This is a genomic window from Bradyrhizobium sp. CCBAU 45384, assembly GCF_028128665.1.
In the GTDB taxonomy this organism is placed as follows: Bacteria; Pseudomonadota; Alphaproteobacteria; order Rhizobiales; family Xanthobacteraceae; genus Bradyrhizobium; species Bradyrhizobium manausense.
The window spans coordinates 77501-162979 of the sequence record NZ_LBIZ01000102.1 but is presented as its reverse complement, the minus strand read 5'-3'; the positions used below and the strand labels follow the sequence as shown (position 1 = coordinate 162979).

The 85479-nt window shown below is 64.1% G+C and carries 80 protein-coding genes, 2 tRNA genes, 1 rRNA gene, 1 pseudogene and 1 riboswitch; of the genes and pseudogenes, 43 read left to right on the top strand and 41 right to left on the bottom strand.

Annotated elements, in window-relative coordinates:
* Positions 1-15: 15 nt before the first annotated feature.
* The 9 genes from XH80_RS14000 to XH80_RS13960 form a co-directional block, all read right to left on the bottom strand.
* The gene (locus XH80_RS14000; RefSeq protein WP_271599061.1) at positions 16-1164 is read right to left on the bottom strand and encodes an ABC transporter substrate-binding protein; all 1149 of its coding nucleotides are present in this window, start codon (positions 1162-1164) and stop codon (positions 16-18) included.
* 88 nt (positions 1165-1252) lie between these two features.
* The gene (locus XH80_RS13995; protein WP_271599060.1) at positions 1253-1672 is read right to left on the bottom strand and encodes an acyl-CoA thioesterase; all 420 of its coding nucleotides are present in this window, start codon (positions 1670-1672) and stop codon (positions 1253-1255) included.
* Positions 1673-1684: 12 nt separating this feature from the next.
* The gene (locus XH80_RS13990; protein WP_057746374.1) at positions 1685-2446 is read right to left on the bottom strand and encodes an SDR family NAD(P)-dependent oxidoreductase; all 762 of its coding nucleotides are present in this window, start codon (positions 2444-2446) and stop codon (positions 1685-1687) included.
* Between the two features lie 24 nt (positions 2447-2470).
* Positions 2471-4354, bottom strand: a complete 1884-nt coding sequence (locus XH80_RS13985) for a feruloyl-CoA synthase (protein ID WP_271599059.1) — start codon at positions 4352-4354, stop codon at positions 2471-2473.
* The gene (locus tag XH80_RS13980) at positions 4351-5160 is read right to left on the bottom strand and encodes a crotonase/enoyl-CoA hydratase family protein (protein WP_220006062.1); all 810 of its coding nucleotides are present in this window, start codon (positions 5158-5160) and stop codon (positions 4351-4353) included. Before XH80_RS13980 ends, XH80_RS13985 begins: the two co-directional genes overlap by 4 nt.
* Before the next feature lie 237 nt (positions 5161-5397).
* Positions 5398-5859: a DUF3237 domain-containing protein gene (locus XH80_RS13975; protein WP_271599058.1), complete on the bottom strand. Its 462-nt coding sequence runs from the start codon at positions 5857-5859 to the stop codon at positions 5398-5400.
* Positions 5860-5871: 12 nt separating this feature from the next.
* On the bottom strand, positions 5872-7191 hold the full coding sequence (locus XH80_RS13970; RefSeq protein ID WP_271599057.1) for a TRAP transporter large permease: 1320 nt from the start codon (positions 7189-7191) through the stop codon (positions 5872-5874).
* Between the two features lie 2 nt (positions 7192-7193).
* The gene (locus tag XH80_RS13965) at positions 7194-7703 is read right to left on the bottom strand and encodes a TRAP transporter small permease (protein ID WP_271599056.1); all 510 of its coding nucleotides are present in this window, start codon (positions 7701-7703) and stop codon (positions 7194-7196) included.
* Between the two features lie 207 nt (positions 7704-7910).
* Positions 7911-8927 carry a TRAP transporter substrate-binding protein gene (locus tag XH80_RS13960; protein ID WP_271599055.1) on the bottom strand — a complete coding sequence of 339 codons (1017 nt, stop codon included), beginning with the start codon at positions 8925-8927 and terminating at the stop codon, positions 7911-7913.
* Positions 8928-9180: 253 nt separating this feature from the next.
* On the opposite strand from XH80_RS13960, the gene pobA reads away from it, so the two are divergent.
* Positions 9181-10350 carry a 4-hydroxybenzoate 3-monooxygenase gene (pobA, locus tag XH80_RS13955; RefSeq protein ID WP_271599054.1) on the top strand — a complete coding sequence of 390 codons (1170 nt, stop codon included), beginning with the start codon at positions 9181-9183 and terminating at the stop codon, positions 10348-10350.
* Positions 10351-10573: 223 nt separating this feature from the next.
* Positions 10574-10993, top strand: a complete 420-nt coding sequence (locus tag XH80_RS13950) for a PaaI family thioesterase (RefSeq protein WP_271599053.1) — start codon at positions 10574-10576, stop codon at positions 10991-10993.
* A gap of 84 nt (positions 10994-11077) precedes the next feature.
* On the opposite strand, the gene XH80_RS13945 is transcribed toward XH80_RS13950, so the two are convergent.
* The gene (locus XH80_RS13945; protein WP_271599069.1) at positions 11078-11962 is read right to left on the bottom strand and encodes a LysR family transcriptional regulator; all 885 of its coding nucleotides are present in this window, start codon (positions 11960-11962) and stop codon (positions 11078-11080) included.
* Positions 11963-12085: 123 nt separating this feature from the next.
* Between XH80_RS13945 and XH80_RS13940 the strand changes: the two genes are divergently transcribed.
* A complete protein-coding gene (locus tag XH80_RS13940) occupies positions 12086-12715 on the top strand; it encodes a pyridoxamine 5'-phosphate oxidase family protein (protein ID WP_271599052.1) in 630 nt (209 codons plus the stop codon).
* On the opposite strand, the gene XH80_RS13935 is transcribed toward XH80_RS13940, so the two are convergent.
* Together XH80_RS13935 and XH80_RS13930 are read right to left on the bottom strand one after the other, a co-directional pair.
* The gene (locus XH80_RS13935) at positions 12712-13797 is read right to left on the bottom strand and encodes an AbrB family transcriptional regulator (RefSeq protein ID WP_271599051.1); all 1086 of its coding nucleotides are present in this window, start codon (positions 13795-13797) and stop codon (positions 12712-12714) included. The genes XH80_RS13940 and XH80_RS13935 overlap by 4 nt on opposite strands.
* Before the next feature lie 100 nt (positions 13798-13897).
* A complete protein-coding gene (locus tag XH80_RS13930; protein ID WP_057746872.1) occupies positions 13898-14191 on the bottom strand; it encodes a PsiF family protein in 294 nt (97 codons plus the stop codon).
* A gap of 185 nt (positions 14192-14376) precedes the next feature.
* Between XH80_RS13930 and XH80_RS13925 the strand changes: the two genes are divergently transcribed.
* Entirely contained in the window at positions 14377-14877 is a 501-nt protein-coding gene (locus XH80_RS13925; protein WP_057746418.1) for a hypothetical protein, read from the top strand.
* Between the two features lie 47 nt (positions 14878-14924).
* On the opposite strand, the gene XH80_RS13920 is transcribed toward XH80_RS13925, so the two are convergent.
* Positions 14925-15473: a TetR/AcrR family transcriptional regulator gene (locus tag XH80_RS13920; protein ID WP_271599050.1), complete on the bottom strand. Its 549-nt coding sequence runs from the start codon at positions 15471-15473 to the stop codon at positions 14925-14927.
* 107 nt (positions 15474-15580) lie between these two features.
* Here XH80_RS13920 and XH80_RS13915 point away from each other — a divergent pair, with 107 nt between their 5' ends.
* The 5 genes from XH80_RS13915 (at position 15581) to XH80_RS13895 (ending at position 18379) form a co-directional block, all read left to right on the top strand.
* Positions 15581-16009 carry an acyl-CoA thioesterase gene (locus XH80_RS13915; protein ID WP_220006074.1) on the top strand — a complete coding sequence of 143 codons (429 nt, stop codon included), beginning with the start codon at positions 15581-15583 and terminating at the stop codon, positions 16007-16009.
* A 3-nt stretch (positions 16010-16012) separates the two neighbouring features.
* Positions 16013-16489: a PaaI family thioesterase gene (locus XH80_RS13910; RefSeq protein ID WP_271599049.1), complete on the top strand. Its 477-nt coding sequence runs from the start codon at positions 16013-16015 to the stop codon at positions 16487-16489.
* 40 nt (positions 16490-16529) lie between these two features.
* The gene (locus XH80_RS13905; RefSeq protein ID WP_271599048.1) at positions 16530-16913 is read left to right on the top strand and encodes a CidA/LrgA family protein; all 384 of its coding nucleotides are present in this window, start codon (positions 16530-16532) and stop codon (positions 16911-16913) included.
* On the top strand, positions 16910-17632 hold the full coding sequence (locus tag XH80_RS13900; protein WP_271599047.1) for an LrgB family protein: 723 nt from the start codon (positions 16910-16912) through the stop codon (positions 17630-17632). The genes XH80_RS13905 and XH80_RS13900 overlap by 4 nt, the downstream gene beginning before the upstream one ends.
* Positions 17633-17719: 87 nt before the next feature.
* Positions 17720-18379 carry a DsbA family protein gene (locus XH80_RS13895; RefSeq protein ID WP_271599046.1) on the top strand — a complete coding sequence of 220 codons (660 nt, stop codon included), beginning with the start codon at positions 17720-17722 and terminating at the stop codon, positions 18377-18379.
* A gap of 82 nt (positions 18380-18461) precedes the next feature.
* Here XH80_RS13895 and XH80_RS13890 read toward each other — a convergent pair whose 3' ends face one another.
* The 3 genes from XH80_RS13890 to XH80_RS13880 form a co-directional block, all read right to left on the bottom strand.
* A complete protein-coding gene (locus XH80_RS13890) occupies positions 18462-18668 on the bottom strand; it encodes a hypothetical protein (protein WP_271599045.1) in 207 nt (68 codons plus the stop codon).
* A gap of 86 nt (positions 18669-18754) precedes the next feature.
* A complete protein-coding gene (locus XH80_RS13885) occupies positions 18755-19825 on the bottom strand; it encodes a phospholipase (protein ID WP_271599044.1) in 1071 nt (356 codons plus the stop codon).
* A 20-nt stretch (positions 19826-19845) separates the two neighbouring features.
* Positions 19846-20835: a S1C family serine protease gene (locus XH80_RS13880; protein WP_271599043.1), complete on the bottom strand. Its 990-nt coding sequence runs from the start codon at positions 20833-20835 to the stop codon at positions 19846-19848.
* 284 nt (positions 20836-21119) lie between these two features.
* Between XH80_RS13880 and XH80_RS13875 the strand changes: the two genes are divergently transcribed.
* The 6 genes from XH80_RS13875 (at position 21120) to XH80_RS13850 (ending at position 28422) form a co-directional block, all read left to right on the top strand.
* Entirely contained in the window at positions 21120-22538 is a 1419-nt protein-coding gene (locus XH80_RS13875; protein WP_271599042.1) for a M20 family metallopeptidase, read from the top strand.
* Between the two features lie 261 nt (positions 22539-22799).
* The gene (locus XH80_RS13870; protein ID WP_271599041.1) at positions 22800-24590 is read left to right on the top strand and encodes a peptide ABC transporter substrate-binding protein; all 1791 of its coding nucleotides are present in this window, start codon (positions 22800-22802) and stop codon (positions 24588-24590) included.
* Between the two features lie 29 nt (positions 24591-24619).
* Positions 24620-25579 (top strand): ABC transporter permease, encoded by a 960-nt coding sequence (locus tag XH80_RS13865; RefSeq protein ID WP_271599040.1) that lies wholly within the window; start codon positions 24620-24622, stop codon positions 25577-25579.
* On the top strand, positions 25545-26462 hold the full coding sequence (locus XH80_RS13860; protein WP_271599039.1) for an ABC transporter permease: 918 nt from the start codon (positions 25545-25547) through the stop codon (positions 26460-26462). Before XH80_RS13865 ends, XH80_RS13860 begins: the two co-directional genes overlap by 35 nt.
* On the top strand, positions 26462-27457 hold the full coding sequence (locus tag XH80_RS13855; RefSeq protein WP_271599038.1) for an ABC transporter ATP-binding protein: 996 nt from the start codon (positions 26462-26464) through the stop codon (positions 27455-27457). Before XH80_RS13860 ends, XH80_RS13855 begins: the two co-directional genes overlap by 1 nt.
* On the top strand, positions 27454-28422 hold the full coding sequence (locus XH80_RS13850) for an ABC transporter ATP-binding protein (RefSeq protein WP_220006086.1): 969 nt from the start codon (positions 27454-27456) through the stop codon (positions 28420-28422). The genes XH80_RS13855 and XH80_RS13850 overlap by 4 nt, the downstream gene beginning before the upstream one ends.
* 69 nt (positions 28423-28491) lie before the next feature.
* On the opposite strand, the gene XH80_RS13845 is transcribed toward XH80_RS13850, so the two are convergent.
* Together XH80_RS13845 and XH80_RS13840 are read right to left on the bottom strand one after the other, a co-directional pair.
* Positions 28492-28713 carry a dodecin gene (locus XH80_RS13845; RefSeq protein WP_057746461.1) on the bottom strand — a complete coding sequence of 74 codons (222 nt, stop codon included), beginning with the start codon at positions 28711-28713 and terminating at the stop codon, positions 28492-28494.
* A gap of 124 nt (positions 28714-28837) precedes the next feature.
* Positions 28838-30118 carry a glycosyltransferase family 87 protein gene (locus XH80_RS13840; RefSeq protein ID WP_271599037.1) on the bottom strand — a complete coding sequence of 427 codons (1281 nt, stop codon included), beginning with the start codon at positions 30116-30118 and terminating at the stop codon, positions 28838-28840.
* Positions 30119-30419: 301 nt separating this feature from the next.
* Here XH80_RS13840 and XH80_RS13835 point away from each other — a divergent pair, with 301 nt between their 5' ends.
* Positions 30420-31421, top strand: coding sequence for a glycoside hydrolase family 16 protein (locus XH80_RS13835; RefSeq protein ID WP_271599036.1), 1002 nt, complete (start codon positions 30420-30422; stop codon positions 31419-31421).
* Positions 31422-31423: 2 nt separating this feature from the next.
* A complete protein-coding gene (locus XH80_RS13830; RefSeq protein ID WP_271599035.1) occupies positions 31424-32869 on the top strand; it encodes a GH1 family beta-glucosidase in 1446 nt (481 codons plus the stop codon).
* A 9-nt stretch (positions 32870-32878) separates the two neighbouring features.
* On the opposite strand, the gene XH80_RS13825 is transcribed toward XH80_RS13830, so the two are convergent.
* The 7 genes and pseudogenes from XH80_RS13825 to XH80_RS13795 form a co-directional block, all read right to left on the bottom strand.
* Positions 32879-33436: an HNH endonuclease gene (locus XH80_RS13825; protein WP_271599034.1), complete on the bottom strand. Its 558-nt coding sequence runs from the start codon at positions 33434-33436 to the stop codon at positions 32879-32881.
* Between the two features lie 231 nt (positions 33437-33667).
* Complete coding sequence (locus tag XH80_RS13820; RefSeq protein WP_271599033.1) at positions 33668-34645, bottom strand: peptidyl-alpha-hydroxyglycine alpha-amidating lyase family protein; 978 nt, start codon at positions 34643-34645, stop codon at positions 33668-33670.
* Between the two features lie 13 nt (positions 34646-34658).
* Positions 34659-36452, bottom strand: coding sequence for a flavin-containing monooxygenase (locus tag XH80_RS13815; RefSeq protein WP_271599032.1), 1794 nt, complete (start codon positions 36450-36452; stop codon positions 34659-34661).
* A gap of 55 nt (positions 36453-36507) precedes the next feature.
* Positions 36508-37593: a DUF2855 family protein gene (locus XH80_RS13810; protein WP_271599031.1), complete on the bottom strand. Its 1086-nt coding sequence runs from the start codon at positions 37591-37593 to the stop codon at positions 36508-36510.
* A 34-nt stretch (positions 37594-37627) separates the two neighbouring features.
* Positions 37628-39205, bottom strand: a pseudogene (locus XH80_RS13805) (acyl-CoA synthetase); the annotation flags it as partial.
* 15 nt (positions 39206-39220) lie between these two features.
* Positions 39221-40405, bottom strand: coding sequence for an ABC transporter substrate-binding protein (locus XH80_RS13800; protein ID WP_271599029.1), 1185 nt, complete (start codon positions 40403-40405; stop codon positions 39221-39223).
* Between the two features lie 39 nt (positions 40406-40444).
* The gene (locus tag XH80_RS13795) at positions 40445-41419 is read right to left on the bottom strand and encodes an NAD(P)H-dependent flavin oxidoreductase (RefSeq protein WP_271599028.1); all 975 of its coding nucleotides are present in this window, start codon (positions 41417-41419) and stop codon (positions 40445-40447) included.
* 182 nt (positions 41420-41601) lie between these two features.
* On the opposite strand from XH80_RS13795, the gene XH80_RS13790 reads away from it, so the two are divergent.
* A complete protein-coding gene (locus tag XH80_RS13790) occupies positions 41602-42489 on the top strand; it encodes a LysR family transcriptional regulator (RefSeq protein WP_271599027.1) in 888 nt (295 codons plus the stop codon).
* On the opposite strand, the gene XH80_RS13785 is transcribed toward XH80_RS13790, so the two are convergent.
* The gene (locus XH80_RS13785; RefSeq protein WP_271599026.1) at positions 42486-43139 is read right to left on the bottom strand and encodes a DNA-3-methyladenine glycosylase family protein; all 654 of its coding nucleotides are present in this window, start codon (positions 43137-43139) and stop codon (positions 42486-42488) included. The genes XH80_RS13790 and XH80_RS13785 overlap by 4 nt on opposite strands.
* A 189-nt stretch (positions 43140-43328) precedes the next feature.
* On the opposite strand from XH80_RS13785, the gene gluQRS reads away from it, so the two are divergent.
* The gene (gene gluQRS, locus XH80_RS13780) at positions 43329-44201 is read left to right on the top strand and encodes a tRNA glutamyl-Q(34) synthetase GluQRS (RefSeq protein ID WP_271599025.1); all 873 of its coding nucleotides are present in this window, start codon (positions 43329-43331) and stop codon (positions 44199-44201) included.
* Positions 44202-44307: 106 nt separating this feature from the next.
* Entirely contained in the window at positions 44308-45582 is a 1275-nt protein-coding gene (locus XH80_RS13775) for an ATP-binding protein (protein WP_271599024.1), read from the top strand.
* Here the strand turns inward: XH80_RS13775 and XH80_RS13770 are convergent.
* Positions 45509-46402, bottom strand: a complete 894-nt coding sequence (locus XH80_RS13770) for a YihY/virulence factor BrkB family protein (RefSeq protein WP_271599023.1) — start codon at positions 46400-46402, stop codon at positions 45509-45511. The genes XH80_RS13775 and XH80_RS13770 overlap by 74 nt on opposite strands.
* Before the next feature lie 305 nt (positions 46403-46707).
* Here XH80_RS13770 and XH80_RS13765 point away from each other — a divergent pair, with 305 nt between their 5' ends.
* The 6 genes from XH80_RS13765 (at position 46708) to XH80_RS13740 (ending at position 50877) form a co-directional block, all read left to right on the top strand.
* Positions 46708-46902, top strand: a complete 195-nt coding sequence (locus XH80_RS13765; RefSeq protein WP_057746671.1) for a twin transmembrane helix small protein — start codon at positions 46708-46710, stop codon at positions 46900-46902.
* Positions 46903-46998: 96 nt separating this feature from the next.
* Positions 46999-47571, top strand: a complete 573-nt coding sequence (locus tag XH80_RS13760) for a cob(I)yrinic acid a,c-diamide adenosyltransferase (protein WP_271599022.1) — start codon at positions 46999-47001, stop codon at positions 47569-47571.
* A 124-nt stretch (positions 47572-47695) separates the two neighbouring features.
* Positions 47696-48445, top strand: coding sequence for an electron transfer flavoprotein subunit beta/FixA family protein (locus XH80_RS13755; protein ID WP_271599021.1), 750 nt, complete (start codon positions 47696-47698; stop codon positions 48443-48445).
* On the top strand, positions 48445-49395 hold the full coding sequence (locus XH80_RS13750) for an electron transfer flavoprotein subunit alpha/FixB family protein (protein ID WP_271599020.1): 951 nt from the start codon (positions 48445-48447) through the stop codon (positions 49393-49395). Before XH80_RS13755 ends, XH80_RS13750 begins: the two co-directional genes overlap by 1 nt.
* Before the next feature lie 208 nt (positions 49396-49603).
* A complete protein-coding gene (locus tag XH80_RS13745; RefSeq protein WP_271599019.1) occupies positions 49604-50485 on the top strand; it encodes a 3-hydroxybutyryl-CoA dehydrogenase in 882 nt (293 codons plus the stop codon).
* 197 nt (positions 50486-50682) lie between these two features.
* Positions 50683-50877, top strand: coding sequence for a putative motility protein (locus tag XH80_RS13740; protein ID WP_057746679.1), 195 nt, complete (start codon positions 50683-50685; stop codon positions 50875-50877).
* A 6-nt stretch (positions 50878-50883) separates the two neighbouring features.
* Here the strand turns inward: XH80_RS13740 and tlpA are convergent, their stop codons facing one another.
* The gene (gene tlpA / locus XH80_RS13735; protein WP_271599068.1) at positions 50884-51549 is read right to left on the bottom strand and encodes a thiol:disulfide interchange protein TlpA; all 666 of its coding nucleotides are present in this window, start codon (positions 51547-51549) and stop codon (positions 50884-50886) included.
* Positions 51550-51650: 101 nt separating this feature from the next.
* On the opposite strand from tlpA, the gene argH reads away from it, so the two are divergent.
* The 3 genes from argH (at position 51651) to lysA (ending at position 54724) form a co-directional block, all read left to right on the top strand.
* The gene (argH, locus tag XH80_RS13730) at positions 51651-53048 is read left to right on the top strand and encodes an argininosuccinate lyase (protein WP_271599018.1); all 1398 of its coding nucleotides are present in this window, start codon (positions 51651-51653) and stop codon (positions 53046-53048) included.
* Positions 53049-53141: 93 nt separating this feature from the next.
* Entirely contained in the window at positions 53142-53435 is a 294-nt protein-coding gene (lptM, locus tag XH80_RS13725; protein WP_057746903.1) for an LPS translocon maturation chaperone LptM, read from the top strand.
* 23 nt (positions 53436-53458) lie between these two features.
* The gene (gene lysA, locus XH80_RS13720; protein WP_271599017.1) at positions 53459-54724 is read left to right on the top strand and encodes a diaminopimelate decarboxylase; all 1266 of its coding nucleotides are present in this window, start codon (positions 53459-53461) and stop codon (positions 54722-54724) included.
* A gap of 112 nt (positions 54725-54836) precedes the next feature.
* On the opposite strand, the gene XH80_RS13715 is transcribed toward lysA, so the two are convergent.
* Together XH80_RS13715 and XH80_RS13710 are read right to left on the bottom strand one after the other, a co-directional pair.
* Entirely contained in the window at positions 54837-55745 is a 909-nt protein-coding gene (locus XH80_RS13715; RefSeq protein ID WP_271599016.1) for an NAD(P)-dependent oxidoreductase, read from the bottom strand.
* 124 nt (positions 55746-55869) lie between these two features.
* A complete protein-coding gene (locus XH80_RS13710) occupies positions 55870-56253 on the bottom strand; it encodes a carboxymuconolactone decarboxylase family protein (RefSeq protein WP_271599015.1) in 384 nt (127 codons plus the stop codon).
* A 180-nt stretch (positions 56254-56433) separates the two neighbouring features.
* Between XH80_RS13710 and XH80_RS13705 the strand changes: the two genes are divergently transcribed.
* Entirely contained in the window at positions 56434-59049 is a 2616-nt protein-coding gene (locus tag XH80_RS13705) for a TIGR02302 family protein (protein ID WP_271599014.1), read from the top strand.
* Positions 59050-59305: 256 nt separating this feature from the next.
* On the opposite strand, the gene XH80_RS13700 is transcribed toward XH80_RS13705, so the two are convergent.
* Entirely contained in the window at positions 59306-59680 is a 375-nt protein-coding gene (locus XH80_RS13700) for a response regulator (RefSeq protein ID WP_027530607.1), read from the bottom strand.
* Between the two features lie 61 nt (positions 59681-59741).
* Complete coding sequence (locus XH80_RS13695) at positions 59742-60620, bottom strand: MJ0042-type zinc finger domain-containing protein (protein WP_271599013.1); 879 nt, start codon at positions 60618-60620, stop codon at positions 59742-59744.
* 214 nt (positions 60621-60834) lie between these two features.
* On the opposite strand from XH80_RS13695, the gene ftsE reads away from it, so the two are divergent.
* From ftsE to XH80_RS13675, 4 genes are all read left to right on the top strand, one after another.
* Positions 60835-61494: a cell division ATP-binding protein FtsE gene (gene ftsE / locus XH80_RS13690; protein ID WP_057746699.1), complete on the top strand. Its 660-nt coding sequence runs from the start codon at positions 60835-60837 to the stop codon at positions 61492-61494.
* Positions 61487-62455, top strand: coding sequence for a cell division protein FtsX (locus XH80_RS13685; protein ID WP_271599012.1), 969 nt, complete (start codon positions 61487-61489; stop codon positions 62453-62455). Before ftsE ends, XH80_RS13685 begins: the two co-directional genes overlap by 8 nt.
* Positions 62456-62527: 72 nt before the next feature.
* Entirely contained in the window at positions 62528-63232 is a 705-nt protein-coding gene (locus XH80_RS13680; RefSeq protein ID WP_271599011.1) for a YdcF family protein, read from the top strand.
* A gap of 11 nt (positions 63233-63243) precedes the next feature.
* Positions 63244-64017 (top strand): lysophospholipid acyltransferase family protein, encoded by a 774-nt coding sequence (locus XH80_RS13675; RefSeq protein ID WP_057746905.1) that lies wholly within the window; start codon positions 63244-63246, stop codon positions 64015-64017.
* 278 nt (positions 64018-64295) lie between these two features.
* Here XH80_RS13675 and XH80_RS13670 read toward each other — a convergent pair whose 3' ends face one another.
* Together XH80_RS13670 and XH80_RS13665 are read right to left on the bottom strand one after the other, a co-directional pair.
* On the bottom strand, positions 64296-64949 hold the full coding sequence (locus XH80_RS13670; protein WP_271599010.1) for a hypothetical protein: 654 nt from the start codon (positions 64947-64949) through the stop codon (positions 64296-64298).
* A gap of 252 nt (positions 64950-65201) precedes the next feature.
* Complete coding sequence (locus XH80_RS13665; RefSeq protein WP_271599067.1) at positions 65202-65831, bottom strand: gamma-glutamylcyclotransferase; 630 nt, start codon at positions 65829-65831, stop codon at positions 65202-65204.
* Between the two features lie 110 nt (positions 65832-65941).
* Between XH80_RS13665 and XH80_RS13660 the strand changes: the two genes are divergently transcribed.
* Both XH80_RS13660 and XH80_RS13655 read left to right on the top strand, forming a co-directional pair.
* Positions 65942-67126: a DUF2125 domain-containing protein gene (locus tag XH80_RS13660; protein ID WP_271599009.1), complete on the top strand. Its 1185-nt coding sequence runs from the start codon at positions 65942-65944 to the stop codon at positions 67124-67126.
* A gap of 267 nt (positions 67127-67393) precedes the next feature.
* Positions 67394-68938 carry a hypothetical protein gene (locus XH80_RS13655; protein WP_271599008.1) on the top strand — a complete coding sequence of 515 codons (1545 nt, stop codon included), beginning with the start codon at positions 67394-67396 and terminating at the stop codon, positions 68936-68938.
* A 138-nt stretch (positions 68939-69076) separates the two neighbouring features.
* Here the strand turns inward: XH80_RS13655 and XH80_RS13650 are convergent, their stop codons facing one another.
* Genes XH80_RS13650 through XH80_RS13640 form a run of 3 tightly spaced genes read right to left on the bottom strand, consistent with a single transcriptional unit; the run spans position 69077 to position 71984 of the window.
* On the bottom strand, positions 69077-70015 hold the full coding sequence (locus XH80_RS13650; RefSeq protein ID WP_271599007.1) for a prephenate/arogenate dehydrogenase family protein: 939 nt from the start codon (positions 70013-70015) through the stop codon (positions 69077-69079).
* Positions 70012-71106 carry a histidinol-phosphate transaminase gene (hisC, locus tag XH80_RS13645; RefSeq protein ID WP_271599006.1) on the bottom strand — a complete coding sequence of 365 codons (1095 nt, stop codon included), beginning with the start codon at positions 71104-71106 and terminating at the stop codon, positions 70012-70014. Before hisC ends, XH80_RS13650 begins: the two co-directional genes overlap by 4 nt.
* 35 nt (positions 71107-71141) lie before the next feature.
* Positions 71142-71984: a chorismate mutase gene (locus XH80_RS13640; protein ID WP_057746724.1), complete on the bottom strand. Its 843-nt coding sequence runs from the start codon at positions 71982-71984 to the stop codon at positions 71142-71144.
* A gap of 160 nt (positions 71985-72144) precedes the next feature.
* A riboswitch (SAM riboswitch) is annotated at positions 72145-72224 on the top strand.
* 92 nt (positions 72225-72316) lie between these two features.
* Between XH80_RS13640 and metX the strand changes: the two genes are divergently transcribed.
* Together metX and metW are read left to right on the top strand one after the other, a co-directional pair.
* On the top strand, positions 72317-73564 hold the full coding sequence (gene metX / locus XH80_RS13635) for a homoserine O-acetyltransferase MetX (RefSeq protein WP_271599005.1): 1248 nt from the start codon (positions 72317-72319) through the stop codon (positions 73562-73564).
* Positions 73565-73566: 2 nt separating this feature from the next.
* Complete coding sequence (gene metW / locus XH80_RS13630) at positions 73567-74229, top strand: methionine biosynthesis protein MetW (protein WP_057746731.1); 663 nt, start codon at positions 73567-73569, stop codon at positions 74227-74229.
* Positions 74230-74333: 104 nt separating this feature from the next.
* On the opposite strand, the gene XH80_RS13625 is transcribed toward metW, so the two are convergent.
* Positions 74334-75197: an alpha/beta fold hydrolase gene (locus XH80_RS13625; protein ID WP_271599004.1), complete on the bottom strand. Its 864-nt coding sequence runs from the start codon at positions 75195-75197 to the stop codon at positions 74334-74336.
* A gap of 219 nt (positions 75198-75416) precedes the next feature.
* On the opposite strand from XH80_RS13625, the gene XH80_RS13620 reads away from it, so the two are divergent.
* A complete protein-coding gene (locus tag XH80_RS13620) occupies positions 75417-76064 on the top strand; it encodes an NlpC/P60 family protein (protein WP_271599003.1) in 648 nt (215 codons plus the stop codon).
* A 120-nt stretch (positions 76065-76184) separates the two neighbouring features.
* On the opposite strand, the gene XH80_RS13615 is transcribed toward XH80_RS13620, so the two are convergent.
* Positions 76185-76973, bottom strand: a complete 789-nt coding sequence (locus XH80_RS13615; protein WP_271599002.1) for an MOSC domain-containing protein — start codon at positions 76971-76973, stop codon at positions 76185-76187.
* Positions 76974-77215: 242 nt separating this feature from the next.
* On the opposite strand from XH80_RS13615, the gene clpB reads away from it, so the two are divergent.
* A complete protein-coding gene (gene clpB, locus XH80_RS13610) occupies positions 77216-79855 on the top strand; it encodes an ATP-dependent chaperone ClpB (RefSeq protein ID WP_271599001.1) in 2640 nt (879 codons plus the stop codon).
* Between the two features lie 77 nt (positions 79856-79932).
* Here clpB and XH80_RS13605 read toward each other — a convergent pair whose 3' ends face one another.
* Together XH80_RS13605 and XH80_RS13600 are read right to left on the bottom strand one after the other, a co-directional pair.
* On the bottom strand, positions 79933-80199 hold the full coding sequence (locus tag XH80_RS13605; RefSeq protein WP_057746745.1) for a hypothetical protein: 267 nt from the start codon (positions 80197-80199) through the stop codon (positions 79933-79935).
* Positions 80200-80365: 166 nt separating this feature from the next.
* Positions 80366-82429 carry a M23 family metallopeptidase gene (locus tag XH80_RS13600; RefSeq protein WP_271599000.1) on the bottom strand — a complete coding sequence of 688 codons (2064 nt, stop codon included), beginning with the start codon at positions 82427-82429 and terminating at the stop codon, positions 80366-80368.
* A 1027-nt stretch (positions 82430-83456) separates the two neighbouring features.
* On the opposite strand from XH80_RS13600, the gene XH80_RS13595 reads away from it, so the two are divergent.
* The 3 genes from XH80_RS13595 to XH80_RS13585 all read left to right on the top strand — a co-directional run bounded on the left by XH80_RS13595 (position 83457) and on the right by XH80_RS13585 (position 85316).
* Positions 83457-84943 (top strand): 16S ribosomal RNA (locus XH80_RS13595).
* Between the two features lie 187 nt (positions 84944-85130).
* Positions 85131-85207, top strand: a tRNA-Ile gene (locus XH80_RS13590).
* A gap of 33 nt (positions 85208-85240) precedes the next feature.
* A tRNA-Ala gene (locus tag XH80_RS13585) sits at positions 85241-85316 on the top strand.
* Positions 85317-85479: the final 163 nt, after the last annotated feature.

Sequence of the window (85479 nt, the reverse complement as noted above, 5' to 3'; positions counted from 1 at the left end):
GGAGACCGACGCCGCCTACCTCACCAGCGTGTACTTGCCGTTCTTCACGGTGAGCAGGATGCGCGAGCGCTCGTCGAGGCCGTAGCGGTCCTTTTCGGTGAAGTTGTAGACGCCCTGGCTGGCGGCCAGCTCCTTCTCGGACAGCAACGCCTGACGGATCGCTTCGCGGAACTCAGGTGTGCCGGGTTTTGCGGTCTTCAGCGCCGTCGGGATGATACGCTTGAGGATCTCGAAGGCATCGTAGGAATGGCCGGCGAACTGGCTACGGCTGTTCGGGCCGTACTTGGCTTCATAGGCTGAGTTGAGCGCAAGGCCGGGCTTCTTGGTGGCAGCTTCCTCCGGCTGGTCCTCGGGGTCCATGACAGGACCGGATGCCATCAGCACGCCTTCGGCCGCTTGGCCGGCGATGCGGATGAAGTCCATGCTGGCAGCGCCGTGGGTCTGGTAGATCAGGCCCTGATAGCCGCGCTCACGCAGCTCGGTCTGCGGCAGCGCGGCCGCGGTGCCGGAGGCGCCGACCAGGATCGCATCGGGATTGGCGGCCACGAGCTTCAGCACCTGGCCGGTCACCGAGGTATCCGGACGGGCGAAGCGCTCCTCGTCGACAATGGTCATGCCCATCGGCACGGCCTGCGCCTTCAGGTCGTTGAACCAGAGGTCGCCATAGGAGTCGGAATAGCCGATATAGCCGAGGGTCTTGATGCCCTTGGACTTCATGTGATCGTACAGCACCTTGCCGACGATTGGGATCGGCTGCGGCATCGCCACCGACCACTTCATGCGTTCCGGCGTGATCGGGAAGGGAGCCAGACCAAAGTGTGGAATGCCGGCTTCGTTGGCGACGTTGGAGACTGCGATGGTCGGCGGCGTCAGCGCCGAGCCCATGATGATGTCGGCTTTGGATTCGGTGACGAAACGGCGGGCGTTGGTGGTCGCGGTGGTGGGATCGCCGCCGTCGTCGAGCACGATCACCTTCAACGGAACGCCGCCGATTTCCTTCGGCACGAATTCCAGCGCGTTGCGCTCGGGAATTCCGAGCGCGGCGCCCGGGCCGGTGGTGGTGGTGGTGATGCCGATGGTGATTTCGTTGGTCTGGGCGTGCGCGGGCAAGGCCGGCAACGCCAGCGTCGCCGCCGCGATGGCAGTCAGGTAAAAGCGTTTCATCAATTCCTCCCTTGACGTTTTCTTTGAAAGCAGAAATCGGGGATGAATTCAGCCCCGTCTTTTGGCGATGCGGCGATTTGGTTCCGGATTAGCTCCCTGTGAATTTGGCGACCATTTCCGGGGGGAAGGGTGCCGATTTCAGTCTGTCGGGGTTGTCGGGGTCGCGGCCGACCAGAACGCGCGTCTCGAAGCCTTCGATGGCGAGCGCCTCGCCCTTGTAGACGTTGTGCTTCACCTCGAAGCTCGAGCGTTTGATGCTCTCGATCTTCGTTTCGATGGTGATCCAGTCGCCATAGGTCGAGGGAATGTAGAACTTGGACCGCGTATCGACCATGGGGATGCCCACCAGGCCGTATTTGCGAACCAGGTCCTGCTTGGAGAAGCCGGCGATCTCGAACAGGGTCGACGTCGAATCGTCGAACATCGCGAAATAGCGCGGATAGTAGACGATGTTGGCGGGGTCGCAGTCGCCCCACTGGATCTGGACGTCGCGCCGGTTCACGAACATGCGTTGAGTGCCTTATTTCGGCGCCATGCGCAGCGAGCCGTCGAGGCGCACCACTTCGCCGTTGAGATAGGAGTTCTCGACCATGTGCAGCGCGAGCGCGGCGAATTCGTCGGCATTGCCAAGACGGCGCGGGAAGGGGATGGCGGCGGCGAGCGAGTCCTGCGCTTCCTGCGGCAGATTGGCCAGCAGGGGCGTCAGGAACAGCCCGGGCGCGATGGTCAGCACGCGGACGCCGAACTGGGCGAGCTCGCGCGCGATCGGCAAGGTCATGCCGACGATGCCGCCCTTCGAGGCCGAGTAGGCCGACTGGCCGATCTGGCCGTCATAGGCGGCGACCGAGGCCGTGTTGATGATGACGCCGCGCTCGCCGCTCGCCTGCGGCTCGAGCTTGGACATCTCCGTCGCCGCGAGGCGCAACATGTTGAAGGTGCCGATCAGGTTGATCTTGATCACCTTGTCGAAATCGGCAAGCGCCATCGGGCCGTCGCGGCCGACGACGCGTTTTGCAACGCCGATGCCGGCGCAGTTGACCAGTACGCGGGCCGGACCATGGGCCTTGGCCGCCTGTGCGATCGCAGCTTCAGCGGAGGCCGCGTCTGAGACGTCGCAGGTGACGGCGACGCCCTTGATCTCGGCGGCAACGGTCTCTGCAAGCTTGGTATTGAGATCGCACACCGCGACCTTGGCGCCCTGCGCCGCCAGTTTTCGTGCTGTGGCAGCACCCAGACCCGATGCGCCGCCGGTGACGATGGCTGCCTGATCCTTCAACAACATGGCGTTCTCCTTCGATGAGTTTCTTTAGCCGACCGATATCACGCGGTCAGACGGATTGGCAGCGTAGAGCTCTTCAATCAACGCGCCGCGATGCTCCAGCACCGCGCGCTGGTTGATCGAGCCCTTGTCGGTGACCTCGCCCTTGTCGATCGAGAGCGGGGTGTCCATCAGGATCGCACGGGTAATCCGGGTCGAGGAGCCGGTCGCCGAACCGAGAAACTGGGTCAAGCGCTCGCGGAACGCCTCGCGGACCAGCCGGTCGCGCGTCGCGACCACGAGGTCGTCTGGCGGCAGTGTCGGGTTGATCAGGCGGCAGCCGTCGAGATCGAGCACGATGAGAGCGGAGATCTCGTCACGGTTGATGCCGGCGATGACGACGTCGCGCACCAGCGGCGCGCAGGCCGCGATGAGGCGCGCGCGCAAGGGACCGACGCTGACCCAGGTGCCGCTGGCGAGCTTGAAATCCTCGCTGACGCGGCCGTCGAAATCGAAGCCGGCGTTGAGATCATCAGGATCGGCGGGCTTGAGCGCATCGCCCATCTTGTAAAATCCTTCCTCATCGAAGGATTTTGCGGTGATGTCAGGCTGGCGCCAGTAGCCGGGCATCACGTTCGGCCCCTTGGCGCGGACCTCGAGCTTGCCGTTGTTTGGCACCAGCTTGGCCTCGTTGCCGGAAACGGGAAGGCCGACATGGCCGGAGCGGCTGGTACGCGGATTGACCGACATGAAGAACGGTGCGGTCTCGGTGGCGCCGAGGCCGGTCAGCATCGGCACGCGATATCCCTTCTCCTTCAGCGCGAGCTCGTCAAGACTGTTCCAGACGAACGGCGACAGCGCAGCGCCGGAGAAGAACATCGCATGCAGGCGATCGAAGAACTTTGCGCGCAGGCCCTGGTCGTCGCGCAAATAGGGCAGCAGCGATTCATAGCCCTTGGGCACGTTGAAATAGACCGTCGGCGAAATCTCCTGGAGATTGCGCACGGTCTCCTCGATGCCGCCGGGCACCGGCTTGCCGGCGTCCAGATACATCGAGCCGCCATTGTACAGCGTCAGCCCGATATTGTGGTTGCCGCCAAAGGTGTGGTTCCATGGCAACCAGTCGATGATGACAGGCGGCTCGTCCTTGAGGAAGGCGAGCGTCTCGCGCAGCATCACCTGGTTGGCGCAGATCATGCGCTGGGTGTTGATGACGGCCTTGGGATTGCCTGTTGAGCCCGAGGTCAGCAGGAATTTTGCGATTGTGTCGGGGCCGATCTTCGCATGGAGCTGGTCAAGATCGCTACGGATCGGGGTTGCGATGAGGTCGGCGAGCAGGGTGACGTCGCGGCCCGGCACATGGCCATAGGACGCAGCGATCTCGGTACCGAGGGAGACATTGGCGGCGAGCGCGTCCGCGAACTTGTCGGCATCCTCTGCGAAAACGAGGCCGGGCGTCAGCAGCTTCATCAAATATGCGAGCTTGCCGTAATCCTTCGACACCAGTGAATAGGCCGGTGACACCGGGCAGAAGGGAATGCCGGCATAGAAGGCGCCGAAGGCGAGCAATGCGTGGTCGATCGAATTGCCGGAGAGGATGACGACCGGCCGCTCCGCCGACAGGCCGCGCTGGATCAGGCCTGAGGCGATATGCCGGCTCGCGGTGAGCAGCTCGGCATAAGTGATCTTGCGCCAGCCCCGGCCACCCTCGCGCTCGGCCATGAAGACGCGGTTCGGCGTCGCCGTCGCCCAGTGATGCAGACGATCGGTGATGCGGACGGGATAGTCGCCGAGGGGCTGCTTCGGCCGCAGATAGATCGTGCCATCGGCGCGACGCTCGACATCGACCACGGGATCTCCGAACGAGATCGGCCGCAGCGGAGAATTGCTCACGCCGCGCTCTGTGCTGGAAGAGGACGGCTGTGCGCTCATGACTTCGGCTTTACCTTGGCGGTCTTGTGCTCGAGGAACTCGCGGATCCTGCGTTTTGCTTCCTTGTCGCTCTGCGCAACGGTGGCCATCAGCGATTCCATCAAAAGGCCCGTTTGCGGATTGGCCTCCGCGATCATCGGGAGCGCCTGAAGCACGGCGAAATTCGTCAACGGCGCGTTGGACGCAATCTTGGTCGCAAGCTCCAGCGCCTTGGGCAAGCCGTTCCCTGCCTCGGTGACATATTGCGCAAAGCCGTAGGACGCGCCCTCGGTCGCGCTATAGACGCGGCCGGTCAGCATCATGTCCATCATCCTGGCAACGCCGATCAGCCGCGGCAGCCGCACCGAGCCGCCGCCGCCGACGAAGATGCCGCGCTGCCCCTCCGGCAGCGCAAAATAGGTCGAGGGTTCGGCGACGCGGATATGCGCCGCGCAGGCAAGCTCCAGCCCGCCGCCGATCACGGCGCCCTTCAGCGCGGCGATGACGGGGACGCGGCTATACTGGATACGGTCGAACACCCGATGCCACATTTGGGAATGGAGTAGGCCGCCGGTGGCGTCGTGGTCCTGGAGCTCGGACAGGTCGAGACCGCTGGAGAAATGGTCGCCGATGCCGTGAATGACCACCGCACCGACATCCTCGGGCAGGGACGTAAAGCATTGGCCGATTTCGAGAATGATGCCGTCATTGAGCGCATTGCGCTTGGCCGGCCGGTTCAGCCCCACGGTCAGAACCCGGTCCACCCTCTCGATCTGAAGCAGCCCGGAGGTGCCCGCGCCAGCGGTCTCGGCGTTTCCCTGTGTCATTTGCGTCCTTATCAGAATAGTTATGTTGTATAACGAATTTGGGAGGAGTCAAGGAGGGGCGCCGTCAGGTAGGCAAAAGCCGTCCTCCAATTTGGTGTCGTCCCGGCGGAGGCCGGGACCCATAACCCCAGGGAGGAATTTGGCGAAGATTGGTCGTTCGGTACTCCGACCGCCTGCAGCGGATAGATCACGCGGTATGGGTCCCGGCTTTCGCCGGGACGACAGTTGAGTGTGCGCTCACACCACCTGATGCACGTCGATCACCACCCGGTCTGCGTGCCGCGCGGCTGAGCCGACAAAGATGTGCTCCATCAGCCAGCGGTATTTCTCGTGCCCCGTCTCGAATTTCGGCACGGTCCGAAAATAGATCAGCTTCGGATCAACGGGTTCGCCACGCTTGAGCTTTTGCAGGAGTTCGATCGGGCCAAAGCGGATGCCCTTGTTCTCGACATAGATGGTGGCGCCGTCGTCGGTCTCGAAGGCGTATTTGGCCTCCAAGTCGATCAGCTCGTTGGGGCGGATGGTCTGGAAGTCGGCGCCGAACGGAAGCACCCTGCCTGATAACGCCCCCGTCACCTCACCGCCGATGATCGGGATGATGCGGCGGACGCCGATGCCGGTCTCGCCGGCGGTGACGACCTCGCCGATACGAGCGGTGATGGTGAAGACGTATTTGGTTTCGAGCGTCGGTGTGGTCATTGCTTCGCCTCGCTAGTGCGCCATCATCCGCATCGGCAGCCATGTCGCCAGCAGCGGGAACGCGATCAGGATCACCAGGCGCACGAGGTCGGTCGCCACGAACGGAATCACACCCTTGAAGATCGTGGAGAAGGAGACGTCCTTCACCACGCTCTTGATGACAAACACGTTCATGCCGACAGGCGGATGGATCAGTCCGAGCTCGACCGTCATGACGATGATGACGCCGAACCAGATCGGGTCGAAGCCGAGATGTGTGATCACGGGGAAGATGATCGGCACGGTCAGGATGATCATCGCCATGGCGTCCATCAGGCAGCCGAGCACGAGATACATCACCATGATCAGCGCCAGCACGCCGTAAGGGCCGAGACCGAGGCCGGTGAGAAATTCCGTCACCTTCTGCGGCGTCTGCGTCACCGTGAGGAAATAACCGAAGATCAAAGCGCCGATCAGCACGGTGAACACCGCGGCCGCGGTGCGCGTCGCCTGCAGCAGCGAGGCCAGCACCTTCTCGCGGTCGAGCCGTCCCGTGACCATGCCGATGATGAAGGCGCCGGTGGCGCCGACGCCGCCAGCTTCCGTCGGCGTAAAGCGCGGCAGGAAGGGCAGTCCGTAGAGACCGCCGATCACGAACACGAACAGCAGCACTGGCGCCCAGATGTCCTTCAGTCCGGCGAAACGCTCGCGCCAGGGCAGCACCTTGCCCTTGGGCAGGAAGTCGGGGCGCAGATAGCCGATCAGGAAGATCGTGATCATGTACATGGTCATCGCCAGCAGGCCCGGAATGATGCCGGCGACGAAGAGTTTGCCGATGTCCTGCTCGGTGATGATGCCGTAGACCGCGAGCACGGTGGAGGGCGGCAGCATCGCGCCAAGCGTGCCGCCGGCCGCGATCACCCCTGTCGCAAAGGACTGCGGATAGCCGAAGCGGCGCATCTCGGGATAGGCAACGGCGGAGAAGGTGGCTGCCGTCGCCACCGATGAACCGCAGATCGCGGCAAAGCCGCCGCAGGCGCCCACGGTCGCGATGCCGAGCCCGCCGCGCAAATGTCCGACAAAACCGTTGGCGGCGCGGAACAGCTCCCGGCTCATGCCGGAATTGCTGACGAACGAGCCCATCAGCAGGAACATCGGGATGACGCCGAAGGTGTAGTCGGTGACCGTGCGCATCGAGGTCTGGCCGACCAGTTTCAGCGCCGGCGTCGCGCCGACCAGATAGGAGAAGCCGGAGACGCCGACGAGGCCCATGGCCATGCCGACGGGCACGCGCAGCAGCATCAAGGCAAACAGGGAGATGAAGCCGATTACGGCGACGGCATCTGTGCTCATGATTATTCCGTCGCCTTCAGCTTGGGGTCGTGCATCTCTTCAGGATGGAAGATCAATCGGTAGGTGCGGATCGCGATCAGCAGCACGGCCGAGACGTCGCCGATCCAGGCGATCGCGAAGAACGGCCAGGTCGGCATGTGCATGTCGAAGGTCTGGACGTTGTCGTTGTAGGTGCCGCGCACCTTGTCGAACAGCGTCCAGGTCTGCACCGTGACGACGAACAGCAGCACCAGCGTCGCGAACACGTCGATCCAGCGCTGGTAGCGTGGCCCGACATTGCCCCAGACCAGATCGACCGTGATGTGCGTGCCGCGGTAGGAGGTTGCCGCGATGCCCCAGAAGATCAGGATGCCGAGCAGCATGCGACCGATGTCGAAACTGTCAGGGATCGAATAGTTCAGCGTGTTGCGCAGCAGCACCGACAAAAAAATGTCGAACGCGACGATACCGACGAACGCGGCGGCGATCCATTCGATCGTGTCGATGATGCGGTCCATCCAGGCGCGCTTCATGGGGAGAGAGTCCTTTCGACCAGTTCGAGCTGTCCCCGCGATGGAGCTGCGCTCCCTCCCCCGCTTGCGGGGGAGGGGTGGGGAGAGAGTGTCTCCACAATCGAGAACCTCCAAGAGGAGAGAGCCCTCACCCGGCGCTCGGGACGATGCTTCGCATCGCCCGGAACGCGCCGACCTCTCCCGCAAGCAAGCGGGAGAGGTGTAGTCTCACTCCGCCAATGCGTTGTACTTCTTCAACGACGCCTTCAATTCCGCCAGCGCAGCGTTCGGATCGATGCCGGCCTTCTTGACGCCATCGCCCCAGGTCTTGACCAGCGGTTCGGCGGCCTTCTTCCAGGCGGCGGTCTGGTCCGGGGATAGCTTGTAGACCTCGTGACCTTCTTCCGCCTTCACCTTGTCGACGCCGGCATCTTCGAACTTGCCCCAGTGCTCGCCAACCACGCCGGCCATCTCGGTCGAGCAGTTCTTGTCGACCGCGGCCTTCTGCTTGTCGGACATCGCATTGTACTTGTCCTTGTTGATCACGAACACGAAGGTCGTGGTGTAGAGCGGCGCTTCCATGTGGAACTTGGTGACCTTGTCGATGCCGAACAGCACCAGCGAGCCCCAGGGAAAGGTGACGCCGTCGGCGACGCCGCGCTCGATAATGTCGCGCACTTCAGGGGCGGAGGACTGCACATTGGTGCCACCGAGCGCGGTGACGAAGTTCGCCATGGTGGCGTGCGCGGGGCGGATCTTCATGCCTTTCACGTCCTCCGGCATGGCGATCTTCTTGCTGCGCGAGTGGAAGGACGAAGGCGAGTGGACGAAGGCGAGGCAGTATTTGACGTCCTTCATCTCCTTCTCGGCATATTTGCGGTACCAGGCGTCCAGCCCCATCGAGCCGCCCTTGGCGTCAGAGATCAGGAACGGCAATTCGCCGGCGCCGATGACCGGGAAGCGGCCGGGCTGGTAGCCGGGATTGACATAGGTGACGTCAGCGATGCCGTCGCGTGCCATGTCGTAATGGTCGAACGCCTTGCCGAGCTGCTGGGCCGGAAACACCTTGCCGGTGATGGTGCCGCCGGAATCCTTGTTCACTGCGGCCACCCAGTCTTCAAGAGACTTTTGCAGCGGATGCGACGCCGGCACCCAGTGCGACACCTTCAGGTCAACGGTTTTGTCCTGCGCGAATGCAGGCGTCACGCTTGCTGCCAGCAGCAAAGCCAGACAGGCCTTCCTCATCTCGTGTCTCTCCCCTTTTGTGACGGCAGGCTTCGACGGCCCGGTCTTGTTAATTAACATGTTATCTAATCGGCCGGCGCGTTCAAGCCGGAACTGCTGCGTCATCTACGTCAGCGGTGTTGCACGGATTTGTCGCTTGTCCGAGCGACCAACCTCCCTTTTTGCTAAACCGTTATATGATATAATTATCCTGCGTGGATCAACGCGACAAGCGAGCCGCGACGAAAGCCTACAGGATCGGGAGGAGCAAGTATTGCGGACAAAAGTCGCAATCATCGGTGCCGGGCCGGCGGGATTGTTGCTTGGGCAATTGCTGCACATTTACGGCACCGACAACGTCATCCTGGAACGGCAGAGCCCCGACTACGTGCTCGGACGCATCCGCGCCGGCCTGCTGGAGGAGGGCACCGTCGCGCTGCTCGATCAGGTCGGTGCCGGCAAGCGGGCGCATGCCGAAGGCCTGGTGCACGAGGGTATCGAACTGGCATTTTCCGGGAGCCGCCACCGCATCGACATGAAGGCCGCCACCGGCAAGACGGTGATGATCTATGGCCAGACCGAGGTCACGTTCGACCTGATGAATGCGCGCAAAGCCGCCGGTCTCACCACCGTCTATGAGGCCAAGGACGTGCAGCCGCATGATTTCGACGGCAGTCACCCGCGTGTAACCTGGGTCAAGGATGGCGTCACCCACACGCTCGATTGCGATTTCATCGCCGGGTGCGACGGCTTCCACGGCGTCAGCCGCGCGAGCGTGCCTGATACGGCGATCGAGGAGTTCGAGCGGGTTTATCCGTTCGGCTGGCTCGGCATCTTGTCCGAGACGCCGCCGGTCAGCCACGAGCTGATCTATTCCAACCATGCGCGTGGCTTTGCGCTTTGCACCATGCGCTCGATGAAGCGCAGCCGGCATTACGTGCAATGCTCGCTCGATGACCATGTCGATCAGTGGCCGGACGATCGCTTCTGGGACGAGCTGAAGCGCCGGCTCGACCAGGAGGCGGCCGACAGTCTCATCACCGGCCCCTCGATCGAGAAGAGCATTGCGCCCTTGCGCAGCTTCGTCGCCGAGCCGATGCGTTTCGGCAAGATGTTCCTGTGCGGCGACGCTGCCCACATCGTGCCGCCGACCGGCGCCAAGGGGCTGAACCTCGCCGCCAGCGATGCGCATTATCTGTCAGGCGCACTTCGCGAGCTCTACGACGAGAAATCGAGTGCCGGCATCGATACCTATTCCGCCAAGGCGCTGGCGCGCGTCTGGAAGGCCGTGCGCTTCTCCTGGTGGATGACCTCGATGCTGCACAAATTCCCCGACACCGGCAGCATCGGCGCGCGCATCCAGCTCGCCGAGCTCGACTACGTCACGCAGTCGCCGGCCGCGATGACGTCACTGTCGGAGAATTATGTGGGGCTGCCGTTCTAGGACGGTGCCGTAGGGTGGGCAAAGGCGCAAAGCGCCGTGCCCACCACACCTCTTCACGATTGAGAAAGTTGGTGGGCACGCTTCGCTTTGCCCACCCTACGGCACTGTCAATGCGGCACCACACGTTTCAAACATCTGCGCAAATCCCGTTTAAAACTTTGTAATTGATGCGTTCGTCTCGTCCATCGCGTTCAATGCTGTCAATCGACAACGCGAGACGCGCATGACCTCCATCGACATCCCCGAAGGCTTCGAGCCGCTCGCCCGCAAGAGTCCGATGACCGAACCGTGGGAGCCGCTGTACGCGAAGAAGACCGACCGTGCCGTCATCATCGGCCTGCGGCTGGCAAGGCCGCACACCAACGGGCGTGGCTTGATCCACGGCGGCCTTATCACCGCGCTCGCCGACAACGCGATGGGCTACAGCTGCGCCCAGCTGACGAACTGGACCACCTCATTCGTGACGGTCTCGCTGTCGATCGATTTCGTCGGCTCGGCCGAGATCGGCCAATGGTGCTCGATCGAGAGCGACGTGATCAAGACCGGCAAGACGATCTGCTTCGCGCAGAGCCTGGTCAAGGCCGACGGCGCCGTGATCGCGCGGGCCAGCGGCACGTTTCGCGTCGTGCCGAAGCCGGGGTAGCTGTCATTCCGGGGCGGTGCGAAGCACCGAACCCGGAATCTCGAGATTCCGGGTTCTCGCTTCGCGAGCCCCGGAATGACGACTTCACCCAAACTTCCAATCCGTCGTCTCCACCACGAGATCGATGAACGCCCGCACCTTGGCCGAGAGCAGCCGCGAGGTCGGGTAGACGATGTGGATCGGCAACGCCGGCTGCTCGTATTTCGCCAGCAGGACCTTCAGGCGTCCGCGCTTCAGGCCCTCGGCGGCCTGATAGGCCAGCACGCGCGTGATGCCGCCGCCGGCTTCGGCATATTGCAGGGCGGCGTCGGCACTGTTGCTGATGAAGCGCGGAGATGGCGTCACCTCGATGCCCCGGCCGTCCTGCATGAACTGCCAGCTCGCGGACGGACCAAATTGGATCGTCTGGTGCTCAGACAGCGCCTGTGGCGTCCTCGGCTCGCCGTGGCGCTTGAGATAGCCTGGCGTTGCCACCGTGATCCGCCGCATCTCGCCGACCTGACGCGCGACCAGCGAGGAATCGGCGAGATGACCGATCCGCACCGCGGCATCGACGGCGTCCTCGACAAGGTTGACGAGATTGTCCGACAGCCTGAGCTCGGCCGCCACCTCGGGATAGCGCTTGAGATAGTCGGTCATGACAGACCCGACATGAAGCCGGCCGAAACCCACCGGGGCCGAGACCACCAGCCGCCCGCTCGGCCGGTTGCGCTCTTCCCGCGCCGCGCCGTCGGCCTCCTCGACGTCGGCGAGGATCCGCCGGGCGCGCTCCAGATAGCGCCTGCCGACATCCGTGAGCCGCACCTGTCGCGTGGTCCGCTGCAACAGCCGCGCGCCAAGATGCTCCTCCAGCGCTGCGATCAGCCGCGTCACCGCCGAAGGCGATAGCCTTAGCTTGCGCGCCGCCGGCGCAAAGCCGCGCAGATCGGCGACCGTGATGAAAACGCGCATGGCATCGAGGCGGTCCATGGACATTATTGCATATATCGCAATGATGAAGTGTCAAGCCGCCTGATTGTTTTAGACGGCAGAAGGTCCATCTTGGGTCGTGAAAGACGCAGACATGCGCCGGAATTTTCAGGAGATATTCCGATGACCGCAGTTCATACCTATGCCAGCGATGTCGCCTTCACCCCCGCCGTGAAGGCGATCCAGGCACGCAAGGGCTCGCGCGAAGCCTATGGCCGCGTCGAGCAGCGCGGCTGGCGCACCGAGGTCGACGAGAACCTCGAGGCCTTCCTCGCTGAGGCCAACAGCTTCTACTTTGCCACGGCATCGGCGGACGGCCAGCCCTATATCCAGCATCGCGGCGGTCCGAAGGGATTTCTGAAGGTGCTGGACAAGCAGACTCTTGCTTTCGCCGACTATGCCGGCAATCAGCAATATCTGACTCAAGGAAATCTCTCCGAGAACCCCAAGGCCTACATTTTCGTGATGGACTATGCCCATCGCCGTCGCGTGAAGATCTGGGGCGAGGCGCGCGTTGTCGAGGATGACGATGCGCTGACGGATGCGCTGATGCCGAAGGGCTATCGCGCCCGGCCCGAGCAGGTGATTCTCTTCAAGATTGCGGCCTGGGACACCAACTGCCCCCAGCACATTCCGCAAAAGTTCGACGCCCCGGATGTGGCAGCGGCGCTAGCCGCGAGGGATCAGCGGATTGCGGAGCTCGAGGCGGAAATTGCCGCGCTGGAGGGACCAGCGGCTGCGGAGGGCGGCTAGTCGTCCACGTCGTCCTGCGTGCGGCCGAACAGGTGCACGATGCCAGGCGTCGCAATTGTCACGAACACGAAGCGCGACAGGTGATGGGCGCCGACGAAGATCGGATCGATGTGCAACGTCAGCGCCAGTGCCAGCATCGCGTCCATCGCGCCGGGCGCGTAGGCGACGACGACGTCCGAGAATTTCACCTGCGTGGTGAGCGCGACGATGCCGACGAAGATGGCGGAGACGGCGATGGCTACGGCAAATGAGCCGAGCGCGGCGTTGATGTGGCCGGCCAGCGTCTTGATGCGCATCCGGGCAAAGCGGCTGCCGATCAGCGCGCCGATACCGACCAGCGACACGCCGCGCACCCAGTTCGGCAGGCCGCCGTCGACCCAACCCGCGCCGTGCAGCACGCTGGAGGCGATCATGGCGCCGAACATCCAGCTCGCCGGAAATTTCATCAGCCGCAGCACGAGTGACGCCGCCAGCGAAGCGGCAACCAGTTCCAGAAGATCGAGCGGCGAGGCGATCGCGGTCGTCAGAGATGGCGAGACGGAGGGGGCGACGCCCGCAATAGCCAGCACCATCGGCAGCGCCGCCGTCAGGATGATCACGCGCATGGTCTGCACCACCGCGATACCCGGCAAATCGGCCCCGCGCTCAACCGCCAGGATGGTGATCTGCGAGAGCGCACCGGGGCTGCCGGCCAGGAAGGCCGAGGTGCGGTCCCAGCCATGGACGCGCTGAAGGTAATAGCTGGAGCCGAAGGTCGAACAGAAGGTGGCGAGCGCCAGAAGCCCGATGGTCAGCGGATAGGCGCTGACCTGCTGGATCAGATGGCGCGATACGACCGAGCCCAGCGAAATTCCGAGCAGTACCAGCACGGTCTGGGTCAGGAGCGGGGGGACCGAGAGCTGACGTCCGGCAATCGCGGCGATTCCGACCGCGATCATCGATCCCGAGATCAACCCGCCCGGCAAGCCCAGGGCAAGGAACATCAATCCACCGGCCGCGCCGATGATTAGTGTCTCCGCGGTGCCTAAAACCTTGGCGCGGCTCGGCCATTCGAACGGAAGGGAGGCGGTGATTTGCTTCACGCCGCCTTATCGCAAATCGGCGAGAGGGGCACAATTGCAGGCTCGTCATGCCGCAATGCGTGCGCCTCTCGCCAAAGGCGAGGCGAGGATTGTGACGGAATTACTTCTTGTCAGCGGCCGGCGCTGGCGTGGCAGCGCCACCGGCCTTCGCAGTCTTGATGCATTCGGAGCGGAATTTCTTGCGCTCCTTGCCATGCAGGCCCTTGGCATCCGCCTGCTTCGAGCATTCCAGCGACTCGGCCGAGTGCTCCTTTGGCGCCTTCTTGTCAGTGGTGGTAGCAGCATCGGTCTTCATATCGGACTTGGCAGCCGGCGCCGCGGTCTGGGCGAAGGCGGTGCCGGTGGCGAACAGGGAGGCGATCGCGACGACGGCAAGGCGGGAGGCGAGGGTCATGATGTGGCTCTTCTTGCGAGAGTTGCGGAGGCCGCGAACGTCGACCCGCGTTGCTGAACGCCACATGAATAACACGACCGGAGCGGCCACTATATTTTGGCCTCAACCACCATCGCTTTCTTGTCCGAAGTCGCCGACACGCTAGGATAGCAATCCTCGTTTTGCTTCCCTGAGGGAGACCAAGGATGACCATTCAAGCGAAATTGTTGTGTGCCATTGCGGTAACGGGCGTTGCCGCGCTGGTGGCGAGTGCGCCGGCCCGGGCATTGACCGCGCAGGAGTGCAGCGCGAAGTATCAAGCCGCCAAAAAGGACGGCTCGCTCGGCACCATGAAGTGGAATGATTTCCGCAAGGCCCAGTGCGGCGCCGATGCGACGCCTGCGGCTGCGCCGACCGCAGCTGCCCCCGCCGCACCTCCGTCCGCCCCGGCGGCGACAACGACGGCGAAGAAGGAAGCTGCGCCCGCGGCTGCTCCGGCGCCGACCCTGCCGGCCGGTCCCGCGATCTTCCCGAACGCCGTCGATCCGAAATACGCCAAGGAGACCGCCGGCAAGGCCCGCCTTCACACCTGTGTCGACCAGTACAATGCCAACAAGACCACCAACGGCAATGGCGGCATGAAGTGGATCGCAAAGGGCGGCGGCTATTACAGCGAATGCAACAAGAAGCTGAAAGGCGCCGCCTGAGGCTTCGAGATCACGTCGAGGCCGGAGCCAGACTCCGGCCTCTTGTTTCAGTCCAGCAGTTTTTCGGCCGACTTCGCCACGAGCTGCGATCGCTTGCGTGGGCCGCGCTCGACGAACAACAGGCTCTGGCCGAAGATGAAGCAGTAGAACAGGAAGGCCTGTGCTTCAGCTTCTTCGGCTTCAAGGCCGGTCGCGCGATAGAGTTCGGCGACGTGGTTCAGCCGCGCCGCATCGACACTTGCGACCGCCGCCGCGGCGCTCTCGTCTGAACGCGCCCACTGCCTGATCGCGAGCTCGATCGCCATGCCTTCCGGATTGAGCCGCTCGGAGTAGAGCTGGATCACCGCCTTCAGCCGCTCGCGGGGTGCTTCGCCGTCAAGGCTGGTCTGCTGCGCGATCGAGGCCGAGCGGCCCTCGCGCCAGTGCACCAGCATGGCCTCCAGCAGCGCGGCGCGGTCGGCGAAGCGGCGGTAGAAGCCGCCTTTGGTGACGCCGAGATTCTTGGCGAGCACCTCGACCCTGACACCCTCGACGCCTGCACGGGCAAGCTCCTTGAATCCTGCCTCGACCCAGACGTCGCCCTTGCCGTCGTTCATAAATGAAGCCCTCACCGGTTCTTGATACGGTGCCGTATTGCTAACGCGTTCGGCGCTTGATACGCTAGCGTATCAAAATCAAGACACGGCAAGGGCGGGGAATGACGATGGAGCAGGAGGCAACCTACCGCGGCACGGTCTATCCCTGGCACTGCGATCATGTCGGCCACATGAACATCATGTGGTATGTCGGCAAGTTCGACGAGGCCAATTGGAATCTGTTCGCCCGGCTCGGGCTGACGCCGAGCTATCTGCGCATCTCCGGCCGCGGCATGGCAGCGGTGCAGCAGAACATCACCTACAAGCGCGAGTTGCTCGCCGGCGACATCGTCGAGATCCGCAGCCATCTACTCGAAGTTCGCGACAAGTCGATCCGCTTTCGGCACGACTTGACCAATGCCGAGACCGGCGAACTCGCCGCAACTTGCGAGATCATCGGTGTGCACATGGACCGCAGCCAGCGCAAATCGGTGCCATTCGAGGCTGTGATCCGCGAGCTCGCTCTGAGACATCTTGTCGAACCGGTCGAGGCCTGAGCCATGGCTGCGTTCGAGCCGAAAAACCCCGGCTATCGCGCGGCGGCCATCGCGATGTTCGAGCGGCAGCCGGCGATGCACACGCTCGGCATCGTGATCGTCCGCCTCGCGCCAGGCGAGGTCGAGCTCGCCATGCTGCATTCGGCCACCTTCACGCAGCAGAACGGCTTTGTCCATGCCGGCATCATCACCGCCGGGCTCGACAATGCCTGCGGCGTCGCCGCCTTCACGCTGATGCCATCAGAGGCCGATATCCTCACGGTCGAGTTCAAGACCACGCTGCTCGCGCCGGCCCGCGGCGAACGCTTTGTCTTCAAGGCCGAGGTCGTCAAGCCCGGCCGTCCACTTACCTTCTGCGAAGCCAAGGCTTTTGCCGAACACGAGGGCAAGACCACACTGATCGCGACCATGACCGGCACGCTGATGGCAATGCTGCCCCGCGCAACCGCTTCGCACGAGCCGCGCCCATCCCACGCCTAGCGGCAATTGACAAGCCCTGCAGCGCATCCCTTGATGCGTCATGCTCGCGAGTCTCAGCCTCATCCTGCTCTGCCAATTGATCGGCGAAGCCGTGGTCCGCGGCCTCGGCCTGCCGCTGCCTGGGCCTGTGCTCGGCCTGCTCCTGCTTCTGATCCTGCTGCTCGCCCGCGACCGGTTTGCACTGCTCGCGCGTGGGCCATTGCGGAACGACGACGTGGAGACCGCGAGCAAGGGGCTGCTGGCGCACCTGTCGCTGCTGTTCGTGCCCGCCGCCGTCGGCGTCGTGCAAAAGCTCGATCTGCTCGCCTCTCATGGCGTTGCCATCATTCTGATCCTTGCAGCCTCGGTGGTCGTGACTTTGCTGGTGACCGTCCTGACCTTCCGCCTGGTCAGCCGTCTGTTGCGACAGCAGGACGTCCCATGAAGGACAATCCGTTCTCGCTCTGGGTCTATCTGTCGCAATCACCGCTGCTCTGGCTGACGGTGACGCTGCTGGTCTATGCCACCACGGATGCCGTGTCGCTGGCGACGCGGCGCCATCCATTCGCCAATCCCGTGCTGCATGCAATGTGGATCATCGGAGCGTTCCTGCTCGTAACGGGCACCTCCTACACCACCTATTTCGCCGGCGCGCAGTTCGTGCACTTCCTGCTCGGGCCCGCCACCGTCGCGCTCGCCGTGCCCCTCTACGAGAACCGCAGGCGCGTGGTCTCATCCATCGTGCCGATGCTGGTGGCGCTGGTGGCGGGCTCGGTCACGGCCGTGGTGTCTGTCGTGCTGCTGGCGGAGCTCGCTGGCCTGCCGCGCGATGTGGTGCTGTCGCTGGCGCCGAAATCGGTCACGGCGGGCGTTGCCATGGGCATCGCGGAATCCCTGCATGCGGACCCATCACTGACGGCGGTTGCGGTGATCCTCACGGGGATCATGGGTGCCATTATCGTCACGCCGCTGATGAATCGTACCGGTGTGACCGATTTTCGCGCCCGCGGCTTTGCCGCCGGACTTGCCGCGCACGGCATCGGGACGGCCCGCGCGTTCCAGGTCGACGAGATCGCCGGAGTGTTCTCCGGTATCGCCATGAGCCTGAACGCTCTGGTGACCTCGTTCCTGGTCCCTTTGGTGGTGACTCTGCTGCTGCGATGACATCGCCTCCGCGACACTCTATATAGTCTGTAACAACTCCCGGTCCTGACGCGTATTTGCTGCAATGGGACCGAAACGGGACAAGATATGGCTGGATATCGGAATAGGGGACTTATGCCGACGCGCCGAACGGCGCTGACGCTGATGGGCGCGGGCGCCCTTGCGGCTGGCGGGATGACCTTGGCACGCGCGGCCACCGGTGATGAGGAGGTGCTGACCGAAGCCAAGGTGCTGCGCGATCCCGATGTTCCCGTTGCCGGCAATCCCGATGGCAACATCAGCATCATCGAATGGTCCGACTACAATTGCCCCTATTGCCGCAAGCTCGAGCCGGAGCTGCGCCAGGTCGTCCAGGACGACGGCAAGGTCAGGCTGGTTTTGAAGGACTGGCCGATCCTCGGGTCGGTCTCGGTGACGGCCGCCCGTATCGCACTCGCCGCGAAATACCAGGACAAGTATCACAAGGCCCATGACGCCATGATGGGCGTCAGCTCGCGCCTGACCGAATCGCGCATCAACGAGCTGCTCGCCTCGGTCGGCGTCGACATGGATCGTCTCAAGGGGGACCTCACCGCGCACGCCAAGGACATCGACGCGATCCTCAAGCGCAACAACGAGCAGGCCGAAGCTTTCGGCTTCAACGGCACGCCGTCCTTCATCGTCGGCAAGTATCGCGTCCCCGGCGTGCTCAGCATGAACGAATTCGAGCAGGTCATCGCCGACGCCCGCAAAGCCAAGATGAACTGAATATCGCCGTGCTGGTCGCAGCCAAGACAAAGGCGCCGCCGCGGATCCGCGACGGCGCCTTGTTCATATCAGGTTGATAGAATTACTTCGACGAGATCTTGACCCAGTCCTTGTGCGCGCGATCGCGCAGCAGGTCCCAATCGGCCTTCGCAACGTCCCAGTTCACGATGGTGCGATTGGTGATCGCGACCTCGCCATTGGCGACTGACGACGTATGCATGGAATCATAGACATAGACGCTGCAAGCAAGCAGCAGCGCGCCCAGGATCATTCCGAAAAAAGTCTGCATGGAGAACCCTCCGGTGTGTCGGGCGGATAACGTCGGCCCGGAGTGAATGGTTCCGCGAGAGTAGGGCGCGGGTAAGGACGCCTCGTTCACGCCCCGTTCAGCCATTGCAGCAGCTCCGTGTTGATCTCCCGCGGATAGGTGTGACTGAGATCATCGATCTCACGGTAGGTGACCTTGGCGCCCACGGCCGCGAGGGCCGCTTGCGTTTGCCGCGCGGTCTGCACCGGAAACATCCAGTCGAGCTTTCCGTGAGTGATAAAGACAGGCAGGCCCTGAAGCCGCGTAGCGTCGGCCATCTCCGCCATCAGCGGATGGAAAGTCGCCGACACCGGCGCGAGATGGGTGAAGGGCGAGGCGCCATCAAGCCCGCTGACATAGCAGAAGGTGCCGCCGTCGCTCATGCCTGACAGCAACATGCGTGAGGCGTCGATGGTCCAGCGGCCGCGTACGGTCTCGAGAATGCGCATCAGGTTGGGCGTGTCGGTGTCATCGCCCATCAGCGCCCAGGTCTGCCCCGTCGCCGTCGGCGCCACCAGGATGGCGCCCAAGCTGCGCGCATCGCGCAGCCAGCTCCACAGGAAGCCGCGACCATTGCCGCTGCCGCCATGCAGCGCCATCACCAGGGGCCAGGCGCGATCCGGCGTGTAATATTCGGGCACATAGACCGAGAAGCCGCCACGGCTGCCGGGCTCGTTGTGATCATGCAAGATGCCGGTGCGCTCGCTCGCGCCGACCTCCAGCCGCGATAGCAGTTCCTCATTCTCGCGCTTGGCGGTGTTGAGGAAGAAATTGCTCACTGGCGGGAATTGCACCGACAGCGGATAAAGCGCCTCTTGCGCGCGCGGCAGATGGCGGAGCGCGCGGAAGACGGAGACGAGATCGCCATTGCCGCGCTCGACGTCACGGATGCCGGCAAAGGCTGATAGTGTCTCGTTGCAGGCCAGATCGAGCCGCTCGCGAAGCCCTGCAAACTGCTCCGGCCATTCTCCGATCGCAGCGTGCGCGCCCTGCAGCGCATCGTCGGGCGCGCCGATGGCGTTCATGACCGAGCCGAAGGCCGGCGGATGCAAATGCCGGGCGAAGTAGCCGAGCGCTTCCAGCGCGTTGAGCAGCGGCGGCAGCACGGCCACGATGTCGTCGACGACGGCCTCGGTCATTGCTGCTTCCCTTGGCTGGATTAGTGCAGCTTCGGCGCCTTCAGAAGCTTGAAGCGATCAGTCGACGTCACCGTGACGTCGAAGGTGACGCCCTCATGATGCGCGCTGCCTTGATGATGCACGGTGAGAGGCACGTCGACGCCGGCAGGGCCGAGCGCCCACATCTTCTTGTAGAAGCTCGTCTGGCTCGTGACCTTCTCGCCATCCACGGCCAGGATCACGTCGCCGGTCTTGAGCTCGGCGCGAGCAGCCGGACCATTGGCGGAGATCCCGATCACCACGACGCGGTTGTCGATCTCGGTCGAATAGAGCCCGAGCCATGGCCGCGCTGGCTTGTTGACGCGGCCAAACTTGCGCAGGTCGTCGAGGATCGGTTTCAACAGGTCGATCGGCACGACCATGTTGACGTGCTCGGCCTTGCCCTCGCGCTCACGATCGAGCTGGAGCGAGCCGATGCCGATCAATTCGCCGCGTTCGTTGATCAATCCCGTGCCGCCCCAATTCGGATGGGCGGGATAGGTGAACAAGGCCTCGTCGAGCAGATACTCCCAATATCCGGCGAATTCCTGCTTGGCGACGATCTGGCTCGCGACCGAGCGCGTCCGCCCTCCGGCGCCGCCGACCACGACGCGGTCGCCGAGCCTGGCGTCCGCCGAGGAGCCGAGCGGCAGCGGCTCGATGTCGAGCCGTCCGAGCGCCTGCACCAGGCCGAAGCCGGTGACGGCGTCGAAGCCGAGCACATGTCCCTCCACCACGTGTCCGTCGCCGCGATGAAGCCAGACGGATTCCGCCTCGGTGATGAGATAGCCGATCGTGAGCACCAGCCCGTCGTCGATCACGACGCCATTGCCAGCGCGCTCGGTGCCGAGCGTTTCCGCGCTGAAGGCGTCTGGCGGGATGATGGCGTGGAGGCCGACGACGGAAGCGAGCGCACGGTCAAGATCGAAGCCGTAGTCGCTCGCACGCGGCTGATTGGCCGGCGGCACTCTCCATTCGGTCAGAACGGTCATGGAGTTCTCCTGGCTGAGAGCATTGCTCCGCCGAGGCTGCGGAACAACGCGCGAAGCAAGCATAATTTAGGCCGGAGGAGGCCATCTTGAAAGACTTGACCGCAACTATTCCGGATGTCGTGACGCGATTTCGGAGGATGACAGAAATTGTTCGCCCAAATTCGCTCGGTGGTTGCCTCTTCCGGCACCGGTCGCATGGCTGCCGTCCCGCGAGACGCTAGGCGGGGTGCAATGAAGCTGCTAACCATTGCCGCTTCGTTGGCCAAGAGATCACGGACAGAACCATGGACAATCGCAGCGACATCTGGCGTGGCATCGACACGATCAAGGGGCGCTTCATCGACCTCAGCGACAAGGTCTGGGGCATGCCCGAGGTCTGCTACACCGAAGCGCGCTCCTGCGCCGAGCATCTCGCTGAGCTGCGCCACCAGGGTTTCCGCATCACCGAGAAGGTGGCGGGCATTCCGACGGCGGTGATGGGGGAATGGGGCGAGGGCGGCCCGGTCATCGCCTTCATGGGTGAATACGATGCGCTGCCGGGCCTCAGCCAGGAGGCGGGCGTTGCCGAACACCGTCCGGTCGAAACCGGCGGTCACGGCCATGGTTGCGGTCACAATCTGCTCGGCTCCGCCGCGCTGCTCGCCGCGACCGCGGTCAAGGACTGGCTCGCCGAGAATAAGGTGCCAGGCCGCGTGCGCTATTACGGTTGCCCGGCGGAAGAAGGCGGCGCGGCCAAAGCGTTCATGGTGCGCTCGGGCGCGTTCGAGGACGCCGATATCGCCATAACGTGGCATCCGCATAGTTTCTGGGAAGTCGCGGTGACGCCGTCGCTCGCCAACACCCGCGCCGACTTCATCTTCACCGGCCGCACCTCGCATGCGGCGGCTTCGCCCCATCTCGGCCGTTCCGCGCTCGACGCGGTCGAGCTGATGAATGTCGGCGTGAACTACATGCGCGAGCACATGCCGAGCGATGCGCGCGTGCATTACGCGCTGCTGGACACCGGCGGCATTGCGCCCAACGTGGTGCAGGCTCACGCCCGCGTGCGCTATTCCATTCGCGCCCGGGACCTTCCCGGTATGAACGAGCTGGTCGGGCGCGTCAGCAAGATCGCAGAGGGCGCGGCCTTGATGACCGAGACCAAGGTCGAGATGAAGATCATCTCTGCGGTCTCCAACATCCTGCCGAACACGCCGCTGGAACAGGCGCTGCATCGGGTCATGGAGGAGCTCGGACCGCCGCATTTCGACGACACCGACAAGGGCTTTGCCAGCCAGATCCGCGCGACGCTGACCGACAAGGACATCGCGTCGGTCTATTACGCGATCGGCATGGAGCCGACCGATCGGCCGCTGGCCGACTTCCTGGTGCCGCTGGATGCCAAGCGCAACCCGCTGGTCGGCTCGACCGACGTGGGCGACGTCAGTTGGGTGGTGCCGACCGTGCAGGTTCACGCACCAACGGTTGCAATCGGCACGCCGTTCCACACCTGGCAGGTGGTGGCGCAGGGCAAGAGCCCCCACGCGCACAAGGCCATGGTCCAGGCGGCCAAGGCCATGGCCGGCCTCGGCATCAAGGCGTTGACCGAACCGGAACTGATCAAGGCTGCGAAGGTCGATCTGACGAAGCGGACGGCCAAGACGCCTTATGTCTGCCCGCTGCCGGACCATGTCGCGCCGCCGCTCAATATGTCCGTCGCGTAGAATTCAATCTCGATACTTCGTCTGATCTCGCGAACAAATTTTTCGCAGTGCAACGAGGTTTCCAGCGGATTTTGACGCTGGAATGCCGAACCGTTGGGCTGCGGAATGAAGTTTTGCCCAACCGACAGCCAGAACATCGTTTGCACACACACGGCTGCAGTTGACGTGCGGCCTATTCGGTGTGCCATCTACCGCCAGCCAAAACCAGGCGGCCGTTCCGCGGCCGCCCGCAAGCATATGGGAACCAGACGGGGGATAACCATGCTGGACAAAGAACTGCGTTCGATGATCGGTGACGTGAAGGACGGGCGGATGGATCGCCGCGCCTTCATTCAGCGCCTGGCCGCCGTCGGTCTCACTGCCCCCATGGCGAACCAGATCCTCGCCATCGGCGGCGTTGCCATGGCCCAGAGCCCGTCGCCCTATCCGCCGACCAAGCGCGGCGGCGGTGGCCCGCTCAAGCTGCTGTGGTGGCAGGGACCGACCCTGCTCAATCCGCACTTCGCCACCGGCACCAAGGATCAGGACGGCTCGCGTCTGTTCTATGAGCCGCTCGCCAGCTGGGACGTCGACGGCCACCTCAATCCGATCCTCGCCGCCGAGATCCCGTCGATCAAGAATGGCGGCCTTACCGCTGACGGCAAGTCGGTGACCTGGAAGATCAAGCCCGGTGTCAAATGGCACGACGGCAAACCCCTGACGGCCGACGATCTCGTCTTTACCTGGGCCTATGCCAGCGATCCCGCCACGGCGGCCGTCTCCATCAGTACCTATGCCGACATGACGGTCGAAAAGGTCGATGACCTCACCATCCGGCTTGTGTTCAACAAGCCGACGCCGTTCTGGGCCAATGCGTTCGTCGGCGCCTATGGATGCATCATCCCGAAACATCTATTTGCGGACTACAAGGGTTCGAAGTCCCGCGAAGCGCCGACCAACCTGGCCCCGGTCGGCACCGGCCCCTACAAATTCGTCGAGTTCAAGCCGGGCGACCTGATCCGCGGTGAGCTCAATCCCGAGTATCACATGCCCAACCGTCCGCATTTCGACACCATCGAGATGAAGGGGGGCGGCGATGCCGTCTCCGCGGCGCGAGCGGTGATCCAGACCGGCGAATTCGATTTCGCCTGGAACATGCAGGTTGAGGACGAAGTGCTGCTGCGTCTCGAGAAGGGTGGCAAGGGCAAGACCACCTATGCCGTGGGCGGCGACATCGAGTTCATTGCAATCAACTTCACCGATCCGAACACCGAGGTCGATGGGGAACGGTCCTCGATAAAGACCAAGCATCCGATCCTGTCGGACCTCGCGGTGCGTCAGGCGCTCGCTTTGCTCGTCGACCGCGAATCCGTGAAAAAGGCGATCTACGGCCGCGCCGGTCGCACCACCTCGAACTACCTCAATGGTCCCGAGGACTTCGTGTCCAAGAACACCAAATGGGAGTTCAGCGTCGAGAAGGCGATCGCGCTGCTCGAGAAGGCCGGATGGAAGGCCGGTGCCGACGGCATCCGCGAGAAGGACGGCAAGAAGCTGAAGTTCGTCTACCAGACCTCGATCAACGGTCCGCGTCAGAAGACACAGGCGATCGTCAAGCAGGCCTGCCAGAAGGCGGGCATCGACGTCGAGCTGAAATCGGTCGTCGCCTCGGTGTTCTTCTCCTCCGACGTCGCCAATCCCGACACCTATTCGAAGTTCTACACCGACATCGAGGAGTTCCAGATCCCGATGACGCAGCCCGATCCTGCCCTGCACATGAAGCGCTACATCTCGAGTCAGGTCGCCAGCAAAGACAACAAATGGCAGGGGCAGAACTTCCCGCGCTGGGTCAACAAGGACTACGACGCCGCGATCGAGGCGGCGGAGACCGAGATCGACCCGGTCAAGCGCGCAGCGCTCTACATCAAGTGCAACGACATGCTGTGGCAGGACATCGTGTTCATCCCGGTGATGCACCGCCTGACAGTGGATGCTTGCGCCACCGCGCTGCAGCCGGTCGTCTCGGGCTGGGCCAACCGGACCGATAACATCCAGGACTGGTATCGGGGGGCATGATCGCGCGGACATAGACGGGATTCTTCCCCATGAGCCAGTATGTCCTGCGTCGCCTTCTGATCGCCATTCCGAGCCTGCTCGGCATTTCGGCGGTGCTGTTCTTCGTGCTGGCGCTCGCGCCCGGCGATCCCTTTTCGGAGTTGGCGACCAATCCGAACGTGCCACCCGAAGTGCAGGCTGCACTTCGGGCCAGGTTCGGCCTCGACGATCCGATCTATCTGCGCTACCTGCACTGGCTTTTTGCCATGGCGCACGGCGATTGGGGCTTCTCCTTCGTCAGCAGGATGGACGTCGATAGGCTCATCCTCCAGCGCCTGCCGGCCACGCTCTACGTGATCGGCTCGGCGCAGGTCCTGGCACTCCTGATCGCCATCCCCGTCGGGGTCTACGCCGCCACCAAGCCCTATTCGCTGTTCGACCAGATCGCGAACACGCTCGCCTTCATCGGCTTCTCGCTGCCGACCTTCTTCACCGGTCTCCTGTTCATCCTGATCTTCTCGGTCACGCTGGACTGGCTGCCCTTTGTCTACACCACCGACATCAAGGCCACCGGCATCCACTATGTGCTGGAGATGATCCGTCAGGCGATCATGCCCGTGGCGGTGCTCGGCCTGTTCCAGGCGGCGTCGATGACGCGCTTCGTCCGTTCGGCGATGCTCGATGTCATCAGGCTCGACTATGTCACCACCGCGCGCGCCAAGGGGCTCGGCCAAGCCAAGGTCATCGTCAAGCACGTGATGCGCAACGCCATGATCCCGGTGGTCACGCTGATCGCGTTGCAGATGCCTGCAGTGTTCGGCGGCGCCCTCGTCACCGAGCAGATCTTCCGTATTCCCGGCATCGGATCGCTGCTGATCTCCTCCATCCTTTCCAACGACACGCCGGTGGTGATGGCCGTCACCTTCGTTTTCGCGTGGCTCGTGGTACTGTTCAATCTCATCGCGGACGTCCTGTATGGCTGGCTTGACCCTCGCATCTCCCTCCGCTGAGCGGGGCGTCTATTCGCCCTGGCGCGAGACGTGGCGGCGCTATAGCCGCCACAAGCTCGCCGTGGTCAGCGCCTTCCTGCTTCTCGTTCTGATCCTGGCGGTCGTCGTCGGTCCCTTCATCTGGCGCGTCAAGATCAACGACATCGACATCGTCGCCGGCCTGCAGGGGCCATCGCTCACCCATCCTTTCGGCACCGACGATCTCGGCCAGGATATCCTGGCGCGCATGATCTATGGCGGGCGCATCTCGCTTGCCGTCGGGCTCGCCGCGATGCTGGTCTCGGTCTTCATCGGGACCCTGATCGGCGCGCTCGCCGGCATGTCGCGCGGCGCGCTTGGTCACGGTCTGATGTGGCTTACCGACCTCTTTTTGTCGCTGCCGGCACTGCCGCTGCTCTTGATGCTCATCTATCTGTTCCGCGACGCGTTGAAAGCGATGTTCGGTCCCGAGGGCGGCATCTTCATCCTGATCGTGCTCGTGATCGGCGGCCTGCGCTGGATGCCGGTGGCGCGCCTCGTCCGTGCCCAATTCCTGTCGATCCGCGAGAAGGAGTTCGTCGAGGCCGCGCGTGCGCTCGGTGCCAGCCCGGTGCGGCAGGTGGTGAAGCACATCCTTCCCAACGCGCTCGGCCCGGTGATCATCGCCGGCACCATCGATGTTGCCGCCGCCATCATTGCGGAATCGACGCTGTCCTTTCTCGGTCTCGGCTTCCCGCCTGATACGCCGACCTGGGGCCGGCTGCTGTTCGACGCCAAGGACTTCCTCGATATCGGCCCGCACTGGGCCCTGTTCCCGGGCGGTGCGATCTTTATCGCGGTCGTCGCCATCAACTTCATCGGCGACGGTCTGCGCGACGCGCTCGATGCGCGACGGGTGATCTGATGGCGCCGCTGCTCGAGATCAAAGGCCTCAAGACCGACTTCTCCACCGACGATGGCATCCTCCAGGCCGTCGACGGCGTCGACATTACCATCAACAAGGGCGAGACGCTCTGCGTCGTCGGCGAATCCGGCTGCGGCAAGACCGTGACCGCAATGTCGATCCTGAAGCTGATCGCGATGCCGCCGGGCCGCATCGCGGCAGGGGAGATCATCTTCGAAGGCCGCGATCTGGTGCCGTTGACGAGCAGCCAGCTCGACGAAATCCGCGCCAAGGAGATCGGCTTCATCTTCCAGGAGCCGATGACCTCGCTCAATCCGGTGCTCACCGTCGGCGAGCAGATCGCCGAGAGCCTGCGCCGGCACGAGAACGTCACCAGGAAGCAGGCGCTCGAGCGCACCATCGAGATGCTGAAGCTGGTGCAGATCCCGAACGCCGAAGGCCGTGTGCACAACTATCCGCACCAGTTCTCCGGCGGCATGCGCCAGCGCGTGATGATCGCGATGGCGCTGGCCTGCAAGCCCAAGCTGATCATCGCCGACGAGCCGACCACTGCGCTCGACGTCACCATCCAGGCGCAGATCCTCGACCTGCTCCAGGACATGAAGGAGCGCTTTGGCATGGCGGTGATGCTGATCACCCATGCCATGGGCGTCGTCGCCGAAACGGCGCAGCGCGTTGTCGTGATGTATGCCGGCAAGGTGGTGGAGGAGGCCGGCGTCGACGCTCTTTTCGCCGATCCGCGCCATCCCTACACGCAAGGCCTGATCCGCTCGATCCCGCGCATCGATCTCGACAGCGAGCACAAGACCCGGCTTGAGGCGATCGGCGGCTCGGTGCCGATCCTGATCAATCCGCCGGTCGGCTGCCGCTTCGCGCCGCGCTGCAAGTTCGCCATGAACGTCTGCACCGCGAAGGAGCCGTTGCTGCGCGAGATCGCGCCCGGCCACCGCATGGCCTGTCATCTTGGCGACCCGCAATTGGGAGGCGCGGCATGAGCGAGCCCTTGCTCCGCGTCAGCGGCCTAAAGAAATATTTCCCGGTGCTCGGCGGCCTGCTGTCGCGCCAAGTCGGCACGGTCTATGCGGTCGACGGCGTGTCGTTCTCCGTCAATCGCGGCGAGACGCTTGGTCTGGTCGGCGAGTCCGGTTGCGGCAAGTCGACCACGGGACGTTGCGTGTTGCGCCTGATCGAGCCGACCGATGGCGAAGTGACCTTCGACGGTCAGAACGTGCGCAACCTCGGCGGCAACGATCTGCGGGCGATGCGGCGGAACATGCAGCTCGTGTTCCAGGATCCGTTCGCCTCGCTCAATCCGCGCATGACGGTCGGCTCGATCCTCGGCGAAGCCTTCACCATCCACAATCTCGCAGCCAACGCCAGGGAGCGTGAGGAACGCGTCGCGGGCTTGCTGGTCAAGGTCGGCCTCAAGGCCGAGCACATGCGACGTTATCCGCATGAATTCTCCGGCGGCCAGCGCCAGCGCATCGTGATCGCACGCGCCCTTGCGGTCGAGCCGAAGCTGATCGTCTGCGACGAGCCGGTGTCCGCGCTCGACGTCTCGATCCAGGCGCAGGTCATCAACCTGCTGGAAGATCTCCAGGCCGAGCTGAACCTCACCTATCTGTTCGTGGCGCACGACCTGTCGGTGGTCGAGCACATCTCCGACCGCGTCGCGGTGATGTATCTCGGCCGCATCGTCGAGTTGGCGAAGGCGAGCGATCTCTATCGCAATCCGCAGCATCCCTACACCAAGGCACTGCTCTCCGCGGTGCCGGTGCCGGATCCCAAGCTCAAGCGCAACCGCATCCGCCTCAAGGGCGACGTGCCGAGCCCGATGAAGCCGCCGTCAGGCTGTCACTTCCACACCCGCTGCCCGATCGCCCAGCCCCGCTGCGCGGAAAGCGCGCCGGAGCTGAAGGAAGGCGCGGGCGGACATTACGTGGCGTGTCACCTGGCTTAAAGTTGCGCGGTTGGCATGCTCGGCGGCTACGGTGCGCTGACGAGCGAGCTTTATCGACGCAAGCCCGCCTCACCCTTCCAGCGTAAAGCCGACGCGCAGCGTCACCTGGTAGTGGCGCACCGCACCGTTCTCGATGTGGCCACGGGTCTGCACCACCTCGAACCATTTCATCTCGCGGATGGTCTTGGACGCGCGGCTGACAGCATTTTTGATGGCGTCGTCGATCGAGGTCTCGGACGATCCGACCAGTTCCAGGATCTTGTAGACATGATCCTTCTCGGCGGTGGGCATGGTGAGCCTCCCTGGTTGCGCGGCAGCCTTCGTCTCCGCATGGGCTCCCGATTGAACGGGTACCGGCCGTTCCGGTTCCGCCGCGCGGCGGCGTGACGCTGGCTCTGTCGCGAACGTAATGGCGCTATTCCGCAGCCTGGGCGGCTCGCGGTAGGACGGATGCGGACTGCATTCCGCGCCAGAGCAGCCGCAGCAGCACGGCCAGCAAGGCCATCATCGCGAAGCCGCCGAGGGCCGGCGCAAACCTGTCGGTCAGTCCGGCGAGATAGGCCTGTTCCTCGCCGAACTGCGCCGCCAGCCGCGCCGATTGAAGCATACCGTAGGCGCCGGCAAGCAGGATCAGCCCGTAGACGATGCCGCGTTCGCGCGCGCTCGCCAGCAGCGCCAGATCGGGAAGCAGCAAGGCGAGGCCGATGCCGATCATGGGCAGATCATAATCATAGGCGTAGGGGCTGATCATCACCGAGACCATGGCGGTGATGCCGAGGGCGAATCGAGGCGACATCTTGCGCGCCGCGCCAAGCCAAACGGCAAGCACCACCGCGCAGAGCGCAAGGCTCGCGACCGCTGCCTGCGCCCAGAAGGCAAGAGTTGGCGGAACGCCCGCACGGGAAAGCGCCGCGTAGGTCGAGATCATTCGCAGCAGCGGGTAAATGCCCTGATCGAGAAAGCGCGCCGATTCCCCGATCGCGCCAAGCCATGCGGTCCAGATCTGCCAGCCGAACACCAGTGTGCAGACCATGGAGCTTGCCAGCACGACCATGGCGGCGGTCGCGAGCGCCACCCAGCGGGGTGTCGCCAGCATGTAGACGCCGACGGCGATGGCGAGATGCGGCTTGACCACCATCGCACCCAGCGCGAGGCCGGCGACAAGCTGGCGCCGCTCCACGTTGAGGCAGGCCAGGCCAACCAGGGCGCCGGTGAGAAAGCCGTTCTGTCCGCCGCCGATCGTGATCGCAAGCGCGGGAAACAGTGCGACCAGGACATGGGCGAAATTCGCGCCCGCAATGGCGCGAAGCATCAGCAGGTAGGCCACGAGCGTTGCGACGATGAATACGAGATAGGCGATGCCAATCGGCAGCAGCGCCAGCGGTGCGACGAGCAGGTCGAACTGCGGCGGGTAGGTCCAGGGCATGAAGCCGGTGGCTCCATGCGCAGCCTCGGCCTGGAGCTGCATCAGCGTTTCGAACCGGTACACCAGATCGACCTGGCCGCGCCACACCTGTTGCGCGGCGATGTAAAAGGCGTCGAAATCCGAGAGCTCGCGGATCTGGAAGACGCCCCAGCGCCCAAACCTCAACGTCTTGAACAGCACCATCACGGCCAGTGCCGCCAGCACGAAGCGGACATAGGCGATCCGTTTCGATGGCGAAAATTGAACCGCTTCCAGCGCCTCGGCAAACATGAGCGACGACCCGACCCTGACCCGATCAGCGGCGTGCAGGCCCGCAGATCCCCGGCCAAACTGCCATCGGAGGCTTAAGGGACGGTAACGAATAGGGAAGGATTTTGGCTGATAGCGCCTGACCGGCGGAATGGAGACGCGACCGGTTTTGCGCCGAGGTGAGGCGATTTTCGGCCGGGTCCTGGTGAGAGATCGCGATATCCTTTCGAAATCGCCCGTGGGCCTCGGATGGCCGCGCTTGCCGGTTCGGTGACGGGCGAGCTAACGTCCGCGAAGTTCCTGAGATATTCGATGGGCGGCGATGATCGACCGTGGGACGAAAGGCGCTCTGGTTGCGATCGGCTTGCTGGCCTTGCCGGCATTGAGTGTCGCGCAGGACGAGCTTCAAGACGCACCGCACGGCCTGTCGCTGCAAGTCACCACCGATCCTTCCACGATCGAGTGCCGCAGGCTGGAGACGGTCAATCCCGCTTCGCTGATCTTCCTGCCGCTGCGTCGAACCTTCAACGACGATTTCGACGAGCATCCGCTTTCGCACGGACGTTGGGCCCCGCATTACGCGGGCGGGGCGGCGTGGCCGGAGGCGCGCTATTGGGGCGGCGACGGCTCCGACTTCAAGCGCAAGACCAGCGCCAACGGCGAGCAGCAGATCTATGTCGATCCGCGCTACGCCGGACGTGCGGGGGTGCCGCTCGGGCTCGATCCGTTCAAGGTCAACAATGGCGTGCTGTCGATCGTCGCGAGCCGTACGCCACCGGAATTGAAGCCGGTGCTCTTCGACAACGAGTACATCTCGGGAATCCTGACCTCTCAGGGCACGTTCGCGCAGAAGCACGGCTATTTCGAGATCCGTGCCAAGCTCCCGGTCGGCCATGCGGTGTGGCCGGCATTCTGGATGCTGGCGGATGACGGCGGCTGGCCACCTGAGGTCGACGTCCTGGAAGGCCGTGGCGAGCGGCCCGGCGATCTCGTCATGACCACGCATTGGCGGATTCCGTCGACCCAGAAGATCCAGTCCTGCGGCTTCGATTTTGCGGTCGACGATGCTTCGCGCGCATTCCACAATTACGGTGTGCTGTGGGAGGAGGATCGCCTGGTCTATTTCATCGACCGTAGGCCGGTCTCCGACATCAAGGTGCCGATCGGCTTCGACGATCCCATGTACATGATCGTCAATCTCGCGATCGGATCGAAATTCTTCGTTGGCGTCGGTCCCGTCGATGCGGAAACGCCACCCACCGTCGCGTTCGAGATCGACCGGATTTCTGCCTATCAGATCGACCAGCAACAGGCGCAGAGGTGACGATGTCGGTTTCCATCTCGCGCCGCTCGCTCGGGAAGCTTGCCGGCCTTGCCGCCCTCGGCCTGACGACGCGCGCTGGTGCTGCCGAGGTCGGGATGGCTGCGCCGTTCCCGAAGGATTTTCTCTGGGGCACGGCGACATCCGCCTATCAGATCGAAGGCGCCGTCGATGAGGACGGCCGCGGCAAGTCGATCTGGGATACCTTCAGCCACACGCCCGGCAAGATCGAGGATAGCTCCACAGGCGACCGCGCCAACGATCACTATCACCGCTATAAGGACGACGTCCGGCTCATCAAAGAACTCGGCGTCAAGGCCTACCGCTTCTCGATCGCATGGCCGCGGGTGTTTCCGGAAGGGACGGGGCAACCCAATCCCAAGGGACTCGATTTCTACAATCGCCTCGTCGATGAGCTGCTCGCGAGCGGCATTGAGCCTTATGCCACGCTCTATCACTGGGACCTGCCGCAGGCGCTCCAGGATCGCGTCGGCGGATGGTCGTCGAGCGATACGTCAAAGGCCTTTGCCGATTACGCCGCTTTAGTCGCCGCGCGCCTGACCGATCGCGTCAGAAGCATTTTTACCGTTAACGAGGTCGGGCGCTTCGTGAATTTCGGCTATGGCTGGGGCATCGACGCGCCCGGCCTCAAGCTGCCGGCCGCGCAGCTGAACCAGGCGCGCCATCACGTCGCGCTGGCGCATGGGCTTGCCGTACAGGCGATCCGCGCCTCCGGGCGCGCCGGTACCCGTGTCGGCGCAGCCGAGAACATCGCCGCCTGCGTCCCGGCGATCGCGACGCCGGAAAACATCCGCGCCGCCGAGATCGCAACGCGCGAGCTCAACGCTGGATTCCTCGGCGTGGTGCTGGAGGGCAAATACACCGACGGCTTCCTTGCCTATTCCGGTGCGGACGCGCCGAAATTCACTGCGGAGGAGCTGAAGATCATCGGCGCGCCGAACGATTTCGTCGGGCTCAACATCTACGCCCCGCAATTCTACGTAACCGCCTCCGATCGCGCGCCGGGCTTCCACGTGCTGCCGTTCCCGACCTCGTTCCCCCACATGAACTCGGAATGGCTGCGGATCGGCCCCGAGGTGATCTACTGGGCGCCGCGCCTCGCCGCGAAGATATGGAACATCGAGAACATCTACATCAGCGAGAACGGCACCTCATCCGAGGACAGGATTTCCGCCGACGGCAAGGTCTACGACCTCGACCGCATCATGTTCCTGCGCAACTATCTGACCCAGATGCAGCGCGCCATCACCGAGGGCGCGCCGATCCGCGGCTATTTTCTCTGGAGCCTGATGGACAATTTCGAATGGATTTTTGGCTACGGCAAACGCTTCGGCCTCTACCGCGTCGACTTCGAGACGCAAGCGAGGACGCCCAAGCTGAGTGCGGCGTTCTATCACGACGTGGTGGCGCGGAATGCGATTGGAGTGTGACCGACGCCGCTACGGATCCAGCTCCGTATCCCAGTAGAGGTAGTCCAGCCAGCTGTCGTGCAGATAGTTTGGCGGGAACAGGCGACCGTTGCGGTGGAGCTGGTGCACCGTCGGCGCGAACGCGCTCTGGCGCGGAAACATTTTTGCCTGGGCCGGCGTCAAATTGCCCTTGCGCAGGTTACACGGCGAGCACGCTGCGACCACGTTCTCCCAAGTGGTCTGGCCGCCTTTGCTGCGCGGGATGATGTGATCGAAGGTAAGATCGTCGGGCGAGCCGCAATATTGGCAGGCGAAACGGTCGCGCAGGAAGACGTTGAACCGGGTGAAGGCGGGATGCGTGGTCGGCTTGACGAAGGATTTGAGCGAAACCACGCTCGGCAGCTGCATTTGCAGCGTGGGACTGTGAACCGCCTGGTCGTAATGCGCTACGATATTGACGCGGTCGAGGAACACCGCCTTGATCGCGTCCTGCCACGACCACAGAGACAGTGGGTAGTAACTCAGCGGCCGGAAGTCCGCGTTCAGGACCAGCACCGGCCAACTGCCTTGCGAGACATGTGCGTTCAAGTAACGCTCCCGGCCTCCAATATACGCTGCGAAGCAGCATGTACTGACATACTACATGCAGCGTGACGGGATTGTGAAGCCCGTTGAGCGACTTATTCAGGTGCAAGCAATACGGCGGCGGGGTGGCAAACGCCCAAAAATGCCGCGATTTGGGAGCTCGAAATGGGGCGGGGCGCCTATGGCCCGGACAAGGCGCCGCTCCAATCGCCTATGTGGACCTTGCCGGCTCAACTACTCCCGCACCCGCTCCAGCTTCTGCAAGCACCGCGTCGCGCGCACCACGGCCGGCAACTCCTCGTTGGGGAAGCTGGTCGTCCAATTGGTGACGCCGACTTCGCCGACATAGATGTCGCCCCGCGAATCCAGCGCGAGGCCGTGCGGCGCCAGGAACTTGCCGGCCGCAATGCCCGGACCCGTTTCGCCGCCGAGCCGAGCGAGGCGCTTGCCTTGCGCGTCGACGATGGAGAGCCGCGGCCCGAGATTGGGAACATTGCGGTTGATGTCGAGGCCGGGGCCGAGTTCGCCGATCACGAAGGTCGGATTTTCGGCGCCGCCACAACAGCACAGCGCGCAAGGCCTATGCAGATTGTTCCACTGGGTCTCGTATTTACCTTCGCCATTGAACACCTGCACGCGATGGTTCTCGCGATCTGCGACATAGACCCAGCCGTCGGCATCGGTGGCGATGTTGTGCACGATGTTGAACTGGCCCGGATCGGTGCCGGGCTCGCCCCAGCTTTTGATCAGCTTGCCGTCCGGCGTGAATTTATGCACGCGCGCATTGCCGTAGCCGTCGGAGACGTAGATCTCGCCTTTCGGCGACAGCGCGGTGTGGGTGCAGCGGTGAAAGGGCTCGCCGCTCATGAACGGCGCGGGCTTCCTGGGGATACCGATCGTCAGCAGCACCTTGCCGTCGGTGGTGCATTTGCGCACGGTATGGTCGCCGTCGTCGGTGCAATAGAGATTGTCGTCGCTATCGATATGCAGCCCATGCGCACGCGAAAACAGACCTTCGCCGAAACTGCGCAGGAAATTGCCCTCGCGGTCGAGCACCACCATCGGATGTTCGCCGCGGTTGAAGACGTAGACGCGGTCCTTGCTGTCGACCGCGACGGAGGCGACGTCGGTGAGCTGCCAGCCGTCGGGAAGCTTTGCGAAGTTTTCGACGACACGGTAGCGGTGTTCGCCCGTGCCGAGAATGGCTGGCATTGGTGGTCTCCCTTTATTCACTGTCGTGATGCGAGGCTGTGCCCGCCTCACGCGGCAAAATCCCTTCCTCGATCGCCTTGATCTGAAGCGCGAGGAATTTCGAGTTGATCCGGCACTGTGCGAGGCTGCCGCCGATGAACCACAGGCCGGGCTGGTTTGTGCGCGCGTACATGTTGCGCAGCTCATAGCCGTCGCCAAAGCCCCAGACCGGGCCGACGCGGTCGGCGATGGCCTCTCCGAACAGCTTTCGCACGAGGTATTCCTGCGGCTTGTAGCCGGTGGCGAGCACGATCAGGTCGGCGGCGATGCTCGTGCCGTCCTTCATTCGCGCGCCGTCAGCCGCGAAGCTTTCGATGTCCTCGAACTGCTTCAGCTTGATCTCGCCTTCGACGATCAGGTTGGAGCAGCCGACGTTGAAATAATAACCGCCGCCGCGGGTGAGATATTTGAACTGCCAGCCGGTGCCGGCCTCGCCGAAGTCGAGCTTGAAGCCGACGCGGCGGAGGCCGTCGAGCAGCTCCTTGTCGAGCTCTTTCGATTGCTCCGTCAGCATCATATGGGCCTTCTTCGCGAGCTGCGTCGGCATCGAGGCGGCGATCAGATCGTTGTCTTCCAGCGTGCCCTCATTGTAGGTCGCGTAGGCCAGCTGTGCCGACGGCTCGATATTGGTCACTAGCGTCGGCGAGCGTTGCACCAGCGTCACTTCGGCGCCGCTGGAGTAGAGATCCTGCGCGATGTCGTGACCGCTGTTGCCGGTGCCGATGACGATCGCGCGCTTGCCGTGCCAGTTCTCGCCATCCTCGTAGCGGCTCGAGTGCACGAGCGTGCCCTTGAAACGATTGAGCGTCGGAATGTCGGGGATGTTGGCGATGCCGCTGACACCGGTCGCCATGATGACATGGCGCGGATGCGTCGCGCGCTTGTTCCCGTCCGCACGGCGCAGCGTCACCGTCCATTGGTCCTTGGCCTTATCATAGGCGCCGCCTTCGAACTCGGTGCCGGTCCAGAAGTTCAGCTCCATGGCGTCGACATAGGCTTCGAACCAGTTCGCGAGCTTGTCCTTGGGGATGTAGGTCGGCCAGTTCGGCGGGAACGGCATGTAGGGCATGTGATTGACCTGCACCTGATTGTGCAGGGTCAGCGCATGATAGCGCTTGCGCCAGACGTCGCCGATCCGCGGCCATCGATCGACGATCAGCGTGTCGATCTGCAACTGCTTCAGCCGCGCTGCGATTGCGAGTCCCGCCTGGCCGCCGCCGACCACCAGCACGGTGGGGTCATGATCGGCATAGTCGCGCGAGGAATTGCGCAGGTCGAGCCAGTTCGGACCGCGGAAGTCGCGCGAATAGGCCTGCCCCCGCGGCCGTGACGTGCCGAGCTGCTCTTCGAACCCTTTGAGCTCTTCGAGCGCTGTCAGCAGTGTCCAGGCCTTCAGCCTGTCACGGTCCGCGGGGTCCGGCGCGAGCCGCACGATGCCGCTGCCACGGCCGAGCGCGGTTTCGAAATTGAAGATGGCCTCGATGGTGTTCGTGCCGGCGCGCGTGACCCAGCGCGGCGCCGCGCGGGTCGGCGCGATCTTGAAATTTGTCGGCACCGCCTTGGGCGCGAGCGCGACCAGCGCTTGCACGACGGTATCGCGGCCCGCAAACGTCTGCAGGTTCCAGCTCAGTGCCAGCACATCGCGCCAAAAGCTATCGGTGAGGAAGAGGCAGTCCAGCGCAGCGCCATCAGGCTTGATCAGCGAGCCCTCGAATTCATCGAGCCAGGCTTGCGCGGAGACGGCGATATCCTTCGTGCGATCCAGCATGCGCAACCTCCCTTGAGAGGAACGCTATACTGGATCTGGCCATGTCAAAAGCGCTTTACCCGAGCAGCGTGAGCATGTGGCCCTGCTCAGGCGGAATGCGCCCCTTCAGCGTATCGAGATAGACCTGCCGTACGGCGTCGGGGCCGCAGCTCTCGACCACGCTCAGGCACCGCTCCAGCATCGGGGCGAAGCCCGACCATGCCGCGCCGAAGCGCTGCTCGATGCCACCCGGGCCCCGTTCCTTGGCGCGTTTGCGGATCTGGTCGGGAGCGAAGAACCAGCGCGGCTTTGCGCCGGGCAGCACGCCCTCATCCGCGTCGGTGGCGCGATGCGTCAATCCGACGCGCACGGAGCATTTCATCTGCTCGCCAAAATGCCGGTGCAATCCGGCGCGGATCGCGCTGTTGCCGGCCATGTCGACGAAAGCGACCGGCGCATCCGCCGGCAGCGATTCGATGCGATCATAGGTGACGACGTCGTCGTAGCAGCCGAGCGAGGTGACGAAGCCGGTATTGCCTGACGATGTCAGCCCGATCACCTTCCGCCCGCGCGTATGCAGAAGATGGGCAAGCCCGAATGCGGTTTTGCTCGATGCGCTCGACAGCAGCACAGCACCTGCGCCGAAATCGTTGTTCTCGGCGAGGAAATCGTCGACCAGGAACGACAGCATGAACAGCGGTCGCAGCAGCGCCTGGTAGTCGCCCTGCCGTCCGTCATAAGCGGGATCGCCGCCCACGCGCGCATAAGCATTGTAGACCGGCGCCACGCCTTGCCGGTGCGCAGCGCCATCGCGCAGGCCGCGCTTGCTGACGTCGGTGGCCTCGATCACGAGATGCGTCGCCATTGGGAAATAGCCGAACAGGCGCTCGCCCACCGGCACGTTCGGATGGTTCGAGGCGATCACCTCGCCAAAGCCCCACACCGGAATGTTGCCGAAGCCGCTTGGCGCGGGGAACAGCTGCCAGTATTTCAGCTCGTCGCCGAGCACCGCATAGGTGATGTTGTTGGCGGTAAGGGCAAAACGGTCGACCTGCACCAGCAGCGCATCCTGCGGCAGCGCGTCCGCAGCCGGTAGCTCGGTCGCGATCGTCTTGCAATTTTCGAAATCGTCTCGCGCAACGATGAAGTCGGTGGCTATCATGATGTCGATCCCGGCTTGTGTCCTTGCCGGCATCTCAATCGTTCAGCCGCAGGCCATTTGCAACCGCAACATAGTTTGAAACGTTGTTCGTCTCGGCCTTTGCCCAATAGGGATCCCGCAGCTTGCGCTTGAAAATCTTCCCCGTCGCCTCGCGGGGCAGCGCGTCCAGGAACTGGACCTCCTTCGGCACCTTGAAGTTTGCCAGCCGCTCGCGCAGGAACGCCTGCACGGCGGCGGCGGAGAGCTGCGCCCCTGTCTCCGGCTCGATGCAGGCGCACAGCCGCTCGCCGTATTCGGCGTCGGGGATGCCGAACACGGCGCAATCGCGCACCCCTCGCATGGCGATCAGCACGTTCTCGATCTCGGCGGGATAGATGTTGACGCCGCCCGAGATCACCATGTCGCGCTTGCGGTCGCACAGGAAGAGATAGCCGTCCTGGTCGAGATAGCCGACGTCGCCGACGCTGACGAGGCCGTCGCGCCCGGCCTCGGCGCGTGCCTGCGCCTTGCCGTGATAGTCGAAGTCCGGTACCGCCGTCTGGCGCATGTAGATTTCGCCGACCTCGCCGGCGCCGCAGAGGCTGCCGTCCTCGCGGAAGATCTTGACGATGCCGCCTTCGATGGCGCGGCCGACCGTGCCCGGCTTCTTCAAGGCCTCCTCGGCCGAGTGCCACACCGGAATGCCGGTCTCGGTCGAGCCGAAATATTCGTTGATGACCGGTCCCCACCAGTCGATCATGGCGCGCTTGATTTCGGGTGGGCAGGGCGCAGCACCGTGCACGACGAAACGCAGCGACGAGAGGTCGTAGCGCCGCTTGATTGCATCGGGCAGCCGCAGCAGCCGGACGAACATGGTCGGCACCATGTGGATGTGGCTGACTCGGTGGCGCTCGATCAGCGCCAGCAGCTCCTCCGCGTCGAACCGCGCCTGCAGAACGATGGTGCAGAAGCTGCGGAACGCCAGCATGCCGTAGGAATGCGGCGCCGAGTGATACATCGGCCCGTTGATCAGCACGACCTGGTCCTCGCGCGGCTTGATGCCATAGGCGATCGCGCCGACGCGCTCGGATGCGGCGGCCTGCTCGGGCTGCATCGGCATGCGCCTTACGCCCTTCGGCATGCCCGTGGTCCCCGACGTGTAGATCATCGCTGCGGCACGCCGCGGCGGTTCCTGCAATTCCGAATGACCGTTGCGCCAGCTGTCCCAATCGGTCAGGCCGACGGGCACCTCAGCCAGTTGCGGAGGAATTGCGAAGGTCGACATGAGCTCGGGCGGGGTTGCCACGACGAGGAGGCGGACGTCCGCAGGCAGGCCGGAACGGATCTGCGGCAGCAGATCGGCATGGCAGACCAGGATCTTCGCGCCGCTGTCGATGAGGATGTAGCGGACTTCCTCGGCCTTGAGATGCCAGTTGATCGGGACCACGGGACTGCCGAGCGCGGCCGAGGCCGCGACCACCTCGAACAGCGCAAAATCGTTGCGCAGCATCATGGCGACCGGCGCGCCGTCGGCGAGGCCCAGGCTGCGAAGCCCGCTCGCGGCCCGCCTGATGCGGGTCTGAATCTCGTCATAGCCGATCCGGCGTTCACCGCTGATGATCATGGCGTGTCCTTGTTTCGCGCGAGCCTAGCGATCGTCCAGCACGTCGCCGAACCCGACCCAGCTCTTGCCGTTGAAGCGGCGGAGCTGAAGCTGCTGGAACGGCAAATAATCATCAGGGCCGGTCGTGACGAACATGCCTGGCAGCAGCAGCGGCAACTTCACCTCCTTCAGCAAGGCAGCCTGGCGCATGATGTTGTCGCGGCTGACGTCGTCCTTGCACGCTCGGAGCACCGTCATCAGCAGCGTCGCGTAGTGGTAGCCGGCCGCGTGGTTGGAGTTGGAGAGGTCCGCATTCGGCATGTACTGCTTCATGAAGGCGAAATATTCCTTCACGCCGGGATCGTCGACCCATTGCGGGTCCATCGTGTCCTTCTGGTTGCTCGACGAGATCAGCCCGACCGCGTTGTCCAGCCCAGCCGGCTCGAGGAACGAGATCGAGGAGGCCGAGGTCGGCACGAAGAACAGGTCCGGCTTCCAGCCGATCTCGGCCACACCCTTGATCGCCTGCGAGGTGAACTTTCCGAGCACGACGCCGAACAGCACGTTGGCGCCCGAGGCTTTCAACGTCGAGAGCTGCGAGCTGATCGTCGGTGCGCTGGTCTCGTAGCTCGCTTCCGCGATGATCATGCTGGCGGCTTTGGCGCCGAGCGCACGCTTGAAGCCTGCGACATAGTCACGGCCGAAATCGTCGTTCTGCGAGAGGATGGCGATCTTCGCGTCGGGTTTGGACTGCAGGACGTATTTGGCATAGACGGCGCCCTCGGATTCATAGGCCGCCATGCCCGGCATCGTCCACGGGTTCTTCTGCGGATCGGCCCATTTGGTCGCGCCCGAGAGCACGAACAGCTGGGGCACCTTCTTGGCGTTGAGGTAGCGCTGCACGGCGCTATTGGTGGCGGTGCCGAGCGAGCCGAACATCATCAGCACCTCGTCCTGCTCCACCAGCTTGCGGGTCTGCTCGACCGTCTTCGGCGGCGAGTAGGCATCGTCCAGCGAGATGAACTTGACCTTGCGGCCGTTGATGCCGCCTTCCGCGTTGACCTTCTCGAAGAACGCCTCCTGGGTCCGTCCGATCGCGCCGAAGCCGGAGGCTGGTCCGCTATAGGGCAGGGTCTGCCCGATGCGGATCTCGTCGCTGCCTTCGGCGTGGGCGGTTTCAGCCGCGAGCGCCAGCATCGATAGGCCGATCAGTGCGGCTGCCAGCTTCATGATGTCCTCCCGTTCTTCTTTTCTTGTCAGTCTGAACCGTCAGGCGCTGGCGCGCATCAGGAAATCCTGTCGGGCCTGCTCGAACTCGCCCTTCATCCGCTCGACGAGCTCGGCGACCGGAGGCGCGTCGGTGATCTGGCCGATGCCCTGGCCGGATCCCCAGATATCGCGCCATGCCTTGGATTTCATGTTGCCGCCGGAGCCGAAATTCATCTTCGTCTTGTCGGCGACCGGGAGATTGTCCGGGTCCAACCCGGCGGCCGCAATCGACGGTCCGAGATAATTGCCGTGCACGCCGGTGAACAGGTTGGTGTAGACGATATCGTGCGCGGCGTGCTGCGTCAGCGCCGACTTGTAGGCTTCATCGGCGTTGGCTTCCCGCGTCGCGATGAAGCGCGTGCCCATATAAGCAAGGTCGGCGCCCAGCGTCAGCGCCGAGGCGATGCCATAGCCGTCGCTGATCGCGCCCGACAGCAGGATGGCGCCGCCAAACCATTGCTTGACCTCGCGCACCAGCGCGAAGGGCGACAGCGTGCCGGCGTGTCCGCCCGCACCCGCGCAGACCAGGATCAGGCCGTCGACGCCCTGTTCGGCGGCCTTGCGCGCATGCTTGACGTTGATGACGTCGTGGAACACCAGCCCGCCATAGGAATGTGCGGCCTCGACGATCTCCGCCGGCGGCCGCAGCGAGGTGATGATGATGGGCGCCTTGTGCTTCACACAGGTCTCCATGTCCTTCATCAGCCGATCGTTGGAGGCGTGGCAGATCTGGTTGACGGCGTAGGGCGCGACCTTTTTGCCGGGATTGCGCGAGCTGTATTCGCCGAGCTCGTCCTCGATGCGGCTCAGCCATTCGTCGAGCTTTTCGGCCGGACGGGCGTTGAGCGCGGGAAACGAGCCGACCACGCCGGCCTTGCACTGGGCGATCACCAGCTCCGGGCCGGAGACGATGAAAAGCGGCGAGCCGACGACGGGGAGCTCCAGCTTGTTCCTGAGCAGAGCGGGCAGTGCCATCCGATCCTCCTGACGACGCGTCGTCGGCCTGCCGGCCGAAGCTTGAGCGCTTCCCTGTCGATTGTCGCGCCGGCGCGGCTTTCCGCCGGCCGGCGCTTTGACCCCACTATAGGATTGGACGGCCGGCGGCGGATCGTTCAATATTGAACACACGTATATTCAGATTTGTACGGAGCGCGGCGGTGGATTGGGATCTCTGCAAGACCTTCGTCGCGGTCGCCGATACCGGCAGCTTCACCGCCGCGGCCAAGCGCCTGCACGCCAGCCATCCGACCGTCAGCCGCAAGATCGCGGCGCTGGAGGCGCAGCTCGGCACAAAGCTGCTGGCGCGTGCCGCGGATGGTTTTGTGCTCACCGCCGACGGCCGCACTCTGCGCGAGCATGCCGAGGCGATGGCCGCCGCGGCGCTGCGGGCCGAGGCGGCGGTTGGCGCCGGCGGGCGCAAGGCGCGCGGCACGGTCAAGCTGTCGATCGGCGCGACGCTGGCCTCGCACTGGCTGATGCCGCGGCTGCGTTCCTTTCTCGGCGCGCATGATCACGTCCGGCTCGAGATCATCACCCATCCGTTTCCGGCCAGCGTGCGCCGACGGGAGGCCGACGTCGTGCTGCGGCCGGTCGACAGCGGCGAGGAGAATCTGGTCGGCAGGAAGGTCGGCCGTCTCGGCACCGGCTTCTACGCCTCGCGCGACTATGCTGCCGGCCGGTCTCTGCCGGAACGGAGCGGCGAGTGGAAGGGGCACAGCGTCATCGGCTTTGCCGATCAGGATTCGAACGCGCAGCTGGCGCGCTGGAGCGATGCGATCACGCGCCAGGGCACCGTGGTGATGCGCTGCTCTTCGCAGGGCGACATGCTGGCGGCGGTACGCGCGGGGATCGGGATCTCCGCGCTGTCCTGCTTCGTTGCGGAAAGCTATCCGGACCTCGTGCGCGTCGCGCCGCAAAAACTCGTCAGCGTCGCCGACCTCTGGCTGCTCGCCCATCCCGATCTGGTCGAGCTGTCCGCGGTGCGCGCCGTGGTGGATTATGTCGCGGAATGTGCCCGGGCCGACCGCGAACGGTTGCGGGGCTAGTTCGATCCCGCAAGCACACCCTCGCGCTTCTTCACCGCGCGGTAGTAGCTCCACCACAGATGCGCGGCCGCGCCACGCAGAGGACGCCAGGGTTCGGCGAGCGGCGCCATCTGCTTTTCCGTCGGTCGGGCCTTCAGGCCGAGACCCATCCTGATGCCCTCCTGCACGGCGAGGTCGCCGGCCGGCCAGGCATCGCCATGGCCAAGGCAAAACAGGAGATAGAGGTCGGCCGTCCACGGCCCGATGCCCGGCAGCGAGACCAGCGTGTGATGCGCGGCGTCGGCGTCTTCCTCTGCGAGCACGTCGAGGTTCAGCCGCTCGGCGATGATCTCGCGCGCCAGATGTTTCAGCGTCTTGATCTTGGCCGCTGACAGTCCGAGCCGCCCGAGCCGGTCGGTGCGGGCGCGGCGCACCGCCTCATGATCGAACGGATCGAAGGCCGCAGATAACCGTCCCCAGATCGCCGCCGCGCTCGCGGTCGACAGTTGCTGCCCGCAGACGATATGCGCCAGCCCCGCAAAGCCCGGCTCGCGCCGCCTGAGCGCCGGCATGCCCGCGATCTCGAGCACGGACTTGAGGCGCGGATCGCGCTTGACCAGCGTGTGAACAGCGTCTTCGAGATCGGATTGGGATTCGAGGTGGATGGTCATGGCAGTTTGGCAAACTCTCTCCGCAGTCATGGCCGGGCTTGACCCGGCCATCCACGTCTTTCTAACCGCAGGACATTGTTTAGCATGGGCCGCGGTCATCGTGTTCGTCCATGACGGTGACACGATCGGTCTGTGATACCGAACAACGTGGATGGCCGGGACAAGCCAGGCCATGACGAGATTCATCTGATGCCGCCACCCGTTTTCCGATTTGCCCCGAGCCCGAACGGCCACCTTCATCTCGGCCATGCTTATTCGGCGCTGCTGAACTTCGACCGCGCGCAGGAGACCGGTGGACGGCTATTGCTGCGCATCGAAGACATCGACGTGGCGCGCTGCCGGCCTGAATATGAGACCGCGATCTACGAAGATCTCGCCTGGCTCGGGATCGCCTGGGAAACGCCAGTGCGGCGGCAATCGGAGCATCTCGCCGACTATCGCGCGGCGCTTGAAAGACTCTCTGCGCTCGGTCTCGTCTATCCAGCTTTTGAGAGCCGCGCCGAGATCGCAAAGCTGGTCGCGGCCCGTGAGGGGGATGGGCCATGGCCGCGTGATCCCGATGGCGCTCCACTCTACCCTGGCGATGCGAATTCGCTGCCAGCCGGCGAGCGAGCGCGCCTGATCGCCTCCGGCGCGCCCTATGCCTTGCGCCTCGATATGGCGGCGGCCTGCCGGCAGGTCTCCGGTCTGACCTGGAACGAGCAGGGCGAGGGGCCCGACGGCGAGCGCGGCCTGGTCGCCGCCCGGCCCGAGGCGTGGGGCGACGTGATCCTGGCCCGCAAGGAAACGCCGACCAGCTATCATCTATCCGTGGTGGTCGACGACGCGCTCCAGCAGGTGACCGAGATCGTGCGTGGCCAGGACCTGTTTCACGCCACCTCGGTTCACCGGCTGCTTCAGGCTCTGCTCGGCCTGACCGAGCCCATCTATCGCCATCACGGCCTGATTCGCGGCACCGATGGCGGGAAGCTGTCGAAATCGAACCGCTCGACTGGCCTCCGGGAGCTGCGTGCGGCCGGCATCTCGCCCGCTGGCATCCGCACGACCGTGGGATTAGGCTAAGTTTCTCTGGGGGTTAGCACGGCAGTGCCGTGACTCCGGGGTGGCGGCCATGCCATGCTCGCCTTTGAGCCCGGGGGGTTCGAAGCGGAGACTTCGAAGGGGAGCTATGGCGGCGAAAACGCGCGCAGCGCGCACCACGCGAAAGTCCAGGCAGCCGCCTCGGAAGCGGTCCGGGGCGGTCGGGAAAGTGCGCCAGCGCAGCACCGGGAACGTTGCACCCGACGTGATCCAGGCGGCGCTCGCGGCCTTTGCCCACGAGGTTCGGACGCCCCTGACCGGCATTCTGGCGATCAGCGACCTGCTTTCGACCTCCGACCTCGGCGAGCGGGAGCGGCGCTGGGCCGACACCATCAAGGCCGGTGCCGAGCATCTGGCGAACCTCGCCACGCTGTTTGTCGATGCCGCCAAGACCGGCAAGGGTGCCGGCAAGAGCGGCACGCTGCGGCAGGATCTGTTTGATCTGCGCGCGCTTGCCCGCAGCACCGGCGATTCGCTCGCCGGTCGTGCCGCTGCCAAGGGCCTTCAGGCCGAGGTCGATATCTCCGACAAGCTTCCGGGCCTCGTGGTCGGGGATTCCGTTCGCCTCCGGGCCGCGCTCGAGAACCTGATCGACAATGCGGTCAAGTTCACGGAGCAGGGGGCCGTCGCCATCTCGGCTGCGCCTTGGCGGCCGGCCAAGGGCAAAGCTAGCGGCAAAGCCAAGGACAAGCACCGGGTCGGCGTCGCCTTCTCGGTCTCCGACAGCGGCATCGGGCTGACCATGGCCGAGATCAAGCGGCTGTTCCGCCCGTTCACCCAGGCCAATGTCACCATCGCCTCGCGCTTCGGCGGCGCCGGGCTCGGTCTGTCCTCGGTCAAGCAGCTGGCCCGAGCGATGGGCGGCGACATCACGGTCGCACCGCGGCGAGGTGGCGGCGCCACCTTCACCCTGACTGTCACGCTCGATGCGGCCGGGCCGGCGAAGGCCGGCAAGACCGAAGGCGGCGAAGCGGAGCCGCTGACATCGCTGCGCGTGCTCAGCGTCGAGGACAATCCATTCGGCCGCGTCGTGCTCAACACGATCCTGACCGAGCTCGGCCATCATGCCGAGTTCATCGGGCGCGGCGAGGATGTAGTGAACAGGCTCGCGCAGGGCGGCTTCGATGCGGTGCTGATGGACATGGTGTTGCCGGGCATCGACGGCGTCGAGGCGATCAGACGGGTTCGCAAGATGCCGGCGCCGCTGGCCCGGATCCCGATCATCGGCGTGTCTGGCCGCGGCGAGGACGAGGCGGCCGCGCGCGAAGCCGGCGCCGATGCCTTCCTCGTCAAGCCTGTGTCCCCGCGGGCGTTAGCGATTGCGCTGCTTGAAGCGACACGCCGTGAGGAAGTCGCGATTTGATGATCGCGGCGTTGAGTTCGCCGCCGAAGACGAAGATCGCGGCAATGAAATACAGGAACACCAGCGCGATGATGACCGAGGCGAGTCCCGCATACATCGTGACGTAATTGTTGGCGAAGCGCGCCAGGTATTGGCCGAACACGATGCCCGAGATCAGCGATGCCACCACGGTGAAGACGATGCCGGGCAGGATCTGGAAGAAGCTGCGCCGTCCCGACGGCAGCCAGGCGTGCAGGATGAACAGCGCCACCACCAAAGCGGCGATAGTGATGCCATAGCGAAGCCAGGTGAGGATGCTCTCGTTGGATTCGACGAACAGCGGAATGTGCCGCCGGGCAGCTTCGATGAGCAGCGGCCCGAGCACGATCAGGAATGCCATGGCGAGCGCAGTGAACGCCGCCACCAGCGTGTAGCCGATCGATTCCAGCCGGAGCCAGTACCAGCGCCGCATCTCCACCACGGCATAGGCACGGTTGAGTGCAACCCGGAGTGCCTCGACGCCATTCGAGGCGAAATAGACCGACAGCACCGCGCCGATGGTCAGCACGCCGGAGCGGGTCGTCGTCAGCACGTCGTGCACCTCGCCCGAAATCGAATCGGAGACCTGTTTGGGCCAGACCTGAAGCATCAGGCTGGCGGCCTGGTCGGCGAGCTCCTTGGAGCCAAAGAAGCCGGCCAGCGACGTCAGCACGATCAGGAACGGGAACAGCGCCATCAGCGTCGACAGCGCGATATGGCTCGCGATCGCCCAGCCGTCGTCGGCCAGGAACGTGTAGAAGGCGTCCTCCACGATGACATAGATGGTGCGAACGGCTTTCACGCGCAGCCTACACGACAGCTGTTGCTCGCTCGCCCCTTGCGCGGGGAGAGGCAGAGAAGCCGGGCAATTGGCTCGGACCGGAAATCATCTCGCTACCATCTGATATTATTGGCGGAAAAGCCAGATCGCGAAGCGCCCCGTCGTCATTCCGGGGCGATGCGAAGCATCGAGCCCGGAAATCCATTTTTTTTCCACTCGTCATGCGGCCCAATGGATTCCGGGCTCGCGCTGCGCGCGCCGGAATGACGGCGGTGGGTTGCCGCGACGCCATGGCGGAGCGCCGCACACGGTGTTATCACCCCCAAATGGCATCTCTCCTGAGTACTTTCATCCTGCCGATTGCCGTGGCCGCCGTGGCGGTGGTGCTGCTGCTCGGCCTCGTCAACATGATGCGCGGCGGCTCGCCCAACACGTCGCAGAAATTGATGCGCTGGCGCGTGCTGCTGCAGTTCATCGCGATCGTCATTGCCATGGTCGCGGTCTGGGCGATGGGGCGATAGGGCGATAGGGCATGATCCGGACCCGAAGGGCCGCGCTTGCGCAAAAAGTGAAGCGGTTTTCCGATTAGATCATGCCCGAAGAACAAGGACACTCTCATGGTTGTTCTGAACCGCATCTATACGAAGACCGGTGACGACGGCACGACAGCGCTCGGAACCGGCGAGCGCCGTCCGAAATATGATCGGCGCATCGCAGCCTACGGCACCGTCGACGAGACCAATGCCGCAATCGGCGTGGCGCGCCTTCACACCAGGGATGCACTGGAGCTCGATGCGATGCTCGGCCGCATCCAGAATGATCTGTTCGATCTCGGCGCCGATCTCGCGGTGCCCGAACGGGACGGCAAAGCGGAGCGGCTGCGGGTGGTGGCGGGTCAGGTCGAGCGGCTCGAGCACGACATCGACGCGCTCAACGACAAGCTGGCGCCGCTCACCTCTTTCGTGCTGCCGGGCGGCACCCCGGCCGCCGCCTATCTCCATGTCGCGCGCACGATATGCCGCAGGGCGGAACGCATGATGGTGGAGCTGGCAGCCCAGCCCGGCGAGCCCGTAGGCGCCGCTGGCATCCAATATATGAATCGCCTGTCGGACTTCCTGTTCGTGGCCAGCCGCGCCGCTAACCATGATGGCGCCGGCGACGTGCTCTGGGTTCCGGGCCAGAATCGCTGACCCATTGAGATCAGCATTTCAGGGGACTAAAATTAGGCCTTCGCGCGTTGACCGGGCCGGATCAGGCCTTTAGGTTCCGCGCCAGTTGAAATACCCCCCTCCCAAATTGAGTGAAAGAGGATCGATGAAGGTCTTAGTGCCGGTAAAGCGGGTGGTCGATTACAACGTCAAGGTCCGCGTCAAGGGTGATGGATCGGGCGTTGAACTCGCCAACGTCAAGATGTCGATGAACCCCTTCGACGAAATCGCGGTCGAGGAAGCGCTGCGTCTGAAGGAAGCCGGCAAGGCGACCGAAGTCGTGGTGGTCTCCATCGGGCCGGCGCAGGCATCGGAGACGATCCGCACCGGTCTTGCGATGGGCGCCGATCGCGGCATCCTGGTGAAGGCCGAGGGCACCGTCGAGCCGCTCGCCGTCGCCAAGATCCTGAAGAAGGTTGCTGAAGAAGAGCAGCCTGGCCTGGTCATCCTCGGCAAGCAGGCGATCGACGACGACAGCAATCAGACCGGCCAGATGCTGGCTGCGCTGCTGGGCTGGGCGCAGGCGACGTTTGCCTCGAAGCTCGAGGTCGAAGGTTCGGATTTCAAGGTCACCCGCGAAGTCGATGGCGGCCTGCAGACCGTCAAGCTCAAGGGACCGGCGATCGTCACCACCGATCTGCGTCTCAACGAGCCGCGCTATGCTTCGCTGCCCAACATCATGAAGGCCAAGAAGAAACCGATCGCGGAGAAGGCCGTCGCCGATTACGGCGTCGACGTCACTGCGCGCCTCGAAGTTCTGAAGACGGCTGAGCCTGCAGGCCGCAAGGCCGGCGTCAAGGTGAAGGACGTCGCCGAGCTGGTGTCGAAGCTCAAGAACGAAGCCGGGGTGCTCTGATGACTGCGCTGTTGATTGCTGAACACGAGCACGAGGTCCTCAAGGACTCCACCAACAAGGCGCTGACCGCGGCCTCTCAGCTCGGCGGCGACGTCCACGTGCTGGTCGCCGGTGGCGGGCAGGGCACCAAGGCTGCCGCCGAAGCGGCCTCGAAGCTCGCCGGTGTCGCCAAGGTGCTGGTGGCTGAAGGCGAGGCCTACGCGCACGATCTCGCCGAGGCACTGGCCGCACTGATCGTCTCGCTGGCCCCGTCCTATGACGCGATCGTCGCGCCTGCGACCTCGCGCTTCAAGAACGTGATGCCGCGCGTCGCAGCTCTGCTCGACGTCATGCAGGTCTCGGAGATCATCAAGGTGGTCGCGCCCGACACTTTCGAGCGTCCGATCTATGCCGGCAACGCCATCCAGACGGTGAAGTCGAAGGATGCCAAGAAGGTCATCACGGTCCGGACCTCGACCTTCGCGGCGGCAGCGGCCGGTGGCAGCGCGCCGGTTGAGAGCGTCGCGGCCGCGGCCGATCCCGGCCTGTCGACCTTCGTCGGCGAGGAGGTTGCCAAAAGCGACCGTCCGGAGCTGACCTCGGCCAAGATCATCGTTTCCGGTGGCCGCGCCATGCAGAGCCGCGAGAACTTCGCCAAGTACATCGAGCCGCTTGCCGACAAGTTAGGGGCCGGTGTCGGTGCCTCGCGCGCGGCGGTCGACGCCGGCTATGCGCCGAACGACTGGCAGGTCGGCCAGACCGGCAAGGTCGTCGCCCCCGAGCTCTACGTCGCGGTGGGCATTTCCGGTGCCATCCAGCATCTGGCCGGCATGAAGGACTCCAAGGTGATCGTCGCGATCAACAAGGACGAGGACGCGCCGATCTTCCAGGTGGCTGATTACGGCCTTGTCGCCGACCTCTACCAGGCGGTTCCGGAGCTGACCGCCGAACTCGGCAAGCTCGGCAAGTAAAACCCCATAAAAACACCGGCCGGAGGTATAAACTCCGGCCGGTGTTTCATTTCTGAGGCGTTTTCTTTGGCGTGGGGCACGCCTTTGAAGCGATCCAATCTAGGTTTCGAGCCAAGGTTCTGATTAAATCGGGCTTCTGGTCAAATCAGACCTCCCGGCTCAGGGGATAGGCAGGCGCGATATGCGCGCCGTTCCGGTGGATGGCATTATGGCGGCAGTGATCAAGAAGGTCGGCGTGATCGGCGCGGGTCAAATGGGCAACGGCATCGCGCATGTCGCGGCCCTGGCCGGCTTCGACGTGGTGCTCAACGACGTCTCGGCCGACCGCCTGAAGTCAGGTATGGCCACCATCAACGGCAATCTGGCGCGGCAGGTCTCCAAGAAGGCCGTCACGGAGGACGACAAGACCAAGGCGATGGCGCGCATCAAGCTCGCCGAGAAGCTGGACGACCTCGCCGACTGCGATCTCGTGATCGAGACCGCGGTCGAGAAGGAAGAGGTCAAGCGCAGGATCTTCCACGACCTTTGCGCGATTCTGAAGCCGGAGGCGATCGTCGCCTCCGACACATCCTCGATCTCGATCACCCGCCTTGCCGCCGCCACGGACCGGCCCGAGCGCTTCATCGGCATTCACTTCATGAATCCGGTGCCGCTGATGGAGCTGGTGGAACTGATCCGCGGCATCGCCACCGACGATGCGACCTTCGAGGCGTCCAAGGAATTCGTCGCCAAACTCGGCAAGCAGGTCGCTGTCTCCGAGGATTTCCCGGCCTTCATCGTCAACCGCATCCTGCTGCCGATGATCAATGAGGCGATCTACACGCTGTATGAAGGCGTCGGCAATGTCGAGGCGATCGACGCGGCGATGAAGCTCGGGGCGCACCATCCGATGGGCCCGCTGGAGCTTGCCGATTTCATCGGTCTCGATACCTGCCTGTCGATCATGCAGGTGCTGCATGAGGGCCTTGCCGACTCCAAGTATCGCCCGTGCCCGCTACTGGTGAAATACGTCGAGGCCGGCTGGCTCGGCCGCAAGACCCAACGCGGCTTTTACGATTACCGCGGCGCCAAGCCGGTTCCGACAAGATAAGGCGGCACTGCCGTAGGGTGGATTGGCCCTGCAGTTGCGCGAAGCGCAATTGCTCGGCGTAATCCACCACTGTTTGTCTCCCCGGAAACCGAAGAGGTGGATTACGCCTGCGGCTAATCCACCCTACGGGACCTGCGGCAATTCATGTCCCATTAACCCCTCGCGGCTAGGTTACGGCCGGTACGAGGGTCTGCGTAATGGACATGATGGCGATGGTCAGCACCATGCTGGCCTCTCAGCAGGGCGCGCTGCAGTCGAACATCGCGGCGACGCTGACGAAGCAGAACATGGACATGGAGAAATCCACTGTCCTGACGCTGCTGGGCGCAGGTCAGCCATCCCTTGCCAATGTCGGCCCCGGTGTCGGCGGCAACCTCAACGTCACAGCCTGAACTTCCCTAGAGCGATGCGGCAGCCGGACCTAACGCGGCCCGGATCAGCTTGAGCGCATCGTCGCTCGCCCATTCGGCCGGCCCCGCGATCGTCGCGATCTCGCAGCCTTGTGGGTCGACCAGCACCGAGGTCGGCATGCCCAGGGCCCGGCCTATCGCCTTAAGGTCCTGGAAAACCTTGGCTTTCTGGTCAGTGAAATAGCCGAGCCGGGTCAGGTTGGCATCCTTCAGGAAATTCTTCGGCTTCTCGGGGTCGCGGGTGTCGATATTGATCGCCACCACCTCGAAGTCAGGGCCCGACAGCTCGGCCTGGAGTTGGTCCAGCGCCGGCATCTCTTTCCGGCAGGGCACGCACCAGGTGGCCCAGAGGTTGACCAGCACGGTCTTGCCGCGGAAATCCGACAGCTTCCTCGGCTTGCCGTCGGCGTCCTCAAAAGTGAAGTCCGGCAGCTTCAGGGGGGCACTCGCCATGGTCAGCGCGGCAACCTCGCCATGAGCAAGCGGCGCGAGCTTCTGGGCCCTGGCCACCGCCGGCTTGCAGGCCGGATCGCCTGACGGAGCCCGGTTCAGGCCGAGCCCATACAGCGCGACGAAGCCGGCCAGCCCACCGACCACAACGGTGGCGATGACGATGGGGATCCGGCGCGTGGCGGAGGGCTTCTGGTCGAGCATATCGTTTGTCATCCGGTCGCAGATATGGCTATCAGGGGCCTCTTAATACGGCTGGCATCAGTCAGCAAACATGCGGCAAAGCAAGGCGTGAGCAGGGAATCATGAGCAACAAGATGTGGGGCGGCCGGTTCTCGGAGCGTCCCGATGAGATCATGGAAGAGATCAACGTCTCCATCGACGTCGATCGTCACCTCTTCGCCCAGGACATTGCCGCGTCCAAGGCCCACGCCGCGATGTTGGCCGCGAACGGCATTATCACGGCCTCTGATGCGAAAAATATCGGCAAGGGTCTAGACACGATTTTGTCAGAGATCGGCAAGGGCGGCTTCGAGTTCAAGCGCGCGCTCGAGGACATCCATATGAATGTCGAGAGCCGCCTGTCGGAGCTGATCGGCCCCGCGGCCGGCCGCCTGCACACCGCGCGCTCGCGCAACGACCAGATCGCGACCGACTTCCGCCTCTATGTCCGCGACATCGTCGACGAGACCGATGCGGCGCTTGCTGCGTTCCAGCAGGCGCTGGTGGCGCGCGCGCTGGAGCATGCCGGAACCGTGATGCCCGGTTTCACCCATCTGCAGACCGCGCAGCCCGTCACTTTCGGCCATCACCTGCTCGCCTATGTCGAGATGGCTGCGCGCGATCGCGGCCGTTTCCAGGATGCGCGCAAACGGCTCAATGAATCCCCGCTTGGCGCCGCCGCGCTTGCCGGCACCTCGTTCCCGATCGACCGGCACGCTACTGCGAAGGCGCTGGCATTCGATCGTCCGATGGCGAACTCGCTCGACGCTGTCTCCGATCGCGACTTCGTGCTGGAGACGCTGTCGGCGGCCTCGATCTGCGCCGTGCACATGTCGCGCTTTGCCGAGGAGATCGTGATCTGGACCTCGCCGCTGGTCGGCATGATCCGCCTCAGCGACAAGTTCACCACCGGCTCCTCGATCATGCCGCAGAAGCGCAATCCTGATGCCGCTGAGCTGGTGCGCGCCAAGACCGGCCGCGTCATCGGGGCCCTCAACGGCCTTCTGATCGTGATGAAAGGCCTGCCGCTCGCCTATCAAAAGGACATGCAGGAGGACAAGCAGGGCGCGATGGAAGGCTTTGCCGCGCTGTCGCTGGCGATCCGCGCCATGACCGGCATGGTTCGCGACCTCGTGCCTGACGAGGCCAAGATGAAGGCGGCCGCTGGCGAGGGCTATGCCACGGCGACCGATCTCGCCGACTGGCTGGTGCGGACGCTGAAGATGCCGTTCCGCGAGGCCCATCACGTCACCGGCCGCATCGTCGCCACGGCCGCGAGCGACGGCGTGGCGCTGCATGAGCTGCCGCTGAAGGAGATGCAGGCGATCGAGCCCCGGATTACCAAGGACGTGCTCGGCGTGCTCTCGGTCGAATCGTCGGTCAAGAGCCGCACCAGCTACGGCGGCACCGCGCCGAAGAACGTGACTTCGCAAGCCAAGGCCTGGGCCAAGCGGCTGGAAAAAGAGCGAAAATTGGGCTGAGGGCCGAAAATTCGCCGGCCTTCCGTGGCCTTCCGGCACTCGCCAGCGGGGGCCAACCTCTGTATGGTGCGGCCGCATATTGGGGATTTCGTCGTGACGTCAAAGTTTCGCCCGGCCGGCTCGGGGTGGGCCATCATTGTCCTTAGCCTGACGGCGCTTGCGCTCGCCGGCTGCGGCCGAAGGGGCCCGCTCGACCTGCCGCCGACCGCCTCCAGCGCGTCCACGGCCAACGTCGCCGCGCCTGGTGACACCGAGACCGAGGCCCAGAAGACGCCGAGCGTGTTCAATCCGACCTACGGCGCGGATGCCGCGCCGGCGGCGACCAGGGGCAGGAAAAAACCGTTTGTCCTCGACCCGCTCCTGGACGAACCTCCCGGCAAGCAATGAGCCGGGGCAACTGAGCCAACGCCATGAACCATTTCGACTATCGCAACGGCGTGCTGCACGCCGAGGCGGTGAACCTGTCCGAGCTGGCCGCGACGGTCGGCACGCCATTTTATTGCTATTCGACCGCGACGCTGGAGCGGCACTATCGCGTCTTTGCCGATGCCTTTGCCGGCGAGAAGGTGCTGGTCTGCTACGCCATGAAGGCGAACTCCAACCAGTCGGTGCTGCGCACGCTGGCCAAGCTTGGCGCCGGCGCCGACGTCGTCTCCGGCGGTGAATTGAAGCGCGCGCTCGCGGCCGGCATTCCCGCCAGCAAGATCGTGTTCTCCGGAGTAGGAAAGACGGAAACCGAACTGCGCGCGGCGCTCGCCGCCGACATCCTCTGCCTCAACGTCGAATCCGAGCCCGAGCTCGAATTGCTGTCGCGCCTTGCAACCGAGATGGGCAAGACCGCGCGCATCTCCGTGCGCGTCAATCCCGACGTCGATGCGGGCACGCATGCGAAAATCTCGACCGGCAAGTCCGAGAACAAGTTCGGCATTCCGATCGTGCATGCGCGCGAAGTTTACGCCCGCGCTGCGAAGCTGCCCGGCATCGTGGTCACAGGTACCGACGTTCATATCGGCAGCCAGATTACCGACCTCTCCAAGATGGAGACGGCATTCCGCATTCTTTCCGAATTCGTGCAGACGCTGCGCGCCGACGGCCACAACATCAGCCACGTCGATTTCGGCGGCGGGCTCGGCATTCCCTATTACATGGATCGCGAGGCGCCGCCGGCGCCGGATGCCTATGCCGCCATGGTCAAGCGCGTCAGCCACAATCTCGGCTGCACGCTGATGTTCGAGCCGGGCCGCATGATCGTCGGCAATGCCGGCATCCTCGTCGCCAAGGTGATCTATGTGAAGCACGGCGACGGCAAGAACTTCGTCATCATCGACGCCGCAATGAATGACCTGATCCGTCCGACGCTGTATGAGGCGCATCACGACATCCTGCCGGTGATGCAGCCGGCGAAGGGGGCGCCCACCATCATGGCCGACGTCGTCGGTCCGGTCTGCGAGACCGGTGACTATCTCGCGCTCGACCGCACGCTGCCGACGCCGAAGCCGGGCGACCTCATCGCCATCATGACCGCGGGCGCCTATGGCGCCGTCCAGGCCGGCACCTACAACACGCGGCCGCTGGTGCCGGAGGTGCTGGTCAAGGGCGATCAATACGCGGTGGTCCGCCCGCGCATCGAGGTCGAGCAGCTGATTGCGATGGACACGCCGGCGCCGTGGCTGTGAGCAATTGATCGTAGCCCGGATGGAGCGAAGCGAAATCCGGGGGTTCTCGCCCGCCGCAACAATCCCGGATTACGCTGCGCTCCATCCGGGCTACCGGAGCAGTTGTGAGGCGTTACTTCCCCGCAAGTCCCCCCACCTTTCCGCCCACCACCACGCCCGCCTTCTTCTCGATCGGCTTGATCGCCGCGGTGAAATCGGACTCGGCGCCTTCCGCGGCGATCACGGTCTCCCAGAGACGTCCGACCGCATCCGCGACCTCCATCGACAGGCCGAGCTGCTTCATCTCCTCGAGCGCCAGCCGCACGTCTTTCACCATCAATCCGGTGGCGAAGCCGAAGTCGAAGCTGCGTGGCAGCACCGCGCGCGGAAACTTGTCGCGGCTCGCCGTGTTCATGCCCGAGCCCGCATTGATGACGTCGATCATCACGGCGGGATCGAGCCCGGCCTTGACGCCCATCACCACGGCCTCCGACGTCGCCACGATCGCGGTGGCCGAGAGGAAATTGTTGGCGAGCTTCATGGTCTGCGCCGCGCCCGGCTTCTCGCCGATGAAGAACACCTTTCCGATCACGTCGAGAACAGGCTTGAGCAGTTCGAACTCCGCCTTCGGCCCTGAGACCATCACCGCCAGCGTGCCCTTCTCGGCGCCGCCGACGCCGCCGGAGACGGGGCAGTCGATCTGCACGATGTTGCGCCTGGCCAGCAGGCCGTGAATCTTCGCAGCCGTCTGCGAGCCGACCGTCGACAGATCGATGAAGCGTTTGGCCCGGCTGCCCTCGATCACGCCGTTCGCGCCGGTGGCAACCTCGAGCGAGGCCTTCAGCGACGGCAGGCTCGCCATCACGGTCTCGACCTTGTCGGCGACATCCTTCGGCGAGGTCGCAGCGGTCGCGCCGCGCGCGACAAGCTTTTCGATCGCCTCCTTGCGCGTGTCGTACACGACGAGCTTGTGGCCGGCCTCGATCAACCGCCGCGCCATCGGGAAGCCCATATTGCCGAGGCCGATGAATCCAATGTCCATGGTGTTTCCTTGTTTCTTTTCGTTGTTTGTTGATCAGCGCTGCTCACCCACGGTGTCGTCCTGGCTTTTGCCAGGACGACGGTGAGGAGGGACATTACGTCCCTCACTCTATGCTGTCGCCCGCTCACACCTTCCCATCGATCTCCGCGAACACCTCGCGCGCGATGCGGAAGCTGTCGACGGCGGCCGGCATGCCGCCATAGATCGCGACCTGCATCAGGATCTCGCGGATCTCGTCGCGGGTGACGCCGTTGGTGAGCGCGCCTTTCAGATGCGCGCGGAATTCGTGCTGGCGGTTGAGGATCGCGATCATCGCAATGTTGAGCATGCTGCGGGTCTTGCGCGGCAGCTCCTCGCGGCCCCACACCGTGCCCCAGCAATATTCGTTGAGCATCTCCTGGAACGGACGGTTGAAGTCGTCGACGTTTTTCAGCGCGTTGTTGACATAGGCCTCGCCCAGCACCGCTTTGCGGACCTCCAGGCCCTTGTCATGCATCTTCTTGTCCATGGTGTTTCCTTTGGCGTTTCCTTCGTTTCCCTCAGGCGGCGCCGCGGAAATTACGGGGTTGCCCCTCGCCAGTCACGTCCTCGTGTTATGCGGGAAAAGGGGTGTCTCCCGTACAGGAACGGATGCCTCACTGCCGCCGTTGTGGTACGCTCCACTCCGCCGGGTAACCTGGAGAGTTGATTGAACGGCGTCACCCCCGACCCGTCAGACCCGATCCGTGATGGCGATGATCTGTCGCGGCTGAAGCTGGCGCAGGCCCTTGAGCGGTCCACCTATGCCATCGCGTGGGAGCGAGCCTGGCCGGGTTTGGCGCGTGTTCTCACCGTTGTCGGCCTGTTTCTGGTGGTGTCCTGGGCCGGTCTCTGGTTGGCGCTGCCCTTCGTCGCCCGCGCCATCGGCCTCGTCATTTTCGCAGGGTTGGCGGTTGCCGCCCTGTTCCCGCTGATTCGGTTTCGCTGGCCGAGCCGCGAAGAGGCGCTCGCCCGGCTCGACCGCGGTTCGGGCATTCGCCATCGTCCCGCCACCACGCTCACGGACACGCTGACCTCGCAGGATCCGGTTGCACTCGCGCTGTGGCAGGCGCAACGCGAGCGCACGCTGGCCTCGCTCAAGCGTATCCGTGCCGGTCTGCCGCACCCGCGCCTGGCCATCCACGACCCCTGGGCGCTGCGCGCGCTGGTGATGGTGATGCTGGTCGCGACCTTCTTCGCGGCCGGCGACGAGCGCGCGATGCGGTTAGGGGCGGCGTTCGACTGGAACGGCGTGCTGGCGCCGACCAATATCCGCGTCGACGCCTGGGTCACCCCGCCGCTCTACACCGGAAAGCCGCCGGTGATCCTGTCGGCCGCCAACAAGGAGGCGGCCGCGCTGCCAGCAAGCGGCCCGCTCGCCGTTCCCGCCGGCTCGACCCTGATCGTGCGCTCGTCCGGCGGCAGCCTGGATGTGGTGGTCTCCGGCGGCCTCAAGGAAGCCGAGTCCAAGGAAGCTGCGCCCAAGGGTACCAACGAAAAGCATTTCACCATCACCGGCGACGGCACCGCGCATGTCCGCGCGCCCTCGGGCCAGCCGCAATGGGCCTTTGCAGCGACGCCGGATCGTCCGCCGACGATCGCGCTCGCCAAGGATCCGGAGCGCCAGGCGCGCGGCGCGCTGCAGCTCGTCTACAAGATCGAGGACGATTACGGCGTCACCGGCGCCGAAGCGCAAGTTGCCGTGCGGCCCACCGAGAGCAAGGACGGCGATGCCAAGACCGCGGCGCGGCCGCTGTTCCAGCCGCCGCAGTTTCCGCTGGTGCTGCCGAACGCGCGCACCCGCAACGGCGTCGGCCAGACCGTGAAGGATCTCAGCGAAGATCCCTATGCCGGTGCCGATGTCAGGCTGACGCTCACTGCCAAGGATGAGGCCGGCAACGAGGCGCGAAGCGAGCCGTTCCACATGCGCCTGCCCGAGCGTCTCTTCACCAAGCCGCTCGCACGCGCGTTGATCGAGCAGCGCCGCATCCTCGCGCTCGACGCCAACAAGAACTCCGACGTCTACACCGCGCTCGATGCGCTGATGATCGCGCCCGAACTGTTCACGCAGGAGACCGGGCAATATCTCGGCCTCTACAGCGTCACCCGCCAGCTCGAGGCGGCGCGCACCGATGATGCGCTGCGCGAGGTGGTGGCGAGCCTGTGGGCGCTCGCGGTGACGATCGAGGACGGCAACATCTCCGATGTCGAGAAGGCGCTTCGCGCAGCGCAGGACGCGCTGAAGCAGGCGCTGGACCGCGGCGCCAGCGACGAGGAGATCAAGAAGCTCACGCAGGACCTGAGGGCGGCGCTGGACAATTTCATGCGCCAGCTTGCCGAGCAGTTCCGCAACAACAAGGATGCCCAGCAGCTCGCGCGTCCGCTCGATCCCAACACCAAGATCCTGCGCCAGCAGGACCTGCAGAACATGATCGACCGCATGGAGCGCCTGTCACGCTCGGGCGACAAGGATGCGGCCAAGCAGCTGCTCGACCAGCTTCAGCAGATGCTGGAGGGCCTCCAGATGGCGCAGCCGGGGCAGTCCGGCGAGAGCGACATGGAGCAGGCGCTCAACGAGCTCGGCGACATGATCCGCAAGCAGCAGCAATTGCGCGACAAGACCTACAAGCAGGGCCAGGATTCCCGGCGCGATCGTATGCGCGGCAAGCAGCAGCAGGGCGACCAGTCGATGTCGGATCTGCAGCAGGACCAGCAGGCGCTGCGCGATCGCTTGAAGAAGCTCCAGGATGAAATGGCCAAGCGCGGCCTCTCGCAGAAGGGTCAGAAAGGCCAGAAGGGACAAAAGGGCCAGGAGGGCCAGCAAGGTGACCAGGCGCAGTCCGGTCAGGACGGCGATCAGGATGCCGACCAGGGTGATGATGATGGCGGGCTCGATTCCGCCGACAACGCCATGGGTGATGCGGGCTCGAAGCTGGGCGAGGGCAATGCCGACGGCGCGGTCGATTCCCAGGGCAAGGCGCTGGACGCGATGCGCAAGGGTGCGCAGAAGATGGCCGAGGCGATGCAGCAGGGTGACGGCGATGGCCAGGGTGACGGTCCCGGCAACCGTGCCGGTCGCCAGCAAAGCGGCGGCAACCAGACCGACCCGCTCGGCCGTCCGCTGCGTGGCCACGAATATGGCGATGATTACACGGTCAGGATCCCCGGCGAGATCGACGTCCAGCGCGTCCGCCGCATTCTCGAAGAACTCCGCCGCCGCCTCGGCGACCCCTCGCGCCCGCAGATCGAGCTCGATTATATCGAGCGGCTGCTGAAGGATTTTTGAGCCCGGCTATCTCCCCACGTCGTCCCGGCGAAGGCCGGGACCCATAACCACAATCTCGCTGTCATCGCCCGACTTGATCGGGCGATCCAGTATTCCAGAGATGGTTGCGGTTGAAACGAGAGGTCACGGCGTACTGGATGCCCCGGTCCCGGCTCCGCCAAGGCTACGCCGAGGCCATGGAGCTGCTAGGCGCGCCGAAGCTTCAGCGAAGGCGGCAAGCCGGGGCATGACAGCAGAGTGCTTGGCTAGGTTGCCGCTACCCCTTCTTCGCCGCCAGCGCATCCGCTACCGCCGTGCGGATATCCGCGACCGAAAACGGCTTGGTCACGACGTCATGCACCAGCGCATTCAAATTCGAGGCGCGCTCGCGCTGGTCGGCAAAGCCCGTCATCAAGAGAATGGTCAATTGCGGAAAGTCGCGCGCGGCGGAGAGGGCGAGCGCGATGCCGTCCATGACGGGCATCTGGATATCGGTGAGCAACAGATCGAACGCGCCGTCCTCGCGGGTCAGGATCTCCAGCGCCTCGGCGCCGTCCTGCGCGGTGACGGTTTCGTGGCCGTCCATGGCGATGGCGCGTGCCACCAGCTGGCGCATCGAATCCTCGTCGTCGGCGATCAACACTTTTGGCATGAGACGATCCTTGGGATGATCCTTGGGACCAACCCTCCCGTGCGGACTCTACAAGGCCTGATTATACGCTACCGCCAGCGATGTCGCGCCGGTTGAAGAAGCGAACGTCGATATTGCGGCCTTCCGGCGGCGGCGAGGCGAGGCGCGAGCGGAAGAAGGCGCGTTCGCCGGGTTGCAGCACGGTCTGCTCCAGCACCGAATTCCAGGCGTAGATCTCGGCGCCCTGCGCGTCGCGCACCGCAAAACGCAAGCGCGGTATATCAAGCGGCTTCCTGCCCTGGCCGACGATCACGCCCTCGATGACCAGCACCTGCTTACCGTCCACGGTCTCGGTCGAGAGCTTGACGTCCTTGAAGGCGAGCCCGCGCAGGTTCACTTCCAGCCCGACCAGCTTGTAGAAGGCCGCGGTCTGCGGCAGCAGGCGGACCATGTCGCCGCGCCAGATCACCAGGGCCAGCACCAGCGCGCCCATGGCAGCGCAGGCGACCGGCAGGCCGTAATAGGATCTGCGCGGGGCAACAGTGGGCGTCGGCCGCCTCACTTTGGCGCCGCGACGGCTGAACAGGCCGCGGAACCAGGATTGATGCTGGGCCCCGACGACTTCTTCTTCCACGGCCCGAGCCGCCGCGGACCATTCGTCCTCAGCCTCGGCGGCATCCTCCGTCGGCCAGTCGCTGGCGATCGAGGGACTGTCGACCACGGGCGTCTCGGCGGCGTTATCGTCCTGGGCGTAAGTGTTCCACTGCTCGGCGAGGTCGGACTGGTCGTCGGCCTGGCGGGCTGCCGCCATGGCCGGCACGGCGGCCTCCTCGATGGCGTCCTCGGGATGGGCGATCCAGGTTTTCTTGCAGCGGGAGCAGCGGACCGTCCGCCCGTTGGTCCCCAGGCTCGCAAGCTTGATGGCGTAGGATGTCATACAATGGGGGCAGACGATATGCATGGACGGCCTCGACAATGACCTTGGCGCGGGGAACCCGGCCCAGGATTCTCCTGGGACAAGGTTCGCCCGAGAAGGGACTTCTAAGAATGCTGCCCGAGATGCTACAGGGCGACCGTTAACGAACCGGAAACCATAACGGTCGCACAACCCCTTGATCGCATGCGGCGAAGCCTCGCTGGCGATGCGGCTACGTCCCCTCGAACGGAGCTGAGCTTTGGTTCGGTTCGAAAATGTCGGATTGCGTTACGGCCTGGGGCCGGAGATCCTGCGCGACCTCAGTTTCCAGATCCCGGCGCATTCCTTCCAGTTCCTCACCGGCCCGTCCGGCGCCGGCAAGACGTCGCTGCTGCGCCTGTTGTTTCTGTCGCACCGGCCGACGCGCGGCCTCGTCAATCTGTTCGGCCACGACATCTCCACGCTCGGCAAGGACGAGATCGCGGACTTGCGCAAGCGCATCGGCATCGTGCTGCAGGACTTCCGCCTGCTCGACCACATGACGACCTATGAGAACGTGGCGCTGCCGTTCCGCGTCATGGGCCGCAGCGAATCCAGCTATCGCAAGGAGGTCATCGACCTCTTGCGCTGGGTCGGTCTGGGTGACCGCATGGATGCGCTGCCGCCGATCCTGTCGGGCGGCGAGAAGCAGCGCGCGGCGATCGCGCGCGCGGTAATCTCGCGGCCGCAGCTCCTGCTCGCGGACGAGCCGACCGGCAGCGTCGATCCGACGCTCGGGCGGCGCCTGCTGCGGCTCTTCATCGAGCTCAACAAGTCAGGCACCGCCGTCATCATCGCCACCCACGATATTGCGCTGATGGATCAGTATGAAGCGCGCCGCTTCGTGCTGCATCAGGGACGGCTGCACGTCTATGAGTAGGCCAGATGACCGCGGCGTGTTGGTCGACCTCGGACAGGAGCGTCCGCCGCTGCCGGCCAAGGCGCGCAATACCTCGCCGATCGTGCCGCGCGCCTCGATCCATGGCCGTGCGCTGGTCGCCGTCGTCGCCATCATGACTTTTCTCGCCTCGATGACAACGGGCGCGGTGCTCCTGGTGAGCGCTTCGGCTGCGGAATGGCAGTCCGATGTTGCCAGCGAAATCACCATCCAGGTCCGCCCGCAATCGGGACGCGACCTCGAGCGCGACACGGCCGCCGTCACCGAGGCGATGCGCGCGCAACCCGGTATTGTCGAGGTCAAACCGTTCACCAAGGACGAAAGCGGCAAGCTGCTGGAGCCCTGGCTCGGCACCGGCCTGTCGATGGACGATCTGCCGGTGCCGCGCATGATCATCGCGCGCGTGCAGCCGGGCACGGCGCTCGACCTCGGCAGCTTGCGTGCGCGCGTGACGCAAGTGGCGCCGAGCGCCAGCGTCGACGATCATCGCGCCTGGATCGAACGGATGCGCTCGATGACCAACGCCACCGTGCTGGCCGGCATCGGCATTCTTGCACTCGTCATCGTCGCAACCATCATCTCGGTCTCGTTCGCAACCCGCGGCGCGATGGCAGCGAACCGGCCGATCGTCGAAGTGCTGCATTTCGTCGGCGCCGGCGACCGCTACATCGCCAATCATTTCCTGCGGCATTTCCTCCGGCTCGGCCTCGAAGGCGGCGTCATCGGCGGCGGCGTCGCCATGCTGCTATTCGGTTTCTCCGAATCGATCGCCGGCTGGTTCTCCGGCACCCCCGTCGGCGACCAGTTCGCGGCGCTGCTCGGCACCTTCTCGCTGCGGCCGTCAGGCTATGTCGTGCTCGCGGTGCAGGCCGTGCTGATCGGCGCAATCACCGCGGTCGCCTCGCGCCAGACCCTGTTCGCGACGCTGAACGATGTGGATTGAGCCCGACAAACCGGACTCCACTTCGCCTCAAAACGTCTTAAAATCATCCGGGGAAGGGATCACCGACATCACATGACCTCGCCGACCGACGATCGATCGCCGAAACTGCCGCACGGCTGGCTCCGTGCGACCGTGGTGTCGACGATCGCGTTCGCCTTTGTCGGCGCGGCGGCGGGCTTCGTCGCCTTCCTGTCGCAATTGCGCGGCGCCGAGATCGCACCCGATCGCAAGGCTGACGGCATCGTGGTCCTCACCGGCGGCTCCTCGCGGGTCTCGGACGCGATGGAGCTGCTCGCGGCCGGCTACGGCAAGCGGCTCCTGATCTCGGGCGTGCACCCGACCTCGACCGCGAGCGATATCTCCCGGACCCTGCCGGAGAACCAGTCCTTCATGACCTGCTGCGTCGATCTCGACCGCACCGCGCTCACGACCCGCGGCAACGCGGCGGAGGCGCGGCGCTGGGCCCAGGGGCGCGGCTTCAAATCGTTGATCGTGGTCACCTCGAATTACCACATGCCCCGCGCGCTCGTGGAATTCTCGCATGCGATGCCGGAGACCACGCTGGTCCCATTCGCCGTGGTCGGTGACAAATGGCGCGAGGAGCCGTGGTGGACCTCGGCCTCGACGCTGCGGCTGCTGTTGTCCGAATATGTCAAATACGTCGCGGCCGAGGTGAGGGTACGGCTGGAAGATTTCGGGATTGACCTTTCGCCCGAGATGTCGGAGCAGCCTCTTGGTCTGCAATCCAGGCGGCCCGCCACCGCTCAGGCCAATTGATCGGATTCCTGATGTTCCTGATTTTCCTGCGCTCGCTGCTGTTCAACGTGCTGTTCTACACCGTGCTGGTGTGCCTTGCGATCGTGGCGCTGCCGACCTTCGCGTTGCCGCCGCGCGCCATGCTGACGGTTGCGCAATGGTGGGCGAAGGCGACGCTTGTCCTGATGCGAGTGGTCTGCAACATCAAGGTCGAATTCCGCGGCGTCGAGAAGATTCCGCAAGGGCCGCTGGTGATCGTCGCGAAGCACCAATCGTTCTGGGAGACCTTCGTGCTGCCGGGTTTCTTTGAGCGCCCGATCTTCATCCTCAAGCGCCAGCTGATGCAGATTCCGGTGTTCGGTCAGTTTCTGGTCAAGACAGGCATGATTGCGATCGACCGCAAAGCCGGCGTGAAGGCGCTGCTCGACATGACGCGGCGCGCGCGCGAGGCGGTGCGCGCCGGCGGCCAGCTCGTCATCTTTCCGGAAGGCACGCGCCGCGCGCCGGGGGCGCCGCCGGATTACAAGACCGGCTTTGCGCAGATCTATTCATCCTGCGGCGTGCAGTGCCTGCCGATCGCGCTCAATTCCGGCCTGTTCTGGCCGCGCCGCACCTTCATGCGCTATCCCGGCACGCTGGTCGTCGAGTTCCTCGACCCGCTGCCGCCGGGCCTGCCCAAGGATGAGTTTCTCTCGCGCGTGCAAACCGTGATCGAGGATGCGACCAGCCGCATCGTCGAAGCCGGCCGGAAAGAGCAGGAGCGGTTGATCGGCAGCTCGCCGAGCTACGGGGCCTCGGGCAGCTAGATCGCCTTTTGTATCGTCGCCGACGGCTTGTGCCTCCTAGCCGACCTCTCGCAAGTCTTTCGGCAAGCATATGGGCTGTTTCGTCGATCGGGAGCGCGACCGAGTCAGTGCGACGAGATGCGAACGAGAGGGTTGACCGAAAACATGATCGGGCGAAAAAGCGAACGACGACATCTGGCGTCGGCTATTTCAGCGTCGCGATCGAGCGCCCATAAGCACGAACAACCTCGATAAACGCGGGCGCTCTGATTCCTCGGCCCAGAAACAGTCGGCCGAACTCAGTTGGTGGCGAAACAGTAAAACAAACCCGCTCCACCGACGCGCTGCAAGTTCGCCGGGGAACAACCCGGCGTCTTGTGCGAATAGTTCCAGAAATTCGGACCCTGAGTGTTGCCGATCAGGTCATGGTGTCCGACGATCGCGCTACCCTGTCCGTCAGTGCTGTTGGTCCAGTTACTGCAGGTCGCGTCTGCGCCCGGAATGGCCGTGCCATCGTGTTGTGTGCCGGTGAGCATGTCATGTTGATTGGGAGTGTCGCTGCGGCCCTTGACCATCATTCCCTTCTCGTCGAGGGCGGTCTCTTTGTTGATCTTGTTATTGTCACTGTGCAGGTCGGCCACGCTTGCCGCGATCTGTGTACCCTTGGCATTGGACCAGGGACCGCTCCCGATCCGGTCTTTGGCGTTGATCGCATTCGGCCCCTGCGTCGAAAGATAGGCGTGCCAGGTTTTGCCGCCCGCGCCTGCGGCCTCGGCGAGGGTCTGGCAATGTCGATCGGCGCCGTCGATCCCACCGAGGTCCCCGCCCTTGCCGAGCCCCACACTGGTTATGAAGAAGCTCATGCTGCTTTGCTGGGCTTGCGCCGGTCCCGGCACCCCCGACGTCAACAAGACCAGGGATGAGAGTACAGCCAAATTCGCTATCTGGGCCATGCGGTTGGTCCTTCCAGTGAGGACTGTCGCCCCCACGATCATGCGTCGCAACAACACTGCTAGAACCGGTTATCCCGGCATTCGCCAAACCCATTATACGATCAGATGATCCATAATCACACATCGTCCTTCACCTGAACGTGGAGGAGAGGTCGTGGGCTGGACGGCTGTAGCGCATGCCCCGTCGCGGAGGGATTCAGACGGGCTCAAAGTGATTGCGAGCCTGGGCGGGGTTCGTGGGCGGCAACGTGTTCAGAGCATGCCTGGTCTGCGCTTTAGCGACCGTCCCTCGCTCGGAGCCCGAGCGTGCGACGAATGCGCCTCGCCATGCAGCATCATCGCGAGCTGATGCAGTTGCTTGTCGCGAAAGCCCTCGGCTTCGATCGCCTTCACGGTCGCGGTGACATAGTCGCGGTTGGCGCCGGATTGGCCATGGCCTTGGAGCACGTGGCGGTGCTGCTCGGCGAGCGAGAGCCGGCCGGCATATTGCACATGACCGCGGTCGACGACATAAGCGAGCGCGCTGACGCGCTGCCGCGCATCGTTCTCCAGCCACACTGAGCGCATCACTTCGCGATAGACCGACGTTACCTGCTCGCGCGCGCGCAAGTAAGCAACCACATCGGCGCGGTTCTTTTCGGCGACACGGAACGCGATGCCGCGGCAGGCGCCGCCGCGATCGAGCCCGAGCACGAGGCCCGGCTGCTCCGGCGTGCCGCGATGCACGAAGGAATAGACGCAGAGCGCGCGGTGCTCGCCGACCAGCCGCGCCGGGACGCGCTCCTCGAATTCGAAGCCCGGCCGCCACATCAGCGATCCGTAGCCGAACACCCAGAGGTCGCCCTTGGCTGACGTGACGGTGGGAAGGATGATTTCCGACATTTCGGGCACGGCTACCAGAACCCGGCTCCGAAGCGAAGTCATTTCTCCGCCTTTTGTCGGGGACCAACCTCGCTTACATTTGACAAAATCTGGGGTCAAAGGGTCGCCGCATGTCCAATATGACCATTGCCGCAGGCCGACGCTCCCGCTGGGGCCTCTTCATTGCCCCCGTCCTCCTCCTGATCCTCGCGGCCGCCTGGAGCGGCTTCTGGTTCTATGCGGCCTCGCAGGCCGCGATCGCCGTCGATGCCTGGCGCGCGCAGGAAGCCAAAGCCGGCCGCATCTATGATTGCGCCAAGCGCTCGATCGCGGGTTTCCCGTTCCGCTTCGAGGTCCAGTGCTCCGGCGCCAGCGTCGCCCTGGTGTCGCAGAATGCGAGCAAGACGCCGTTCACGGCCAGGCTCGACAACATCCTGGTCGTCGGGCAGGTCTACGATCCCAAGCACGTCATTGCGGAATTCGCTGCGCCGGCAACGCTGGTCGACGGCGTGACGCAAAACACCTTCGTGGTGAACTGGAGCAAGGGCCGCAGCAGCGTGATCGGTCTGCCGGCGGTGCCGGAGCGCGCCTCCATCGTGTTCGACGATCCCAGCCTTAACAGGATGGACGGCAGCGTGCAGGTGCCGCTCGCGCGCGCCAGGCAGATCGAGCTGCATGGTCGCCTCGCCGATGGATCGACGTCGGCTCATCCTGTGATCGAGACCGTGCTCCAGGTCTCGCAAGGCAGCGTCCAGGGCGTGCATCCGTTGCTCGCTGAGCCGTTCGAAGCGGACACGCGCGCCAAGATCACCGGCCTTTCCGATCTCACGCCAAAGCCTTGGCCGCAGCGCTTTCGCGAGATCCAGGCCGCCGGCGGCCATATCGAGATCGTGCAGTCGCGCATCCAGCAGGGCGAGATGATCGCGGTCGCGGCCGGCACGCTGGGCCTCTCGGCCAATGGCCGACTGGACGGCGAATTGCAGATGACGGTGACCGGACTCGAGCGCGTCATTCCGGCGCTCGGCATCGAGAAGATGCTGGAAGAGGGCGTGCCCCAGGCCACGCTCGACCGCGTCGCGCCCGGCGTGAAGTCGCAGGACCTCAACAATCTCTTCGGCGCGCTCGACCGTGCCGTTCCCGGCCTCGGCAAGGTCATCAAGCAGAACGCCAATGCCGGCGTCGCCGCCGGTATCAACTCGATCGGCACCGAGAGCACGCTCGAGGGCAAGAAGGCGCGCAGCTTCCCGCTGAAATTTGCCGACGGCGCCGTGCTGCTCGGCCCGTTCAAGGTCGGCCAGATCCCGCCGCTGTACTGATTTTCGGTCACGGCGCCGTCGTGGTGACAAAGCGGCTTCGCATCGGGAATGCGGAGCCGCGTTGCGTGAGGCCCGCAATCATCGCGCGTGCGGATCGCGGAAGCGGCCAAAATATTCCGACCATGATCGTCAGGAAAACGTGATGCAGAAGATGCACGGGCCCTGCGAATAACAGCCCGCTTATTCGCATCACTCCACACCAGGGAAGCATGCGCGCGCCGGGGGCGCGAACATCAGGGCCTGCTTCCCAGGTGGAGGGAGGCTTACGTGCGGATCATCACACGCGGACTGATGCTGGGACTACTCGCTGCCTGTTCGGGACAGGCGCGTGCCGACGACAATGTCGCAACAGAAATCCAGGCGCTGAAGGCAAAGCTGAAAGAGCTGCAGCAGAAGGTCGATTCGCAGGCGCGTAAGACGCGCCAGGTCGAAGCAGCGCAGGCGAAGGCCGCGCCGATGGCGGCAACCTACAAGGCGCTCCCGGTCGATCCCTGCGCGTCCGGCAAGATCTGCTACAAGGGAATCACGCTGACATTCGGCGGCTGGGTCGATCTCACCGGCATCTACCGTTCCCGCAACATCGCCTCCGACACCGGCTCGGTCTACAATTTCATTCCCTATCAGCAGGCCCACAATTTCTTCGTGCCGGAGACGCGCTTCTCGGCGCGGCAGAGCAGGTTCTCGGTGCTCGCCGAAGGCAACGCCAATCCCGATACGCATCTCGCCGGCTACGGTGAAATCGACTTCGAGGGCGCGGCGCAGACGGCGAGCTCGGTTGCGACCAACTCCTTCAATCCGCGGATGCGGCAGCTCAGCCTCGAGCTCGACCGCACCGATCTCGGCCTGCACGTCCTGGCCGGCCAATCCTGGTCGCTGAATGCGCCGACGAAGTCGGGCATCGATCCGCGCGGCGTCGACGCGCCCGGCGTGATCGATTTCGAATCCGTTCCGGGATTTCTGGCTGCCCGGCAACCGGGCTTGCGCGTCTGGCAGGATATCGGGCCCGAGTTCAAGATCGCGGCATCAGTCGAAAATCCGCAGACCGCCTTCTTCGGCGGCAACACGCCGGCGGTCGGTACACCCGCGGTCGGCCCGCAGGGCGTGATCAACCCGAATGTCCAGGTCAATCTGACCGGACCAGGCGGCAGCTTCTTCAACAGCCTCAACAATGTCAGCTTGAACCAGGTGCCTGACGTCACCGCCAAGGCGGCGTGGGATCCGCGGCTCGGGCCCTACAAGCTGCATGTCGAAGCCTGGGCGCTCTATCGCCAGCTGTTCGATCGCTTCAATGGCGCCAACCATACCTACGACACCGGCAGCTTCGGCGGTCACGTGTTTGCCGAGCTGATCCCGAAGACCCTCGACCTCCAGCTCTACGGCGCGCATGGCGTGCTCGGGCGCTTCACGGCGACGCCGTTCCCGGATGCCGCACTGGCGCAGGATGGCACCGTGCTGCCGCTCACCATCACCGCCGCCGCGGTCGGCCTGATCTGGCACGCGACGCCTGAACTCGATGTCTACAGCTATGCGGGCCTTGAAAAGGCCAAGGCCAATTTCGCCAATGTGGGGACGGTGCCGTTCGGTTACGGCAATCCGCTCTACAACAACACCGGCTGCTTCACCGAGAACACGCCGGCCGCGACCTGCAATGGCACACCAGGGAAGTCCGGCAGATCACCGCGGGCATCTACGACACCATCTACCAGGGCAATTACGGCACGCTCAAAGCCGGCGTGCAATATTCCTACACGCGACGCTTCGCTTTCGCCGGCGTCAGTGGCGCGCCCAAGACCGACGACAACATCGTCATGACGCAGATCCGGTATTACCCGTTCTAGTCAGAAGCTACATGGACTCGTAGCCCGGATGGAGCGAAGCGCAGTCCAGCAATCTTACCGGACGCGACAGCGGTCCCGGATTACGCTCCGCTCCATCCGGGCTACTTCGGCGCTACGGCTTCTTGTCGAGCTGCCCATGCTGGCGGCCGAAGTCTGCTGCTGCCGAATCCTGGCCGATCTCGACGATGCCGCGGCGGATGGCGCGGGTGCGGGTGAAGTGGTCGAACAGCGCCTCGCCGTCACCGCGGCGGATCGCGCGGGTGAGTTTTGCCAAATCCTCGGTGAAGGTGCCGAGCATCTCCAGCACCGCGTCCTTGTTGGCGAGGAAGACGTCGCGCCACATCGTCGGATCGGAGGCCGCGATGCGGGTGAAGTCGCGGAAGCCGCCGGCGGAGAACTTGATGACTTCGGATTCCGTCACCTGCGCCAGCTCGTCGGCGGTGCCGACGATGGTGTAGGCGATCAGATGCGGCAGATGGCTGGTGATCGCGAGCACGAGATCATGATGATCCGGGGTCATCACCTCGACCTTGGCACCCATGGCCGCCCAGAACGCGCGCAAATGCGCGGTGGCATCGGCATCAGTGCCTTCCGGCGGCGTCAGAATGCACCAGCGGTTGATGAAGAGCTCGGCGAAGCCGGAGTCAGGCCCCGAATGCTCGGTGCCCGCCACGGGGTGCGCCGGCACGAAATGGACGGTCTTCGGCAGATGCGGCGCCATGTCCTTGACGACCGCGCCCTTGACCGAGCCGACGTCGGAGATGACGGCGCCCGGCTTCAGATGCGCCGATATCTCCTGCGCCACCTCGCCGCAGGCGCCGACGGGGATGCAGAGGATGACGAGATCGGCATCCTTCACCGCTTCCGCATTGGTCGCCACGACATGATCGACAATACCGAGCTCGAGCACCCGCGCGCGCGTCTTCTCCGAGCGCGCGGTGGTGACGATCTCGCCGGCCAAGCCTTGAAGCTTCGCGGCGCGCGCGATCGAGCCGCCGATCAGGCCGAAGCCGATCAGGGCGACGCGCTGGAAATGCGGGTCCACGCTCATTTGCCGGCCATGAAGTCGCGCAGCGCCTCGACGACGAGGCGGTTTGCCTCCTCGGTGCCGATGGTCATGCGCAGCTGATGGTGCAGGCCATAGTTCTTCAGCGCGCGCAGCACGAGGCCACGCTTGGTGAGATAGGCGTCGGCCGCATCCGATGTCTTGCCGCTTTCCGGAAAGTGGATCAGCACGAAATTGGCAACGCCCGGCGTCACCTTCAGCCCGAGCTTGGTGATCTCTTCACTGAGCCAGTTGCGCCAGGTCTCGGTGAACTGCTTCGACATCGCCTGATGCGCGGTGTCCTCGATCGCGGCGACCGCGGCATACATCGCCGGCGTCGACACGTTGAAGGGGCCGCGGATGCGGTTGACGGCGTCGATGATGTGCTCGGGGCCGAACATCCAGCCGACGCGCAGCGCCGCAAGGCCGTGGATCTTGGAGAAGGTGTGCGTCACCACCGTATTCTCCGTGGTGGCGACCAGCTCGATCCCCATCTCGTAGTCGTTACGGGAGACGTAGTCGCAATAGGCCGCATCCAGCACCAGCAGCACATGCGAGGGCAGGCCGGCGCGCAGGCGCTTGACCTCGTCGAACGGGATATAAGTGCCGGTCGGGTTGTTGGGGTTGGCGAGCCAGACCAGCTTCGTCTTCGGCGTCACCGCTTTCAGGATGGCGTCGACGTCGGCGGTCAGGTTCTTCTCGGCCGCCACCACGTTCTTGGCGCCGTTCGCCATGGTGGCGATCGGGTAGACCAGGAAGCCGTGTGTGGTGGAGATCGCCTCGTCGCCATGGCTGAGGTAAGTGTGGGCGAGCAGGTTGAGGATCTCGTCCGAGCCGGCGCCGCAGATGATGCGGTTGGGATCGAGCCCGTAGTGGCGGCCGATCGCCTCGCGCAGCACGCGCGAGGTTCCCTCAGGATAGTCTTCCAGATGATCCGCCACGTGCTTGAAGGCCTCGATCGCCTTGGGCGAAGGTCCGAACGGCGTCTCATTGGCCGAGAGCTTGAACACCTTGCGGCCGGGCTCGGCGACCGGGGTCTTGCCGGGCGTGTAGGGCGCAATATCGAGAATGCCGGGATTCGGCATGGGGCGGGACATCTTCAACTCCGGATAGGCTTTGGGCGGTACGCGATCTACGACCCGGTCGGGGGCACCGTATAGCGCGTTGCGTGGCTGCCGACGAGGGCCGTGGAGCGCACCGAGGCCCCCGCTTCGATCAGGGCAGCCTTGATCTTGTCGATGCTGGTGGCTGATGTGACCGAGACCAGCAGCGCCGCGCCGTCGAAGGCGGTATCGGGCACCGCCACGATCTCGGCGAGCGGCGACAGCGCCCGCGCGACCTCGGCGTTCCACCCCGACACGCGCACGCTGAAGGTCTCGACCTCCGTCACTACGGCGCTGTCGGCGACGCGCGAGATCGCGAACACCGGCAGCGACGCCGGATGGTCGGCGCGCTCGACGAAGGGCATGCGCGCAATGATCTTCGGCGCGCCCACGGCTTCCAGCTCCAGCCACCACGGCGTGCGGCTCGATGTCGCCGAGACCAGCGCGAGGTCACCCTTGGATTTCGCCACCGCCTCGACCGCCGCCTGCGCACTGAAATGCGCGACATACGGCACCGTGAAGCCGAAATGGAAGCGCACGGAATCGCGCATCGCGGGCTCGCTCGCCGAGATGTCGGCATGCACGGAGAACGGCGCCTGGACATAGGTGAAGGTCGAGATGATGACGCGCCAGATGCTTTCGACCGTGTCGAGCGGCAGGATGCCGCGATGCCGCTGCACGATCTCGCGCATCATCGAAGCCTCGCGCGCCGGCCGGAACGCCGAGCCGACCTCCTGGGTCTGCTTCACCTGGATCAGGCGGTCGATGATGTCGCCGCGCTGCATCAACAGGCGATGCATGGCCTCGTCGATCGCGTCGATCTCCTTGCGCAATTCCTGCAGCGATGGTGGCGCGGGCGGACGTTGGGACATATCTGACTAGCTGGTTATGAGGCTTCGGAGGAGTGTCCTGATTAGGCAGTCGGGGCGGCGAAAGCAAAGAGAAATGACGGCCTGCAAGGCAGCCGGTTGAGAGACGATTTTGGCCGATCCGGCTGCGACTTGACGAAATCGGGCCAAGCCGGTAGGTTTTTGCCCGTTCCGTGGTCATTTGAGCCGGCCGGCTTGCAGCCACGTTAAAAAACTCGCTAAACAGGCCGGGGACGCTTCTGATCCCGGCCGAACCTATCGTTCAGGCCGGGTTTTTCATGGCCTGATTTCATCGCGGTCTCACGTCCGATCGCAAACGAGGTCGATGGTCAGAGATGGTTGGCGTCAAGTCTGTCCCAAGTCCTACGATCCCAAGTCCTACGATCCCAAGTCGTGCGATCCCAAGTCCTGCGATCAGTGCCGACGATCGGTCGCATGAGGTCGATCATCCGAGTTCAGAGGTCGCGCGGTTCGGCGCCGACCAACCGCTGCGGCTCGATTGCGGTGTCGATCTCACCCCGTTCCAAATTGCCTACAAGACCTATGGCGAGCTCAACGCCGATCGCTCCAATGCGGTGCTGATCTGCCATGCGCTGACCGGCGACCAGCACGTCGCCAATGTCCATCCGGTCACCGGCAAACCCGGCTGGTGGGAGACGCTGGTCGGCCCCGGCCGGCCGCTCGATCCGAGCAAATACTTCATCATCTGCTCCAACGTGATCGGCGGCTGCATGGGCTCGACCGGGCCTGCCTCGATCAATCCTGCCACCGGCAAGGTGTGGGGCCTGGATTTCCCTGTCATCACCATTCCCGACATGGTGCGCGCGCAGGCGATGCTGATCGACCGGCTCGGCATCGATACGCTGTTTGCCGTCGTCGGCGGCTCGATGGGCGGCATGCAGGTGCTGCAATGGACCGCGGCGTACCCTGCGCGTGTCTACTCCGCGCTGGCGATCGCCTGTTCGACGCGGCACTCGGCGCAGAACATCGCCTTCCACGAGCTCGGCCGCCAGGCCGTCATGGCCGATCCCGACTGGCACAATGGCGCCTATGCCGATCAGGGCATCCATCCGCATCGCGGCCTCGCGGTCGCGCGCATGGCCGCGCACATCACCTATCTGTCGGACGCTGCGCTGCATCGCAAGTTCGGCCGCCGCATGCAGGACCGCGAGCTGCCGACCTTCTCGTTCGACGCCGATTTCCAGGTCGAGTCCTATCTGCGCTATCAGGGCTCGTCCTTCGTCGAGCGCTTCGACGCCAATTCCTATCTCTATCTGACGCGCGCGATGGATTATTTCGACATCGCCGCCGACCATGGCGGCGTGCTGGCGAAGGCGTTCGCGGGGATCGAAACGCGCTTCTGCGTGGTTTCCTTCACCAGCGACTGGCTGTTCCCGACTTCGGAATCGCGCGCGCTGGTGCACGCGCTGAATGCGTCCAGCGCGCGGGTGTCGTTCGCGGAGATCGAGACCGATCGCGGCCACGATGCCTTCCTGCTCGACGTGCCCGAATTCTTCGACATCTCCCGCGCCTTCCTGCAATCCGCCGGCAAGGCGCGCGGACTCACGAACAAGGACGGCTAGCGATGTCTGTGCAGCAAGTCCTGCCGCTGAACGGCCTCGCGGCTGAACAGTCGGGCCCATTTCGCGCCGACCATCTGCTGGTCGCCGAAATGGTCAAGCCGGGTTCGAAGGTGCTCGACGTCGGCTGCGGCGACGGCGATCTGCTCCAGCTCTTGGAGACCCGCGGCATCGACGGCCGCGGCATCGAGCTGTCGCGCGAGGGTGTCAACCGCTGCGTGGCCAAGGGTCTCGCCGTGGTGCAGGGCGATGCCGACACCGACCTCGTCAATTACCCCGATGATGCCTTCGACTACGTGATCCTGTCGCAGACGCTGCAAGCGACGCGTCAGCCCAAGGTCGTGCTGGAGAATCTGTTGCGCATCGGCCGCCGCGCCATCGTCTCGTTCCCGAATTTCGGCTTCTGGCGGATGCGCCTGCAGCTCCTGATCGGCGGCCACATGCCCCGCACGGAGAACCTGCCGGCAAGCTGGTACGACACCGCCAATATCCATTTCTGCACCATCAAGGATTTCGTCGAGCTCTGCGACGAGATCCACGTCAAGATGGAGCGCGCCGAGGCACTCGATCTCTACGGCCGTCCGCTGCGGCTGCGGCTGCCCTGGTGGGTGTGGAATCTGTTCGGCGAGCAGGGCGTGTTCCTGCTGAGCCGGGGCGGTGGGAAATAGTTTGCTGCCTGTAGCCCGGATGGAGCGAAGCGCAATCCGGGGCAGGTCGCGCCGCTTCCGGGCATCCCGGATTACGCTTCGCTCCATCCGGGCTACGCGACCTCTTAATGCGCCGCCACCGACCTCGGATCGCGCGCCGGCCAGCGGCCGGCTTCCACCAGCGTCACGAACCGCTCCACGCTCTCGTTGAACTGTGCCGGCTCTTCGAGATTGAGCACGTGGCCCGACTTCGGGAACATCGCGAGGCCCGCGGCCGGCAGATGTTTCTTCAGGAACAGGCTCGCGCCGATGCAAGGATCGTCCTCGTCGCCGCAGATGATCAGCGCCGGCGTCGTCACGTTCCTGATCGCTTCCGTCAGCGTGTAGATCGACGGCCGGCCACCCTGGAAGCCGCGCATCGTGTTGGCCGAACCCTTGGCATCGTGCCGCGCCAGTGCAGCATAGAAATCGGCATGACCGCGCGGGTCCTTCACCAGGAAGGGAATCCGGCTCGGCGCCTCGCGCGTGACCTTTGCGACTTCTGCCGAGCCCAGCGTCTCGAACTGCTCGGCATTGGCGCGGCACTGCTTGCGCCAGGCCTCCAAATTCTCGAGCTCCGAGCCGGAGCCGACGCCGGCGAGCGTCATCGACAGCGCGCGCTGTGGTGCGTTCAATCCGATCTGGAGCGACGAGTAGGCGCCCATCGACAGGCCGACGAGATGCGCGCGCTCGATTCCGAGATGATCGAGCACCGCGAGCGCATCGGTGTAGAAGTGCTTGTAAGTGTAGACCTCGCCGTGAGGCACATCAGACGGCGTGTAACCGCGCGCGGAATAGGTGATGCAGCGGTGGCCACGTGAGAAGTAACGCATCTGCGGCTCCCAATTGGTATAGTCGGCCGCGAATTCGTGCAGAAAAATGATCGGCGTTCCCTGACCTGCTTCTTCGAAATAGATGCGGACGTCGTCCCTGGTGGTGGCGTGGGGCATTAACTGTTTCCCTCTCTGCAAGCCGCAAGTTCAGGATCGCAGTTAATGCAGATGTCCGCAATAAGGCAGCTCTATCAGAGCATTGCCGCAAAATCATCGCAGCTATTCGCGGGCCACCGCGTCTTTTTCTCGCCACATCCGACGGCTTAACGGCCCCATCGATGTTGGCCGTCGCACGGGCCGACCTTGGGAAGTGGGGGTGTCAACGAAGGATGAAGTATGTTTGAGTTGTTTGCGTCCCGCCTGTCGCGTCGTGTTGTCGCGCTGGCGTTGTTCTTCACGGCCATTGCCGCGTTCGTTTCTCCGGCCTCAGCGCGGCCGCATCATCGTCACAGCGCAGAGCGGCACGCTTACGTGCATCACGCCAGCAGGCATCATCACATCAGGTATTCGGCCCGCAGTTCGCGCTTCGAGCGCAGCGCGGCGCAGTTGCAGGCAGGTGGATTCGCCAACACGCAGGCCAGCTATGATCCGAGCGCCAGCAGCGGCGGTGCGACGATGAGCGGCGGCTTCGGCGGCGGTTCAGGCCTCGTGTCCGAGGCGCGCCGCTATCTCGGCGGCAACCCGACGGGGCGCGGCAGCCTGTGGTGCGCGCGCTTCATGAACATGGTGCTTGAGAAAACCGGCCACCAAGGCACCGGATCGGACATGGCGAACTCGTTCGCGCATTACGGCACGCGCGTCTCCGGCCCGCAGGTCGGCGCCATCGCGGTGATGTCGCGCGGCGGCCGCGGCGGTCATGTCGGCATCATCACCGGCATCGATGCGCAGGGGAATCCGATCATGATCTCGGGCAACAATGGCAACCGCGTCCGCGAAGCCCCGATCTCGCGCGGCCGGATCTATGCGTATGTGATGCCGAATTGATGGAGTGAAGGTGCAGTAGGGTGGGCAAAGGCGCGAAGCGCCGTGCCCACCATTTCTCTCGATCGCGGAAAATGCGTGGGCACGCTTGCGCTTTGCCCACCCTACGGCAGCGGTGCCTCGTCACACCAGTGTCGGCTCTTCCACCGCCACCGCATCTCCCACGCCGATCTCGCCATCGGCCACCACCTCGGCATAGATGCCGCAATCCATGTGGCCGAGATGGCGCGACAGCGTCGGCGGTATTTCGAGATCGCGCTTCGCCGTCACCGGGTCCACATTCGTGGCCGGACAGCGGACGATGCGCTTGACCACCTTCAGCCGGGCCTGCCCGATCGCAAGCGTCTGGCCGACGAGATCGAGTTCGGACCAGGCCGGCCAGCCCTTCACGTAGAGATTGGCGCGGAAGCGCAGGGGATCGACGGCGGTGCCGCCGAGCATGGCCTCGATGGCGCGGACGCTCTCGATGTTGATGATCGACACGACCTTGCGGGCGACGTCGGAAAAGCTGTGATCGCGGCCGGACAGGACTTTCGGCGGGCCCTTCAACTCCGGCTGAAAATTCTCCGTGAAGTAGGCCTCGATCGCAGCGCGCCCGGCCGCGGTCTCGAGGTCGCCGCTGGCGACCGTGTGGCCGTCCTTGCGGATGGTCAGGCGGTTGGTCGCGTCCTCGAACCGGCTGTCGAGGGAAGCCAGCCGCTCATTGCGCGCCAGCATCAGAAACTGGATTTTCGGCTTCCACTCGGGCGCCTCCGGGTCGAACCCGCTGGGCCCGTTCTCGATGGCATAGCGGCGGTCGGCGGGCAGGGTCTGACCGGACCGCAAGGGGACCCGGAGCAGGGCTTCCGGCGTCAGGCCCTTGATCGGGTAGCGGTAAAGGCCGGTGATTTCGGCGGTCTGGCTGGCTGTCATGCGGCTACTTAAGGGATTCGACCCGTACCCGCCAAGCCGGCCGATCTGCGCACGAAATTGTGAACGTGCCTCTTCCGATCGAAAGGTGCGCTTCCCACATCTGGGTCAGGTCGGCGCCAGCGCCGGCTGATAACGACCGCTTGCTGGTTGAGGAACGTCAACGCATCAGGCGGAAACCCAATGAAGATGCCGTTTGGGGTGCCTTAGAGGGCCCCGAGGGCAGGCCGAGGGACAGAAAAGACATGAATATCGACAAATATACCGAACGCTCCAGGGGCTTCATCCAGTCCGCCCAGTCGCTTGCGATGCGCGAGGGGCATCAGCAGTTTTCCACGCTTCACCTGTTGAAGGTGCTGCTCGACGACAATGAGGGGCTCGCTGCCGGTCTCATCGACCGCGCCGGCGGCAATTCCCGCGCAATTCTGAAGGCGACCGAGGACGCCCTGACCAAGGTGCCAAAGGTCAGCGGCGGCGGCGCCGGGCAGATCTATTTGGCGCCCGAGCTCGCGCGCACCTTCGACGCGGCCGAAAAGGCCGGCGAGAAGGCGGGCGACAGCTTTGTCACCGTCGAGCGGTTGCTGCTCGGGCTGACACTGGAGAAGACCAGCGAAGCCGGCGCCATCCTGAACAAGGGCGGCGTCACCCCGCAAAATCTCAACGCTGCGATCGAGGCGCTGCGCAAGGGCCGCACCGCGGACACCGCGACGGCGGAGACCGCCTATGACGCGCTGAAGAAATATGCCCGCGACCTGACCCAGGCTGCGCGGGACGGCAAGCTCGATCCGGTCATCGGCCGCGACGAGGAGATCCGTCGCACCATCCAGGTGCTGTCGCGGCGGACCAAGAACAATCCCGTCCTGATCGGTGAACCCGGCGTCGGCAAGACCGCCATCGCGGAAGGGCTGGCGTTGCGCATCGTCAACGGCGATGTGCCCGAGAGCCTGAAGGACAAGAAGCTGCTGTCGCTTGATTTGGGCGCGCTGATTGCGGGTGCAAAATACCGCGGCGAGTTCGAGGAGCGGCTGAAGGCCGTGCTCCAGGAGGTCACCGGGAGCGACGGCACCTTCATCCTGTTCATCGACGAGATGCACACGCTCATCGGCGCCGGCAAGGCCGACGGTGCGATGGACGCCTCCAACCTGCTCAAGCCGGCGCTTGCCCGCGGCGAGCTGCACTGCATCGGCGCGACCACGCTCGACGAGTACCAGAAGCACGTCGAGAAGGACGCCGCGCTGGCGCGGCGCTTCCAGCCGATCTTCGTCAGCGAGCCCTCGGTCGAGGACACCATCTCGATCCTGCGCGGGTTGAAGGACAAGTACGAGCAGCACCACGGCGTGCGGATCACCGATTCCGCGCTGGTGGCGTCCGCGACGCTGTCCAACCGCTACATCACGGACCGCTTCCTGCCCGACAAGGCGATCGACCTGATGGACGAGGCCGCGGCGCGGCTGAAGATGCAGGTCGATTCCAAACCGGAAGAGCTGGATTCGCTCGACCGAGAGATCATCCGGCTCAAGATCGAGCAGGAAGCGCTCAAGAAGGAAAGTGATCTCGGCTCAAAATCCCGACTTGAGTCGCTTCAGAAGGAGCTAGCCGACCTCGAGGAGAAGTCTGCGGCGCTGACGGCACGCTGGAGCGCGGAGAAGAGCAAGCTCTCCAACGCCCAGAAGCTGAAGTCGGAGCTCGACGCCCTGCGCGTCGATCTGGCCGATGCGCAGCGCCGCGGCGAATTCCAGAAGGCAGGCGAGCTGGCTTATGGCCGGATCCCGCAGCTCGAGAAGCAGCTCGCCGAGATCGAGGCGCGCGAAGGCTCCGGTGAGATGATGGAGGAGGCTGTTACCGCCAACCACATCGCGCAGGTGGTCTCGCGCTGGACCGGCGTGCCCGTCGACAAGATGCTGGAGGGCGAGAAGGAGAAGCTGCTGAAGATGGAGGAGCAGCTCGGCAAGCGCGTCGTCGGCCAGGCGGAGGCCGTGCGTGCGGTCGCGACCGCCGTGCGTCGTTCGCGCGCGGGCCTGCAGGATCCGCACCGCCCCACAGGCTCGTTCATGTTCTTGGGGCCGACCGGCGTCGGCAAGACCGAGCTGACGAAAGCTCTTGCGGAGTACCTCTTCAACGACGAGACCGCGATGGTCCGCCTCGACATGTCCGAGTACATGGAAAAGCACTCGGTCTCGCGGCTGATCGGCGCGCCTCCGGGCTATGTCGGTTATGACGAGGGCGGTGCGCTCACCGAAGCGGTGCGACGCCGGCCTTATCAGGTGGTGCTGTTCGACGAGATCGAGAAGGCGCATCCCGACGTCTTCAACGTGCTGTTGCAGGTGCTCGACGACGGCCGGCTGACCGATGGTCAGGGCCGTACCGTCGATTTCCGCAACACGCTGATCATCATGACCTCGAACCTCGGTTCGGAGTATCTGGTGAACCAGCCGGAGGGCGAGGATACCTCGGCCGTGCGCGAGCAGGTGATGGGCATGGTGCGGGCACATTTCCGCCCCGAGTTCCTCAACCGCGTCGACGAGATCATCCTGTTCCACCGTTTGCAGAAGAGCGAGATGGGCCGGATCGTCGAGATCCAATTCGGCCGGCTGCAGAAGCTCCTGACCGATCGCAAGATCGTGCTGACGCTCGATGCCGCCGCGCGCGACTGGCTCGCCGCCAAGGGCTGGGATCCCGCCTACGGTGCTCGCCCGCTGAAGCGGGTGATCCAGCGCTACCTGCAGGACCCGCTCGCCGAGATGATCCTGGCCGGCGACGTCAGGGATGGCGACACGGTGGCGATCTCGTCCGAAGGCAACGTGTTGACCTTCAACGGCAAGGCGCCGCAGACCGCGGAAATTGCCCAGTTCGAGGCGCCGGTGTCGAAGCGCAAGCTGAACTGAGCAGCAGCGTAACCCGCCAACAGATTCGCCCCGGAGAGGTCCCTCTCTCCGGGGCGATTCATCGTCGGGTTGGGCGCCTAGCTGATTGCAGATGCCGAGGCGGGTCCGGGTGGGCCTGGCTCGTCATCCTCCTGTTCGAGCTCCGACAGGATATCCACCAGCGTGCGCACGCGCCCTTGGGCCAGCGGCCTGAGGTCATTGATCATGGGCTCGTCATTGGCGAGCCAGGCCTGGGCTTCGGCGAGCTCCTCGACGGTCGCGCCGGTTCCGATAATCTCTGCAATGGTCACGTCGTCAGCGCTGCCGACCGCCTTGATGACGTCGTCGCGTGAGAGGTGCTGCATGATCGGTCTCCTCTTGACGGACTGGACCCATCAACCGTGAGCATCACCCAACTGTTCCACCACGAGTCGCGCGCGCCGTTCTGACGGCGATCGGAAGCGTTTTCGTGATCGTGAGGGCCCGGATTTTGGGCTAGCCGGTTGTGAGCGATGTCAGGGAATTACCGGTTTACCGATTCGTGACCTGTAGCGGCCCGCCCGTCGCGTCCGACATGCGGGCGATGGCGCCGCCGCGGCCGCTCATCATGCCGTCGAGGCGGTCGCGCTCCTTCTCGAAGCTGGCCAGCATCGGGCCTTCCAGCGAACGGCCGCGCGGCAGTTTCACGCGCATCGGGTCGACGAAGCGGCCGTTGACGAGGATTTCGTAGTGCACATGCGGGCCGGTCGACTGGCCGGTCGAGCCGACAAAGCCGATCACCTGGCCCTGCCGCACCTTCTTGCCCGGCTCCATGCCCTTGGCGAAGGCCGACAAGTGGCCGTAGGCGGTCTCGTAGCCGTTGTTGTGCTTGATGCGGACGTATTTGCCGTAGCCGCCCTCGAGCTGCGCCTTCTCGATCACGCCGTTGCCGGCGGCGAAGATCGGCGTGCCGTAGGCGGTGGCCCAGTCGACGCCGGTGTGCATCTTCACGTAGCCGAGGATCGGATGGCGGCGGCCGCCGAATCCGGAGCGCATGATGGCGCTGTTGACGGGCTTGCGGACCAGGAACTTTTTCGCGCTCTTGCCGGTCTCGTCATAGTAGTCGACGACGCCGTCGTCGGGGCTCTGGTAGCGATAATATTTCTTGGTTTCGCCGCCGACCGTGAGGGATGCGAACAGCACCTCGCTCTTGTCCGAGGCCGTCGTGCCCTCGTCTTCGCCGGCGTAGAACACATCGAACGAGTCGCCCGGTTGCACCTTGCGCTGGAAGTCGACGTCGTAGGAGTAGATCTTGATCATGTCGTCGATGACGGGCATCGGCACTTTGTTGCGCATCGCGGTCTCGTAGATGCTCTGGTAGAGCCGCACGCCGCTGCCGTCATCATCGTCATCGTCTTCGCTGCTGGCGTTGGCCGTAGCGTCGGCGACGGTATTCATGCTGGAGACGTCGACCGCGACGTATTTCCCGAGATCGGACAGCGCCGCGATCGCCTCGACCACGGTGTCGTTGGCGACGACGACGCGATAGGGCTGCAAGCGCGCGCCGGGGCTTGCGGGCGCCATCAGGATGCGAAGCTTTTCGCCTTCCTTCAGCCCGCCGTCGCGGCCGCGGGGACCGAGGGTTGCGGCAATCGCCTTGATCTCCTCGGCCGTGGCGCCGAGATCGCGCAGCACCGAGCCGACGCTGTCGCCCTTCTTGACGACATGGACGCGCTCGCCGTTGGGATTGCCGCCGGTGATCTGCTCCTTGGTCTTCGGCAGCAGCGTCACGTTTTCCGGCACCACGCGGGTCTCGAAGCCGGCATAGGGATCGGACGACGACGCTTCGGTGGCGTAGGCCATCTTCATGTCGGACGGGCCGGCCGCGCCGGAGACGTCGGCGGTCGCGTTGGCGAGCGAGGCGTAGCGCACCCCGCCATTGCCGCGCCAATTGGCGGCATCGCGCACCCGCATCAGGATGTCGTCGAGCGCAACCACCGCGGAAATCTTGGCCTTCGGCAGCACCGGCGAGAGGTCCTTGGTGACGAAGGAGACCTCGGCGTCGGGTTCGACGGCCTCGGGATTGTTCGGATCGTCGGTCGCGGTCTTCGGATCGGAGCCGACGTCGGTGAGCATGCGCTGCGCGTTGAACGGCGGAATCTTCGCCGACAAATCGCTCGTCGTCATCGACAGATTGCCGGCGATCCGGATGAAGGGGCGCACCCGCATCACGTCGCGGTTGCCGACGCGGGCGACGGTGGAGACGCGGACGATGTTGCGCGAGGCGGTCGAGTCACTGGGCGGCGGCAGGCGATCGCTCTTGTGCAGCGTCGCGGTGCGATCGGCCGCACCAAAGGCGCCACGCAGTGCGCCCTCGACCCGTTCCGGCACCTTGGCGAAAGTCATCTCGCCGTCGAGAGACGCGAAAACGGCGCCGCCGATCAGGGCTGCGCCGCAGAGTCCGGTCAGAATTGTGCCGCTGAACCATTGCACCGAGACACGACGGCGATCGATGACGGCAGCTTCCGAACCGTCGACGGACAGCGGCGGCTCGTGGCCGAGATCAATGATCCCGGTCTCACGCCCGTAAGCGCCGCGTGATGTCCTCTGGTTCAACCCAAGTCCCCCAATCAACGACCCGAAACCTTCCCTTTCAGCGCCTCATCCCGGTCGCCCTCTTGCAGGGGCATCTCGGAAAAAGCCTTATCGCGCAGATGCTCGCACTCAGAAGGCCTCGGATGAGACCCGGCCGAAATTACGAACAGCTAGGCAGGTGAAAGGTCTCGCGATGTCTTTCGAATGTCCGAAGAAGGCCGCGTCATCGTCAGATCGCCTTCTCTGAACCCCAAATCGCTGGCAGCCCCCACTGGCACCAGCGATTCAAGCTTGTCTCATACCAGAACGCCGCGGGATTGTGGCTCTAGTACGGCGCCTAATATGGAAAAAGTTTCCTGAACGGCCGCTCGCGGAAAGCCCGGACCCAGGGACGGATGGCGGACGGGCGGGGGACGGACGGGGTCGCTTTCGGCCCCCTCAGGAGCCCCCTCCGAGCCCCTCAGGAGCCCGTCGGGGGCCAAACTTTTTTTCAGATTTTTTGCCGGACGGCGCGCCTTCGCTTGCTCTCCGTCCTTCTAATCGACTGGAATCGTTGGATTTTTTATGACAATCCAGTGTGCGACGATTTGTTGACGATTGGCGTTGACAGCCCGGAAGGTGGGGCCTATAACCCCAACCACTGAGCGCGGCGCCGCCGGGTCACTGACCAAGGCGAGCGAACGCGCCACTGATGCTCCTCACCTTGTTGAGTGACACAACAGCCGACACAATCGGTTGGAGTCATTCGACGTCGGTAAGGGTGTCGGAACCCTTCCACTCCGGAAGGTTGGGGCCTCCACGGTCCCGGGCTGTTTGACAAGTGAAGATGAAGAAAGAGAAACGTGGACGGCGGAGTCCTTGCGCCTCTCGGACCACTTGAGAGCTTCGGCTTTTAAGTACTGAGAGAGGACGAAAGACTTCGGCGGTACACGTTTCAAAGGAAACACCATCGTTGCCCGCGATGTGAATCGCAGGCAGCACATCGACTTCGGTCGATAATGGTGGGACCTCGTCAAACGTTGTGATCAGCCGGTTCAAAGTTCAAGTCCAACTTGAGAGTTTGATCCTGGCTCAGAGCGAACGCTGGCGGCAGGCTTAACACATGCAAGTCGAGCGGGCGTAGCAATACGTCAGCGGCAGACGGGTGAGTAACGCGTGGGAACGTACCTTTTGGTTCGGAACAACACAGGGAAACTTGTGCTAATACCGGATAAGCCCTTACGGGGAAAGATTTATCGCCGAAAGATCGGCCCGCGTCTGATTAGCTAGTTGGTAGGGTAATGGCCTACCAAGGCGACGATCAGTAGCTGGTCTGAGAGGATGATCAGCCACATTGGGACTGAGACACGGCCCAAACTCCTACGGGAGGCAGCAGTGGGGAATATTGGACAATGGGGGCAACCCTGATCCAGCCATGCCGCGTGAGTGATGAAGGCCCTAGGGTTGTAAAGCTCTTTTGTGCGGGAAGATAATGACGGTACCGCAAGAATAAGCCCCGGCTAACTTCGTGCCAGCAGCCGCGGTAATACGAAGGGGGCTAGCGTTGCTCGGAATCACTGGGCGTAAAGGGTGCGTAGGCGGGTTTTTAAGTCAGGGGTGAAATCCTGGAGCTCAACTCCAGAACTGCCTTTGATACTGAAGATCTTGAGTCCGGGAGAGGTGAGTGGAACTGCGAGTGTAGAGGTGAAATTCGTAGATATTCGCAAGAACACCAGTGGCGAAGGCGGCTCACTGGCCCGGTACTGACGCTGAGGCACGAAAGCGTGGGGAGCAAACAGGATTAGATACCCTGGTAGTCCACGCCGTAAACGATGAATGCCAGCCGTTAGTGGGTTTACTCACTAGTGGCGCAGCTAACGCTTTAAGCATTCCGCCTGGGGAGTACGGTCGCAAGATTAAAACTCAAAGGAATTGACGGGGGCCCGCACAAGCGGTGGAGCATGTGGTTTAATTCGACGCAACGCGCAGAACCTTACCAGCCCTTGACATGTCCAGGACCGGTCGCAGAGATGTGACCCTCTCTTCGGAGCCTGGAACACAGGTGCTGCATGGCTGTCGTCAGCTCGTGTCGTGAGATGTTGGGTTAAGTCCCGCAACGAGCGCAACCCCCGTCCTTAGTTGCTACCATTTAGTTGAGCACTCTAAGGAGACTGCCGGTGATAAGCCGCGAGGAAGGTGGGGATGACGTCAAGTCCTCATGGCCCTTACGGGCTGGGCTACACACGTGCTACAATGGCGGTGACAATGGGATGCTAAGGGGCGACCCTTCGCAAATCTCAAAAAGCCGTCTCAGTTCGGATTGGGCTCTGCAACTCGAGCCCATGAAGTTGGAATCGCTAGTAATCGTGGATCAGCACGCCACGGTGAATACGTTCCCGGGCCTTGTACACACCGCCCGTCACACCATGGGAGTTGGTTTTACCTGAAGACGGTGCGCTAACCGCAAGGAGGCAGCCGGCCACGGTAGGGTCAGCGACTGGGGTGAAGTCGTAACAAGGTAGCCGTAGGGGAACCTGCGGCTGGATCACCTCCTTTCTAAGGATGGCTCTTCAGAAGCTTGCTTCTATCGAGCTGTTTTAGAAACATCAGGGGCCAACAGATCGCCAGATCGTTGAGCTCCATTGGCGGGATTTCGCCGTCTACGTTTCTCTTTCTTCGCGGACGAACACGCGCTGGGCCTGCACGCAGCAGGATCCAGGGTCCTTAACGGGATATGCGTTAGGGGCTTGTAGCTCAGTTGGTTAGAGCGCGCGCTTGATAAGCGTGAGGTCGGAAGTTCAAGTCTTCCCAGGCCCACCACTTTCATCGAGTGAGCATTCGTCTTCTGGTTACGGGGCCATAGCTCAGCTGGGAGAGCGCGTGCTTTGCAAGCATGAGGTCGTCGGTTCGATCCCGTCTGGCTCCACCAGATGGTTTGATCATCGACTGATCGTGCACCGTCGTCCGCGAAACATCACTTCGCATCCTGCTAGTCTGGATAGACAGCAAGATGCGTGTTTTCTGACATCGTAAAGAGGAGATCGATCCGAGTTGGGTCGTGTAGCAGATTGCTGCGCGAGCCTTCATTATCT

What these genes read in the sequence shown, in the direction of transcription:
- XH80_RS14000 (WP_271599061.1), bottom strand. Translation starts at nt 1,164, where the DNA reads ATGAAACGCTTTTACCTGACTGCCATCGCGGCGGCGACGCTGGCGTTG.
- XH80_RS13995 (WP_271599060.1), bottom strand. Translation starts at nt 1,672, where the DNA reads ATGTTCGTGAACCGGCGCGACGTCCAGATCCAGTGGGGCGACTGCGAC.
- XH80_RS13990 (WP_057746374.1), bottom strand. Translation starts at nt 2,446, where the DNA reads ATGTTGTTGAAGGATCAGGCAGCCATCGTCACCGGCGGCGCATCGGGT.
- XH80_RS13985 (WP_271599059.1), bottom strand. Translation starts at nt 4,354, where the DNA reads ATGAGCGCACAGCCGTCCTCTTCCAGCACAGAGCGCGGCGTGAGCAAT.
- XH80_RS13980 (WP_220006062.1), bottom strand. Translation starts at nt 5,160, where the DNA reads ATGACACAGGGAAACGCCGAGACCGCTGGCGCGGGCACCTCCGGGCTG.
- XH80_RS13975 (WP_271599058.1), bottom strand. Translation starts at nt 5,859, where the DNA reads ATGACCACACCGACGCTCGAAACCAAATACGTCTTCACCATCACCGCT.
- XH80_RS13970 (WP_271599057.1), bottom strand. Translation starts at nt 7,191, where the DNA reads ATGAGCACAGATGCCGTCGCCGTAATCGGCTTCATCTCCCTGTTTGCC.
- XH80_RS13965 (WP_271599056.1), bottom strand. Translation starts at nt 7,703, where the DNA reads ATGAAGCGCGCCTGGATGGACCGCATCATCGACACGATCGAATGGATC.
- XH80_RS13960 (WP_271599055.1), bottom strand. Translation starts at nt 8,927, where the DNA reads ATGAGGAAGGCCTGTCTGGCTTTGCTGCTGGCAGCAAGCGTGACGCCT.
- XH80_RS13950 (WP_271599053.1), top strand. Translation starts at nt 10,574, where the DNA reads ATGACCTCCATCGACATCCCCGAAGGCTTCGAGCCGCTCGCCCGCAAG.
- XH80_RS13945 (WP_271599069.1), bottom strand. Translation starts at nt 11,962, where the DNA reads ATGGACCGCCTCGATGCCATGCGCGTTTTCATCACGGTCGCCGATCTG.
- XH80_RS13940 (WP_271599052.1), top strand. Translation starts at nt 12,086, where the DNA reads ATGACCGCAGTTCATACCTATGCCAGCGATGTCGCCTTCACCCCCGCC.
- XH80_RS13930 (WP_057746872.1), bottom strand. Translation starts at nt 14,191, where the DNA reads ATGACCCTCGCCTCCCGCCTTGCCGTCGTCGCGATCGCCTCCCTGTTC.
- XH80_RS13925 (WP_057746418.1), top strand. Translation starts at nt 14,377, where the DNA reads ATGACCATTCAAGCGAAATTGTTGTGTGCCATTGCGGTAACGGGCGTT.
- XH80_RS13920 (WP_271599050.1), bottom strand. Translation starts at nt 15,473, where the DNA reads ATGAACGACGGCAAGGGCGACGTCTGGGTCGAGGCAGGATTCAAGGAG.
- XH80_RS13915 (WP_220006074.1), top strand. Translation starts at nt 15,581, where the DNA reads ATGGAGCAGGAGGCAACCTACCGCGGCACGGTCTATCCCTGGCACTGC.
- XH80_RS13910 (WP_271599049.1), top strand. Translation starts at nt 16,013, where the DNA reads ATGGCTGCGTTCGAGCCGAAAAACCCCGGCTATCGCGCGGCGGCCATC.
- XH80_RS13905 (WP_271599048.1), top strand. Translation starts at nt 16,530, where the DNA reads ATGCTCGCGAGTCTCAGCCTCATCCTGCTCTGCCAATTGATCGGCGAA.
- XH80_RS13900 (WP_271599047.1), top strand. Translation starts at nt 16,910, where the DNA reads ATGAAGGACAATCCGTTCTCGCTCTGGGTCTATCTGTCGCAATCACCG.
- XH80_RS13895 (WP_271599046.1), top strand. Translation starts at nt 17,720, where the DNA reads ATGGCTGGATATCGGAATAGGGGACTTATGCCGACGCGCCGAACGGCG.
- XH80_RS13890 (WP_271599045.1), bottom strand. Translation starts at nt 18,668, where the DNA reads ATGCAGACTTTTTTCGGAATGATCCTGGGCGCGCTGCTGCTTGCTTGC.
- XH80_RS13885 (WP_271599044.1), bottom strand. Translation starts at nt 19,825, where the DNA reads ATGACCGAGGCCGTCGTCGACGACATCGTGGCCGTGCTGCCGCCGCTG.
- XH80_RS13880 (WP_271599043.1), bottom strand. Translation starts at nt 20,835, where the DNA reads ATGACCGTTCTGACCGAATGGAGAGTGCCGCCGGCCAATCAGCCGCGT.
- XH80_RS13875 (WP_271599042.1), top strand. Translation starts at nt 21,120, where the DNA reads ATGGACAATCGCAGCGACATCTGGCGTGGCATCGACACGATCAAGGGG.
- XH80_RS13870 (WP_271599041.1), top strand. Translation starts at nt 22,800, where the DNA reads ATGCTGGACAAAGAACTGCGTTCGATGATCGGTGACGTGAAGGACGGG.
- XH80_RS13865 (WP_271599040.1), top strand. Translation starts at nt 24,620, where the DNA reads ATGAGCCAGTATGTCCTGCGTCGCCTTCTGATCGCCATTCCGAGCCTG.
- XH80_RS13860 (WP_271599039.1), top strand. Translation starts at nt 25,545, where the DNA reads ATGGCTGGCTTGACCCTCGCATCTCCCTCCGCTGAGCGGGGCGTCTAT.
- XH80_RS13855 (WP_271599038.1), top strand. Translation starts at nt 26,462, where the DNA reads ATGGCGCCGCTGCTCGAGATCAAAGGCCTCAAGACCGACTTCTCCACC.
- XH80_RS13850 (WP_220006086.1), top strand. Translation starts at nt 27,454, where the DNA reads ATGAGCGAGCCCTTGCTCCGCGTCAGCGGCCTAAAGAAATATTTCCCG.
- XH80_RS13845 (WP_057746461.1), bottom strand. Translation starts at nt 28,713, where the DNA reads ATGCCCACCGCCGAGAAGGATCATGTCTACAAGATCCTGGAACTGGTC.
- XH80_RS13840 (WP_271599037.1), bottom strand. Translation starts at nt 30,118, where the DNA reads ATGTTTGCCGAGGCGCTGGAAGCGGTTCAATTTTCGCCATCGAAACGG.
- XH80_RS13835 (WP_271599036.1), top strand. Translation starts at nt 30,420, where the DNA reads ATGATCGACCGTGGGACGAAAGGCGCTCTGGTTGCGATCGGCTTGCTG.
- XH80_RS13830 (WP_271599035.1), top strand. Translation starts at nt 31,424, where the DNA reads ATGTCGGTTTCCATCTCGCGCCGCTCGCTCGGGAAGCTTGCCGGCCTT.
- XH80_RS13820 (WP_271599033.1), bottom strand. Translation starts at nt 34,645, where the DNA reads ATGCCAGCCATTCTCGGCACGGGCGAACACCGCTACCGTGTCGTCGAA.
- XH80_RS13815 (WP_271599032.1), bottom strand. Translation starts at nt 36,452, where the DNA reads ATGCTGGATCGCACGAAGGATATCGCCGTCTCCGCGCAAGCCTGGCTC.
- XH80_RS13810 (WP_271599031.1), bottom strand. Translation starts at nt 37,593, where the DNA reads ATGATAGCCACCGACTTCATCGTTGCGCGAGACGATTTCGAAAATTGC.
- XH80_RS13800 (WP_271599029.1), bottom strand. Translation starts at nt 40,405, where the DNA reads ATGAAGCTGGCAGCCGCACTGATCGGCCTATCGATGCTGGCGCTCGCG.
- XH80_RS13795 (WP_271599028.1), bottom strand. Translation starts at nt 41,419, where the DNA reads ATGGCACTGCCCGCTCTGCTCAGGAACAAGCTGGAGCTCCCCGTCGTC.
- XH80_RS13785 (WP_271599026.1), bottom strand. Translation starts at nt 43,139, where the DNA reads ATGACCATCCACCTCGAATCCCAATCCGATCTCGAAGACGCTGTTCAC.
- gluQRS (WP_271599025.1), top strand. Translation starts at nt 43,329, where the DNA reads ATGCCGCCACCCGTTTTCCGATTTGCCCCGAGCCCGAACGGCCACCTT.
- XH80_RS13775 (WP_271599024.1), top strand. Translation starts at nt 44,308, where the DNA reads ATGGCGGCGAAAACGCGCGCAGCGCGCACCACGCGAAAGTCCAGGCAG.
- XH80_RS13765 (WP_057746671.1), top strand. Translation starts at nt 46,708, where the DNA reads ATGGCATCTCTCCTGAGTACTTTCATCCTGCCGATTGCCGTGGCCGCC.
- XH80_RS13760 (WP_271599022.1), top strand. Translation starts at nt 46,999, where the DNA reads ATGGTTGTTCTGAACCGCATCTATACGAAGACCGGTGACGACGGCACG.
- XH80_RS13755 (WP_271599021.1), top strand. Translation starts at nt 47,696, where the DNA reads ATGAAGGTCTTAGTGCCGGTAAAGCGGGTGGTCGATTACAACGTCAAG.
- XH80_RS13750 (WP_271599020.1), top strand. Translation starts at nt 48,445, where the DNA reads ATGACTGCGCTGTTGATTGCTGAACACGAGCACGAGGTCCTCAAGGAC.
- XH80_RS13745 (WP_271599019.1), top strand. Translation starts at nt 49,604, where the DNA reads ATGGCGGCAGTGATCAAGAAGGTCGGCGTGATCGGCGCGGGTCAAATG.
- XH80_RS13740 (WP_057746679.1), top strand. Translation starts at nt 50,683, where the DNA reads ATGGACATGATGGCGATGGTCAGCACCATGCTGGCCTCTCAGCAGGGC.
- tlpA (WP_271599068.1), bottom strand. Translation starts at nt 51,549, where the DNA reads ATGCTCGACCAGAAGCCCTCCGCCACGCGCCGGATCCCCATCGTCATC.
- argH (WP_271599018.1), top strand. Translation starts at nt 51,651, where the DNA reads ATGAGCAACAAGATGTGGGGCGGCCGGTTCTCGGAGCGTCCCGATGAG.
- lysA (WP_271599017.1), top strand. Translation starts at nt 53,459, where the DNA reads ATGAACCATTTCGACTATCGCAACGGCGTGCTGCACGCCGAGGCGGTG.
- XH80_RS13715 (WP_271599016.1), bottom strand. Translation starts at nt 55,745, where the DNA reads ATGGACATTGGATTCATCGGCCTCGGCAATATGGGCTTCCCGATGGCG.
- XH80_RS13710 (WP_271599015.1), bottom strand. Translation starts at nt 56,253, where the DNA reads ATGGACAAGAAGATGCATGACAAGGGCCTGGAGGTCCGCAAAGCGGTG.
- XH80_RS13700 (WP_027530607.1), bottom strand. Translation starts at nt 59,680, where the DNA reads ATGCCAAAAGTGTTGATCGCCGACGACGAGGATTCGATGCGCCAGCTG.
- XH80_RS13695 (WP_271599013.1), bottom strand. Translation starts at nt 60,620, where the DNA reads ATGCATATCGTCTGCCCCCATTGTATGACATCCTACGCCATCAAGCTT.
- XH80_RS13685 (WP_271599012.1), top strand. Translation starts at nt 61,487, where the DNA reads ATGAGTAGGCCAGATGACCGCGGCGTGTTGGTCGACCTCGGACAGGAG.
- XH80_RS13680 (WP_271599011.1), top strand. Translation starts at nt 62,528, where the DNA reads ATGACCTCGCCGACCGACGATCGATCGCCGAAACTGCCGCACGGCTGG.
- XH80_RS13675 (WP_057746905.1), top strand. Translation starts at nt 63,244, where the DNA reads ATGTTCCTGATTTTCCTGCGCTCGCTGCTGTTCAACGTGCTGTTCTAC.
- XH80_RS13670 (WP_271599010.1), bottom strand. Translation starts at nt 64,949, where the DNA reads ATGGCCCAGATAGCGAATTTGGCTGTACTCTCATCCCTGGTCTTGTTG.
- XH80_RS13665 (WP_271599067.1), bottom strand. Translation starts at nt 65,831, where the DNA reads ATGTCGGAAATCATCCTTCCCACCGTCACGTCAGCCAAGGGCGACCTC.
- XH80_RS13660 (WP_271599009.1), top strand. Translation starts at nt 65,942, where the DNA reads ATGTCCAATATGACCATTGCCGCAGGCCGACGCTCCCGCTGGGGCCTC.
- XH80_RS13650 (WP_271599007.1), bottom strand. Translation starts at nt 70,015, where the DNA reads ATGAGCGTGGACCCGCATTTCCAGCGCGTCGCCCTGATCGGCTTCGGC.
- hisC (WP_271599006.1), bottom strand. Translation starts at nt 71,106, where the DNA reads ATGTCCCGCCCCATGCCGAATCCCGGCATTCTCGATATTGCGCCCTAC.
- XH80_RS13640 (WP_057746724.1), bottom strand. Translation starts at nt 71,984, where the DNA reads ATGTCCCAACGTCCGCCCGCGCCACCATCGCTGCAGGAATTGCGCAAG.
- metX (WP_271599005.1), top strand. Translation starts at nt 72,317, where the DNA reads ATGGTTGGCGTCAAGTCTGTCCCAAGTCCTACGATCCCAAGTCCTACG.
- metW (WP_057746731.1), top strand. Translation starts at nt 73,567, where the DNA reads ATGTCTGTGCAGCAAGTCCTGCCGCTGAACGGCCTCGCGGCTGAACAG.
- XH80_RS13625 (WP_271599004.1), bottom strand. Translation starts at nt 75,197, where the DNA reads ATGCCCCACGCCACCACCAGGGACGACGTCCGCATCTATTTCGAAGAA.
- XH80_RS13620 (WP_271599003.1), top strand. Translation starts at nt 75,417, where the DNA reads ATGTTTGAGTTGTTTGCGTCCCGCCTGTCGCGTCGTGTTGTCGCGCTG.
- XH80_RS13615 (WP_271599002.1), bottom strand. Translation starts at nt 76,973, where the DNA reads ATGACAGCCAGCCAGACCGCCGAAATCACCGGCCTTTACCGCTACCCG.
- clpB (WP_271599001.1), top strand. Translation starts at nt 77,216, where the DNA reads ATGAATATCGACAAATATACCGAACGCTCCAGGGGCTTCATCCAGTCC.
- XH80_RS13605 (WP_057746745.1), bottom strand. Translation starts at nt 80,199, where the DNA reads ATGCAGCACCTCTCACGCGACGACGTCATCAAGGCGGTCGGCAGCGCT.